The organism is Pseudoalteromonas sp. SCSIO 43095 (assembly GCF_023650455.1).
Lineage (GTDB): Bacteria > Pseudomonadota > Gammaproteobacteria > Enterobacterales > Alteromonadaceae > Pseudoalteromonas > Pseudoalteromonas tetraodonis.
This window is the reverse complement of sequence record NZ_CP087995.1, coordinates 2,479,873-2,595,215: the sequence shown is the minus strand read 5'-3', so window position 1 is coordinate 2,595,215 and position 115,343 is coordinate 2,479,873. Positions and strand designations below refer to the sequence as shown.

General features: G+C 40.9%; 109 protein-coding genes, 2 tRNA genes and 4 pseudogenes (2 of these 115 only partly in view). 64 read left to right on the top strand and 51 right to left on the bottom strand.

The window, feature by feature from the left end:
• The 8 genes from mutL to LOC50_RS12180 all read left to right on the top strand — a co-directional run.
• Positions 1–1,425, top strand: the 3' portion of a protein-coding gene (mutL, locus tag LOC50_RS12215; RefSeq protein WP_250653292.1) for a DNA mismatch repair endonuclease MutL. 402 nt of this gene lie to the left of the window's left edge; the window shows 1,425 of its 1,827 coding nt (coding positions 403–1,827); the start codon falls outside the window, past its left edge; its stop codon occupies positions 1,423–1,425.
• Between the two features lie 10 nt (positions 1,426–1,435).
• Positions 1,436–2,353 (top strand): tRNA (adenosine(37)-N6)-dimethylallyltransferase MiaA, encoded by a 918-nt coding sequence (gene miaA, locus LOC50_RS12210; RefSeq protein ID WP_028835550.1) that lies wholly within the window; start codon positions 1,436–1,438, stop codon positions 2,351–2,353.
• An 81-nt stretch (positions 2,354–2,434) separates the two neighbouring features.
• Positions 2,435–2,698, top strand: coding sequence for an RNA chaperone Hfq (gene hfq, locus LOC50_RS12205; protein WP_008113494.1), 264 nt, complete (start codon positions 2,435–2,437; stop codon positions 2,696–2,698).
• Between the two features lie 16 nt (positions 2,699–2,714).
• Positions 2,715–4,004 (top strand): ribosome rescue GTPase HflX, encoded by a 1,290-nt coding sequence (hflX, locus tag LOC50_RS12200; RefSeq protein ID WP_036980358.1) that lies wholly within the window; start codon positions 2,715–2,717, stop codon positions 4,002–4,004.
• A 100-nt stretch (positions 4,005–4,104) separates the two neighbouring features.
• Positions 4,105–5,274 carry an FtsH protease activity modulator HflK gene (gene hflK / locus LOC50_RS12195; protein ID WP_010391686.1) on the top strand — a complete coding sequence of 390 codons (1,170 nt, stop codon included), beginning with the start codon at positions 4,105–4,107 and terminating at the stop codon, positions 5,272–5,274.
• A gap of 5 nt (positions 5,275–5,279) precedes the next feature.
• Positions 5,280–6,158, top strand: a complete 879-nt coding sequence (gene hflC / locus LOC50_RS12190; RefSeq protein WP_008113491.1) for a protease modulator HflC — start codon at positions 5,280–5,282, stop codon at positions 6,156–6,158.
• Positions 6,159–6,367: 209 nt separating this feature from the next.
• Positions 6,368–7,681, top strand: a complete 1,314-nt coding sequence (locus LOC50_RS12185) for an adenylosuccinate synthase (protein WP_024601937.1) — start codon at positions 6,368–6,370, stop codon at positions 7,679–7,681.
• A gap of 124 nt (positions 7,682–7,805) precedes the next feature.
• Entirely contained in the window at positions 7,806–8,444 is a 639-nt protein-coding gene (locus tag LOC50_RS12180) for a tetratricopeptide repeat protein (protein ID WP_013466021.1), read from the top strand.
• A gap of 132 nt (positions 8,445–8,576) precedes the next feature.
• Here the strand turns inward: LOC50_RS12180 and LOC50_RS12175 are convergent, their stop codons facing one another.
• Positions 8,577–10,436 (bottom strand): cation:proton antiporter, encoded by a 1,860-nt coding sequence (locus LOC50_RS12175; protein WP_036980353.1) that lies wholly within the window; start codon positions 10,434–10,436, stop codon positions 8,577–8,579.
• A gap of 861 nt (positions 10,437–11,297) precedes the next feature.
• On the opposite strand from LOC50_RS12175, the gene proB reads away from it, so the two are divergent.
• Positions 11,298–12,404 (top strand): glutamate 5-kinase, encoded by a 1,107-nt coding sequence (gene proB, locus LOC50_RS12170; protein WP_036980350.1) that lies wholly within the window; start codon positions 11,298–11,300, stop codon positions 12,402–12,404.
• Complete coding sequence (locus tag LOC50_RS12165) at positions 12,401–13,648, top strand: glutamate-5-semialdehyde dehydrogenase (RefSeq protein ID WP_036980348.1); 1,248 nt, start codon at positions 12,401–12,403, stop codon at positions 13,646–13,648. The genes proB and LOC50_RS12165 overlap by 4 nt, the downstream gene beginning before the upstream one ends.
• A gap of 178 nt (positions 13,649–13,826) precedes the next feature.
• Here LOC50_RS12165 and LOC50_RS12160 read toward each other — a convergent pair.
• Positions 13,827–13,902 (bottom strand) — tRNA-Ala (locus LOC50_RS12160).
• 165 nt (positions 13,903–14,067) lie between these two features.
• Between LOC50_RS12160 and LOC50_RS12155 the strand changes: the two genes are divergently transcribed.
• Both LOC50_RS12155 and LOC50_RS12150 read left to right on the top strand, forming a co-directional pair.
• A complete protein-coding gene (locus LOC50_RS12155) occupies positions 14,068–14,454 on the top strand; it encodes a hypothetical protein (RefSeq protein WP_036980346.1) in 387 nt (128 codons plus the stop codon).
• 1 nt (position 14,455) lies between these two features.
• The gene (locus LOC50_RS12150; RefSeq protein WP_036980343.1) at positions 14,456–14,956 is read left to right on the top strand and encodes a prolyl-tRNA synthetase associated domain-containing protein; all 501 of its coding nucleotides are present in this window, start codon (positions 14,456–14,458) and stop codon (positions 14,954–14,956) included.
• Here the strand turns inward: LOC50_RS12150 and LOC50_RS12145 are convergent.
• Positions 14,923–16,071, bottom strand: coding sequence for an MFS transporter (locus tag LOC50_RS12145; protein ID WP_069439781.1), 1,149 nt, complete (start codon positions 16,069–16,071; stop codon positions 14,923–14,925). The two genes, LOC50_RS12150 and LOC50_RS12145, sit on opposite strands and share 34 nt — an antisense overlap.
• A 194-nt stretch (positions 16,072–16,265) precedes the next feature.
• Between LOC50_RS12145 and LOC50_RS12140 the strand changes: the two genes are divergently transcribed.
• From LOC50_RS12140 to LOC50_RS12125, 4 genes are all read left to right on the top strand, one after another.
• Positions 16,266–16,805, top strand: coding sequence for a DUF2058 domain-containing protein (locus tag LOC50_RS12140; RefSeq protein ID WP_010391699.1), 540 nt, complete (start codon positions 16,266–16,268; stop codon positions 16,803–16,805).
• A 171-nt stretch (positions 16,806–16,976) separates the two neighbouring features.
• Complete coding sequence (locus LOC50_RS12135; RefSeq protein WP_010391700.1) at positions 16,977–17,300, top strand: c-type cytochrome; 324 nt, start codon at positions 16,977–16,979, stop codon at positions 17,298–17,300.
• 134 nt (positions 17,301–17,434) lie between these two features.
• Positions 17,435–18,202 (top strand): class II aldolase/adducin family protein, encoded by a 768-nt coding sequence (locus LOC50_RS12130; protein WP_033103740.1) that lies wholly within the window; start codon positions 17,435–17,437, stop codon positions 18,200–18,202.
• A gap of 27 nt (positions 18,203–18,229) precedes the next feature.
• Positions 18,230–19,405: a mandelate racemase/muconate lactonizing enzyme family protein gene (locus tag LOC50_RS12125; protein ID WP_010391702.1), complete on the top strand. Its 1,176-nt coding sequence runs from the start codon at positions 18,230–18,232 to the stop codon at positions 19,403–19,405.
• 51 nt (positions 19,406–19,456) lie between these two features.
• On the opposite strand, the gene LOC50_RS12120 is transcribed toward LOC50_RS12125, so the two are convergent.
• The 9 genes from LOC50_RS12120 to LOC50_RS12080 form a co-directional block, all read right to left on the bottom strand.
• Positions 19,457–19,837, bottom strand: coding sequence for a hypothetical protein (locus tag LOC50_RS12120; RefSeq protein ID WP_250653291.1), 381 nt, complete (start codon positions 19,835–19,837; stop codon positions 19,457–19,459).
• Between the two features lie 3 nt (positions 19,838–19,840).
• Positions 19,841–21,403 carry a S41 family peptidase gene (locus tag LOC50_RS12115; RefSeq protein ID WP_250653290.1) on the bottom strand — a complete coding sequence of 521 codons (1,563 nt, stop codon included), beginning with the start codon at positions 21,401–21,403 and terminating at the stop codon, positions 19,841–19,843.
• A 48-nt stretch (positions 21,404–21,451) separates the two neighbouring features.
• The gene (locus tag LOC50_RS12110) at positions 21,452–22,291 is read right to left on the bottom strand and encodes an amidohydrolase family protein (protein WP_250653289.1); all 840 of its coding nucleotides are present in this window, start codon (positions 22,289–22,291) and stop codon (positions 21,452–21,454) included.
• Positions 22,288–23,016 carry an SDR family NAD(P)-dependent oxidoreductase gene (locus tag LOC50_RS12105; protein ID WP_250653288.1) on the bottom strand — a complete coding sequence of 243 codons (729 nt, stop codon included), beginning with the start codon at positions 23,014–23,016 and terminating at the stop codon, positions 22,288–22,290. Before LOC50_RS12105 ends, LOC50_RS12110 begins: the two co-directional genes overlap by 4 nt.
• A gap of 21 nt (positions 23,017–23,037) precedes the next feature.
• On the bottom strand, positions 23,038–23,526 hold the full coding sequence (locus tag LOC50_RS12100) for an FKBP-type peptidyl-prolyl cis-trans isomerase (RefSeq protein ID WP_008466307.1): 489 nt from the start codon (positions 23,524–23,526) through the stop codon (positions 23,038–23,040).
• Positions 23,527–23,591: 65 nt separating this feature from the next.
• Positions 23,592–25,040, bottom strand: coding sequence for a transglycosylase SLT domain-containing protein (locus tag LOC50_RS12095; RefSeq protein ID WP_250653287.1), 1,449 nt, complete (start codon positions 25,038–25,040; stop codon positions 23,592–23,594).
• 56 nt (positions 25,041–25,096) lie between these two features.
• A complete protein-coding gene (locus LOC50_RS12090; protein WP_250653286.1) occupies positions 25,097–26,116 on the bottom strand; it encodes an MBL fold metallo-hydrolase in 1,020 nt (339 codons plus the stop codon).
• A 56-nt stretch (positions 26,117–26,172) separates the two neighbouring features.
• Positions 26,173–26,478, bottom strand: a complete 306-nt coding sequence (locus LOC50_RS12085) for a cell division protein ZapA (RefSeq protein ID WP_013466007.1) — start codon at positions 26,476–26,478, stop codon at positions 26,173–26,175.
• Positions 26,478–26,708, bottom strand: coding sequence for a hypothetical protein (locus LOC50_RS12080; RefSeq protein ID WP_008113449.1), 231 nt, complete (start codon positions 26,706–26,708; stop codon positions 26,478–26,480). Before LOC50_RS12080 ends, LOC50_RS12085 begins: the two co-directional genes overlap by 1 nt.
• A 238-nt stretch (positions 26,709–26,946) precedes the next feature.
• On the opposite strand from LOC50_RS12080, the gene LOC50_RS12075 reads away from it, so the two are divergent.
• Positions 26,947–27,786, top strand: a complete 840-nt coding sequence (locus LOC50_RS12075; RefSeq protein WP_250653285.1) for a 23S rRNA (adenine(2030)-N(6))-methyltransferase RlmJ — start codon at positions 26,947–26,949, stop codon at positions 27,784–27,786.
• Positions 27,787–27,855: 69 nt separating this feature from the next.
• On the opposite strand, the gene LOC50_RS12070 is transcribed toward LOC50_RS12075, so the two are convergent.
• Positions 27,856–28,662 carry an META domain-containing protein gene (locus LOC50_RS12070; RefSeq protein WP_250653284.1) on the bottom strand — a complete coding sequence of 269 codons (807 nt, stop codon included), beginning with the start codon at positions 28,660–28,662 and terminating at the stop codon, positions 27,856–27,858.
• A 135-nt stretch (positions 28,663–28,797) separates the two neighbouring features.
• Positions 28,798–29,364 (bottom strand): PhnA domain-containing protein, encoded by a 567-nt coding sequence (locus LOC50_RS12065; RefSeq protein ID WP_036980309.1) that lies wholly within the window; start codon positions 29,362–29,364, stop codon positions 28,798–28,800.
• A 397-nt stretch (positions 29,365–29,761) separates the two neighbouring features.
• Between LOC50_RS12065 and tnpC the strand changes: the two are divergent.
• The 8 genes and pseudogenes from tnpC to LOC50_RS12025 form a co-directional block, all read left to right on the top strand.
• A pseudogene (tnpC, locus tag LOC50_RS12060) lies at positions 29,762–30,478 on the top strand (IS66 family transposase); the annotation flags it as partial.
• Positions 30,479–30,652: 174 nt separating this feature from the next.
• A complete protein-coding gene (locus tag LOC50_RS12055) occupies positions 30,653–31,927 on the top strand; it encodes an EAL and HDOD domain-containing protein (protein ID WP_250653283.1) in 1,275 nt (424 codons plus the stop codon).
• A 53-nt stretch (positions 31,928–31,980) separates the two neighbouring features.
• Positions 31,981–32,589: a paraquat-inducible protein A gene (locus LOC50_RS12050; protein ID WP_250653282.1), complete on the top strand. Its 609-nt coding sequence runs from the start codon at positions 31,981–31,983 to the stop codon at positions 32,587–32,589.
• Between the two features lie 63 nt (positions 32,590–32,652).
• Positions 32,653–33,027 carry a hypothetical protein gene (locus tag LOC50_RS12045; protein ID WP_036980302.1) on the top strand — a complete coding sequence of 125 codons (375 nt, stop codon included), beginning with the start codon at positions 32,653–32,655 and terminating at the stop codon, positions 33,025–33,027.
• 103 nt (positions 33,028–33,130) lie between these two features.
• Positions 33,131–34,456: a TolC family protein gene (locus LOC50_RS12040; RefSeq protein ID WP_250653281.1), complete on the top strand. Its 1,326-nt coding sequence runs from the start codon at positions 33,131–33,133 to the stop codon at positions 34,454–34,456.
• Positions 34,446–35,945, top strand: coding sequence for an efflux RND transporter periplasmic adaptor subunit (locus LOC50_RS12035; protein WP_069439790.1), 1,500 nt, complete (start codon positions 34,446–34,448; stop codon positions 35,943–35,945). Before LOC50_RS12040 ends, LOC50_RS12035 begins: the two co-directional genes overlap by 11 nt.
• Positions 35,946–35,953: 8 nt before the next feature.
• Positions 35,954–39,070 carry an efflux RND transporter permease subunit gene (locus tag LOC50_RS12030; RefSeq protein ID WP_250653280.1) on the top strand — a complete coding sequence of 1,039 codons (3,117 nt, stop codon included), beginning with the start codon at positions 35,954–35,956 and terminating at the stop codon, positions 39,068–39,070.
• Between the two features lie 143 nt (positions 39,071–39,213).
• Entirely contained in the window at positions 39,214–39,669 is a 456-nt protein-coding gene (locus tag LOC50_RS12025; RefSeq protein WP_036980291.1) for a hypothetical protein, read from the top strand.
• A gap of 117 nt (positions 39,670–39,786) precedes the next feature.
• Here LOC50_RS12025 and LOC50_RS12020 read toward each other — a convergent pair whose 3' ends face one another.
• Positions 39,787–40,293 carry a glycine cleavage system transcriptional repressor gene (locus tag LOC50_RS12020; RefSeq protein WP_069439792.1) on the bottom strand — a complete coding sequence of 169 codons (507 nt, stop codon included), beginning with the start codon at positions 40,291–40,293 and terminating at the stop codon, positions 39,787–39,789.
• A 327-nt stretch (positions 40,294–40,620) separates the two neighbouring features.
• Between LOC50_RS12020 and LOC50_RS12015 the strand changes: the two genes are divergently transcribed.
• From LOC50_RS12015 to LOC50_RS11985, 7 genes are all read left to right on the top strand, one after another.
• Positions 40,621–42,855: an ABC transporter permease subunit gene (locus tag LOC50_RS12015; RefSeq protein WP_036980289.1), complete on the top strand. Its 2,235-nt coding sequence runs from the start codon at positions 40,621–40,623 to the stop codon at positions 42,853–42,855.
• 15 nt (positions 42,856–42,870) lie between these two features.
• On the top strand, positions 42,871–44,520 hold the full coding sequence (gene pstA / locus LOC50_RS12010) for a phosphate ABC transporter permease PstA (protein WP_248474220.1): 1,650 nt from the start codon (positions 42,871–42,873) through the stop codon (positions 44,518–44,520).
• Between the two features lie 19 nt (positions 44,521–44,539).
• Complete coding sequence (gene pstB, locus LOC50_RS12005; protein ID WP_008114812.1) at positions 44,540–45,367, top strand: phosphate ABC transporter ATP-binding protein PstB; 828 nt, start codon at positions 44,540–44,542, stop codon at positions 45,365–45,367.
• 44 nt (positions 45,368–45,411) lie between these two features.
• The gene (gene phoU, locus LOC50_RS12000) at positions 45,412–46,113 is read left to right on the top strand and encodes a phosphate signaling complex protein PhoU (RefSeq protein ID WP_036980285.1); all 702 of its coding nucleotides are present in this window, start codon (positions 45,412–45,414) and stop codon (positions 46,111–46,113) included.
• Between the two features lie 108 nt (positions 46,114–46,221).
• Positions 46,222–46,896 (top strand): TIGR00153 family protein, encoded by a 675-nt coding sequence (locus LOC50_RS11995; RefSeq protein WP_036980283.1) that lies wholly within the window; start codon positions 46,222–46,224, stop codon positions 46,894–46,896.
• A gap of 39 nt (positions 46,897–46,935) precedes the next feature.
• A complete protein-coding gene (locus tag LOC50_RS11990; protein ID WP_036980279.1) occupies positions 46,936–48,204 on the top strand; it encodes an inorganic phosphate transporter in 1,269 nt (422 codons plus the stop codon).
• 82 nt (positions 48,205–48,286) lie between these two features.
• A complete protein-coding gene (locus LOC50_RS11985; RefSeq protein ID WP_036980277.1) occupies positions 48,287–49,204 on the top strand; it encodes a hydrogen peroxide-inducible genes activator in 918 nt (305 codons plus the stop codon).
• A gap of 45 nt (positions 49,205–49,249) precedes the next feature.
• Here LOC50_RS11985 and LOC50_RS11980 read toward each other — a convergent pair whose 3' ends face one another.
• Complete coding sequence (locus LOC50_RS11980; RefSeq protein WP_036980276.1) at positions 49,250–49,447, bottom strand: hypothetical protein; 198 nt, start codon at positions 49,445–49,447, stop codon at positions 49,250–49,252.
• Positions 49,448–49,634: 187 nt separating this feature from the next.
• Positions 49,635–52,166 (bottom strand): two-component system response regulator, encoded by a 2,532-nt coding sequence (locus LOC50_RS11975; RefSeq protein WP_250653279.1) that lies wholly within the window; start codon positions 52,164–52,166, stop codon positions 49,635–49,637.
• Between the two features lie 716 nt (positions 52,167–52,882).
• Here LOC50_RS11975 and queA point away from each other — a divergent pair.
• The 7 genes and pseudogenes from queA to LOC50_RS11940 form a co-directional block, all read left to right on the top strand.
• Positions 52,883–53,914 carry a tRNA preQ1(34) S-adenosylmethionine ribosyltransferase-isomerase QueA gene (queA, locus tag LOC50_RS11970; RefSeq protein WP_250653278.1) on the top strand — a complete coding sequence of 344 codons (1,032 nt, stop codon included), beginning with the start codon at positions 52,883–52,885 and terminating at the stop codon, positions 53,912–53,914.
• Positions 53,915–54,053: 139 nt separating this feature from the next.
• A complete protein-coding gene (gene tgt / locus LOC50_RS11965; RefSeq protein ID WP_036980274.1) occupies positions 54,054–55,181 on the top strand; it encodes a tRNA guanosine(34) transglycosylase Tgt in 1,128 nt (375 codons plus the stop codon).
• A 26-nt stretch (positions 55,182–55,207) separates the two neighbouring features.
• Positions 55,208–55,543, top strand: a complete 336-nt coding sequence (gene yajC / locus LOC50_RS11960; RefSeq protein WP_010391747.1) for a preprotein translocase subunit YajC — start codon at positions 55,208–55,210, stop codon at positions 55,541–55,543.
• A 19-nt stretch (positions 55,544–55,562) separates the two neighbouring features.
• Positions 55,563–57,422, top strand: coding sequence for a protein translocase subunit SecD (secD, locus tag LOC50_RS11955; protein ID WP_250653277.1), 1,860 nt, complete (start codon positions 55,563–55,565; stop codon positions 57,420–57,422).
• 9 nt (positions 57,423–57,431) lie between these two features.
• The gene (gene secF / locus LOC50_RS11950) at positions 57,432–58,379 is read left to right on the top strand and encodes a protein translocase subunit SecF (RefSeq protein ID WP_013465987.1); all 948 of its coding nucleotides are present in this window, start codon (positions 57,432–57,434) and stop codon (positions 58,377–58,379) included.
• A 135-nt stretch (positions 58,380–58,514) separates the two neighbouring features.
• Positions 58,515–58,766 carry a transposase domain-containing protein gene (locus LOC50_RS11945; protein WP_250653276.1) on the top strand — a complete coding sequence of 84 codons (252 nt, stop codon included), beginning with the start codon at positions 58,515–58,517 and terminating at the stop codon, positions 58,764–58,766.
• Positions 58,762–59,349: pseudogene (locus LOC50_RS11940) on the top strand (GGDEF domain-containing protein); the annotation flags it as partial. The gene LOC50_RS11945 and the pseudogene LOC50_RS11940, both read left to right, overlap by 5 nt.
• Before the next feature lie 58 nt (positions 59,350–59,407).
• Here the strand turns inward: LOC50_RS11940 and suhB are convergent.
• A complete protein-coding gene (gene suhB, locus LOC50_RS11935; protein WP_036983329.1) occupies positions 59,408–60,211 on the bottom strand; it encodes an inositol-1-monophosphatase in 804 nt (267 codons plus the stop codon).
• Positions 60,212–60,447: 236 nt separating this feature from the next.
• Between suhB and LOC50_RS11930 the strand changes: the two are divergent.
• Positions 60,448–60,782: pseudogene (locus LOC50_RS11930) on the top strand (VOC family protein).
• Between the two features lie 46 nt (positions 60,783–60,828).
• Here LOC50_RS11930 and LOC50_RS11925 read toward each other — a convergent pair.
• Positions 60,829–61,494 (bottom strand): LiaF domain-containing protein, encoded by a 666-nt coding sequence (locus LOC50_RS11925; protein WP_250653275.1) that lies wholly within the window; start codon positions 61,492–61,494, stop codon positions 60,829–60,831.
• A gap of 313 nt (positions 61,495–61,807) precedes the next feature.
• Between LOC50_RS11925 and LOC50_RS11920 the strand changes: the two genes are divergently transcribed.
• The 4 genes from LOC50_RS11920 to LOC50_RS11905 all read left to right on the top strand — a co-directional run bounded on the left by LOC50_RS11920 (position 61,808) and on the right by LOC50_RS11905 (position 65,093).
• A complete protein-coding gene (locus LOC50_RS11920) occupies positions 61,808–62,377 on the top strand; it encodes a BON domain-containing protein (RefSeq protein ID WP_036980268.1) in 570 nt (189 codons plus the stop codon).
• A gap of 64 nt (positions 62,378–62,441) precedes the next feature.
• The gene (locus tag LOC50_RS11915) at positions 62,442–62,600 is read left to right on the top strand and encodes a YqaE/Pmp3 family membrane protein (RefSeq protein ID WP_008466367.1); all 159 of its coding nucleotides are present in this window, start codon (positions 62,442–62,444) and stop codon (positions 62,598–62,600) included.
• Positions 62,601–62,878: 278 nt separating this feature from the next.
• Positions 62,879–62,955, top strand: a tRNA-Ile gene (locus LOC50_RS11910).
• A 260-nt stretch (positions 62,956–63,215) separates the two neighbouring features.
• Entirely contained in the window at positions 63,216–65,093 is a 1,878-nt protein-coding gene (locus LOC50_RS11905) for a methyl-accepting chemotaxis protein (RefSeq protein WP_250653274.1), read from the top strand.
• Between the two features lie 85 nt (positions 65,094–65,178).
• Here the strand turns inward: LOC50_RS11905 and LOC50_RS11900 are convergent, their stop codons facing one another.
• The gene (locus LOC50_RS11900) at positions 65,179–65,508 is read right to left on the bottom strand and encodes a 5-carboxymethyl-2-hydroxymuconate Delta-isomerase (RefSeq protein WP_013465979.1); all 330 of its coding nucleotides are present in this window, start codon (positions 65,506–65,508) and stop codon (positions 65,179–65,181) included.
• A 192-nt stretch (positions 65,509–65,700) separates the two neighbouring features.
• On the opposite strand from LOC50_RS11900, the gene LOC50_RS11895 reads away from it, so the two are divergent.
• The 8 genes from LOC50_RS11895 to LOC50_RS11860 all read left to right on the top strand — a co-directional run bounded on the left by LOC50_RS11895 (position 65,701) and on the right by LOC50_RS11860 (position 71,654).
• On the top strand, positions 65,701–66,294 hold the full coding sequence (locus LOC50_RS11895; protein WP_250653273.1) for a hypothetical protein: 594 nt from the start codon (positions 65,701–65,703) through the stop codon (positions 66,292–66,294).
• 12 nt (positions 66,295–66,306) lie between these two features.
• Positions 66,307–66,480, top strand: a complete 174-nt coding sequence (locus LOC50_RS11890) for a TonB-dependent receptor (RefSeq protein ID WP_250653272.1) — start codon at positions 66,307–66,309, stop codon at positions 66,478–66,480.
• 185 nt (positions 66,481–66,665) lie between these two features.
• Positions 66,666–67,136 (top strand): CreA family protein, encoded by a 471-nt coding sequence (locus tag LOC50_RS11885; RefSeq protein ID WP_013465976.1) that lies wholly within the window; start codon positions 66,666–66,668, stop codon positions 67,134–67,136.
• A gap of 3 nt (positions 67,137–67,139) precedes the next feature.
• Positions 67,140–67,922: a hypothetical protein gene (locus LOC50_RS11880; protein ID WP_069439802.1), complete on the top strand. Its 783-nt coding sequence runs from the start codon at positions 67,140–67,142 to the stop codon at positions 67,920–67,922.
• A gap of 2 nt (positions 67,923–67,924) precedes the next feature.
• Positions 67,925–68,551: a LysE family translocator gene (locus tag LOC50_RS11875; RefSeq protein WP_138626241.1), complete on the top strand. Its 627-nt coding sequence runs from the start codon at positions 67,925–67,927 to the stop codon at positions 68,549–68,551.
• 12 nt (positions 68,552–68,563) lie between these two features.
• Complete coding sequence (locus LOC50_RS11870) at positions 68,564–69,058, top strand: gamma-glutamylcyclotransferase family protein (RefSeq protein ID WP_036980263.1); 495 nt, start codon at positions 68,564–68,566, stop codon at positions 69,056–69,058.
• A 27-nt stretch (positions 69,059–69,085) separates the two neighbouring features.
• A complete protein-coding gene (locus LOC50_RS11865; RefSeq protein WP_036980262.1) occupies positions 69,086–70,627 on the top strand; it encodes a serine hydrolase in 1,542 nt (513 codons plus the stop codon).
• Positions 70,628–70,730: 103 nt separating this feature from the next.
• Entirely contained in the window at positions 70,731–71,654 is a 924-nt protein-coding gene (locus LOC50_RS11860) for a histone deacetylase family protein (protein WP_028835586.1), read from the top strand.
• Here LOC50_RS11860 and LOC50_RS11855 read toward each other — a convergent pair.
• The gene (locus LOC50_RS11855; RefSeq protein WP_069439807.1) at positions 71,634–71,933 is read right to left on the bottom strand and encodes a DUF4144 family protein; all 300 of its coding nucleotides are present in this window, start codon (positions 71,931–71,933) and stop codon (positions 71,634–71,636) included. The two genes, LOC50_RS11860 and LOC50_RS11855, sit on opposite strands and share 21 nt — an antisense overlap.
• A gap of 76 nt (positions 71,934–72,009) precedes the next feature.
• Between LOC50_RS11855 and LOC50_RS11850 the strand changes: the two genes are divergently transcribed.
• Positions 72,010–74,538, top strand: coding sequence for an EAL domain-containing protein (locus LOC50_RS11850; protein WP_250653271.1), 2,529 nt, complete (start codon positions 72,010–72,012; stop codon positions 74,536–74,538).
• On the opposite strand, the gene LOC50_RS11845 is transcribed toward LOC50_RS11850, so the two are convergent.
• The 14 genes and pseudogenes from LOC50_RS11845 to rsmD form a co-directional block, all read right to left on the bottom strand.
• Positions 74,511–75,326 (bottom strand): DUF2797 domain-containing protein, encoded by an 816-nt coding sequence (locus LOC50_RS11845; protein ID WP_250653270.1) that lies wholly within the window; start codon positions 75,324–75,326, stop codon positions 74,511–74,513. The two genes, LOC50_RS11850 and LOC50_RS11845, sit on opposite strands and share 28 nt — an antisense overlap.
• Positions 75,327–75,347: 21 nt before the next feature.
• A pseudogene (locus tag LOC50_RS11840) lies at positions 75,348–75,798 on the bottom strand (EAL domain-containing protein); the annotation flags it as partial.
• Positions 75,771–75,974 carry a 7TM-DISM domain-containing protein gene (locus tag LOC50_RS17500; protein WP_350309921.1) on the bottom strand — a complete coding sequence of 68 codons (204 nt, stop codon included), beginning with the start codon at positions 75,972–75,974 and terminating at the stop codon, positions 75,771–75,773. The gene LOC50_RS17500 and the pseudogene LOC50_RS11840, both read right to left, overlap by 28 nt.
• 216 nt (positions 75,975–76,190) lie before the next feature.
• Positions 76,191–77,477: a phosphoribosylamine--glycine ligase gene (gene purD / locus LOC50_RS11835; RefSeq protein WP_036980257.1), complete on the bottom strand. Its 1,287-nt coding sequence runs from the start codon at positions 77,475–77,477 to the stop codon at positions 76,191–76,193.
• A gap of 14 nt (positions 77,478–77,491) precedes the next feature.
• Positions 77,492–78,310 (bottom strand): class I SAM-dependent methyltransferase, encoded by an 819-nt coding sequence (locus LOC50_RS11830; RefSeq protein WP_250653269.1) that lies wholly within the window; start codon positions 78,308–78,310, stop codon positions 77,492–77,494.
• A gap of 109 nt (positions 78,311–78,419) precedes the next feature.
• Positions 78,420–80,006, bottom strand: a complete 1,587-nt coding sequence (gene purH / locus LOC50_RS11825) for a bifunctional phosphoribosylaminoimidazolecarboxamide formyltransferase/IMP cyclohydrolase (RefSeq protein WP_036980255.1) — start codon at positions 80,004–80,006, stop codon at positions 78,420–78,422.
• Positions 80,007–80,338: 332 nt separating this feature from the next.
• Complete coding sequence (fis, locus tag LOC50_RS11820; RefSeq protein WP_002957804.1) at positions 80,339–80,629, bottom strand: DNA-binding transcriptional regulator Fis; 291 nt, start codon at positions 80,627–80,629, stop codon at positions 80,339–80,341.
• Positions 80,630–80,648: 19 nt separating this feature from the next.
• The gene (gene dusB / locus LOC50_RS11815; RefSeq protein ID WP_171034673.1) at positions 80,649–81,620 is read right to left on the bottom strand and encodes a tRNA dihydrouridine synthase DusB; all 972 of its coding nucleotides are present in this window, start codon (positions 81,618–81,620) and stop codon (positions 80,649–80,651) included.
• Between the two features lie 282 nt (positions 81,621–81,902).
• A complete protein-coding gene (prmA, locus tag LOC50_RS11810) occupies positions 81,903–82,784 on the bottom strand; it encodes a 50S ribosomal protein L11 methyltransferase (protein WP_250653268.1) in 882 nt (293 codons plus the stop codon).
• A 71-nt stretch (positions 82,785–82,855) separates the two neighbouring features.
• Positions 82,856–84,700, bottom strand: a complete 1,845-nt coding sequence (gene rpoD / locus LOC50_RS11805; RefSeq protein WP_028835594.1) for an RNA polymerase sigma factor RpoD — start codon at positions 84,698–84,700, stop codon at positions 82,856–82,858.
• Between the two features lie 390 nt (positions 84,701–85,090).
• Positions 85,091–86,842, bottom strand: a complete 1,752-nt coding sequence (dnaG, locus tag LOC50_RS11800; RefSeq protein ID WP_250653267.1) for a DNA primase — start codon at positions 86,840–86,842, stop codon at positions 85,091–85,093.
• 166 nt (positions 86,843–87,008) lie between these two features.
• Positions 87,009–87,455: a GatB/YqeY domain-containing protein gene (locus LOC50_RS11795; RefSeq protein WP_016899740.1), complete on the bottom strand. Its 447-nt coding sequence runs from the start codon at positions 87,453–87,455 to the stop codon at positions 87,009–87,011.
• A 19-nt stretch (positions 87,456–87,474) separates the two neighbouring features.
• A complete protein-coding gene (gene rpsU / locus LOC50_RS11790; RefSeq protein ID WP_002957797.1) occupies positions 87,475–87,690 on the bottom strand; it encodes a 30S ribosomal protein S21 in 216 nt (71 codons plus the stop codon).
• 145 nt (positions 87,691–87,835) lie between these two features.
• Positions 87,836–88,441, bottom strand: coding sequence for a 16S rRNA (guanine(966)-N(2))-methyltransferase RsmD (gene rsmD, locus LOC50_RS11785; RefSeq protein ID WP_013465959.1), 606 nt, complete (start codon positions 88,439–88,441; stop codon positions 87,836–87,838).
• A 204-nt stretch (positions 88,442–88,645) separates the two neighbouring features.
• Here rsmD and ftsY point away from each other — a divergent pair, with 204 nt between their 5' ends.
• From ftsY to LOC50_RS11760, 5 genes are all read left to right on the top strand, one after another.
• Entirely contained in the window at positions 88,646–90,295 is a 1,650-nt protein-coding gene (gene ftsY, locus LOC50_RS11780) for a signal recognition particle-docking protein FtsY (RefSeq protein ID WP_250653266.1), read from the top strand.
• 85 nt (positions 90,296–90,380) lie between these two features.
• A complete protein-coding gene (ftsE, locus tag LOC50_RS11775; RefSeq protein ID WP_013465956.1) occupies positions 90,381–91,058 on the top strand; it encodes a cell division ATP-binding protein FtsE in 678 nt (225 codons plus the stop codon).
• Complete coding sequence (gene ftsX, locus LOC50_RS11770) at positions 91,055–92,041, top strand: permease-like cell division protein FtsX (RefSeq protein WP_036980252.1); 987 nt, start codon at positions 91,055–91,057, stop codon at positions 92,039–92,041. Before ftsE ends, ftsX begins: the two co-directional genes overlap by 4 nt.
• Positions 92,042–92,548: 507 nt before the next feature.
• Positions 92,549–93,412 carry an RNA polymerase sigma factor RpoH gene (gene rpoH, locus LOC50_RS11765; protein ID WP_016899742.1) on the top strand — a complete coding sequence of 288 codons (864 nt, stop codon included), beginning with the start codon at positions 92,549–92,551 and terminating at the stop codon, positions 93,410–93,412.
• A gap of 327 nt (positions 93,413–93,739) precedes the next feature.
• Positions 93,740–95,611 carry a methyl-accepting chemotaxis protein gene (locus LOC50_RS11760; protein WP_036983324.1) on the top strand — a complete coding sequence of 624 codons (1,872 nt, stop codon included), beginning with the start codon at positions 93,740–93,742 and terminating at the stop codon, positions 95,609–95,611.
• 58 nt (positions 95,612–95,669) lie between these two features.
• Here the strand turns inward: LOC50_RS11760 and LOC50_RS11755 are convergent, their stop codons facing one another.
• The 5 genes from LOC50_RS11755 to LOC50_RS17385 all read right to left on the bottom strand — a co-directional run bounded on the left by LOC50_RS11755 (position 95,670) and on the right by LOC50_RS17385 (position 100,830).
• Positions 95,670–96,422, bottom strand: a complete 753-nt coding sequence (locus LOC50_RS11755) for a divergent polysaccharide deacetylase family protein (RefSeq protein WP_036979186.1) — start codon at positions 96,420–96,422, stop codon at positions 95,670–95,672.
• 57 nt (positions 96,423–96,479) lie between these two features.
• Complete coding sequence (locus LOC50_RS11750) at positions 96,480–97,745, bottom strand: S41 family peptidase (RefSeq protein ID WP_036980251.1); 1,266 nt, start codon at positions 97,743–97,745, stop codon at positions 96,480–96,482.
• A gap of 33 nt (positions 97,746–97,778) precedes the next feature.
• Positions 97,779–98,918: a murein hydrolase activator EnvC family protein gene (locus LOC50_RS11745; protein ID WP_024601721.1), complete on the bottom strand. Its 1,140-nt coding sequence runs from the start codon at positions 98,916–98,918 to the stop codon at positions 97,779–97,781.
• A 3-nt stretch (positions 98,919–98,921) separates the two neighbouring features.
• Positions 98,922–100,466 (bottom strand): 2,3-bisphosphoglycerate-independent phosphoglycerate mutase, encoded by a 1,545-nt coding sequence (gpmM, locus tag LOC50_RS11740; protein WP_036980250.1) that lies wholly within the window; start codon positions 100,464–100,466, stop codon positions 98,922–98,924.
• Positions 100,467–100,701: 235 nt separating this feature from the next.
• Positions 100,702–100,830, bottom strand: a complete 129-nt coding sequence (locus LOC50_RS17385) for a hypothetical protein (RefSeq protein WP_275450850.1) — start codon at positions 100,828–100,830, stop codon at positions 100,702–100,704.
• Positions 100,831–101,221: 391 nt separating this feature from the next.
• Between LOC50_RS17385 and LOC50_RS11735 the strand changes: the two genes are divergently transcribed.
• The 4 genes from LOC50_RS11735 to gpsA are packed head-to-tail and all read left to right on the top strand — an operon-like array spanning position 101,222 to position 103,481.
• Positions 101,222–101,653, top strand: a complete 432-nt coding sequence (locus tag LOC50_RS11735; protein WP_013465947.1) for a rhodanese-like domain-containing protein — start codon at positions 101,222–101,224, stop codon at positions 101,651–101,653.
• Between the two features lie 32 nt (positions 101,654–101,685).
• A complete protein-coding gene (gene grxC, locus LOC50_RS11730) occupies positions 101,686–101,943 on the top strand; it encodes a glutaredoxin 3 (RefSeq protein WP_016899746.1) in 258 nt (85 codons plus the stop codon).
• A 38-nt stretch (positions 101,944–101,981) separates the two neighbouring features.
• Positions 101,982–102,470, top strand: a complete 489-nt coding sequence (secB, locus tag LOC50_RS11725; RefSeq protein ID WP_013465945.1) for a protein-export chaperone SecB — start codon at positions 101,982–101,984, stop codon at positions 102,468–102,470.
• 3 nt (positions 102,471–102,473) lie between these two features.
• The gene (gene gpsA / locus LOC50_RS11720; RefSeq protein WP_036980249.1) at positions 102,474–103,481 is read left to right on the top strand and encodes an NAD(P)H-dependent glycerol-3-phosphate dehydrogenase; all 1,008 of its coding nucleotides are present in this window, start codon (positions 102,474–102,476) and stop codon (positions 103,479–103,481) included.
• A gap of 66 nt (positions 103,482–103,547) precedes the next feature.
• Here the strand turns inward: gpsA and trmL are convergent, their stop codons facing one another.
• Complete coding sequence (trmL, locus tag LOC50_RS11715; protein ID WP_013465943.1) at positions 103,548–104,012, bottom strand: tRNA (uridine(34)/cytosine(34)/5-carboxymethylaminomethyluridine(34)-2'-O)-methyltransferase TrmL; 465 nt, start codon at positions 104,010–104,012, stop codon at positions 103,548–103,550.
• A 106-nt stretch (positions 104,013–104,118) separates the two neighbouring features.
• On the opposite strand from trmL, the gene LOC50_RS11710 reads away from it, so the two are divergent.
• Positions 104,119–105,000, top strand: coding sequence for a cation diffusion facilitator family transporter (locus LOC50_RS11710; protein ID WP_462687478.1), 882 nt, complete (start codon positions 104,119–104,121; stop codon positions 104,998–105,000).
• Here the strand turns inward: LOC50_RS11710 and LOC50_RS11705 are convergent.
• The 3 genes from LOC50_RS11705 to LOC50_RS11695 are packed head-to-tail and all read right to left on the bottom strand — an operon-like array spanning position 104,997 to position 108,025.
• Positions 104,997–105,941: an alpha/beta fold hydrolase gene (locus LOC50_RS11705; protein ID WP_250653265.1), complete on the bottom strand. Its 945-nt coding sequence runs from the start codon at positions 105,939–105,941 to the stop codon at positions 104,997–104,999. The two genes, LOC50_RS11710 and LOC50_RS11705, sit on opposite strands and share 4 nt — an antisense overlap.
• Complete coding sequence (locus tag LOC50_RS11700; RefSeq protein ID WP_250653264.1) at positions 105,931–107,358, bottom strand: ATP-binding protein; 1,428 nt, start codon at positions 107,356–107,358, stop codon at positions 105,931–105,933. Before LOC50_RS11700 ends, LOC50_RS11705 begins: the two co-directional genes overlap by 11 nt.
• Positions 107,336–108,025: a response regulator gene (locus LOC50_RS11695; protein WP_036980247.1), complete on the bottom strand. Its 690-nt coding sequence runs from the start codon at positions 108,023–108,025 to the stop codon at positions 107,336–107,338. Before LOC50_RS11695 ends, LOC50_RS11700 begins: the two co-directional genes overlap by 23 nt.
• 175 nt (positions 108,026–108,200) lie before the next feature.
• On the opposite strand from LOC50_RS11695, the gene LOC50_RS11690 reads away from it, so the two are divergent.
• On the top strand, positions 108,201–108,668 hold the full coding sequence (locus LOC50_RS11690) for a Spy/CpxP family protein refolding chaperone (protein WP_036980246.1): 468 nt from the start codon (positions 108,201–108,203) through the stop codon (positions 108,666–108,668).
• A gap of 269 nt (positions 108,669–108,937) precedes the next feature.
• On the opposite strand, the gene yacG is transcribed toward LOC50_RS11690, so the two are convergent.
• The 7 genes from yacG to nadC all read right to left on the bottom strand — a co-directional run.
• On the bottom strand, positions 108,938–109,168 hold the full coding sequence (gene yacG / locus LOC50_RS11685; RefSeq protein ID WP_250653263.1) for a DNA gyrase inhibitor YacG: 231 nt from the start codon (positions 109,166–109,168) through the stop codon (positions 108,938–108,940).
• A gap of 64 nt (positions 109,169–109,232) precedes the next feature.
• Complete coding sequence (gene pilB, locus LOC50_RS11680; protein WP_036980245.1) at positions 109,233–110,909, bottom strand: type IV-A pilus assembly ATPase PilB; 1,677 nt, start codon at positions 110,907–110,909, stop codon at positions 109,233–109,235.
• Between the two features lie 134 nt (positions 110,910–111,043).
• Positions 111,044–111,673, bottom strand: coding sequence for a dephospho-CoA kinase (coaE, locus tag LOC50_RS11675; protein ID WP_250653262.1), 630 nt, complete (start codon positions 111,671–111,673; stop codon positions 111,044–111,046).
• A 2-nt stretch (positions 111,674–111,675) separates the two neighbouring features.
• Positions 111,676–112,587 (bottom strand): prepilin peptidase, encoded by a 912-nt coding sequence (locus LOC50_RS11670; RefSeq protein ID WP_250653261.1) that lies wholly within the window; start codon positions 112,585–112,587, stop codon positions 111,676–111,678.
• A 237-nt stretch (positions 112,588–112,824) separates the two neighbouring features.
• Positions 112,825–114,045, bottom strand: coding sequence for a type II secretion system F family protein (locus LOC50_RS11665; protein ID WP_250653260.1), 1,221 nt, complete (start codon positions 114,043–114,045; stop codon positions 112,825–112,827).
• Between the two features lie 77 nt (positions 114,046–114,122).
• Positions 114,123–114,545: a pilin gene (locus tag LOC50_RS17380; RefSeq protein ID WP_502934585.1), complete on the bottom strand. Its 423-nt coding sequence runs from the start codon at positions 114,543–114,545 to the stop codon at positions 114,123–114,125.
• Positions 114,546–115,065: 520 nt separating this feature from the next.
• A protein-coding gene (gene nadC / locus LOC50_RS11655; protein ID WP_250653259.1) for a carboxylating nicotinate-nucleotide diphosphorylase crosses the window boundary here: on the bottom strand, positions 115,066–115,343 show its 3' portion. It continues 568 nt past the right edge of the window; 278 of the gene's 846 nt are visible here — the last part of the coding sequence; its start codon lies beyond the right edge, outside the window; its stop codon occupies positions 115,066–115,068.

The following is a 115,343-nucleotide window of genomic DNA, read 5'->3' as shown; positions in this document are numbered from 1 at the left end:
AAGCCGGTTGCTCACCCTAGCGGTACCACAATTGAAGTTAAAGATTTATTTTTTAACACCCCAGCAAGACGTAAGTTTTTACGCACTGAAAAAACCGAATTTAGTCATATTGATGAGCTTATTAAGCGTATTGCGCTGAGCCGTTTTGATGTATCAATTACATTAACCCATAATGAAAAAGTGGTGCGCCAGTATCGCGCTAAAACTGATCCCGCTCAAGCGATTACGCGAGTCGCACAAGTGGCGGGTAAAGCGTTTGCTGAGCAAGGATTGCATATTCAATCGGGTGAGGCTGGGTTGCAACTACACGGTTGGGTATTGCCAGTTGGATCGGCTAATACTACTCAGTATACCTATGTAAATAATCGTATGATGCGCGACAAACTTATTCTGCATGCTATTCGCCAAGCATTTGAAGAGGTCAGTGGCGAGCAAGAACTTCCCGGATTTGTGATTTACATTGATATAGACCCACGCCAAGTGGATGTTAATGTGCACCCGGCAAAGCATGAGGTGCGCTTTCATCAAGGGCGCTTAGTACACGACTTTATTTTGCAAGCGATAAAACAAGTTGTTGTGCCCCTGCAAGCTGAGTTTGTTAATTCGCCAGCCGCTCACGCTCATCATTCACCAGTTACATCGTTTAACCAAGAACACACTTCCAGTAGTGAACTTTTTGATTATCCTAAGTCGTCATTACAACCAAGTCATCCCCCATCTACAAGTAGTGCCTCTTATGGTGGCAGTCGTCAAGGTGGGGGTAGACAGGTGCGTACTGAAAGCCAAAATTACCATGATGTGAATGCGTTTTATCAGGGCGTGAATGAGCAACAAGCGCAGCACTTTGATACTGCGGCAGCATTTGTACAATCTAATGAGACGCAAGTATCAGATACAGCACTGCGCACTGTCGATATAATAAGCATTGAAAAGGGCGTTTGCGTGTTCAATAATGAAAATCAACTTTATTGTTCACACTTTAAATACGCATTAGCGGATGATTGGCTTGCACAAATTAAAGAGCAAGGCAGCCTTGAGGGCAAAGCATTGTTATTACCCGTACGGGTCAATGTGTCAAAACAAGATACCGAACTGCTGGCTACGCAACAATCATGGTTTACTTTGCTTGGCTTTGAACTTTTAATTGAAAAACAATTTGTTATGGTTAAGAGGTTGCCTGTTTGCTTGTACTTACTTGACGTGAGTGCCGCAGTTGATGCCTTACTTGATGGGTGTAAAGCTCAGTTAGAAAGTATTGAACAGTGGCTAGCGTGGCAGGTAAATGTAATACCTACACGCTTCTATGCCAGTAAAGCCTTTGCAGTACAGCAAACTCGCTTACAAAATAATGCGCAAACAATTGAACGTTTACGTGAAAAAGCAGTTAAAATAGATCTAAAGTCTTATCTAGCGCAATTTAATTAGGGTATTCGTGTTGAGTAATTTACCGGTCATATTTTTAATGGGCCCCACCGCTGCTGGTAAAACAGCATTGGCAATTTCACTGTGTGAGTATTTAAATACTGAAATTATCAGCGTTGATTCGGCACTGGTTTATAAAGGTATGGATATTGGTACCGCTAAACCGGATGCCGACGAACTAGCACGTGCACCCCATCACTTAATTGATTTACTCGACCCAAGCGAAACCTATTCAGTAGCTGATTTTAGACGCGATGCGATAGAAAAAATTGATAAATTTCATCAACAAGGTAAAGTGCCTGTACTGGTTGGAGGTACAATGATGTACTTTAAAGCCCTTATTGATGGGTTGTCGCCATTACCTGAGGCCGATGCAAACGTTAGAGCCGAATTAGAAACACAAGCTAAAGAGCATGGCTGGCCTTATTTATACAAAGAGTTGGTTAAAGTTGATCCGCAAGCCGCACAAAAGATGAGTGAAAATGATTCGCAGCGAATTAATCGTGCTTTGGAAGTTTACCGTATAACAGGTAAAACGATGACTGAATTGCAAAAGCAAAAGCAGCCAGCATTACCCTATACTTTTCATCAATTTGCAATTGCACCCGATGATCGCAGTGAATTACATCATCGAATTGAAGAAAGGTTTAAAATAATGATTGAACAGGGGTTTGAAAAAGAAGTTTCGACCCTATATCTACGTGAGGATTTACATCCCAATATGCCTTCTATTCGTTGTGTAGGTTATAGACAGATGTGGGATTACCTTGCGGGTGAAATTGATCATGATGAAATGATTTTTCGCGGCATTGCAGCCACACGCCAATTGGCTAAACGTCAATTAACGTGGTTAAGAAGCTGGCCTGATGTTACATGGTTAACAACCGGTGATGAAGAAAACTTGCATCGTGTAGTAAGTTCGCTAAGCTAGTAGTAGCTGGACAAAATTTAGCTTTGTTAAATCAGTTCAGCCACTTAATTATAATAACACCTAGAACGAAGGAATAATAACATGGCAAAAGGCCAATCGTTACAAGACCCATTTTTAAATGCATTACGCCGCGAGCGCATTCCAGTATCAATCTTTTTGGTAAATGGCATAAAATTACAAGGTAAAATTCAGTCATTTGACCAATTTGTAATTTTACTGGAAAACACTGTTAATCAAATGGTGTATAAACATGCAATTTCAACAGTTGTACCTGCACGCGCAGTCAACTTTCAAGGTGTACAGGGAAATGAAGACACCGAAGAAACTGAACCAGGAAACTTTTAAATTAGGAGCGTAATGCTTGTTTGACCGCTATGAATCTGGCGAACAGGCAATTTTAGTCCATATCGACCTACCTAAAGATGGGGATCGCGAAGATCTTCATGAATTAGAAATGTTGGTATCTTCTGCTGGTGTTAGTAGTTTGGCGGTTGTGCAAGGCAGCCGTCAAGCACCACATCCCAAACTATTTGTCGGTACCGGCAAAGCGGAAGAAATAGCTGAAATTGTCAAAATCCACAATGCCGATGTTGTCATTTTTAACCATCAGTTGAGCCCGTCTCAAGAACGAAATTTAGAGCGTGTTTGTCAATGTCGGGTACTTGATAGAACCACACTTATCCTTGATATTTTTGCTCAGCGCGCACGTACTCACGAAGGTAAACTTCAAGTTGAGTTAGCGCAGCTTCGTCATATGTCGACTCGTTTAATCCGAGGTTGGACCCACCTTGAACGCCAAAAAGGCGGTATTGGTTTACGTGGTCCTGGTGAAACGCAGTTAGAAACCGATCGACGTTTATTACGTGCGCGTATTAAAAATATACGCGCCCGTTTGGCTAAAGTTGGCGTACAACGTGAGCAAGGTAGACGAGCACGTACTCGTAATGAGATCCCAACGGTTTCTTTAGTGGGTTATACTAATGCGGGTAAATCAACCTTATTTAACCGTATTACAAATTCTGATGTGTATGCTGCTGATCAGTTGTTTGCAACACTAGACCCAACTTTACGCAAGTTAGATATTGGCGATGTTGGTTCGGTTATTTTAGCGGATACTGTAGGGTTTATTCGCCACTTACCGCATGACTTAGTGGCTGCATTTAAAGCAACGCTGACAGAAACGCGAGAGGCTGATTTACAATTACACGTGATTGATGTAGCCGACCCTCGTCGAAAAGAAAATATTGAACAAGTACAAGAAGTACTCAAAGAAATTGAAGCTGATGATGTACCGCAATTACTTGTATACAACAAAATTGATGCGCTGGATGATGTAACCCCGCGTATTGATCGCGATGACGAAGGCCAACCTATAAGGGTATGGTTATCAGCAAAAACAGGTGAAGGTTGCGAGCTGCTAAGTGAGGCTATTAGTGACCTACTAGCTAAAAAGATGTTGAGTGAAACTTTACTACTGGCTCCTCAGTATGGACGTTTAAGAGCATCTTTATTTAACTTAAGTGCAGTACATAACGAACGTTTTGATGAGCAAGGTAATTGGTTGCTAGATGTGCGATTACCTATGATTGAGTGGAATCGTTTGATTAAAGATTTTGGCCCAGAGATTGAAAGTTTTATTAGCTGCGACTAAAAACTGAAAGATTAATGTCGGTTTTAGTATAAGAAATGCATAAGATTTGTTAGATTTAACACAATTTCCGAATTTATTTAGATAACAATGGAGTATAGCTATGGCCTGGAATGAACCGGGTAATAATGGCAATGACAAAGATCCGTGGAATAACAAAGGCGGACGTGATCAAGGCCCACCTGATTTAGACGAGGTGTTCCGTAAATTCAGTAACAAGTTTAACGGCTTATTTGGCGGTAAAAAATCCGGCAATGGTAGCGGCGGTGGACTTGGCGGAGCCGGTATTTCATTTGTACTTATTATCGCTGCCATTGTGTGGGCGTTAAGTGGTATTTATACGGTGAAAGAAGCTGAACGCGGTGTCGTTCTTCAATTTGGTAAGTTTGACCGAATTGCAGATCCAGGCTTGCGTTGGAAAATGACCTTTGTTGAGACGGTTATTCCAGTCGATATCGAAGCTGTTCGTTCGTTATCAGCATCAGGCTTTATGCTAACTGAAGATGAAAACGTAGTAAGCGTTGAGTTTGAAGTACAGTATCGAGTAATCGACCCATACTTGTACAAGTTTAGTGTCACTAACGCTGACAGTAGTCTTGAAGAAGCATTAGATAGTGCGCTGCGTTATGTTGTTGGCCATTCAAAAATGGACCAAGTACTGACTAACGGCCGTGAAGTTGTGCGTCAAAATACCTGGGATGAGCTAAATCAAATCATCGAACCTTATAACTTAGGTTTAATCGTAACTGACGTTAACTTCAAGGATTCACGTCCGCCAATGGAAGTTAAAGATGCGTTTGATGATGCAATTGCAGCCCAAGAGGATGAACAACGCTTTATTCGTGAAGCCGAAGCGTATGCCCGTGAAATTGAACCGCGTGCACGTGGTCAAGTAACGCGTATGACGCAAGAGGCTGAAGGTTACCAAGAGCGTATTACTTTAGAAGCGCAAGGTGAAGTGGCTCGTTTTGAGAAATTACTTCCGGAATACCAAGCAGCTAAAGAAGTAACACGTGAGCGTTTATACATAGACACGATGCAAGAAGTGCTAGGTAATAGCTCTAAAGTGTTGGTTGATGTTAAAGGCGGCAACAACATGATGTACTTACCACTTGATAAAATCATGGAAAAACAGGGTTCATCAACACGTATTGCTTTACCTAGCTCAAGCGATATTAACGATTTACGTAACAAGGTAAATACGTCACGCAACAGCACTGTTAATAGTGGTAACGATCGCTTTAACAATGATCGCTTTAACGACGGGAGATAAGAGCAATGAAAAACTTTAGTTTAGTAATCCTATTAGCCGCCATTGTGATGTCTTTCTCGTCAGTATTTGTGGTTTCTGAAGGCCAAAAGGCGATTGTACTTTTATTTAGTAAAGTACAAAAAGACAGCGATGATCAAGCGGTAGTTTATGGTCCAGGTCTACATTTAAAAGTGCCATTTTTTAGCCAAGTGCGCCGCATTGATGCGCGTATTCAAACGCTAGATGGCACACCGGATCGCTTTGTAACTAGCGAGAAAAAAGACTTAATTGTTGATTCGTTTGTAAAATGGCGTGTTAACGACTTTAGCTCTTTTTACCTGCGTGCACGTGGTGATAAGCAATACGCTGAAACACTGCTTAAGCAAAAAGTAAATAATGGCCTACGTACTAACTTTGGTACGCGTACTATTCGTGAAATTGTATCGGGTGAACGCAGCGAGCTGATGGAAGAAGCGTTAGTACAAGCCTCTGAAAGTGCTAGTGAGCTGGGTATTGAAGTACTTGATGTACGTGTTAAGCAAATTAACTTACCTCAAGAGGTGAGTAGTTCTATTTACCAACGTATGCGTGCTGAGCGTACTGCCGTTGCTAAAGAGCACCGTTCTGAAGGTCAGGAAAAAGCAGAGACGATTCGTGCAGGTGTTGACCGCCGAGTAACAGTAATGCTTGCCGATGCAGAACGTAATGCGCGTTCTGTTCGTGGTCAAGGCGATGCTGATGCTGCTGCGATTTACGCTAGTGCTTATAATAAAGACCCTGAGTTCTTTAGCTTTGTCCGCTCTTTAGAAGCTTACAAGCAAACTTTCAAAGGAAAGCAAGACGTGATGGTGTTATCACCGGATAGCGACTTCTTCCAATACATGAAAGGCGCGAAAGCTCAGTAATCATAGCTTTAGTTAAATTTAAAAAGCCCTGCAATTGCAGGGCTTTTTGTTATCTGAATTTTAATTTTATAAATTACTGTTATTTATGTGATTATTAGCTAAACACTGATGTTTACTAAGGGCTCGAGGAAAAAATAAGCTAAACGGGGTGAACTTTGCTTTAGTTTTCTGGTAAAATCTCGTCCTAATTTTCTCTAAGTGAATTTGCAATGGGTAAAAACGTTGTTGTACTAGGCACCCAATGGGGTGACGAAGGTAAGGGTAAGGTAGTTGACCTCCTTACAGATAAAGCATCTTTAGTAGTTCGTTATCAAGGTGGTCATAACGCTGGCCATACCTTAGTGATCGACGGTGAAAAGACAGTTCTACACCTTATTCCATCGGGTGTATTACGTGACAATGTTAAATGTGTGATTGGTAATGGTGTTGTTTTATCACCAGAAGCGCTAATGAAAGAAATTGGCATGCTTGAAGAGCGTGGCGTACCAGTACGCGAACGTCTTTTAATCAGTGAAGCATGTCCGCTAATATTGCCTTTCCATGTTGCATTAGATGTAGCTCGCGAAACAGCGCGTGGCGATAAACCAATCGGTACAACGGGTCGTGGTATCGGTCCGGCGTATGAAGATAAAGTAGCACGTCGTGGTTTACGTGTTGGCGATTTATTCAATCCTGAATTATTTGCTACTAAGTTAAAAGAAGTATTGGAATACCACAACTTCACATTAGTGAACTACTACAAAGTAGATGCAGTAGATTTTCAAAAAACGTTTGATGACGCAATGGCTGTTGCTGACATCTTAAAAGCAATGGTAGTTGATGTAACTGAGCTTTTAGATCAAACGCGTAAAGCCGGTGACAACATCTTATTTGAAGGTGCACAAGGTACATTACTTGATATCGATCACGGTACTTATCCTTATGTTACATCTTCAAACACGACTGCTGGTGGCGTTGCTACAGGTGCGGGTTTTGGCCCATTACACCTTGATTATGTACTAGGTATCATTAAAGCGTACACAACACGTGTAGGTTCAGGTCCTTTTCCTACTGAGCTTTACGATGGCCTTGAAAAACAAGACCCAGTAGGTAAGCATTTAGGTGACAAAGGTCATGAGTTTGGTGCTACTACTGGTCGTTTACGTCGTACTGGCTGGTTAGATGCAGTGGCTATGCGCCGTGCAGTTCAAATTAACAGCATTTCAGGATTTTGTTTAACTAAACTTGACGTTTTAGACGGTTTAGAAACACTTAAAATCTGTACTGGTTATAAGCTTGAAGATGGTACTGTGACTAACGTTACGCCATTAGCGGCTGAAGGTTACGATAAAGTAACACCAGTATACGAAGAAATGCCTGGTTGGTCTGAAAATACCGTGGGTGTAACATCGCTTGAAGGTTTACCTAAAGCAGCAATTGATTACATTAAACGTATTGAAGAAATCACTGGCGTCCCTGTTGATATTATCTCTACAGGTCCAGATCGTGTTGAAACCATGATACTTCGTAGCCCATTTGCATAATTGGGTTTATGTTGAAAAGAAGCTGCCATGTGCAGCTTTTTTTATGCCTATAAAAAAGCACACCTATTAATAGTGGAACGATCTTTGTATATTATTTAGTAAGTTTATTTTTAAAGTGGTTAATATGCGTTTATCTTCTCGTTGCTCAGTGTGGTCATTATCACTACTTACACTTTCTTTATTTAATATAAGCAATAGCTTAGCTGAAGAAAGCCCTGCAGCTGTGCCGCTGTATACTGAATCTGAGTTAATAGCTTTAATTAATGAGAACACTCATCTAGCCCGCGTGAAGGCAGATAATTGCCAGTTAGTGCAAGATATAGAAGCGCGAGCCAATAAAATGGCATTGCCGTCGTATCAATTTTTATACGGTGATATGCTCGCCTACAAGGTGTGTGTTGAGCGTGATGTAGCTTTAGGTGTGTATTACATGAAAAAAGCGGCTGAGCAGGGCTTAGCGGCAGCATTAGAGCAGTTAGGTCGCTATTACGATGTTGGGCAGTTAGTCCAAAAAGACAAAGCCATGGCAATAACCTACCTCCGTGAGGCCTCCGCGCAAGGTAACTTAAAAGCGCAATTACGATTAGTGGGCTTGTTTAATCAAGGCTATGGAAGTCCAAGAGACTTTGAAGATGCTTATCGTTGGCTGTTTAACACCACGGTAGCCGACAAAGCGACACATAAAAAAATAGAGCGAGCATTAACTAAACTTGCTGAAAAAATGCCAGCTAGTGTCGTTACTCGCGCGCGCTTACCTATGTAACCTAAACTCTGGCTAGAGAAAATAAACCTAATTATGGCTATGATTTAATATGTTAGTAAATCTCTTAATCAGAGTTTAGGTTTGTAAATAAAAAAGCGAGAGTGCTTTTTTAGCACTCTCGCTTTTTAGTTATTACTCGTCTTTTTTATTGTCTTTGGCTTTGTTATTGGCCGGATCTTTTAATAGCGATATTTTAGGCGGTTGCAATGCAACAACTCGTTCACCCTCTTGTGGTGGCTTTTCCATATCACTGGTAAAAGGCCTCATTTTCACTGGTGCGTCTTCATCACTGTCTTTATCCCCTTTGAGAATAAACAGTGGGATCGCTTCAGGATTCATTTCTAAATACTGCTGCCAGCTAAACTCTCCAGATATACGTGTTGCACTCACTTTACCGCCTTTGGCAATAACACTGCTTAAGCGTGCATATGCGCCGTTCTCACCAAACAGAATTTGTCGTGATAAAAACGTCGCACTGTCTTTATTTGCTTTGGCGTGCGAAGAAGAGGAACGTAGTGAAAATACATTTTTTTCATTTAATAAATGAGAGAAGTACTGCACCCCTAATGCGTTATGGTGGCGATTAGGTGAAAGCGCTAAAACACTGCGAATCGTGGTTAAAGGTAAATAACGTTCAGCATGCTCCGATTGCGGGTTACCGTAATAACAAGGCAGGCCATCCATACGCGCCATTCTACAGTTCTCCCAAGCAGGATCTGATAGATGAACAGGAATATTTTGCTCTTTTAAGCCACGTGCAATTGCACGCGATACATGGTTTGCACCTATGATTAAAATAGTATTAGGGGATGGTTGACGCACTCCAAGTAGTTTCGCAACAGGGATAGCCGTTAAGCTCTGCAGTACCACAGTAACAATAATAACAGTAAATATGAGTGGCACCATTTTTTCGGCATCGGCCACTCCCGCTTCCATCATACTCAGCGCAAATACTGAACCAACGGCTGCTGCAACAATACCGCGAGGTGCAATCCAAGCAAGTACTAGGCGTGATTTCATCGGTAAGTCTGTACCAAAGGTTGAAATAGCAATACACAATGGGCGCGCAATAAATAGCACAATAGCTAAAAATATAAATACGTCGCTGTCGAGCATCATTAAATCAGAGAGTTGTAGTCTTGCAGCCAGTAAAATAAATAAAGTTGAGATTAAAATCATCGACAAATCTTCTTTAAACTCGAGTACCGAATCTATTTCCAAGTCATCTTGATTAGCTAACCAAATGCCAAACACTGTCACAGCCAGTAAGCCTGACTCATGGCTTATGTGGTTTGAAATAGAAAAGCTAATTAACACTAACGCTAAAATACCAAACTTATGTAGCTCAAATGGCAGCCATTCTCGGCGCATTAGTTGTGTCGTGATCCAACCCGAAACCACACCAATGCTTAAACCAACGCCAACGGTTTTAACCAGTGCAACGATAGTGTGGCTAAGTACTTCACCCTGACCAACCAGCATTACGGCTTCAAACACTAGTACTGCAAATAAAGCGCCAATGGGGTCTATTACTATGCCTTCCCAGCGTAAAATACGATCGATATCCTGGGTAGGTCGCATCGAGTTAAGTAATGGAGCAATAACGGTTGGCCCCGTAACAACAAGCACTGCGCCAAGTACTGCAGCAACGCGCCAATTTAACTCGAGTAACCAATAAGCGCTAAAACTAATAACAATACAAGTTGTAAGCATACCAATAGAGCAGAGGTTTCTGACGACTTTACTGATCCCTTTAAGTTCTCGAAAATGTAAGGTTAAGGACCCTTCAAATAAAATCACAGCGACACTCAAAGAGACCACAGGAAAAAGTAAATCACCTAATAATGCATCAGGGTCTAATACGCCACTAAATGGCCCTAATAAAAGCCCTGTAAGCAATAAAAACAGAATAGCGGGTACTCTAAACGCCCAAGCGACCCATTGGGCTAACACTGAACACAGTGCAATACCGGCTATATAAATTGCTGACATAGAGTAAAAATTCCTTAATTTTAATAATGTTTAAAAGTATAACGGTTACCAACCAGTAATACAGTGTGTATACACGTGTAAATTAAATTTAGCTAATAAATAATGTTTATTCATTTAGTGTTAACGTCTTTTTTGAGAGTGTTATCAAAGTTATAGTCTCTATAATTACTATTTATAGTAGTCTAACTTTATGATATCTATTGAAAAATGTGCATGCCTTGTCTGTTGTGACCTATTTAGCTTTAATTTTAGCCTTGATCTAAGCGGCTATTTTAACGTATTATACTTCGTGTTCGAATAATTAGTTATCTAATAAAGTTTGTTATTTAAGTAAGTAAACGTATTAGATATAAACATCTTAACTCTCTTAGTGATTGTTTCAGCGATGTTTTATAATTTTCGAACATAAAATATCATTTACCGAACTCTTTGGTATAGTTTTGCTCAAGGTGTTTATTTGCTTAACGCATATAAATTAAAGTTTGAGTTGAACTATTACCTTTCAATATTTAACCCCCATCGTGGCGGTTAAATCTCGGTCCTTAAGTCATCACCCTATCTGTTGGTGTACCAGACTTAAGAGGCTCTATGTATGTTGTTAATAAAAAAGCCGCACACAGCTTTTTACAGCGATACATAAACAACACTTTATATTTTTTTAGTTAGTACAATCCAATTTTATTGGGTTAATACTATTTATTTTTTGCATCTCAATTTAAAACAATGGTTTTAGAGACGGTGTACGCGTGTGTAAAAAAGTGTGGGCAATGATAAACAAATTCGACGTTATGTTTTAAACATAGCGACCTGGTTTCATTCATCAGTGTGATGAATACAAATAAAATGGAAAGTTGAGCATTTATGCAAAAGTTAAATTGGCGACGTATCGTACTTAAAGTGGGCAGTGCCTTAATTGCACCCGATCAAGATGGCTGTCGTTCACGCTACTTGTTAACCATCGCACAGTTTATCGTTCACTGTCGCGCACGTGGTATAGAGGTTATTTTAGTGTCATCAGGCTCTGTAGCGGCAGGCTCGCATTTATTTCCATCAGAGAAGCCGCGCTCAGTTGTTATGAAAAAAGCCATGGCAGCAGCAGGGCAAACAGAAATGATGGCCATGTGGGATCGCTTCTTTGATTTTCCTTCGGCGCAGCTACTATTAACTCATGGTGACCTACGTGACCGTGAGCGCTATCAAAGTATTCGTGAAACTGTATTTACCTTGTTAGAACACGGCGTGCTACCTATCATTAATGAAAATGATGCGGTGACAACAGATGATTTAAAAGTGGGTGATAACGATAACTTATCAGCGATGGTGGCAGCAGCCGCTGATGCCGACGCATTAATGATTTTTTCAGATGTAGATGGGCTGTATGACAAAAACCCAAATCTGCATGACGATGCCGTATTATTGCCTGAAATAAAATCAATTGATGATTCTATTTATGCTATGGCAGGATGTGCTACCAGTGCAGTAGGCACCGGTGGTATGAAAACCAAGATTGAAGCGGCAGAAAAAGCCACATCACATGGTATTGCAACGTATATTATTAATGGCTTTAAAGAAGAAACCTTTACTCGTTTATTAGCGGGCGAAAATCCAGGTAGTGTGTTCTTGCCTTATGAAAAACCAATGCAAGACTCTATTCACTGGATGACACATACCGCAAATGAACAAGGTGAAGTGGTTGTCGATGGGTCATTTGATGATTCGCTAGAAGGCGAAGACGGCTGTTTACGAGGCGATGAGATCAAGGAAGTACATGGCGAGTTTGCTGTGGGCGATACTATCTTAGTTCGCAGTGAAGATGGTACGCGTTTAGCTAAAGCCACAGCAAATTACAGTAGCTGCTTGTTAAACTTTATTGCAGACAACGAGCAGAGTGAATTCAGCGAAAAAATGCAGGATTCAATTGGACCAATTATTTCAGAAAAAGATATCGCATTATTGGAGAATTCATGAGTTTAATTACGGATATATCACGCCAAGCAGCAAAAGCTGCACATACACTTGCTTTACTCGATACCGAGACTAAAAACAACGTGTTAACCGATATGGCAGCGGCATTAAGAGATCAAAAAGAATTTATAATCAAAGAAAACGAAAGTGACCTAAGCGCTGCGCGTGACAATAATTTAGCAGCGTCAATGATAGACCGTTTAACATTGAATGATGAGCGCATTGAAGCGATGGCTGAAGGTATCGAAGTGATTGTTTCACTTGATGATCCGGTTGGCCAGTTACGTGATATCACTGAACGTCCAAATGGCATTAAAATCCGAAAAATGCGTGTACCACTGGGCGTGGTATGCATGATTTACGAAGCACGACCTAATGTAACGGCTGATGCTGGCGCATTGTGCTTTAAGTCGGGTAATGGTGTTATTTTGCGCGGTGGTAAAGAAGCGCTTAAAAGCTCACAAGCCATTGCTAGTGTAATGCACAGCGTGCTTACTAAACATGGTTTGCCAACGGCGCTAGTTTCAGTTATTCCAGATCCTGACCGTGCTTTACTAATGGAATTAATGCAGCAACGCGACAGTATTGATTTAATTATTCCACGTGGCGGTGAAGGGCTTATTAACTATGTAACAGAAAACAGTACAATTCCTGTTATTCAGCACTTTAAAGGCGTGTGTCATTTATACGTAGATAAAGATGCAGACTTAGAAGTGGCACTTAATCTACTACTTAACGGTAAAACTCAACGTACTGGCGTATGTAATGCCTTAGAAGGGTTAATAGTACACCAAGATGTTGCTGATGAGTTTTTAAACCTGTGCGCGGTAGTGCTTCGCCAAGAAGGCGTAAAAATAAATGCTGATGCCAAAGCGGCTGAGTATTTTGATAATGCCACTGTGCTTGCAGATAACGAATTTGGTGAAGAATATTTAGATTTAGAAATTGCTATTCGTATAGTGCCAAGCTTTGATGCAGCCGTTGAGCACATTGCTCAATTTGGCTCAAATCATACCGAAGTTATCTGTACTAAAAACGATGCTGCGGCAGAGTTATTCCAACGTAGTGTGGATGCATCGGTTGTTATGGTTAATGCGTCATCACGTTTCTCTGATGGCTCACAACTAGGTTTAGGCGCCGAGATTGGTATTGCAACGACTAAGCTGCATGCTTATGGTCCAATGGGGCTTGAGTCACTAACGACTGAGAAATATTTAGTTAATGGTGTTGGTCAAGTTCGCGAATAACTTACCCAACCTTATAAACGATATAAATGCCGAGCTTTTGCTCGGCATTTTTGATCTCGATTTAGCAAAATCAAACAACTAAGCAAACATAAAGATTAAAACAGGACAAAAAATGATTAACAGAGAATTTATTTAGAATATAAAAAAAGGAAATTACTTAAAGGAGAGAGTAGGAAAGTGGTGGAGCTAAGCAGGATCGAACTGCTGACCTCCTGCGTGCAAGGCAGGCGCTCTCCCAGCTGAGCTATAGCCCCACATTCCTAATTTACATATAATGTAAATGCTTAAGTGCTGAGTCTCAAGCGGGGTGAACTTTAAATATTTTTACGATTTTGGTCAAGTATTTTTTCACAAATTTTTCCGTTTTAACTAATTTTTGTTAAACTCGAGCTCAATATTTACTAAAACGACAATACATAATGAAAAAATACGCGTTAGTTTTCATGATTTTCCTTTTTGGTTGTGCCAGTTCAGTAGATGAACCGCCCTACGAAATTAATAATAAACAATTTTATGACACCCTTGATGGGCAAGGTAACAAGCTTTTTGCTTATGTGGTTTCTGTAAAGGCTAAAAGTCGTGGGCAAATTAATATCAATAAAAAACTAACCCGCAGTGATGTTCAGCGTTTTGCTGAGCAAGAGCATTTTGAAGAGTCGAGTGTTTTAAAATTACAATTAGAAGATCAAGCGGTAGAGTTTCTTAATAAAGAACTAGCACAGCGTAACTATTGTGCAGGTAAGCATGAAATAAACGAAGTACTATGGCGTGATTTAAGTGTGCAATTAAGAGGGCGTTGTTTGTAGTATGTTAGCGGATAAACAAAAATTAGCGGCGGTGTTAGCCCAACTAAATATAGAATATGACGTAATAGAACATCCAGCGCTATATGGCAGCTTAGATGCCGACGAGCTGATGGTGAATCGCCCTGGAACACGCTTAAAAAATCTATTTTTGCGAGATAACGAAGGTAAGCGCCATTTTTTAGTGATCACCGCGCATGATAAACAACTCGATTTAAAATCGTTGTCTAAACAGCAAGGCCTATCGCGCTTAGGGTTTGCCTCTAATGAGCGCTTGGCTAAGTACTTAAAGGTTGCACCTGGTTGTGTGTCAATGCTCAGCTTAATTAACGATAAGCAACGAGATGTAACGCTTTGGCTTGACCAAGATATTTGGTTTGGCGATTTATTTCATTGCCACCCGTTTGAAAATACCCAAACATGGTTATTAACTAAGCCTGATTTACTGCGTTTTTTTGACTTTACTGAGCATCAGCCGCGGGTGATGTTTTTGCCATCGCGCTGAGCCCACAAAATAAGCCCCAGTCCACACAAACACACAGCGAGTAATGTTGTCATAAACGCCGTTTGTCCATGAGCTTGATAAACCACCCCAGGTAATAACGAGCCCAGTGCGCCGCCGCTGTAATAAAATGATACATAGCATCCGTTGGTAACGCTTGGCGGTGCGTGACTGATTTTATTAACCAGTGGTGCCGCTGTGGAATGAATTACAAACATAGCGCCACAAAAGAGTGTGAATGCAATTAAAAACAACAACAGTGAATGACTCATTAATAATACAATACTGAGGTTATAAAACACGAATACCGCGGCCAACAATCGCCAGGCTGAAGTCATTTTTTTTAATAGCCAAGGAGTGAAAATAGAAGCCAAAGCACCCACCAAATAACCACTATAAACAAAGCCAATGTCGCGCGTGTTATTAATTAAAAAGGTATTTTTTAAAATAAAAGGCAAGTAGTTTAATAATGCTGCAAAGCAAAAAAACATACAAAAAATGGCACCATAGAGCTTAAGTGCAGAGCCCTCTTTAAGTTGTTTTATATAATCTAATGGCGATAAAACCTCGGTTGATTTAACGAGATTAAAACGTTTATGGGGAATACTTAACGCTAGAATAATCAGCATGGCTGCTATTAGGTAATAAAAACTCTGCCATGACCACAAGTCGCTAAAGAGCGCAGCCAATACTCGGCCAAAATAACCACCGACAATCGTACTACCAATATATAGCGTCATATTTTTTTGTAATGTATCGGCTTGATAACTCATACCAATATAACTGGTCATAGCGGTTAAAGCGGCAGGTAAAATTAGCCCTTGTAAAAACCGAACAAGTAACAGTAGCTCAAAACTAGGGGCATAAATAAATAATAAGCAGCCGACACCGAGGAATAACATTGCAGTGCGTAAAATTAATAATGGGTTTCGCTTGGCTAAAAACAACCCATACACCAAAGGGGCTATGGCTAAAGGCAGCATAGTTGCCGTCATTAAGCTGCCCGCAACAGCAGGAGCAACATTAAATTCAGTAGCAAATAAACTTAATAATGGCTGTGGTGCGTATAAAACAAAAAAAATGAAAACAGAACAAAAGAGTAAGTGAGGTAAGCGCATCGACTGCCGTTAACATTGCTTATTAGTTGAGCTGCATTATATACAAAACTGCTAGGGTTTTCATAAATTAACCTTTATTGCGCTAAATCATGCTTTGTTTTCAGTAGTTTGTTAGATTAATACCAATAGCGCTGTTATTTACGCTCGTTGGTGATTAAAATAGCATTAATATTCGTTTTTAGTGGGAACACGCCATGGGGTCACTACAAGAGCAATTGCTCCAAGCTGGTTTAACAACATCACATAAAGCTAAAGTTGCTAAATCAGAAAAGCGCAAGCAACAGAAAAAGCAAAAGAAGGGAGCGACGAGCAACCCGAACGATTTACAAAAGCATATTCAGCAAACTAAGTTGGAGCAGCAGCAAAAAGCTGAAGAGCTCAATAAAGCGCGCCAAGAAGAATTAAAGCAGCGCGAGCAAGTCGCCCGTGTTAAGCAAATTTTAGAGCATCATAATCAAGAGTCAATTCGCGGTGAGCGTACCTTTAACTTCACTTATGAAAATAAAGTGAAAGGGCTTGATGTGAATGAGCAAACGCAAAAGGCGCTCTCGGGCGGGCGTTTAGCTATTTGTGTGTTAGAAGGTCAGTTTTACGTATTAGAAGATGAGCCTGCGCGTAAAGTGGCTGAGGTGGATGAAAAGTATATTGTGTTTCATGTTGAGCCTGAAAATAAAGCCAAAGATGAAGACGATCCGTATGCTGATTTTGAAGTGCCAGACGATCTTATTTGGTAAGCCTATTAAGTATCTGCTCAGTTAAAGCAAGCTAGTATATGTTTTATGAGAGATACACGTATTTGTTCTGATTGATCGTCAAACCTTTCCAAGGACGTATGCTTTTTAAAGATTTATTGACTACAATAATCACAACCGTTTTTTTTAACCGTAAAAAGAAGAGTAAATACAATGAGCAAGATAAAAACACTTTTGTTAGGCGCGGGTATTGGTTTAGCCGCAAGTTTTTCATTTTCAGCAGCCGCTGCAGATGGCGCTGCACTTTACACAGCTAAAAATTGTCAAACATGTCATGGTGCAGAAGGTAAAGCACCTATTATGGCGATGTACCCTAAACTAAATGGTCAAAACAAAGAATATTTAGTAGCGCAAATGAAAGACATCAAGTCAGGCGCTCGTAACAACGGTATGTCTATGGCGATGAAAGCGATGGTTGCGACTGTGACTGATGAAGAATTTGAAGCGATTGCCGATTACCTATCAAAAGTACAATAATCGTTAACGCTAATTAAAAAGAGCCACACCTATGTGTGGCTTTTTTATTTGGTGATTGCCATCATGTCAATACTCATTTAGACTTCTAAACATCTACAACCACTAGCGCTATGCTGTGTTTTAAAAGGCTTGTTATGTTTGATTTACCCCAGCTCAATTTAAAAAATAAAGTATCAGAACAAGAGTGGCAACTACGTGTTGATTTAGCCGCATGTTATCGATTAGTTGACCATTTTCGTTGGGGGGATTTAATTTATACGCACCTTTCTGCTCGCCTACCGGGCACTGATCATTATTTAGTGAATGCCTTTGGCTTAACGTTTGATGAGATCACTGCATCTAACTTAGTCAAAGTAGATTTAAATGGCCGCATTATTGACGATACACCCTTTAATATTAATCCTGCAGGGTTCACTATTCACAGTGCCATTCACGAAGTACGTGAGGATGCACATTGCGTTATACACCTGCACACCAAAGAAACCATTGCGGTTGCAACACAAAAAGAAGGGCTGTTACCGCTAAGTCAGTATTCGATGTTTTCATTGCCGTCTCTGTCTTACCATGGCTATGAAGGTTTAGCGGTGAATGACGATGAGCGTAAACGCCTGCAAACAGATTTAGGCACCACCAATCATATGCTATTGGTCAACCACGGCGGTTTAACAGTAGGACCAACGGTAGGCGATGCGTTTATGCGCTTTTATGACCTTCAGCGTGCCTGTGAAATACAGTTAGCCATTCAATCAAGTGCGCAAGAAGCGACTGCTGTGCCTCAAGCTATTATTGATAACATTTATAACCAAGCGAACGTCGTTCACAGTGGCAGTACAGGGGGCCAGCTAGCATGGCCTGCCATGTTACGAAAAGCGTATCGTCTTGATCCTAGTTTTGCAAAATAACCCACTGAAGGTTAATAAGGAATTTTTATGAAAGTAAATCGCGTTGAAGTCTTTGATATTCATTGCCCTGATCGGCCTGCATGGACGCCGGTATTTGTTCGAATTCATACCGATGAAGGTATTAGCGGTGTGGGTGAAGCAGGTCTTGCGTACGATTTAGGTCACAGTGCCGCTGCTGCGATGATCAAAGAAATGGCCGATGCCTTTTTAATTGGCCATGACCCGTTTCAAACTGAAAAACTATGGTCGCGCATGTTACGTGAAAGTTTTTGGGGTTTAGGTGGTGGGCCGGTGGTTTACGCAGCAATGAGTGCGATTGATACGGCGCTTTGGGATATAAAAGGTAAAGCATTGGGTTTACCTGTTTATCAGTTGCTTGGCGGTAAAGTTAACGACAAGTTGCGTACTTATGCATCACAGCTGCAGTTTGACTGGGACAGTGAATTTAAAGCGCTGGTACAGCCACAAGAATATGCAGAAGCGGCACTAAAAGCGGTGGCGGAAGGTTACGATGCGGTAAAGGTCGATCCAATTCAATACGATAAAGACGGCAACACCTATTACGACCGCACAAATATTATTTCTCGTCCAGAAATGAAACTATACCGCGCTCGTATGCAGGCTATTCGTGAAGCCGTGGGTGACGAAGTAGATATTATTTTTGAATGTCATAGCTTACCAGGGGCGACATCGGCAATTCAAATTGGTGAAATTGCAGAAGAATTTGACTGTATGTATTTTGAAGAGCCGGTGAATTACCTAAACCATTCATTACATGCAAAAGTGGCTGATAAAGTAGCTGTGCCTATTGCAGGCGGCGAGCGCTTGTATAACCGCTGGGGTGTACGTCCTTATTTAGAAGATCAAAGTATTGATGTACTACAGCCAGATATCGGCTTATGTGGTGGCTTTACTGAAACTAAAAAAGTATGTGATTACGCTGATATTTTTGATGTGCGTATTCAGGCACACGTATGTGGTGGGCCGGTTGCAACGGCGGCATCATTGCACTTAGAAACAGCGATCCCTAACTTTTTAATTCACGAGCATCATACTTACGCAATTAAAAAGTGGAATAGAGAGCTATGCTTACAAGATCCACAACCTAAAAATGGCTTTTTTGAAGTATCTGAAGAACCAGGTCTTGGGATTGAGCTTAACGATGAAATTGTAATGCGCTCACAACGTGTAGAAATAAAATAGTTTACTCTGTGGAGGAATCGCCGGTAAGTGAGTTGTCACTTACCGGCTTTTTTATCGCTGTGGGTTTATTTTACAAAGTACTTGTTTTAGTTCAATGGTTGCTTTGCTATCAAGGTGGCGAACAAAACAGCGCTCTCCCTTAGTCACGAGCTCAAATTGATCTGGCATATTAAGTTGCTTGCCCACAATAGGGTTGCCCTGAGGATCTTTATGATTAAGTTGCTCAAGGGTAACTGTACTTGAGGTGACAAAAACATCGTCTGCTAATTGAACCTGCGAGCTATGCAGCAGCTGCGCAATTGCGTCGGCTACTTTAGCGCTATTAGGCTCAATTAGTAACGCATGTTGCAATTTAGGTGTGGGCTCTGAGCTTTGTGCTAAGCACCCACTTAAAAATAGCGAAATTGCAGTTATTGCTAATAAAATCTTCATTGCTTATCTCATGTTATCGCTAAGAATAATATTCTGTTTTAGTACAGTCTGAATTCGCGCGTCTTTTACTTCAGGCATATCGGTGGCGATAGTGGGCGCAAAACCGAGAACACTATTTATTGAGCTTGGGGCTGGGCAACTGCCGGTTGCTCTATAACTAAGTGCGGTATTAAGTAAGCCTTCACTTGCATCACCTAAGCGTTTGCTAAAGTCATCGGCAACAGCACAGCCTGCAATAAGTACGGGCTGGCGCGCATTATCAATGGTATTTTGCGGTGCAAAGCCATCTGAATATTCACCAAAACCTTTATTATTTTCGCCAGTAAATTGAATGGTAAAATAAGTAGTGTCGCAGTTATCGGTTGGGTAAAAGCCATACGGTTTACCACAGGTGCCAGCCCCTATCTGAATGATTTCAACATCGGCTCCGCGCAGCCCGTTAATTATAGCCTCACTGGCTGAGCAGGTGCTGCTGGTGGTGAGTACAAATACCCGATCTAAATTTAACGTTGGTAATGGGGTGCCTGCAGCTATTGCAGGGTTATTTTCAAACCCGACAAAACGATTTGTAAAGGGCATGGGGGTCAGTGTTTGCCCTGTGATAGGGTTGGTATTGGGATATTTATCGTTAAAAATAGTGCGTTCAAATATTTTGCCTTGGGTATTGCTACCTGCCACCATGTAGCCTACTTGGCTGGCCATTTGTAACAAACCACCGCCGTTATAGCGCACATCAATGACTAAATCTTTAATGCTGCTGGCAGCGAGTTGGTTAAAGGCGTTGTAAAGCTGCGTTTCGGCTATCGCGTTGTGGCTATTAAATTGAAAGTAACCCACATCGCCGTTTGCTAAATCAGTACGTACGTTCATTACTGGTTGCGACTCGATATTTTGAGATGTGAGCGTAACAATGCGATTTTCATTAGTGCTGATATCCCTAAATACAAATTCGGTAACTTTACCTGTTTGTTCTGGGAATAAACCTTCGTTAATAATAGCTACCTCGCTTGATGAGGTCGTGTTAATAAAATCAACACCATCAACTTCTAAAAGCTCAAAGCCCCTAATAATATTTTGATTACTAGCAGGGGTATTTGGCTCGGTATAGCTAACAATTGCTTGGCGCGGCGCACTACCAGCGATTATTTTTATATTAAAGCCATAACCAAAGCTTAGGCCTGATTGATTTTGTCTTTGCCACTCATCGGTTGGCAAACTAAAGTGAAAGTTATCTTTTTTCGCACCCGACTCAGTCAGTTGCTCCGTTTTTAAAGTATTAAAGTAATCAATGACGCCTGACGTTAATGCCGGATTAGTATCAATAATTTCGTCGTACCATAAGTAGGTTTCGTTACTCCAAGAGCGTAGCCAGTTTTTTTCATTAATTGCTTGGCATTGACCTTTAAATTGCCCTGAGCTAGCAAAAACACCAGAAGTCCAGCCACCGTTATTAGTTGTTGGGTTGGTCGCATTGTCGCTGCCCCCACCGCCACAACCTGTTAATAAAGCGGCTAGCGATAAAGAGAGTAATGTGTATTTAAAAGAAGATGAGTTAAGAATGGCCATACGCATGCTCGTTTTTTAAACTGTTGAGCTAAATATAGCGGTTTTTATTTAGAGTTGATAGAGGCGCGCAGCATTTTTGTAACTCAAATGTTGCCATGTAAGATCATCGCTACATAGGCTTCGATAATGTTGCCATAACTCATTGTAGTTAATGTTAATTTGGCACACGGGGAAGTTGCTGGCAAACATCACTCTTTGCATACCAAAATGCTTTAAAATATGTGTAAAACATTGGGTTTGCTGCTCGCTATTAAGCATGAGTAATTCAAAGCCTGAAAACTTCATCGCAACATTAGGCTGTTGTGCGAGTAATTCAATGGCGCGTTGCCAGTTAGCAAGGTTGTGTGCAAGCCCTGCGTGATTAATGATGATTTGTAAGTCACTAACTTGGTTGGCATAAGAAATAAGTTGCTCGGTGATGTTGAGGTTTTCTATTTCAAATTGCGCTTCAAAATGCAGTTTTAAGTGGCTCAAGTGGCGCAGGTTATCGAGACAATGAGGGCTCAATAAGCGCGTGGCATCATGACCTTCAGTGATATCTCTAATGCCGACAAGGGATGAATGTTTTAGATATTTAAGTGCTAGTTTAAATGCGTTATTTGGCTGGTTAATTGTTGCAAAGCTAATCGCTTTGTAAGGTAGCCTTTTTATATGCTTTGCTAACCAGTTTAATTCATTAATAGGTTGCTCATTATCAAAGCCAGCTTCTATATGCACTAAACCAACGAGTTCAAAGTCCGTACTTTTGATTAGTTCAGCAACGCTAATCGGTTGTTTTATTTTATCTAAGTTAGGCCAAGCGGGTGGGTTAGCACCTTGCAGCCAGGTGTATTGACCCTCCAGCAAATTAAAAAAATGCACATGCGGGTCAATAATTTTAGTACTCATTGCGCTGTGTAACCGCCATCAATGCGTTGCAAACTGCCGGTAATAAAGCTGGCTTCTGGACTTACTAAAAAGTTTACCAGTGCTGCAACTTCATCGGCTTGGCCTAAACGATTAAGTGGTTGTAAAGCAGCTTCTTCGGCAACAATATCTGCCTTATTTGCGCCACTTTTTTTGCAGTATGCATCAATCGCATTATGAAATAACGGTGTTTCTATGGTGCCAGGACACACTGCATTAGTGCGAATATTAAAGCTTGCGAAATCTAAGGCGGTGGTTTTAGCCATCGAAGCCAATGCATGTTTAGTCAGGTTATAAGCAAATGAGTTTTGTTTGCCAATAATGGCCTGATCTGAGGCAATTAACACAATAGCGCCATCTTGCTGTGCTTTCATGGCTGGTAATACGCTTTGTATAGCCGCGTACGCACCTTTAACATTCAGTGCCATTAACGCATCGAATGTCGCTTCATCGGTTTGCTCAATTGTGGCACTTAGGTGCTTGCCAGCATTTGAAACAAGTACATCAATGCGTTGTGTTTTTTCAATAATAGCCTGTATACACTGGCGTACGGCGGTTACATTACTAACATCACATTGATGAAAAACACCACTCTCACTGGGTTCAATATCTAGGTTATGAACCTGATAGCCGCTCGTTAATAATCGCTGAACCACAGCAAAGCCAATGCCTTTAGAGCCACCGGTTACTATTGCAACTTTTGACATACTTGTTCCTTTAATTAGCAATTAATGTGCGTGGCCGCAACCACCTTCAGCATGAACATGGCCGTGAGAAATCTCTTCGTTTGTTGCTTCTCGAACTGAGACAACCTCAACATCAAAAGTCAGCGTTTTACCAGCAAATGGGTGGTTTAAATCACAATCAGCATTAAAGCGGCCTACTTTTACAATGGTTACTTGGTGGCGACCTTGGTTTGATTGCACCATAGCAGTCATGCCTGGTTTCCATACCTTTACATCACCTTGAAGGTGCTTAAGCGGAATGCGCTGAATTAAGTCATCAACACGCTCACCGTATGATTCACTTGGAGATAACGTAACGCTAAATTTATCACCAGCGGCTTTACCTTCAAGTGCGGTTTCTAAACCTGGAAGCATGCCTTCGCTGCCGTGAATATAACTTAATGGCGCGTCGTTTAGGCTGCTTTCGATTTGTTCACCCGCTTCGCTTAGGGTGTAATGAAATTCAACGGCCGAATTTTTACTGATTTGCATGCTTGTCTCTTTGAGTTTTAAATTAATTAAAGGCAATTTTACGCGAAATACTGCGCTTTAGAAACTTAACGTGGATGATTTAATGTATTTTGTAAGTCGAGTAACAGGTCTTTTTTCGCCGGTGTAGTTTTAGGTGTCGCGGCTTGAGGTATAAATAAAACCAACTGAGTCCCAGGTTTTAATACGCTTGAGGCAGATAATTTATTCCAACGCGCTAAATCGCTATGAGCAACGCCGTATAACTGACTTATATTCCAAAGGTTATCACCGGGTTTTACGTGGTAATCTACCTCGATGGTTGGAATGATTTGCTCTTTTTGTTCTAGATAAGGGCTTATTTTATAGTTAATAGTGAGCGACTCAGGCAAAGTTTGCGGCTCCCCTAAAATAAGCTTTTCGCCAACGCCAATAAAGTTATTTTGCTTATTATTGAGCTGTTTTAATACTTCTAAAGGCAAGCCAAAATGCCTAGCAATACCGTACAGCGTGTCATTTTTCTTAACGATGTATTCGCCTGCAAAATTGGCTTTAAAAAAGCGGTTTTTTAATAAAGCTTGTTGCTCTATAGGTAATAACAGAGTGTGCGGTCCATGGGGAGAGCTTTGATTTTTTAAATAACCCCGATTAAGGGCATGCAGTTGTTTGGCGCCCATGCCAGAGAGCTTGGCCATAACTGAAAAATCAAACTGTTTTGCCACATTTAGTGAGGTAGTCAGTGCTTTATAAGGAAGCTTTGGCCGTTTAAAATTTGCCTTAGGGTGTTTCACTAAATAGCTCAGTGCTAGTAGTTTTGGTACATAGTCTGCGGTTTCTTTTGGCAGTGTTAGTGCCCAAAAGTCAGTTGATTTACCTCGTTTTTGATTGCGTTTTATAGCGCGCTTAACTCGGCCTTCACCGGTATTATAGGCCGCAAGTGCATGTAGCCAATTACCATCAAAACGTTTATGTAAATAGCTTAAATAATCAAGTGCCGCATCGGTTGAGGCTAATACATCCTGGCGTCCGTCATACCATTGATCTGATTTAACCCCAAAATGATGCGCGGTTGCTGCAACGAGTTGCCACACTCCCACAGCGTGCTCGCTTGAGCGTGCGGTAGGTCTAAAGCCACTTTCTACAAACGGTAATAAGGCGAGCTCCATCGGCAAGCGCTTTTGATCAACTTTTTTTACAATATGGTATAAAAAAGGCGCTGCACGTCGAGACACTATTTTTAAATAATTAGGCTGTTTTAAATACCAGTTAATGCGTTTTTTTAACGCCTGATTTTGCTCAACCGGTAAATGTAAGTTATCAGCAATACGTGCCCATAACTCTGTGGGTTGAGCTATTTCAGGGGCTTTGGCTGTGGCTTTTTTATTAATGACTTTGTGAGTGTTTTTAGAGGTCGGCGTATTTGATAATGCCGGTTTTGACTCTACAGGTGTGGGAACTGCAGGCGCAATGATCTCTGGCTGAGTGGTTTTACAGCTGCATAGCAATACAATGGCAAAGCATAAGATCAAGTGACGCATTTTGTTCCTTTTTAAAAAATATATTTCCATATTTTAACACAATCCATTGTGTTCAGTTATTGACTGTTTTTAGCGCGAAGTAATCCCGATTGCAAAAATAAGTGACTTGATTTTATATCAAGTGGTTCTTGTTGATAAGGTTTTAGTGCCTCGCTAGGGAAGTTTTTTTGTAATTGCTCAATACTGGTTTCAGGGTTGTTTTTAACATGCTCCGTAATCGCTTCTAAAAACGTGAGTGACTGTTTTAGTTTAACTTTATCGACTAAATCGCCATGTCCAGGAATAAAAAGTGACAGCGTATTATTATTTATATATTTTTTTAATAAGCGTTGCCATTGCTTAAGCTCGCCATGCCCAGGGTAAGGTAACCAATCGATGATATCACCACCAATTAAGGTTTTACCTTTGTCGGCAAGTAGTGTTAGATCGCCATTGGTATGTGCCTGATGCGGGTTTATAGTGAGTGTATAGCCACCTAAATCTAACGTTTTAGATTCACTAATACTCATTTTTGGTGGTGTTAATTGATAGTCTTGCCAGCGAAATAAGCGCTTTTTAGCGCGGGTAAGCTTTTCTCGCCATTGAACTTGCTCAGCATCGGGTAAGGTGGCTAATCGTTGATAGCTCAGCTCAATGCTTTTCTCGAATCCCTCTAGCTTGTCTATTAAGGCTTGCTGGTAAAGCGAAAAGTCGTTAGCGACTTGTTGATGAGTAATAAGTTTTACGTCTGGGAAGTAATGCTGCATAACCGCCATCCCCAGTAAGTGATCGTCATGAAAGTGGGTTGCAACTAAATAACACAAAGGCGTCTTTAGGCGTTGTTTTAGCTCGGTTACCAGTTGTTCTACCACCGCAAAGTTACCACTGGCATCAACGAGTAATGCACATTCACTGCCTTCAATTAATACTTGGTTAGAATCGTAAAAACGAAGTCTTTCAGGTTGCTTAAGAAATTGAATATTAGCTGACAACGGTTGCCACTCAATTGCTGCCTCGCTTTTTGTTTGCATAAGCAAGCAAATTAAAGGCAGTAAGCACTTACCTATTTTTTGAGTTTTACTTAAAAATGGTTGCATCTTTATTTCTAGCTGTATTTTTGACGGTAAAAACAATAAAAGCGCAAGATGCGCTTTTATTTAGTGTGCTCAGAATTCGAGCTTAAGTATTGACTCAATTTATCAATCAGTTGATCTTGATATTCAAGCTCAACTGATTTTTGAGTTTTCGCTTCAAGCAATTCGTGGCTTAAATTTAAGGCAGCCATAAGTAATGCTTTTTGATCGTTTCTGACTGTTGAACGTTGTTTCATTTGTTCAACTAAATCATTCAGATTTTTGGCGGCCGCTTTTAGTGCCTCTTCTTGCCCCGCAGGACAAGCAAATTGCTGCTCTTTACCAAGCAATTCAACAGTGACTCGCTGGTTTTGCAGCTCAGACATTAGCTTGCCTGTTGCGCGCTTTGTAATTTATCTAACAATGATGACAAGGTGGTACTTGCATCTTTTTGTTTTTCTTCATTTTCAAGGGCTTCTAACTGCAATAACTCATTTTCATCAAGTAGCTTGCTGTTTTGCTCTTTAAGCTCTGTAATATCAGTTTGTAACTGATTATTACGGGTAATTAGTTGGTCGATCAGTTGTTCGAGTTGTTGAAGAGTGTTGTTGTTCATAAATGCGCTCATATAACTGTAATTAATGTCATGCAAATGTAAAGCAAAGTGTGTTTATTTGCCAGCATTTACGCTGGTTTTAGGTGATTTTTATTCTATGTTAAGGGATAATTCACGCTATTGGCTTTTTCATTCAGAAGCGGTTCACGTAAACCCCCGCTTTTGCTGGTATCGACTGTCAAAGTAGTGTGCTTATGGTTCACTGATTTTATTAAATAGCGTATGGTGAAAATAAATAATGCTTAGTTACAGACACTCCTTTCATGCGGGTAACCCTGCTGATGTACTTAAACATTTAGTGTTAGCGCAAGTACTGGGTTATCAAACAATTAAAGATAAGCCGCTTGACTATATTGATACGCATTCGGGGGCTGGTTTTTTTGAGCTTGCTGCACCTGACGCGCAAAAAACCCAAGAGTACCAAGATGGCATTGAAAAACTGTGGCAACATACTAGCCAACACAGTGCCTTAAATGACTACATTGAGCTAATAAAATCATTTAATGAGAGCGCATCGCTGGCGTTTTACCCAGGCTCACCAAAAATAGCCGAGCACTTTTTACGCCGTCAAGATAAGGGCTGGTTTTTTGAGCTGCATCCGCGAGATTTAGTCTTACTTAAAGAAAACATGCAAGGTAAGCGCTCTATTCGTGTACGCGGCGAAAATGGATTTGCAGGCTTAATTGGTTTGTTACCGCCAGCTTCGCGCAGAGCCTGTGTGTTAATAGACCCACCTTATGAAATAAAAGACGATTACAATACGGTAGTACAAACCATTGTTAAAGCGCATCAACGCTTTGCAACAGGGACTTACATGATCTGGTATCCGGTTGTGGACAGAGAACGTATTGATAATATGGAGCAGGGTTTAATTGACGCGGGAATTAGAAATATTCAATTATTTGAATTAGGTACCGAAGCCGATACAGAAGTACATGGTATGACTGCCTCTGGAATGATAGTGATAAATCCACCCTGGAAATTAAAACAAGCAATGGATGACGTGCTACCTGAACTAGTAAGCTTGTTGAGTAAGCCAAGTGGCTTTTATCGCAGTGAGCAGTTAGTTGCCGAATAAAAATAAATAAGCCCAGTTTAACTGGGCTTTATACTGTTCTGCTTAGATGCGGAGTATTGTTACGCTTAATTAAAAGTAAACAGCGTTAAAGGTAGCAAGTTGCTTGCCTGCCTCATTTTGTAATACTAATTTTTCACCGTTAATTTGCCATTGTGTTGCTGCTTGCAGCACACCCGCCATGGCACTTTCTTGTTCCATATTTTCATGACACATTTTTTGCGTGGTAGCTAACTGCGTAAAAGTAACCGTTTGCTTCGATACTTCATAACCGCCATTAAAGTTATTGCACCCTAAAAAACCGTGCACAGTGTTGTCACTATTAAATTGAATAAATGGCTCTTTAGTATTCACTTCAACGGGATTGCCGTCGATTGAAACGGCTTTGAAGTAGGTATTTACTAAGTCAACGTCTGGCTTTGACGCTACTTTTGAAACAATAATTTCTAAAGGCTCTGCTGAGGCCGTATTAGCAAAAGGCGAGTTACTTGTTGTGCTAGTGTATAGTAAGTTTCCTTGATTATTAATGGTTGCGCGCACGCTGTAGCGATGGGCTGGATCAATTTTTTCAAGGTTGTATTCAAGCTCTACTTTATACGGAGGTGCGCCTACTAAATCAATTACCTGCTCAGAAATAACGGTTGCTGCTACATCCATTTTTGACACATCAACCAAGGTAACGGTTAGCTGTGAATTAGGCGCTAATAGGCTGCGATCTAGGTAGCTAACTTGTACTGGTAGAAAGGCTGTTGTTTGTTTCACAGCGCTATTTTGCTGTGTGGTGTCATCGTTACATGCGCTAAGCATAAGAGTGCCACTTGCTAAAAAACATAGGCCTGCAACCGACTTTAAGATTGAGTTTGGCTTTGGTGAGAACATAACAGTTCCTAGATATAATTACGGATATAAACAATAGCATACGGCTAAGTTACTTAATCATCGCTTAACTTGTAAATACAGCCAATACAGAAAGCTGAGATATAAAAAAAGACGCTAGGCGCCTTGATTCGTTACTTATTTTTTAACGTATTTAGTTAAAATTACAATACGTTGTCCATCAACACGCCCTTCAATATGTTCTGGGTTGCTGGTTAAGCCAATATTGCGCACAGCAGTACCGCGCTTTGCCGTTAAGCTGCTACCTTTCACATCTAAGTCTTTTATTAAGGTGACGGTATCGCCAGCTTGTAGCACTACGCCATTACTATCAATGTGTTTAATATCATCATCTTCAGCAAGCGCTTGCTGAGCCCATGTTAATGTGTCTTCTTCAAGGTAAATCATATCAAGTGCGTCTTGTGCCCAGCCATTATCGGCTGCTAGTCGTATCAGCATGCGATAAGCAACAACTTGTACCGCCGGTGTTTGGCTCCACATGCTGTCATTTAAACAATGCCAATGAGTAGGAGTTAAATCGCGGGTGCCCTCAATTTGATCTTTACATGTTTGACAGGTGTAAATGCATTTATCTGAATGAGCTTCGGTAACTGGAGGTACTTCGTATACAGTTAAGTTATCTGTTGCTGCGCAGAGTTCACATTGGTTGTTGCTACGCTCTATTAAGGCTTGTTCAATGCTCATATTAGGGGCTCTTGAGAGTTTATAAAAAATTTATAAACACATTATACCTTATAACCATAACCTTTGGGTATGCTCAGAGCGGCTGATAGCAGCAAAACCTTATAAAAAATAAGGTTAATAAAGGTTTTTATTTTATGAATATAAATTGTAACTCTTCACCAAGACAAACTATTTTCTAAGGATCTTTTTTAGCTATTGGCTGATCCTGCCAGTATGCCAAGCTAGAGCGATTACCCTATTTCTCTAGCTTTAATGAATTTAAACAGCATAAATATCACTGAAATAGTTGAGCAAACTAAAATTCAGTTACAAGAAAATAAAACACTCAGCGGCACTGGTAAAGTCATCGGGCGCAGAAGGTATCATCAAACCGGCATTACAAAACCCGCATCAAACTTTGCATGTTGATGAGACTGGCATTAATATTGGCGGTAAACGGTGATGGCTTCATGGTGCATCAACGGCTTGGTGGACTTATTTTTATCCTCATGAAAAAAGAGGAAAAATAGCGATGGATGAGGGCGGTATTTTACCGCACTTTACCGGTGTGCTATGCCATGACCATTGGAAGCCATATTATCAATATACCCAATGCCAACATGCATTATGTAATGCTCACCACATCCGAGAATTAGAAAGGGCTTGGGAGCAAGACGGCATGCAATGGGCGAAGGATATGCAAACCTTACTTAAAGAAATAAATAAAGCTCAAATAGATAATCCCGACCTAGATAAAGGGGCTAAACAGAAATATCGTGATCAATATCAAAAAATATTGCTTCAAGGTGACGTTAAATGTCCACCACCAGATAAAAGTAGTCGAGTGAAAGGTCAGCGAGGCCGATTAAAGCGAACCAAACCCCGAGTATTATTGGAACGACTAAGAGATTATCAAGATGATGTTTTACGTTTCATGATGAGCACTGGCGTGCCATTTACCAACAACCAAGGCGAGAATGATATTAGGATGACCAAGGTCCATCAAAAAATACCGGGGTGTTTTAGAAGTAGACAAGGAGCTGAAATGTTCTGCTTGCTGAGAAGCTATTTATCGACTTGCAAAAAACAATATGTATCTGCAAGCCTAGCCCTTGAGTTATTATTCAAAAATTAGCTGCCTGATATATTCATTTCAGATGAGGCTGAATAGTTACAAAAGCTTTTTATTTTAGGCTTAGTTGCTTGTTTTATATTCGAATTAAAATTGCAGCAAGTCTTTAAAGTTTCACTATACTGGTTAGGTATAACAATAAAATAACGCTTACATCACTGCAAAACAGGAAGGGTAATGCCAAATAATCCAGACGTAAAAAATTCATCTATTTTGGTCACTCAATATATTGCTAGGCAACCCATTTTTCATGCTGATAGAAGCATTTTTGCCTTTGAGTTACTTTATCGCGATTCAGTTAATAATGCTTTTCCTGCGGGAACAACCGACGGGCAGGCCACTGGGCGACTTTTTTTTAATGCGTTAATGCTGGTTGGGGTGGAAAAGCTGGCGCTTAATCAGACCGTGTTTATAAACCTATCTAGCGAAGGGCTTTTAGAGGATTTACCTACATTATTGCAGCCTGAAAATACTGTAATTGAAATTGTTGAGCGTACTGAAAATATCGAGCTTGTTACTCAACGAGTAACTGAGCTAAAAAAAGCAGGGTATGTATTTGCGTTAGATGATTATGACGCGCATAAAAAATGGCAACCTTTGCTCAATTTGGTTGATTATATAAAGCTTGAAGTAGAAGAGCCTATAATAAAAACCACCATGCTACTTAAAAAGCTCAAACGCAATCACCCTGAGGTTAAAATAGTGGTAGAGCGAATTGAAACCTATGACGAATTTAGGCAGCTTAAAGAGGCTGGATGCGATTACTTTCAAGGATTCTTTTTTGCACAGCCAGAAATGCTCAGTTACGGTAATGTTGAGCCGTTAAAAATGGCGGTTTTTGATTTATTGCGCTGCACATCTCGTCCTGACTTGGATTTTAATGAAATTAATCAACGTATTTCTAAAGATGTGGGTTTAACCGCACGTGTTCTCAAACTAGTTAATGCTCGCTCTGCTAATAAAAATTTAGTGATTACGTCAATTCCACAAGCGGTTGTGTATTTAGGGGAAGATTCTATTAGAAAGTTTGTACGAGTACTGGTGCTGAGCGAACTTGGCTCAGACAAGCCTAGTGAACTTACTCGTTTAGGCTTATGTCGAGCGCAGTTTATGCAAATAATTTTAGAGCCTGGCGGAAAAGTCATTGCAGAACAAGGTTATTTAGTCGGCTTAATGTCGGTGCTTGATGCTATTTTAGATATGGAACTGGAAGCTATTGCCAAAGAGTTTAGTTTAGGGGCTGAATTATCTGGTGCACTTTTAAGTTTTGAAGGCATGATGGGTAATTCATTGCATTTAGTCAAAGCGGTAGAAGAAGATAACTGGCTAATGGCTAAAAAGTTGTTAGAAACTATTCGCCCAGCCTCGAATATTGAGACCGTATTTAGCGCCATGTTGGATGCACGCCAGTATGCGGATGAGTTATTAGCCACCATTATTGAACAAGACTAACGCAAAGCGTTTGGGTATGATTGGCACATATTGATTTTACTTAGTACAACAGCATGCGTTTATTTTTACCTATCACGACTATTTTAATAGCCTTAGCTTTATTAATCCCCGGGGTGACTCAGCCAGTGCTGAGTATGGAAGGCAAAATTGATAAATCTAAACTTGCTCAAGCCGGTATTGAAATGCTGGCAGATGAAGGAAATCAAAACACCCGCAATATGCTAATGATGATCTCGAGTATGCTGGGATTAGACAAACTTGAAGGCGAGATCAGCGCTTATCAAAAAACGCGCAGTATTTGGAGCACCGTTAACGAACTGGCCGATAACAAAAACTACTTAGTGGCGATATTAGTGGCGTTTTTTTCAATAGTGATTCCAACAATTAAGCTGCTGCTTCAATTGTTTTATTGTGCACTGAAGGAGACTTCATTTAAGTACAAGCTTGGTAAAGTGATAATTGGCTTAAGTAAATGGAGTATGGTGGATGTGTTTGTTATTGCATTAATCGTGGCTTACATGGCTGGTAATGCAAACGCGAACTCAGAAGACTTACTAAATGTGCATGCTGAGTTTGGTACTGGTTTTTGGTATTTTACCGGCTATTGCCTGTTCGCTATTGCGGCTAGTAGCTTGATAAAGCCAGTGGTAAAAACCAGTTAATTATTGAGTTTTAAACGCAGTTACCATAAACTTTAAATGTCTATTTATTATTAGGTTAATTCATTGCAACGTATTTACTGTATTTTACTCACGCTAACTTTGCTACTCACTTTTGTGGGTCAAGCCGTTGCGTCTGTATCTATGGTATGTGATGTGCCGCATATGAACATGGCAACCCATGCATCGATGCAGCATAGTGAAATGGCGATGAGTGACGACACTGATACAACAACCATGTCTATGGATTGCTGTAGTGAGCAAAGCACGTTAACCCAAGATTGCAGTTGCCCGATGAGTGCTTGTAATTCGCATTCGGCCTTGCATGTAAACTCGCTATTTATAGCTTCCAAATTACCCCCTGAAAAAGTGCACCTTGCTGTCATGCAGCGCAAACCTAATTTTGCACGATCTCTTTATCGTCCTCCTATGCCTGCATAACCGCAGGATAGGTGTATTTAAAATCTAGTCATTTAGCTTTTTGTCATCTATCTGCTTAAAAAATTAATCGTTTTTTATTTTTGAATTTTAAGTGGAGCAAGTGATGAATCACTTCGCAGTATTAAAAGCTGTTTTTGTGAGCAGCTTATTGAGCATTAGTCTCTCTGTACACAGTGCTGAGCTGAGTTTAAATGAGGCAATTAACTATGCCTTAAACCATGAGCCTTGGCTTAAAGCCAGCAAACAAAAACAAACATCAATTGAAGCAAAAAGTATTGCCGCAGGTACCTTACCTGATCCGGTACTCACGCTAGGGTTAATGAACTTACCCACTAATGGTTTTGCTTTTGATCAAGAGAATATGGCCCAATTTAAAGTAGGAATTAGCCAATCGTTAAGCCGAGGCGATAGTTTGGCATTGCAGCAAAAAGCACTGTCTCAGTCGGCTGCGGCAGAGCCTTGGATTCGTAAAGATAGGCTCGCGCAGGTAAAAACCACAGTGACCGAGTCATGGCTCAATGCGTTCAGAGCGCAGCGAACTATTGCACTTATTGAGCAGGACAAAGCCTTGTTTACTCAGCTAATCGATATTACCGAATCAAGTTATGTAAGCTCGGTGGGTAAAACACGCCAACAAGATATTATTCGTGCGCAATTAGAGCTAACCCGCCTTGAAGATAAACTAATGCAACTTGATCAACAGCTTCAAGGTGCTAAAAAGCGGTTAACACAATGGTTGCCCATCGACATGCTAAGCCAGCCTGTTGGTGAGGACTTTTCACAGGTTTCAGCGTTAAAAAACTACACGGAGTTAGAGTTTCAGCAATTAATGGCATTGCTATTAAAGCACCCCGCTATTATGGCGATTGATAATGCAATAGAGGCAAAGCAAACTCAAATCAGTGTGGCCGAGCAAGGCTATAAACCGCAAATTGGTGTGAATATGGGATATGGTTATCGTGATGATATGCCAATGGGGGGCTCGCGAGCAGACCTTTTCTCTGTGGGAGTGAGTATCGATTTACCGCTATTTACCGACAATCGCCAAGATCAACTCGTTAATGCCGCGATTGCTGATAGCGAAGAGGCAAAAACTCAAAAATTAATTGCCCTTAAAAAGCTACAAGGAATGTATTTTAAGGAAGTCAGCCAACTAACACGATTAAGTCAGCGAGCAGCGCTCTATAAAACTAAATTATTGCCGCAAATGGCCGAGCAATCCCAAGCGACCCTTAATGCTTTTACCCGCGATGATGGTAATTTTTCGGATGTGATGCAAGCGCGGATCAGCGAATTAAATGCCAAAATAGACGCACTTAATATTCACGTTGATCAAAAAATTATTATTGCACGGTTAAATTATTACGCCAGTGCTGATGACGCCAGCTTAAAGAACTTAACACAGCAGGAGCTAACCTATGAATACTAATTTAAAATTGTCATTGGTGGCTATATGCAGTGCAGCGCTGACGGCCGGGGTGTTATTGAGCTTGCCAGCTGAGCACACTATGCCAAGCGATAACAAAACCAGTAGTAAAAAAGAGCCGCTTTATTGGGTGGCACCAATGGACAGTAATTATCGTCGTGATGAACCGGGTTTATCACCTATGGGTATGGATTTAGTGCCTGTTTATGAAGAGTCAGACAGTGGTGAAAATGAAGGCCCCGGCAGTGTTAAAATTTCACCTACCGTGATTAATAACTTAGGTGTACGCACGGCACCGGTGGAGTTTGCAGTGCTGGAAAATGAAGTCAACACGGTAGGCTATGTACAATATAACCAAGATCAGCTCATTCATATTCACCCGCGGGTAGAGGGCTGGGTAGAGACATTGTATGTGAAGGCCGCGGGCGATCAGGTTAAACAAGATGAGCCACTTTATACCTTGTATTCACCGCAATTAGTCAACGCCCAAGAAGAGTTTGTTTTAGCGTTAAAGCGCAATAATCCGGTGTTAATTCGTGCGGCTAAAGCACGTTTAAAATCGCTTAATGTGTCTGAGGGTTTTATTTCACGCTTACAAAAAAGTCAGCAAGTGCTACAAAATATTACTTTTTATTCTCGCCAAGGTGGCGTTGTTGATGAGCTTAATATTCGTGAAGGGTTTTACGTTAAACCAGATACATCAATGATGAGTATTGCTCAGCTTGATGAAGTGTGGGTTGAGGCTGAGGTATTTGAACGCCAAGCTGAGCTGATCCGTGTTGGCTTACCGGTAACCATGACACTCGATTATTTAAGTGGTCAACGTTGGCAAGGGCAAGTTGATTATATTTACCCTACTTTAGATGCTAAAAATCGTACTTTACGAGTGCGTTTGCGCTTTAATAACCAAGGTCATCAGTTAAAACCAAATATGTTTGCGCAAGTGAGTATTCATAGCCAAAAAGCTGAAAAGCAGTTAATTGTGCCTAAAGAGGCGGTTATTCGCACTGGTAGCCAAAACCGCATTGTAATTGCGCTTGGTGAGGGGCGTTTTAAATCGGTTGAAGTAACCTTAGGGCGAAGCGATGCGACTCATACTGAGATTTTATCGGGTGTTATGGCAGAAGATGAAGTGGTTACTTCTGCGCAGTTTTTAATTGATTCAGAGTCGAGTAAAAGCTCTGACTTTAAGCGTATGCAAGCACCTTCGCACAGCACAATGACAATGAGTGATAGTGCCCCAAGTATGGCTACTGTGAATGGAGTGATTAATAGCATAGACCCTAGCACGCGAGTTATGAATATTAGTCGTGAGGCGATTGAAAAGTGGGGGCGCGGACCTGCAACTATGGACTTTGTGTTAGCAAAAAATGTAACCATTGAGGCGTTTAAGCTAAATGATGAAGTTACATTTACCTTTAGTATTGAGCAAGGTGAGTTTGTGATCCATACAATGACTTCTGTGCATGCTATGCACAGTCAGCACGAGTAGGAGTGGTTATGATTACAGCAATTATTCGCTGGTCTGTTGTAAATCGTTTTTTTGTACTGTTACTGACCGCTATATTGATTGGTGGCGGCTTGTATGCTGTAAAAAACACCCCAGTAGATGCCTTACCCGATTTATCTGATGTACAGGTTATTGTTAAAACATCTTACCCTGGGCAAGCGCCGCAAGTAGTGCAAGATCAGGTTACATTTCCTATAACCACGGCGATGTTATCGGTACCAGGGGCGCAAACAGTACGCGGTTTTTCGTTTTTTGGTGACTCCTATGTGTACGTTATTTTTGACGAAGACACCGATTTATACTGGGCACGAAGTCGTGTTCAAGAATATTTAAGTCAAGTATCTGCGCGTTTACCTAATACGGCAATTGCAGAGCTAGGCCCCGATGCCACAGGAGTTGGTTGGGTGTATTTATATGCACTCACTGATACCACAGGTAAGCACGATATTAGTCAGCTACGCAGTTTACAAGATTGGTTTTTAAAGTTTGAACTGCAAACTGTGCCCGGTGTATCCGAAGTAGCATCGGTAGGTGGCATGGTGAAACAATACCAAGTTAACGTACAGCCCGATAAGTTACGTGCCTATGGTATTCCGCTAAGCCTTATTCAAACTGCCATTAAGCAAGGCAACCAAGAAATGGGGGCATCAGTTGTTGAAATGGCAGAGGCCGAATACATGGTTACCAGCACTGGCTATGTAAAAAGTGTGGCTGATTTAGAAGCTATTCCTTTAGGTATAAACGCTAACGGTACTGCACTACAGTTACGTGATGTTGCTAATGTGCGTTTAGGTCCTCAAATGCGCCGTGGTGTTGCCGAGCTTAACGGCGAAGGCGAGGTGGCTGGTGGCGTAGTAGTGATGCGCTTTGGTGAAAACGCGCAAAAAACCATAGAGCTCGTCAAAGCTAAATTGGAGTCACTTAAAAAAGGCCTGCCTGAGGGGGTTGAAATTGTACCTGTGTACGATCGCTCTCATTTAATAAAAGACGCTGTTGATAACCTTACCTCTAAACTGATGGAAGAGCTGATTGTAGTGGCATTAGTGTGCGTGGTGTTTTTATTCCATGTACGCTCATCGTTGGTGGCTATTATTACCTTGCCTTTAGGCATACTCACCGCCTTTATTATCATGTATTGGCAAGGGATTAATGCCAATATCATGTCATTAGGCGGGATTGCTATAGCGATAGGTGCCATGACAGATGGTGCGATTGTGATGATTGAAAACATGCACAAACACATGGAGAAAAAGCCGCTAACAAATAAAAACCGCTGGCAAGTGGTGATTGATTCTGCCAGTGAAGTAGGGCCTGCATTATTTTTTAGCTTATTAATCATTACAGTTAGCTTTATGCCGGTGTTTATTTTAGAAGCTCAAGAAGGGCGAATGTTTGCGCCATTAGCGTACACAAAAACCTATGCAATGGCGGCTTCTGCCGGCTTAGCAATTACCTTAGTACCCGTACTGATGGGGTACTTTATTCGCGGTAAGGTGATATCTGAAAATAAAAATCCGGTAAACCGTTTACTGGTAAATAGTTATAAGCCACTGTTAAATATGGTGTTAAAGTTCCCAAAAAGCACCTTGTTGGTGGCACTGATTATTACTTTAGTGGGCCTTTATCCGGTAAATAAAATAGGCAGTGAGTTTATTCCACCTCTTGATGAGGGGGGTTTAATGTATATGCCAACCACTTACCCTGGGATTTCTATTGGTAAAGCGCGCGAGCTATTACAGCAATCCGATAAGCTGATTGCCACTGTGCCCGAGGTAAAAACCGTATTTGGTAAAATTGGACGAGCGGAAACGGCAACCGATCCGGCACCACTGACCATGATTGAAACCTTTATACAGTTTAAGCCTAAAGATCAATGGCGCGAGGGCATGACCACCGAAAAGCTCAAACAAGAGCTGGATGCTTTAGTAAAGTTCCCAGGACTCACAAACGCTTGGGTAATGCCTATTAAAACGCGAATAGATATGCTGGCTACAGGGATTAAAACCCCAGTGGGTATAAAAGTCGCAGGGCCTAATTTGAATGAAATTCAAAAAATAGGTCAACAAATAGAGGCACTGCTTAAAGACTTTCCCGGTACGGCGTCGGTTTACTCAGAGCGAGTAGCGGGTGGGCGTTATATTAAGGTCGATATTAACCGCGAAAAAGCAGCGCGTTATAGTTTAAATATTGCAGATGTGCAGCAAGTGGTCGCAACCGCCATTGGGGGAATGAACGTGACTGAAACGGTTGAGGGTCAAGAGCGATACCCAGTTAATATTCGGTATCCGCAAGCGTATCGTGATTCGCCAGAGGAGTTAATGCTACTGCCTATTGTAACCCCTGCTGGGCAACGTATTGCACTTGCCGACGTGGCTGATGTATACATTAGCGATGGCCCTCCTGGCATAAAAAGTGAAAATGCCCGTTTAAATGGCTGGAGCTTTATTGATATTAAAGATACTGACATTGGCAGCTATGTAGAAAGTGCTCAGCAGTTACTAAACGAGCAGCTAATTTTACCCGCAGGGTATTCTATAACTTGGGCAGGGCAATACGAATATATGGAGCGCGCTAAGGCGAAACTGAGTTATGTGTTGCCGTTAACATTAGCCATTATTGTGGTACTGCTTTACCTGAATTTTAGAAGCTTCACTGAAGTATTTATTATTATGGCGACATTACCCCTGGCGATGATAGGCGGTATCTGGCTCATGTATTTAGAAGGCTTTAACTTCTCTGTTGCTGTGGGGGTCGGCTTTATTGCCCTTGCTGGGGTGGCCGTAGAAATAGGCGTTATTATGTTGGTGTATTTAAACCAAGCGTATAAAGCGCAGGTAGAGGCCGCCTCTCAATTAGGAAAAAGCATGAGTATTGAGCAGCTTAAGCATGCCATATTAGAAGGCGCCGGTTTGCGCGTTCGCCCTGTAATGATGACGGTAGCAACCATAGTGATTGGTCTGTTACCGGTGTTATATGGCACAGGCACGGGCAGTGAAGTAATGAGTCGAATAGCCGCCCCCATGGTTGGCGGTATGTTTAGCGCCATTGTTTTAACATTGCTGGTGTTACCCGCGGTGTATTTATTATGGCGAAAGCGAAATCTATAATTTTTACACTGGTTGTGTAACTTGTACTGAAAAAATCAGTGCAAGTTACCCAAACTTAGTCTAGCCACTGATTTTATTATATTTTTTATTGGCATGATTCACGCATCTATTTAATCATTAGGGTTAAATAGTAAGGAACGCACATGCAAGTTAAAACAATCCAAGAAGTGTTCGATTGGACCGTCCAGTTTCACACACAAATGGCCGCTAATTTTTTTAGTGTAAGGGATTTACTCGGGGAACATAACAAACAGCTAATTGATTATTGTGTAGAGTATGAAAAAAAGCTCGCTGAGGATTTAATTGGCTTTAAAGCCATCACGCAAATAAACACTTTAGATACGTATTGTTATGAATATTTTTCAGGGCACTCAGAAATCATTAACTTTACTGATTTAGATCGCAGTAACCAGTTAGATGAGCAAGTAATTCAAGAATATTTATCAAAGCAGCATCAAAAAGTATTGAACGCATATAGTTATTTGGCTGATAAAGCACAATCACCTGAGGCTCAAGAAAAACTAAGTGAGCTGTTGCAACTTGAAGAGCAAGGATTAAAGCAAATGATACAAAGTATTAACCGCCACGCCGACATGTAGCACTATGTGTTATTTGTCGCTGATTAATACCGCGATTGTATAATTGATATAAAAAGCAAATATAAAAAAAGGCGGCTGTAATTAGCGCCTTTTTGTATTGAAAATAATAGAGCACATTTAACTTTGTTCAACATCAACCATTAAGTCACTCGTAATTGACTCAAGAGCGTTAATTACTTCGTCTTTGTTAAGCCCATTAGGTAGGCTAACGGTGGCAACGGCACTAAAAATTGGCACCCCCCAGTTTGGCGCACTTTGCTGCCTTGAGTTTAAGTTCGTAATATTAGCGCCTTTATGACGAATAACATTTGCCAACTCTTGGACAATACCGGGACGATCGTTCCCGGTGATCACAAAATTAAGCTGCTCGAGTTCAACAGGCTCAATTTCGGTGTTGCCTTTTTCAATACGGACATCTAATTTAGGAAGTCCATTAAGCGCATCTTGAAATGCCTGTAAATGCTCTTCAGCCACCTCAACTTGTATAATGCCAGCAAAGTGGCCAAGCAAATGACTTAAATTACTGCTTAACCAATTACCGTGGTTTTCCAATATAACCGATGAAATACTTTCTACTAAACCGGGGCGATCTTCCCCTATAATGCTTATTACCAACTGCTTCATAATAGTTCTCTTTTTAAGCCCAAATGAAAAAATAAATGCATAGGCATTAAGTGATGCGATCTAATGTATGTGATTCTTAATGTATGTAAAAGCTAACCACAAAAGGATTGTTATATTAGATGCCCATTGAGTATTGTCTTGGATAAATAGTTTGTCCAATTAATAATTGATTTAGTTTATTAATAACACATAAATAAATACAATTATTTAATAAAACAATACGTTAATATTATTTCGTGGTTCCAGTAAAGAATTATTACGACTGTAACATTACTGTCACTTTGATGAAATATAATGCGCCCAACGTTAAGATATAAGGGTGTTTTGATGACTTCAAATCCGAATAAACCGACTTTTAATACGGATCGAAGCCGTCTATTTAAAGACCGGTTTGCTAAGTTTGGCATAACCGCAGGCGGTATAATGGTATTGATAGCACTGCTATTGATCTTTTTTTACCTTCTTTATGTAGTGCAGCCTATTTTTGAGTCAGCTAAAGTTGAAAAGCGCGCTAGCTTTAATGTTGCTAATGCTGAGCAAATAGTTGGGCTTGGTGTTGAAGAACAAACTGAGGTTGCTTACTTACTTGATAATCAAGGTCAAGTTAACTTCTATAGTGTTGATAAAGCAAACTTTGGTAAAAAACTAAAAACACTTAATGCCACTTTACCTGCGAAGGTAACCAGCTTTGCAAATAGTGCCCCTTTTCAAGGTCATTATGCGTATGGCTTAGAAAATGGCACAGTGATAATTGTAGCGCCTAAGTTTTTAGTCACCTTTCCTAATAATGAACGTAAGCTAACTCCGCGTTTAGGTTATCCACCGGGTGAGATGGCACTCGAAGTTGATGAGCAAGGTGCTGCTATTAAGCGTTTTGCCTTTAGTCATTATGAGGACAAAACAGCCGTTGTGGCACTTACCGCCGATAAACGTGTGGTATTTAGCAGCTTTGTAGCCGAAGAAAATATGTTTACCGGTGAAGTCGAATGGCAAGTTGAACGTACCGAATTGAACATTGATGGTCGCGTAGATGAGTTATTAATGTCGCCGGATACCACCCGCACATTTGTTCGCTCTGCTAATCAAATTTACGTATTCGATACTCGCTACCCAAGTGAAGTAGAGCAAATCCAATTATTATCTGCTAACGAAGAAAACGCTAATATCGTGTCATCACAATTATTAGCTGGCGCAAACTCACTCATGCTGGCCAATGATAATGGTGAAATATCGCAATGGTTTGAAGTAAACACTGACTCAGGTCGCGAGTTTCAAAAAATTCGTTCGTTTGAAACCACCAAGCAAAGTAAGTTAAATATTTTTACTGAGTTTTACCGTCGCACCTTTTTCACAACCGGTCAAAATGGTGAGCTAGGTGTTTATTACACAACCAGTGAAGCAAAGTTGTGGCAAGGTAAAGTCAGTGAAGGTGCAATTGAACAGTTTGCTATTGCTCCGCGTTCAAATGTCGCGCTGATTTTGGCTGATAACAAGCTAACGGTATTAGAAATTCATAACGAACACCCAGAAGTAACGTGGTCAGCGCTTTGGCAAGAAGTATGGTACGAGGGTTACCCTGAGCCGGGTTATATTTGGCAATCAACGTCTGCAAGTGATGATTTTGAATCTAAGTTCTCACTGGTACCAATTTCATTTGGTACTTTAAAGGCTGCTATGTATGCAATGTTATTTGCTGTGCCTATTGCTATTTCAGCCGCTATTTACACCGCTTATTTTATGTCGAGCGAATTACGTCGCGTAGTTAAGCCGACCGTTGAAATAATGGAAGCTCTGCCAACGGTAATACTCGGCTTTTTAGCTGGCTTGTGGTTAGCGCCTTTAATTGAAGAGCACCTGCCGGCTATTGTTGGCTTACTCGTATTACTACCATTAGGTATTTTAGCAACCGCTTTAGGTTGGACTAAATTACCTGCAGCTATTCGCCATAAAATTCCTGAAGGCTCACATTCAATTTTATTAATTCCTGTGGTGTTATTTATTGGTTGGTTGTCATTTGCGATGAGCGAAAGTATTGAACTGTGGATGTTTGATGGCAATGTGCGTCAATACCTAACAAATGAATTAGGCATGACCTTCGATCAGCGTAATTCATTAGTAGTGGGTATTGCGATGGGCTTTGCGGTTATTCCTACTATCTTCTCAATTGCGGAAGATGCGGTATTCAGCGTTCCTAAGCATTTATCGAATGGCTCGTTAGCATTAGGTGCAACGCAGTGGCAAACGCTAATTCGCGTGGTGTTACTAACGGCTAGCCCAGGTATTTTCTCTGCGGTCATGATGGGGTTAGGTCGCGCCGTAGGCGAAACCATGATTGTACTGATGGCAACCGGTAATACGCCGATTATGGATTGGAGTATTTTCCAAGGTATGCGTACCTTAGCCGCTAATATTGCCGTCGAAATGCCGGAGTCGGAAGTGGGGAGCTCGCATTATCGAATTCTATTCTTAGCCGCCTTTGTATTATTCATATTTACCTTTATTTTCAACACCGTTGCTGAATTTGTTCGTCAGCAGCTGCGTGAAAAATATAGCTCAATGTAAGTGGAGAAACACGACATGGTAAAGCAGTGGTTTAGGTCTGGTTCTCCTTGGATTTGGATGACCGGTGGTGCCGTCAGCATCAGTTTAATTTCAGTAATTGGTTTACTCGCCATGATTGCATGGAAGGGATTAAGCTTTTTTTGGCCATCTCAAGTTATGCAATATGAGCTTGAAGGCTCGATTACTAAACAAACCGTTATTGGTGAAATTTACGACCGTGAATTAGTACCTAAGTCGCGTTTAGCGGCAACCGGTATTGATGTTTCTAAATTTGAAAAAGACGAGGTTGAGCGTTTACTAATTAAAACCGGTAACCGTGAGTATGTAGATTTAGACTTTCGCTGGATACTTGAAACTGATATTACACAAAGCTCAGCACCAAAAGCACTCGCGGTATTTGAGCGTAGCAAAAACGGTAACTTTTACGGTTATGTAGAATCAGTAATTAAAGACGGTGAAACAATAACTACAGATAAAGTTGAAACATTACATGATCTTGTAGAGCGTGCGGTTGACTTGAATGACGAAGCACTGAATTTACAAAATGGTGATATTGGTCATATAAACTACGAGTTAGAGCGTTTACGTTTACAGGAAAAAGCCTATTTGCTTGATAACGAGCTAACTGATGAGCGCGTAGCTGAACTTGCTCAAGCCCGTGCTGATTTACGTGCGCAATATGGTGAGCTTGAAAAAGAGTTATTTGCACTGCGTAACCAAGCTAAGCGTGACCAAGTAACTGTGAAAGATATGCGTGGTGAGATTGTTACTATCCCGCTTTATCAAGTGTTGGATGTATGGTTTCCAAACGACATGGGCTTTTTTGCTAAACTAGGCCATTACTTTGTGCAGTTAGGCAAGTTTGTTTCAGATGACCCACGAGAAGCGAATACCGAAGGCGGTGTATTTCCTGCTATCTTTGGTACGGTATTCATGGTGATGTTAATGGCTGTGATTGTGACGCCATTTGGTGTGGTTGCCGCCATTTATTTGCATGAATATGCAGCTAAAAACGCAATTACTAAAATGATCCGTATTGCGGTTATTAACCTAGCGGGTGTTCCGTCAATTGTATATGGTGTATTCGGTCTAGGTTTCTTTGTGTATATGGTAGGTGGCAGTGTTGACCAACTATTTTACCCAGAGTCATCGCCTACGCCTGTATTTGGTACACCCGGTGTGATGTGGTCGGCACTCACCTTGGCTATATTAACTCTGCCTGTGGTAATTGTGTCAACCGAGGAAGGTTTATCTCGTATTCCAAGCACAGTACGTGATGGTTCATTAGCACTGGGCGCGACTAAGGTAGAAACGTTATGGCGAATCATTATTCCTATGGCCAGTCCTGCTATTATGACGGGGTTAATTTTAGCGGTTGCTCGTGCTGCGGGTGAAGTTGCACCGCTTATGCTGGTGGGTGTAGTAAAAATGGCACCAACGTTGCCGCTTGATGGTAACTTCCCTTACATACACTTAGATAGAAAGTTCATGCACTTAGGTTTTCATATTTACGATGTTGGCTTTCAAAGCCCTAACGTTGAAGCGGCGCGTCCGCTGGTATATGCAACGGCCTTTTTGTTAGTGTCGGTTATTATTACCCTTAACATCACCGCCATTGGTATACGCAACCATTTACGTGAAAAATTCAGATCGCTTGAGCATTAATTTAGTATAGGTAACAAACATGATTACAGTCGCTCCAAAAGTAAACCAAGCAAAGCCAAGCTTGAAGTTAGATTTAAATAATTTAACAGACGAACAAAAAGCGCTAGAAATTAAAGATCTCGACCTTTACTACGGTGATAAACAAGCACTGAGTAAAGTAAATATGAACATTCCGAAAGGCCAAGTAACGGCATTTATCGGTCCGTCGGGTTGTGGTAAGTCAACTTTGCTGCGTTGTATTAACCGTATGAATGACTTGGTTGATATTTGTCGCATAGAAGGCGAAATAATGCTGCACGGGCAAAATATTTACGACAAAAGCGTAGATGTTGCTGCGCTTCGTCGTAATGTTGGCATGGTGTTTCAGCGCCCAAACCCGTTTCCTAAATCAATCTACGAGAATGTGGTTTACGGTCTTCGCCTGCAAGGGATCAAAGAAAAGCGTAAGCTTGATGAAGTGGTCGAACAATCATTGCGTGGTGCGGCATTATGGGATGAAGTAAAAGACAGACTTCACGATAGTGCATTTGGTTTATCGGGCGGTCAGCAGCAGCGTTTAGTTATTGCTCGCTCAATTGCGATAGAGCCAGAAGTATTATTGCTTGATGAACCAACATCAGCACTCGACCCAATTTCAACTTTAGTGATTGAAGAACTAATTAATGATTTAAAGAATAAATTTACTGTGGTTATTGTTACTCATAACATGCAACAAGCAGCGCGGGTATCTGATCAAACCGCGTTTATGTATATGGGTGAGCTCATTGAGTATTCAGATACCAATACCTTATTTACCACACCAACGAAGAAAAAAACTGAAGATTATATTACCGGACGCTACGGCTAGTCGGGTTAAAACGCTAAAACAATGAATTATTAAAGAAGGTCATTATGGAACACAACATTAATAAACATATTTCTGGTCGTTTTAACCAAGAGTTAGAAGATGTGCGAAACCATGTACTAAGTATGGGTGGGTTGGTTGAGCAACAACTTAATAGCGCACTTGATGCAGTTAGCAAAAACGATGCGGTATTGGCACAAAAAGTACGTGAAAACGACTACAAAGTTAATGCAATGGAAGTCAGTATTGATGAAGATTGCACACGTATTATTGCTAAGCGCCAACCGGCAGCCAGTGATTTACGTTTAGTAATTGCAATAGCAAAAACCATTGCTGATTTAGAAAGAATTGGTGATGAAGCTAAGCGAATTGCTAAAGTTGCACTAGACTCATTTACTAAGGATCAACAAGATTTATTAGTAAATATTGAAAATATGGGTCGCCAAGTATCTAAAATGCTGCATGACGTTTTAGATGCATTTGCACGTATGGATGTGCAACGTGCGTTTGAAGTGCATAAAGAGGATGCTAAAGTAGATAGAGAGTATGAAGCTATCACCCGTCAAATAATGACGTACATGATGGAAGATCCGCGCTCAATTCCAAAAATTATGGATTTAGTATGGTCTGTTCGCTCATTAGAGCGTATTGGTGATCGTTGTCAAAACATCGCTGAATACGTCATTTATTTTGTAAACGGTAAAGATATTCGTCATACATCTCAAGACGATATTGAAAAATCACTGTAGTGATACGAATAACTAGAAAATAATTGAATGAGAAAAAGCGTTCACAATCTAGCTTAATGCTGTAAAATTCACGCTGAACAGCATATTGAATTGATTAAAGGGTCAGTTATGCCAACAAATTTTTTAGGTGTTTTTGCAAAATCACCTATAAAACCAATAGAAGAACACATCAGAAAAGCGCATCAAGCAAGCGAAAGTTTGGTACCTTTTTTTAATCATGTTTTTAAAGAAGAATGGCAACAAGCTGAAGAGCTACGTTTAACTATTCGTAATTTAGAGCGTGAAGCCGATGAAATGAAAAGAACTATACGCTTACAACTACCTGGCGGATTATTCATGCCGGTAGAGCGTACAGACCTTCTCGAATTAGTAACCCAACAAGACAAAATTGCTAATAAGGCAAAAGACATTGCTGGGCGTGTAATTGGTCGTGAGATGATCATACCACAAGAGATTCAAGAAGACTTTTTGGCGTATGTAACTCGTTGTGTTGATGCAACAAAACAAGCATCTAAAGCGATTAATGAATTAGAAGAATTGTTAGAAACGGGCTTTAAAGGCAGAGAAGTTACTCTGGTTGAAAAAATGCTCGTAGAATTGGATGCCATAGAACAAGACACGGATGAAATGCAAATTAGAATACGCCGCCAACTACGTAAAGTAGAAAGTGAGCTAAATCCAGTAGATGTAATGTTTTTATACAAAATCATTGAATGGGTTGGCGAGCTTGCAGATATTGCAGAGCGCGTAGGGTCACGTCTTGAGCTGATGTTAGCTCGTTAATTTAAAATCAGTTCAAACACGAAAGATTAAGGTTACACAATGGATATCATTGCATCTTACGGCACGGTATTAATTCTAATTGCCGCAGCAGTCGGCTTTTTTATGGCTTATGGTATTGGCGCAAATGACGTTGCCAACGCGATGGGTACATCAGTAGGTTCAAAAGCACTTACCATTAAACAAGCGATTTTTATCGCGATGATTTTTGAGTTTGCAGGTGCTTATTTAGCCGGTGGTGAAGTAACATCAACAATTCGTAAAGGGATTATTGATGCGGCCCCATTTGCCGACATTCCTGAATTGATGATTTTAGGTATGATCGCCTCATTATTTGCCGCGGGCAGTTGGTTATTAATTGCCTCGTTTTTAGGCTGGCCGGTATCGACCACTCATTCAATCATTGGCGCTATTATTGGCTTTGCTCTGGTTGCAGTAGGCACAGAGGCTATTCAATGGGGTAAGGTTGCCGGTATCGTAGGTAGCTGGATTGTAACGCCGGCGATATCAGGTTTTATAGCGTACTTAATATTTATGAGTGCGCAAAAGCTGATATTTGATACAGACGCTCCACTTAAAAATGCAAAGCGTTTTGTACCAATATACATGGGTTTAGCTGGCTTTATTATGGCACTTGTGACCATTAAAAAAGGCTTAAAGCACATAGGTATTAATTTAGGTACCTTTGAAGGTTTTGCTATTTCTATAGGTATAGCGGTACTAGTTGCTGTTATTGGTAAAATTGCGATTTCTCGTTTAAATATCGATCCTAAAGCGGATAGAGAAATGCAGTTTAACAATGTAGAAAAAGTGTTTGCAGTACTTATGGTGCTAACAGCCTGTTGTATGGCATTTGCTCATGGTTCTAATGATGTTGCTAACGCAATTGGACCACTAGCTGCTGTTGTAAACATTGTTGAAAATAATGGTGAAATCGCGAAGAAAGCGGCTATTGCTTGGTGGATATTACCACTGGGTGGTTTAGGTATTGTTGCCGGTCTTGCTATTTTAGGCAAAAAAGTAATTAAAACCATTGGTGAAGGAATTACACATTTAACACCAAGCCGTGGTTTTGCTGCTGAATTAGCCGCTGCATCTACCGTTGTTATTGCATCGGGCACAGGCTTACCTATCTCAACCACACAAACCCTAGTGGGTGCCGTGTTGGGTGTAGGTATGGCACGTGGTATTGCCGCACTTAATATGGGTGTAATAAGAAATATTGTAGTTTCTTGGGTAATTACATTGCCAGTTGGTGCTGCCCTTGCTATTGTTATTTTCTATGTACTAAGAACCGCTTTTGGGGTTTAATAAAAAGTACTTAAAAGACTTTTAGCTTGAAAAGATCTCAACGCCCCTTGGTGTTGGGGTCTTTTTATTTGTGGAAAGAAAAATGACCAATCTCCCTAGTATAAAGCAGCTACAGTATTTATTAGCTGTGCATCAGCATCAACATTTTGGCCGCGCAGCAAGTGCCTGCTTTATTGGCCAGTCAACGCTGAGCACCGCAATTCAAAATTTAGAAGAGACCTTAGGGTGTCAGCTTATAGAACGAGAAAATCGCAGCCTTATGTTTACCACCATTGGTGAAGAGGTTGTTGAGCGTTCAAGAAAAATCATTAACGACACTATTAGTTTAAAAGAGCTTACCAAAAGCTTTTTAACGCCGCTTAGCGGCACATTAACGGTAGGTGTTATTCCCACGATTGCGAGCTTTATTGCAGCGCCTCTTTATCACTTTTGTCAGCAAACGTTTGCTGACTTAGAGTTAGTTTTAGTGGAGGATACCAGCGACAAGCTACTTGATAAGTTAGAGCATGGGCAAATTGACTTGGCACTATTAGCGCTGCCCTACGAAACCGATAAATTTCATACTCAAGTACTTGCACAAGATCATTTTAGCTTAGTGCACCATAAAGACTACACACCAGCTAAAGGCATTGAAGACTTTAATTTACTACCAGAAGCGAGTGTATTTTTACTTGAGCGAGAGCACTGTATGACTGGGCATGCGCTCAGTGCGTGCCATTTAAACCGCTCTAGCTGTATAAATCCCTTTGAGGCAGCTAGCTTACATACTTTATTGAGTATGGTTGAGTACAAACTTGGCGTGACTTTTTTACCGCAAATGGCGATTAACGCGGGTATTTTAGAAAACAAAAACATGCTTGCTACGCCATCACAAGGTAATGCCTATCGTGATATTGGTGTACTGTGGCGCAAAACAACGGGGCGGATTCGTGACTTTAAATTGTTTAGCCAACAGTTAGAGGTCTTTTTGAAAAAGCAGTGCAGTGTTGATTTTAAGTAACGTAAAAAAGCGTATTAGAGATAATACGCTCAATAACACAGGGAATTAAAGTGGCTGCTTGTGCTGGTAGCTCTCTAGCGGCGGTAAAAACAATAAGTAAACCCACACAACAACATTGAAGTAAGGCACCAGTCCAAGCACTGTAAAGGTTTTTACAGGGTAGCCTTTAATCTGGGCATACTTGTAACATTGAAGCGCAATAGCAAAGTGTATAAACAATAATAACGTGATTAGTTGCATCATAAACATCCTCCTTATGACCAAATGTCCATCTTTAAGAGTATAGACATCTAGATAATAAGAAATAAAGATGTCATGTAAAATCAAGGTGATCACTTAATTTTCATGACATTTTGCTGCCGATAAGCAAAGTATAGGTTAGATGGGCAATTTGGGTAGTAATAAATTGCTTAAATTTGTTTATTAATGTTTATAGTGATGTGAAGGTATCTTGATAAAAAATAGGGTTGTTCTTTATTTTTTCTAATTCAATCAGTACCTTGTCGATAGGGACAGGGCGAGCAATAAAATAGCCTTGCCCGTAGTCTACGCCTATTTCTTTGAGTGCAAAAAATACTTCAGCGGTTTCCACATATTCAGCCACAGAGCGCTTATCTAGTGACCTACTGATGTCGTTTATAGCTTTTACTAGCGCTAAATCAATGGAGTCGTTAAGCATATCGCGGACAAATGAGCCGTCAATTTTCACATGTTGGGCTGGTAATTGTTTAAGATAATTAAAGGTACTAAATCCGGTACCAAAGTCATCAATCGAAAAGTGGCAGCCTAAATTATTTAACCGTTCAATCATTTTACGAGTGGCAGCCAAATTATTAATGCTAGCCGATTCGGTTATTTCAAAAATAATTTTTGATGGAGACACTTGGTATTTTTCGAGGCTCGACTCTATTAACGGCAGTAAACGCTCATCTAAAAATGACTGTGCCGATAAATTTATTGCAACCTGAAGAAGCTCTGGGTGCGCAGCAACACTTGCAATACTGTTACGAATAACACATTGATCCATTAAAAAGGTGTCGTTAAGCATTTCCAATGAGGGAATAAATTGATTTGGGTAAATAAGTTCGTCGTCGAGCTTTAATCTCAGTAGTACTTCAAAGTAAGCAACCTGATTAGTTTTAAAATCCCAAATGGGTTGATAATGAAGTTCTATACTGTCTTGTTGTAGAGCTTGGCGTACGCCATGGCCCCATTCTAAGCCCGTTTGCAGCGCATTGTTTTCACCATCTTGTTTTGAATAACAATGTACTAAGTTACGGCCTAAATTTTTAGCAATATATAACGCAATATCTGATTGCTTTAAACATTCATTTGGGTCGCAGTTATCAGCAGTAATTTGTGTTAAGCCAATAGAGCAGCTAATTGAATACACTTGATCTTCTGACTTAAATTGGTTGCCCTCAATGGCACTACAAATCCTCTGTGCAATTAAATGTGCGTCTAATAAATTGGTGTTTTTAAGGATCACCGCAAACTCATCGCCACCCACACGGCAGATCAGGTGCTCATTACTAATATTGGCAATAAACAGTTGTGCCACTTCTTTTAAAACAATATCGCCTTGTTGATGGCCTTTACTGTCGTTGATTATTTTAAAGTGATCAAGATCGATATAAATCAGCGCATGCTCAATATTTGCATAGGTATTTTCGTTTTGACAAATATAGTTAAGTTGTTGGTCAAAATAATAACGATTGTGTAGCCCTGTTAAGGTGTCATGCAGGGCTAAATGGCGTAATTGCAACTCTGCTTGTTTGCGCTCATGAATGTTATCGAGTGTGGCAGTGATAGTGGCGTTGTTGCTGCTATTTTTTATTAACTGAAGCCGACATTCGACCCATACTGAGTTACCGTTTTTTTGGCTCAGTTTAACTTCTATTTTTTGTTTATTCGCGCCACCTTGTAAAATATCATCAATGGTTGATTGTAATGACTGTTTATATTCTGTGGTGCAAAACGCAGTGAGTGGTTGTTGTAAGGTCGACTTAACTCCAAAACCACTTAGAGATTCCCACGCCGGGTTTATAAAGCGAATATTTCCTTGCTGATCTAGTTCAAGTACAACCGTGTTTAAGTGCAATAAAATACGCTGATGCGCTGAAAATAGGTCACGATATTTTACTTCACTAACACTTAACTGCTGCACTTTGTTAGCAAACTCAGCATAGCTCACCATGAAGTCTTCACGACGCGCTGCATGATCACAGACTTTATTCAAAAATGAAGGATCGTAAGGGGCGCGAATAAAGTCGGTAACACCAGAAAGTAATAACTGCTCAGCGTAATCAGCATCGTCTTTATCAATAATAGTAACAATGGCTTGCTGAGGGTTATGCTGCAAAATCTTTTCTACTAATTGATTTGAGCTCTCAGCTTGTGCTGCAGTGGCATCAAGTAGCACAATAGCAAACGACTGCTGATTATAGGCACTGAGCGCGGCTTTTTCGTTAGTAACATGAGTAATTGCAAAGTTAAGCTTTAATTGTTCACTCATCTCGTTTGCCCTGCTGCTAAAGGGTTCTAATAACAACAGGTTTAAGCGACTGCTTTTTTCTAAATGACTCGACAACACATTTGCGAGTATTTGCGGCAATATATCTTGGCGTTCAAAAGGCAGTACTGCATCTATGCCATAGCTACGTGCGGTAGTTTCGGCGATACGCTCACAATAAATGGGCGGAATAAGTAAAATAGGCGTATTTTTCGGCGTGTTAAGTAAACCAGAGCGGATCATACGTGAAAACCGCCAGCCATCAATTTTACCTACATCTAAGCCGGTTATGATTATATTTACGCTTTGGTTCTTTAAGATTTTTAACGCATCTTGGCTGTCTGAGGCTTCAATAAACTCAAACACACCAAGCCTCTCCAGCGTGGCACGTATAGTCTGGCGCTCATCATTACTTGTATTTAATATTAGCAATTTAAGCTGTTTTGCCACTTAGGTACCACTCCGAGAAATGCAGATTATAAAACAGTAAGAGTAATGATATTTAGCGATAAGAACAAGCGTATTTAACCGCTATTTTAAATGTAGTTCATTGATAGCTAATTAGGGAGAATATAAGGGTTATCTTGAGCTTTATTACTAATAGTTAAATACAAAAACCACCTCAAAATGCAGAATTCAGCGCTTTACAGGGGCTTAATATCAAGGCGATACTTTGCAGTCATGGTAGTCCCTTTCAAGACGTAGCAACGATGAGAGTATGCCCCTGTGAAACGCCCACGGGTTGGCTTAAAAGCGATTTATACTGCGTTATTGATATTAATAATAGAACCACTATTTTTTGCAATCAATGCCTTGCCTAAATCGCTTTTAATTCCGACGACACTCGCATTTTGAGGTGGTTTAAATATACCCAAACCACCTCAAAATGCAGAATTCAGCGCTTCACAGGGGCTTAATATCAAGGCGATACTTTGCAGTCATGGTAGTCCCTTTCAAGAAGTAGCAACGATGAGAGTATGCCCCTGTGAAACGCCCACAGGTTGGCTTAAAAGCGATTTATACTGCGTTATTGATATTAATAATAGAACCACTATTATTTGCAATCAATGCCTTGCCTAAATCGCTTTTAATTCCGACGACACTCGCATTTTGAGGTGGTTTGGGTATACACTTGGCGCGATTTTAAATGATGTGGAATTCTAACAATGCGCGTAGCTGATTTTAGCTTTGACTTACCTGATGAATTAATTGCTCGTTTTCCTAAAGCAGACAGAACCAGTAGCCGTTTATTGAGCTTAGATGGGCCGAGCGGTGCTGTTGAGCATAAAATATTTAGTGACATTCTTGAACTGGTTAACGAAAACGATTTACTGGTTTTTAACAACACCAAAGTAATACCTGCGCGTATGTTTGGTCAAAAAGAATCAGGCGGTAAAGTTGAGGTGCTGGTAGAGCGTGTATTAGATGAACACCGCGTTCTTGCGCATATTCGTGCGAGTAAATCCCCAAAGCCAGGTAATGTCCTCATTTTAGAGGGCAAAGCAAAAGCTATTATGGTGGCACGCCATGATACCTTATTTGAGCTTGAGTTTAGCCGCAGTGAAAATGTGCTCGGTATTTTAAATGATGTGGGCCACATGCCGCTTCCTCCTTATATTGACCGCCCAGATAACGAAGCCGACCGTGAGCGTTACCAAACGGTATATGGCGAAAAGCCAGGCGCTGTTGCTGCACCTACGGCAGGTCTTCATTTTGACGATAAACTTATGACTGCGCTTAAAGACAAAGGCGTACAAATGGCGTTTGTTACCTTGCATGTTGGCGCAGGTACATTCCAGCCAGTTAGGGTAGAAAGTGTTGATGAGCACATCATGCACTCAGAATATATTGAAGTGCCACAAGATGTGGTTGATGCGGTTGCCAGTACTAAAGCCAAAGGCGGGCGTGTGATTGCAGTAGGTACAACTTCAGTACGATCACTAGAGTCAGCCGCAAAAATACATGGCGGCAAGCTAGATACTTACTTTGGCGATACCGATATCTTTATTTTTCCGGGTTATCAATTTAACGTTGTTGATGCCATGGTAACTAACTTCCATTTACCCGAATCAACTCTGATCATGTTAGTTAGTGCCTTTGCAGGGCAAGACAACATTATGGGCGCTTACAATACGGCGATTGAACAACAGTATCGCTTTTTTAGCTATGGCGATGCGATGTTTTTGACCCGTAAATAATTCTCAGCGTTATCGGTTTTTATTTTACTCCTAAGCATAGTGAATTTCTCACTGCTAATAGTAATAGGGTGGTAAAAAGGGTAGAATCGAGCGGTTAAATTATAGCTTGTTGGACTGTTTTTCCGACACAGAGGATATTATGAAATTTGAATTAGACTGCACTGATGGCAAAGCGCGCCGCGGCCGCTTGATTTTTGATCGAGGTGTAATAGAAACACCAGCGTTTATGCCTGTAGGTACTTACGGCACGGTTAAGGGTATGACACCTGATGAAGTAAAAGCAACCGGTGCACAAATTTGTTTGGGCAATACATTTCACTTAATGTTGCGCCCTGGTACTGAAATCATTAAACAGCATGGTGATTTACACGACTTTATGAATTGGGACTTCCCAATTTTAACTGATTCAGGCGGTTTCCAAGTATTTAGCCTTGGTGCAATGCGTAAAATCACTGAAGAAGGCGTGATGTTCCAATCGCCTGTAAATGGTGACCAAATTATGATGTCGCCAGAAAAGTCAATGGAAGTGCAGCGTGATCTTGGCTCAGATATCGTGATGATATTTGACGAATGTACGCCATATCCTGCCACCGAAAAAGAAGCCAAAGACTCTATGGAGCTTTCTCTTCGTTGGGCTAAGCGTTCAAAAGAAGGGCATGGCGACAACCCATCAGCATTGTTTGGTATTATTCAAGGCGGTATGTATCCTGAGCTTCGTGCACAGTCACAAGCGGGCCTTGAAGAAATTGGTTTTGATGGTTATGCACTCGGTGGTTTATCGGTGGGTGAGCCTAAACATGAAATGATTAATATTCTTGATCATTGTGCTTATAAAATGCCAGAAAACAAACCGCGTTACCTAATGGGTGTTGGCAAGCCAGAAGACCTAGTTGAATCGGTTCGCCGTGGTATAGATATGTTTGACTGTGTAATGCCAACGCGCAATGCACGTAACGGTCACTTATTTATTACTACTGGCATCATAAAAATCCGTAACGCAGTGCATAAAACAGATACTGGCCCACTTGATCCAGAGTGTGATTGCCATACCTGTAAGAATTATTCGCGTGCTTATTTGCATCATTTAGACAAATGTAACGAAATTCTTGGCGCACGACTAAACACTATCCATAACTTACGATACTATCAACGTGTTATGGAAGGTTTGCGTAATGCTATCAGTGAAGGTCAACTAGAGGCATTTGTGCACGATTTTTACGCTCGCCGAGGCCAAGAAGTGCCAGAGCTAGCTGATACAACAAATTAAAATTTAAAAATTAAAGAGGAAGTATTATGAGTTTATTTATTTCAAACGCACATGCCAGCGCTGGCGCACCTGCAGCAGGCGGCGGTATGGAAATGCTAATTATGTTAGCGATTTTTGGTTTGGTTTTTTACTTTTTAATTTACCGCCCGCAAGCAAAGCGCGTAAAAGAGCATAAAAGCTTAATGAGCGCGATGGCAAAAGGCGATGAAGTGCTAACCCAAGGTGGTTTAGTAGGTAAAATCGTAAAAATTGCTGAAGATAAAGACTTCATCGTGATCTCATTAAACGAGCAAGCAGAAGTAACAGTACAAAAATCAGCAGTATCTGCTGTATTGCCTAAAGGCACAATGAAGTCGCTATAAAAATAATAAGGACGACCCCGTGTTAAACAAGTTTCCAATTTGGAAGTATTTACTTGTTTTAGCTGTGTTAGCCATTGGCCTTTTATATGCTTCACCAAACCTGTATGGCCGCGATCCGGCCATACAGGTTTCTGGCGCTAAAGGCACCGATGTTGACCTCAGTGTTGTAGACAAAGTAAACGCAATCCTCAAAAAAGATAACGTAAGCGTTAAATCGACAAAGCTTGAAGATGGACAAATTCTTGTTCGTTTTAAAAATGTTGAAGATCAACTAAAAGCGCAAGACTTATTGCGTAACTCGCTTAGTAGTGATTATATCTCAGCGATTAATATGGCTCCTGCACAACCGGCTTGGTTAAAGTCGCTTGGCGGTAACCCTATGAAGTTGGGCCTAGATTTAAGTGGTGGTGTGCATTTCACCATGGAAATCGACATGGTCACTGCGGTTGATAATCAGCTTGAGCAAATGGAGCAAGATTTTCGTAGCGACCTGCGCGAAGAAAAGCTACGTTATCGTAGTGTGCGCCGTGTAGCTGGCTCTGAGCGTATGCGTGTAGAAATGCGTAACGAAGAAGATAAAGACGCTGCAGAGCGCTTTTTAGAAAGCCGTTACCCATTAAACGTCTACATTGATGATAGTAGTAACGATAACGCATTCTTTGTCACTATGAGTGAGCTAAAGCTAAAAGAAATTCGTGACTATGCTATCAAGCAAAACGAAACGATTATTCGTAACCGAATCAACCAAATTGGGGTTGCAGAGCCAAACGTACAGCGCCAAGGTGCTGAACGCATTATTGTGCAATTACCAGGGATTCAAGATACCGCTCGCGCTAAAGAAATTTTAGGTGCAACGGCCACACTTGAGTTTCGTGAAGTTGACGAAAATGCTGATATAAGCGCCGCTGCTCAAGGTCGTATCCCTCCGGGCACTGAAATGATCATGAGCCGTGATGGTTATCCTGTGGTACTAAAAAAACGCATTATTCTTGAAGGCAGCCATATTACTGGCGCGCAATCGGGTGCAGATGAGTATCAGCGTCCACAAGTAAGCATTAAACTCGATAGTAAAGGTGGGGCAAAAATGAATGCCTTCACCAAACGCGCTATTGGTAAACGTATGGCTACCGTGTTTATTGAGTACAAGCCATCGGGTAAAAAAGATAGCGAAGGTAAAGCACTTCCACCAATTAAAGTGGAAGAAGTGATTAACGTAGCAACCATTCAAGCGCGTCTTGACCGTTCATTCCGTATTACCGGTATTGATAACCCCGCTGAAGCACATAACTTAAGTTTACTACTTCGCGCGGGTGCACTGGTTGCGCCTATTCAAATAGTAGAAGAACGAACGGTTGGACCAAGCCTAGGTCAAGAAAACATTGAAGCGGGTATGACCGCTGTAGCCTTAGGTTTTGCATTTGTACTGGCCTTTATGCTTATTTACTACAAAGGTTTTGGTCTTGTTGCGAATATCGCACTGGCTGCCAACTTAGTACTTATTATTGGTGTAATGTCGTTAATTCCAGGTGCAACGCTTACCCTGCCTGGTATCGCAGGTATTGTACTAACCGTTGGTATGGCTGTTGATGCGAATGTACTTATATTTGAGCGTATTCGTGAAGAGCTCGCTGATGGCCGCAGCCCTCAACAAGCGGTTCATTTTGGTTATGATAGCGCCTTTAGTACTATTTTTGATGCCAATATCACCACATTAATTGCGGCGATTATCTTGTTTGCTGTTGGTACCGGTCCTGTTGCAGGCTTTGCGGTAACCCTAGCAATTGGTATTTTAACCTCTATGTTTACAGCAATTGTAGGTACCCGTGCGGTGATCAACCTATTTATTGGTGGTAAACGTGTTGATAAACTTTCAATTTAAGGAGCAGACATGCAAATTTTAAGATTGGGCGGAAAAACCCTTCGTTTCATGTCTCTTCGAAAAGTGGCAATGGGCTTTTCTACGTTATTAATCATAGCGTCGCTGGCGTCACTTTTTGTTAAAGGCTTAAATTTCGGTTTAGATTTTACCGGCGGTACAGCAGTTGAGGTAGGTTTTTCACAACCTGCCGATCTGAAAAAAGTACGTAATGTACTGGCCGAAAACGACTTTGCTGATGCATCGGTACAGCTTTTTGGTTCAAGCCAAGAAATACTGGTCCGTTTAGCCCCTCGCGGTGATGATGTAAAAGCAGAAGTGATTGGTAACCAAGTAATTGCTGCCCTTAAACAAGCTGATGATAGCGTAGTAATGCGCCGTATTGAGTTTGTAGGCCCAAGTGTAGGTGAAGACTTAAAAGAGCAGGGTGGCCTTGCCATGTTAACTGCGCTTATATGTATCTTAATTTACGTGGCATTTCGCTTTGAATGGCGCTTTGCTGTGGGTGCAGTGGGGGCACTATTACACGATGTAATCATTACGATTGGTTTGTTCTCGGTGCTTGGTTTAGAGTTTGACCTAACTATTTTGGCTGCAATACTCGCCGTGATAGGTTACTCACTAAACGATACCATTGTTGTATCAGACCGTATCCGTGAAAACTTCCGTAAAGTACGTATTGACGACACCATTGAAATTATTGACCTGTCACTTACGCAAACACTTAATCGTACTTTAGTTACATCAATTACCACTATTTTAGTATTGATTGCACTCTTTGTATGGGGCGGCCAAACTATTCATGGCTTTGCTACCGCACTATTATTTGGTGTATTTATTGGTACATATTCTTCAGTTTACGTTGCCAGCTCGGTGGCTATTGCCATGGGCGTAAGTAAAGAAGATTTAATACCAGAGGTGATTGAAAAAGAAGGTGCCGATTTAGACTCAATGCCTTAATTGAGATTAAATTATCCTTTTTAAAAAGCCGCTCCTTGTGAGTAATGCAGATCAGTTAAGAATATTTTTATGATCACTTGACTGATCTTTCCATGGCTTCAAAATCCGATATTAGAAATAATATCGGATTTTTTTATGTCTCTCATTCAGCACTTCGATAACATGTCTTCATTTTTAAATGATGTACATACACTAGATAAACTTAAACAGGTTCTTGACCCTGATATTCTTGAACAAGCATTTAAACATGCAGGTGTTGCTACTGTGCGTAAAAGGCGATTACCGCTAGAAGCTATTATGTGGTCTGTAATTGGAATGAGTTTATTCCGAAACGAAACCGTTTGGGATATCACTAATAGACTCGACATCTCTTTAATAGCCTATTAGCCACGCCCAACATGCTAACCCTCTAACCATGTTACCGGGTAATGTGGCAATTAGTGAAATAATAGAGCAGCGTCTGCAACATAAACAGCCATTTTCACTAGCCTATATCGATTTAAATCATTTTAAACAATTTAACGATTTGTATGGTTACGCCAGTGGGGACAGCGTGATAAAACTTCTGGCCGATGTGACTGTAAAAGCGTGTGCGCACAGCGCTAACTTTGTCGGGCATATTGGTGGCGATGACTTTATGTTGGTGTTTGAAAAAAAAGATGCGGTGGAGGTTTGTAATACCATTATCACGCAATTTAAACTGCAGTCACGCGTATTTTTTACGCCAGAGCATATTGCTGAAAAAGGGTATTGGACAACTAATCGAGAGGGCGAAAAGCAGTTTGTACCTTTACTTACACTATCGATAGGTTTAGTTGAGCCGGATCTGCAGCAGTGTAAAAATAGCCATCAAGTAGCGGCATTAGCCACAGATGCTAAAAAAGCAAAACGTTATCGTCACAGCTACTTATTTATTTGTAATCGAAAAAGGCCAGCACCCGCTGTTGTGCGTTTATCCAATAGTAAAAAAGTGGCTAACAAAAAGCAAAAAAGGAGCCTAGGCTCCTTTTTTAAGTGCGGTATTACGATTAACGTAATAACGACTCAGATAATACTGGGCGCATTTCACGAACAATCGCTTGTGTTAGCTTAGGTGCACCACAAATAACGTTACCGCTCACGTTGTAGTTATTACCGCCAGCAAAATCAACAACCATGCCGCCAGCTTCTTTAACTAATAGCTCGCCTGCTGCTGTATCCCACGGTTTTAAACCAATTTCAAAGAAACCATCAACACGACCCGCTGCAACATACGCCATATCTAGCGAAGCAGAGCCTGCTCGACGAATATCAGCGGTATGTACGAATAATGCTTTAAACGCTTCAGAATAGGCATCTAAGTGGTGTTTTTGTTTGAAAGGGAAACCTGTTGCAAGAATAGAACCTGCAAGTTCAACCGTTTTAGATACACGTAAACGTTTGCTATTTAACTGTGCGCCTTGACCACGAGAAGCGGTGAAAAGTTCGCCTCGAATTGGATCGTAAATTACGGCTTGGTCTAAACGACCTTTAACTTTAAGTGCAATAGATACTGCGAAATGAGGGATACCCTTGATGAAGTTAGTTGTGCCATCAAGTGGGTCAACAATCCATTGGTAATCAGCATCCTTACCTTTGTGTTCGCCTAACTCTTCACCAACGATGCAGTGATCAGGGTAAGAACGTAAAATAGTGTCACGAATTACGGCTTCGGCTTCTTTATCAATGTTCGTAACTAAATCATTAGTGCCTTTTTGTTGCACTTCAACTTTTGATAAGTCTTCACTTGCACGAAGAATAAGCTTGCCTGCGTTACGCGCAGCGCGAACCGCAATGTTTAACATTGGATGCATGGTATTACCTTTGGGTTGTAAAAGAACGTTTATATATTTAAGCCGGCGTATTTTAGCGGTTTTTGCCATAAAGTAAACCATAAAGCCTAAATACTTGTGAGTGTTTTTTGTACAGGCATGATCTTTCAATATATTTATTGGAACGAAAACAGGCAATAAATTTGTAAATTAGCGCTTTACCTAAAGTTAACTTGAGGTTTTATGATGTTCTATATTCAATTAATAGGAAGAAAGTTATGAAATTAGAACACGTAAATTTAGTTGTTAGTGACATAAACGCCATGCTTAAGTTTTACCAAGCAGCGTTTCCCTATTGGTCAATTAGAAGTGTGGGGGAAGGGGAAACTGCGACCTATCAGGACATCAAGTTGGTTTGGCACACTTTGCCTATGTAACCAATAACTTAAATGCAGTAATAGCGCGCCTAAAACATGCGGGCTTTGCAATAAGTAAAGAAGGTGCTGTAAATCCATTTAGAAAAAAATTTTATTATATTGACCCTGCAGGGTTTGAGGTTGAGTTTGTAGAGTACATGAGTGATGTACCTAGTGAACGAAATAACGACTTATAATATGAATGAAGCCAACTATTATGGCTTCATTCAATGTTTAGCATATTTAATAATGTTTACCATTCATGCCAAGTTGAGTTTTTAGATCATTTGCAAAGTTAATAAATTTTTCTTTAATAGTGCGTTTAACTTTAACTTCCACAGAGCCTAAAACAGTTTTTCCTTCAATGTGAATCGTTGGCCCTTGGCGCTTATTTAGTGACACTGTTTTATTTTCAAAACTGCCTAAAATACAAAACATTTTAGAAACTACATTAACGTGCTCTGGTACATATATTTCTTCGCTGCCAAAATAACAATTAACGTGAATAGTGACATGTTGGTGGGTAAAAATAGCATCCGTAAAATCAAGATTGACTGACCCCATGTAGTTTTCTATGTGAATGTTTTGAGGAACTACCCATTGGCCGCTTCGTTCACTCGAACCAAGAATGCTTCTTAATGTAAGTGGCTCTTCATCAGTCTCATGCTGCGCGCTATAATTAGGTGCAAATTGAGAGTGCTTTTGCGCCTTATATTGCTGGTCAGTATTTAAGGTTAAATCTTCAACGAGATCCATAAGTGCTTTATTGTCACTCGCTGCCATGGCGTCGTCTAAGCGCCTTTCAAATGCTTCTACAGAAATAACACCATGGCTGTAGTTATAAATGAGCTGATCAATCACTTGCTCACGAACTTGCTCAATAGGGCGGTCTTCAATTTTAACAGACATTTAAATTATCCTTTTATGGTTGCTGGTTATTTCAAAGCAAGCCTTATACCAAATATTAAATTGTTTAAATTCAGTGGTTTATGATTTTTGGTTTTTGATTCTTTATTATATTAACGACAGATTAACCAAATATACAATTATTTAGTAAGTTTCGCTATTCGAGAAACTTTTACGCAATAGTCTGTAAATGTTTACTTAGTAGGTTTAAGCCAATATCTACTATTTTAAAATAACCTATTGAAATTAAAGGTTAAAAAATGTTGGCCCGATGCTCGCATTAGCTTAAGTGTCTTTAATCAAAAGGAGAACGATTATGAAAACATTTAATAAGTCTATGATTGCAGCCCTAGTATTAGGAACAACCGCAATGGGCGCTCAGGCAAGCAGTTGGGAAAATGAAAGCAAAGATGCTTGGATTGATGGGAAAGCAGAAACAGTATTGCTTATGAACACCAATCTAAATAACTTTGATATCAACACGGACGTAAAAAACGGCAAGGTAATGCTAACAGGTAAAGTAAACAGCGAATTAGATAAAGAGCTTGCTGAAGAACTCGTGCTAAGCCTAGATGGTGTAACTGACGTTGAAAACAGTCTAACTGTGGTAAAAAACACCGACATGAAGAAGCATGATTCTAAAATGATGGGTAACGACACTGAAAGTGATTTAACAGATGCTAAAATCACTACAGTGATTACAACACGTTACTTATTTGATTCTGAAGTAGGTGGTACAGACATTGATGTTGATACCGATAATGGTGTGGTAACTCTAAAAGGTACAGTTGAGTCTGATGCTGAAAAGCAATTAGCGATGGAAATTGCTAAAAACGCTGAAGATGTTCGCAAGGTAGTGGATGAATTAACTGTTATTGCAGAATAATACACTATACTAAAGCCCAGCCCTGCTGGGCTTTTTGTTTTGCTAACATTATAAGGATTAAATTATGGATATCATTAGAATTATTTTTTCTATTTTATTACCACCACTGGGTGTGTTTTTACAGGTAGGACTAGGGATGCATTTTTGGTTAAATATTTTGCTAACCTTACTCGGCTATTTCCCTGGATTAATTCATGCGATTTATATTATCGCCAAAAAATAACACCCTATCGCAGTAATACATTTAATACTGAGTTGCTAATTGCCATCGTAAGGTATGTGTATTAGTTACTCAGAATACTATTATTTAATGAGTTCGTTTCCTCAACGTCACCATCAATAAACCTAAAAGCTTACTATTTGAGCAGTTAGCCCTTTGATTGTTAAAATAAAGCTTTTTGCTAGTGACAAGCCCCTAAAAACTTTTTATACTGCAACCCGCTTTAGTCGCTCTGTGGCTAAACGCTTCAAAAAATTAACTGCTTACAGTTATACAAAAATGGCCCCTTAGCTCAGTTGGTTAGAGCACACGACTCATAATCGTTAGGTCCCCAGTTCGAGTCTGGGAGGGGCCACCACTTTTACACGCTTTCCAAGTACATAAAAACTCATTTTCTTAGTTTATAAAATTCGCTTTTGTTATTTCTATCGTATTTTTCACCAGTGCACTGATTTCTGTATTAATTCTATTGAATACATTGCAATAAACACAGTTGAATCTACTATTAAAGTGTTATGGGGTTTTATTATAAAAATCTTTACTTTATGCTCTTTAATGTCGCTACTGTTAATTGTGTGCAGTATATAAAATACTGCTTAGTTATTCCTTAGGTGTTCTATGTTATTAAAACGAAAAGTATACCTCAGCCTTATTCTGGCTGTTGCTGCTCCTTTAGCAATATCTACTCTCATCTTTTCCAATAGTATTCGCTCAAATACAGAAGAAAAACTAGCAAAAGTAGATTTACCGACTGCGCTTAGTGAAGTTAAAAGCCAAATAGAGCTGGAACTTTCTACACCTATTGTTGTAGGCAAAGAAATAGCGCAAAACTTATTTGTGCAGCAATGGATGAATAATAATGAAGATGCGCAAAGCCGAGGTAAATTTATTGATTACCTCAAACATATAAAAGATAAAAACCAAGCCAGTAACGCATATATTATTTCTAAAAACTCCCGTAACTATTACACCGATGAAGGTATTTCTAGGCAAATAGACAGTAGTGATACTTGGTTTGATGCTTTTTTAGCATCGGATAGATCATTTGAAGTAGCGCTCGACATAGATAAAGGCAGCTCTGAGGTGATGGTATTTATTAATTATGCCATTGAGCTTGATGGGCAACGACAAGGAATTGCTGGGATTGGGCGTTCGCTCGATTCTATGGTGGATCTCATAAGTGAATATAGGATAGGTGAGGGCGGCATTGTTTATTTGGTCTCTGGTAGTGGCGAGATTATGCTGCATGGTAATAAAACTAAAATAGGGCAATCTGTTGACTTGGCGCCGATTAAAAATGGGGCAATTCAAAGTAAAGTAATTGATGGTGATGACTATGCTGTATCAAGTACGCCTGTAAACTCATTGGGTTGGCATCTAGTTGCTGAAATTCCCCAAGAGCAATTATATGGCGCAATTAATAGTGCTATTAATACTAATATCATTTTTGGTGTAATTATTGCGCTTGTAGGTTTAGCGTCAGCACGCGTGTTGGTAGGGCAAATATTTAGGCCAATCGAAAACATTACTGCAGCAGTGAATGCGTTAACAGAAAAAGATGGCGATTTAACAGCGCGACTCCCTACTGATGATAATAATGAAATTTCAGACTTAGCGGTTAAGTTTAATCTGTTTTTAGAGCAGTTACATTATATGTTCAAACAGGTTTCTGAGTCGGCAATTCATGTTAAAGGTATTTCCCAAGATGTGCTTGAGCAAGTGCAAGGTGCGGCAAATTTAGCTGAAGTGCAATCATCGAGTACGCAAGCGGTGGCGGCAGCCGTTAATGAGATGGAGGTTACGGTTCAGGATATTTCTGGTAGTGCCAGTAATGCAGCAGATATTGCTACTAAAACCGAAGAAACGACGCACAAAGGGGTTGAGTTTGTGCAAAGCACGATTAAACAAATGGAACAACTGGAAGCGTCAATGGCCAACTCTGTGGCCTCGGTGTTAGAACTCTCGACAGAGATTAAATCAATCTCTCATGTATTGGATGTAATTAAAGGGATTTCCGAGCAAACTAATTTATTGGCGTTAAATGCGGCTATTGAGGCTGCTAGAGCGGGTGAGCAGGGCCGTGGCTTTGCGGTAGTTGCTGACGAAGTAAGAACGCTTGCGCAACGTACCGCGGAGTCTACAGAGCAAATTAATGAGATGATTGATTCGTTAAATGCTAAAGCTTCAAGCACGGTAACAGCGATTGAATTGGGCAGCAAAAACACCCTAGAAAATGCCGAGCGCTTAAAAGAAACCGGCCATACATTAAATGGTATTTCACAGGAAATTGTAATACTAAGCGAGTTAAACAACTCAGTGGCTACTGCAACGCGAGAGCAAACACTAGCGACCTCAGAAATTAGCCAAAATATTGTGATGATTTCCGATTCGGCAGAGCAAACCAAAGAAAATATGAAAAAGTCAGAGCAGCTTTGTAATGGTTTAAATAAAGAATGGAATATTTTAAGGGATTTACTGGGTAAGTTTACGCTTTAAACACGATTTAATTAAAAATCGGTTGAGCGAGGAAATCATCATAGTTATAGTGCTCTCGCCTATAACTATGATGTTGTAATGGCGGTTAGTTTTTACGGTAAATCTCGTGATCCATTTCGTAAATATTTACGCTTAAACTGTCAGAGGCTCTGCAATACGTTTGCAAGCAGGCTAGTAATTGCTCACTTAGTAGTTGCTTTTGCTCAATGGAACGCCCAGCCATAATATGCACCGCAATATGAATAAACCCTTCTTTACCCACACCTAACTGATAATGCTGATAAGCAATAGCGCGAGTCTTTATTGTTTCTAAATCAAATAAGCCACTTTCAAACGTTGTTGTATGGATTTTTTCCACAAGAACTTGAGGTAGTAAAGGCAGATCTTCTGAGTGTTCAATAATAATGTGTGGCATTTAACGTATCCTCTTTAGATTGGTTTATTTAATTATACCAAACGGGTTTGTACACGCTAACCCCATAACGCTTAATTTTTAAAATGAGACTAGAACATATTTTTAGCAATAAACTCATTTAAGCAATTACAAGACCTGTAGCGTGTTTAATTTTAGATTTATTATGGCAAAAATTTTTGGTTGATACGTTTTATGTCAATTTGTGGTGACTTATACGAAGTGCACACAAGCCAGTTGGTATTTGTAATTGCAATTTATGAAATAAGTAACGAAAACATCATGCGCGAATGTTATGACTCAGAGGCTGCGTGGGGCAGTGATAACGAATACTGTAGCGATATTACCCGTAACGACGAAGGTAACATTGTAAAAACTCTACAGCGTGAACATAACTTGGATGAGTTAACTGCGCGCGGTTACGATGTCGTTGCAACTTACAAATATGACATCGGCAGCTATGGCAACTTGTTATTTAAGCTTTATTACAATCACATTATTGAAAACTCGCAAACCTATAAAGGGTTAGATGGTAACAGTGTTACTTCACAGTATGCAGGTTATGGGCGCTCAAAAGATAAAGCCGCTATGTCGATTGTATGGAAAATGGATGATTTACTTATCCGCTGGCGTACAAATTACGTAGGCGCGTTTAAAGCAAGCCAAGAAGATGAGAAAGACTACCTTGAGTATGTTGCTGCAAACGATGAGCGCTGTGCTGCGGGCGATGCCGGTTGTATTGCAAACCCAGAGCCACTTGCGTATCAAGATTATGGCTCATTTTTATAGCATAGTTTATCAGTGTCTTACACTCTGGCACTGACTGATAAAAGTGACTTACGTGTATTTGGCGGTATTAACAATGTATTTGACGACAAAGGGGCATTTTACCCAAGTGGTCGTGGTAACTTTTATAGTGGCTACGGCGGCGGTGCCGGTCGTTATGTTTATCTAGGTGCACAATATAGCTTTTAATAACCTTTAGCTGTATTTGTTTGCAAAGGCACTCCCTCGGGCGCGCCTTTTTTATTGTGTATCTTGCTGCGAGATACCCTTTAAACCATTACAGTATTGAGTTGGTGGATAAAATTTGTTTTATCGCGGTGAAAGCGTTTAGTATAAGGCGTAACTTAATTTTTAATATGAACGAAGGACTTGCTATGAAGTATCTCAAAATGGGTGGTTTAATTGTATGCTTAGCAGGGCTTGCAGGGTGCTCTGATGATGTTGCTTCAGTAAGTCTTGGGCTATTTACCACTAAAGATGTGGTGGTTAATTCACAGCAAGACCCGCTAGTGACCGGTGTAACCTGTCATATTAGCCATATTGAGGCGAATTTAGATTTTTCAGACCCCTCAGATATGTCGATTGCCTGTCGTCAAACGGGGCCAATAACGCCAGACCAATTACAGTCTATCGACCGCAGTAAATCCGGTGAAGTCGTGTTTAAATCATCTAAGAGTATTTTGTTTAAGTCATTAAAAGTGCGCCGTATTTATGATGCTAAAACACATACATTATTATATTTATCATACTCAACGAAAGAGTCTACGGGCAGTCATCATCATGCGCTCTCTACGGTGCCTTTATACAATACACAAGCATGGCAATGGGCGAAGGGGCAAGAGTAGTTTATGTTAGCTCTATTTAAATCAAAGCCCTTATTGGCAGAACAAGAACAACAATGGCTGATTGATACCTTTATTTGGGCAGCAGAAAACTTTGATTTGGATTTTTTTACCAAACACAGCCAAGTTATTTTACCAACGGTTGAGTTTTTTCCTGACTCGGTTTCAAGTATTGAGGAAATGGCCAGCAAAGTGTTTGCGCGTGTTAAGCAATACGCTGGTATGAATGAATGGCCAGTAACCTTGGTTGCACCGCAACAATTACAACCACAGGTGTTTCCACACTTTGAATTTAGTCAGCATTTACGTGGCGAAGAGTGTCATTTAATAGTACCAGCCAGTCATACTATTAATGTGTCGTTTAACCCTAATCAAATTAATCAACCGCAAGATTTAGTGGCGAGTTTTGCCGGTACGCTTGCCACCATATTAATTCATCACGTAGGGGTATTACCCCCAGGTGGTAAAGAGTATTTACCGCAAGCCACTGATGCTTTAGCGTGTTTTTTAGGCTTTGGGGTAATGATGAGCAATACCGTGTACCAGTTTAAAGGTGGCTGTGGCTCATGTTATAACCCGTATGCAAATCGCGAAGCGACGCTCAGTGAAACGCATACCGTATTTATGCATGCGTTAGTGAGCTACTTTAAGCAAGATAAACACTCCAAAAAACATTTAAAACCGCATTTACGAGGCCAATTTAAAAAAGCGCAAAAAGAAATAAAAGCCTTGATTAATCAATCGGCTAACCCATTATTACAGGCTATTTCGCCAGAGCAAGCCAGTTAAGCATGAACTATATCGATGAATTTTTATTAATTGCAGTGGCTCATTTTTTTGCGGTGGCAAGCCCTGGGCCCGACTTTGCGGTAGTCCTTAAACAAAGTGTACAACACGGCAGGCGCAATGCGTTATGGACAAGTGCCGGTGTTGGTGTGGCTATTTTATTACACATAGCCTATTGTGTATTGGGAGTTGCGCTGGTGTTAACTCAATCACCTGCTTTGTTTATGGCGCTTAAATATATAGCGGGCGCGTATTTAGCGTATTTAGGCGTGCAGGCATTGCGCGCCGCTAAACCTACAAATACCTCATCAGAACCGGCTGCAAAACCCAGCCTTGCAGCTGAGTCACCATGGCGCGCGTTTCGACGTGGCTTTTTTACCAATGCACTTAACCCTAAGGCTACGTTATTTTTTATGTCGTTGTTTACCTTAGTGATTAACCCAACTACGCCGGTAATAATACAAATGGGATACGGCGTTTATATGGCGCTTGCTACCTGGGCTTGGTTTTCTATTTTGTCGCTATTGTTATCAAAAGCGCGTGTACGTGATTTTTTTCAGCAAAGTGGTTATTGGTTCGACCGCGGCATTGGCATTATTTTAATCGCACTGGCTGTGCGAGTTGTTATTTAAAGAAGGAATAGTATGGCGTTATATAATTTTTCGTTTGGCTCTAATATGTCATCTAATCGTTTATTGGCACGTTTACCTAATGCAAAACGTGTGGGTACGGCACTTTTAAAGGGCTATAAGTTAACCTTTAATATGGCCTTTTCAGATGGTTCAGGTAAATGCACTATTGTGCCCACCAATGAACCCGATGCTGTGGTATATGGGGTGGTGTATCAGCTTAATGAAGCCGAAAAAGAGATCTTAGATAAAATTGAAGGCCCTAATTACGACTGTGTTGATTTAACCGTGAGCCTTCTAGATGACGGTGACATTAATGTACACTGCTACATAGCAAACACACATGACGACACACTGCTACCTTATGATTGGTACGTGCAGCATGTATACCGCGGCGCACTTGAGGCGGGCGTACCCGAACACTACAGTCAACGGATTTTAGCTTACCCAAGTAAGCAAGATACTAATAAAGCGCGCGCCGAAATAGAATTTGCGGTTCATCAAGACTAAACAAAAATAATAACCTAAGGTAACACTATGAAACTAAAAAAATTAGCCACAGCCGCATTATTGGCTGGCTGGGCATTTACGAGCTCTGCAGCGGTTGATACCGATAAAATTTCAGAGGTGATCAACGCCTCAATGACACGTTTTGATGTACCCGGAATGGCCGTTGCCATTGTTGAAAATGACAAAGTCGTATTCGCTAAAGGCTTTGGTGTTGCCAACCTCAATACTAATAGCAAGGTGAATAAAGACACTTTATTTGGCATTGCTTCAAATACCAAGGCATTTACCAGTGCAGCATTGGCTAAGCTGGTGGATGAAGGTAAGTTAAGCTGGGATGACCGCGTAATTGACCATATTCCTGAGTTTAGATTGTACGACTCTTACGTTACTCGTGAAATGCGCATACGCGATCTACTTAGTCATCGTAGCGGTTTAGGGCTTGGTCAAGGCGATTTAATGATTTGGCCAAGTACAGATAAATCGGTAGCCGATATTTTATCTGGGCTGAAATATTTAAAACCCGCGAGCAGTTTTCGTAGCCAATATGCTTACAACAACCTAATGTTTGTTACCGCTGGTGAAGTTGTTGCGCGTATATCGGGGATGAGCTGGAACGACTACATTGAAAAAAATATTCTACAGCCACTTAACATGACTAACTCGCGCGCTGGCTTTTCGCGTATCGCAAAAAATAACAAAAACTGGGCGATTGGACACATCCCAATGGATGGCAAATTGCATCCTTTTTTTGTTAATTACCTTGAAGACTTTCGAGGGGCAGGCGCCATTGCATCAAGCGTAAACGATATGAGCCAATGGCTACGTACTCAACTTGCTGGTGGCAAAATGCCTAATGGCGAGCAGTTATTTAGTGAAAAGCAGCAAGCACAAATGTGGCATCCACATATTACGTCAATGGCATCTAAAAGTGCCTATAAAGCGTATCATCAACAATTTAGAGGTTACGGATTAGGTTGGAGTATAGAAGATTACCACGGCGTTAAAAAGCTGGCACATGGTGGCGGCATTTTAGGTATGGTATCGCAGGTGACTTTACTACCAGAAAAAAACGTAGGGATTGTGATATTAAGCAACCAACAAGCATTTTCTGCATTATCGGCAGTGACTCATGAAGTACTTGAAGATGTACTCGAGCTTGAAGATAAAGATTGGGTTGAAGAGTTAGCTAAAAAGCATTTTGCAGGTAAAGAAAAAGCCTATGCTAACGCCGCACCAAAAGCGCCAACAGATATTCAACCGCAATTGCCTAATATAAACTACACCGGTACATTACATGATGATTGGTATGGCGATGTAATTGTTGAAGAACTAGATGGTAAATTACGCATTGATTTTACCCATACAAAACGCCTTAAAGGTGAGCTGAAGCATTACACAGGTAATACTTTTATTGTGAAGTGGGATGAAAAGTTATTAGAGGCAGATGCCTTTATTCGCTTTTCTATGAGCGCCGATAACCGCGTAGAATCAGCGAAAATGAATGCAGTTTCAACGCAGGTAACCGATTTTAGCTTTGATTTTAGAAATCTCGATTTAAAAGCTAAATAACCATAACTTTGGTTAAATAGTCGTTTAGTATCAACCAAAGTCGCAAAGCCACCACAAGGTGGCTTTGTTATACTCGTTAAGCAACTTATATTTGGAGTTAGCTATGCGCACTGCGATTATTTCTCATCCTCACTGTCGTAAACATAAAATGATTGAAGATCATCCAGAATGCCCAGAGCGTTTAGATGCGATTAATGACCGTTTACTTGCTAGTGGACTGGATGTGGCTATAGAGCAAAAACAAGCCCCTAAAGCACTGCGCGAACATTATTTATTGGCGCACAGTGAGCAGCATATTAAGCATGTAGAAGACATGATCCCAAACGAAGGGCTCAGCGATCTTGATGGAGATACGTGGTTATGCCCCGACTCTTTAAAGGCCATTGAGCGTGCAGTCGGAGCAGGGTTACTCGCTGTTGATGAGATTTTAGAGGGTAAGTTAGACGCTGCGTTTTGTTCAGTACGCCCGCCAGGACATCACGCTAACCGAGATAGCTCTTCTGGTTTTTGTGTGTTTAATAACCTTGCGATTGCAGTTAAATATGCACAAAGCAAAGGGGTAAAACGCATTGCCATTGTTGATTTTGACGTACACCATGGTAATGGGACTCAAGATATTTTTATGGATGATGAAAATGTGTTGCTGTGCTCGTTATTTCAATATCCATTTTACCCTAATACCGCCATTAAAAATAATGCCACACTGGTAAATTCACCTTTACCGATAGCTAGTGATGGTGCTGATTTAAAAGCACTTTATGAGCAACAATGGCTACCAAAATTGACAGAGTTTAAGCCTGAGCTACTTTTTATAAGCGCGGGATTTGACGCACATTTAGAAGATGACATGGCCAGTCTTAAGTTTGTTGAAAGTGATTATATATGGCTTACTGAGCAGTTAGCGCAATTTAGCCAACAGCATCATTGTTTAGGTATTATTTCTTATTTAGAGGGAGGATACTCACTGTCGGCACTCGGGCGCAGCGCGATTGCACACGTTAAAGCGCTAGTTGATTTCGGCGAGTAACCTGAATGCCTGATCTGGAGTTAGCTGCTCTATTTTACTTAAGCAGCATTGCCCTTCTTTTGCTAAATATTCTTTTACTAGCTCTGCTAATTGGCTTGCACTGAGCGCCGTGAGCGAATGGCCGCTCAAGCTTTGATAGCCACTAACCTTATCTAAAATAATAACTTTTTGCTGCTCACTTGCTTCCATAGTGTAAATAAAGTCGTGTAAATCATTGGCGTGCTCCATTAGCTCAATTTCATCATTATAAATAATAATTTGTGGGTAACTGATGCTCATCTATTGTCCTAAATCAAATTGTTTTTTACTGAATAATTTATAGTCATTAATTGGTTTAATTTTGGAAGTAGAAGCAATGCCTCACACTAGCCGCTATCAAAAAGTATGCGATGTTTTTACCAATAAGGTGATCGCCTGCGCTAAGGATACCCCTTTAATTGAGGCGGTGAAACTAATGCGAGCGCATAATGTTAGCGCTATTTTTGTAAAACAACAGCAACAAATAATAGGCGTATGGACTGAAACCGATTGTTTAACACTTAACTTTTCTAATCACTCACTTAGGCAGTTAGCGATTGAAAGCGTTATGTCGAGCCCTGTATTAAGTGTGCCCAGTCAACAATTATTAACCGAGACGGCCATGGTGTTTAATAAGCAGGGTGTAAGGCATTTGTTAGTAACCGATACAAATGACATTCCCAGCGGCGTGATCAGCATTACAGATATTGTAAACAATCAAGGGCTAGAGCATTACTTACAATTTAGACCTATTAATGATCAATATAATAAAAACATACGGATAGTACCGAGTTCATTGGCAATCAATGACGCGGTGGGCATGATGCGTGAATACGCAGAGAAAGTGATTTTGGTGTTTAATGAGGATGAAAATGTTCATGGCATTATTACTCAGCGCGACTTACTAAAGCTCATCACCGAGCAGCATAATCATCTTGTTTGTTGGGATTTAGCCAGTCGCCCCCTTTATCAGATAAGCCCCCAAGACAGCCTTTTTGATGCTTACAGGTTGATGTCGGAAAGTAATATTCGGCATTTAGTGGTTAGCGAAAACGATCAAATTAATGGCGTGTTGTCGCTTGAAAACTTAATTAATGAAATTGAAACGGCTTATTGTTGTGAGCTTGAAAAAGTACTTCAGCAGCGTGATATTGCACTGCAGCACTCACAGCGTAATTTATTTTTAGCCAATAAAATTATCGACTCCTCTCTAGATGGCATCATGATCACCGACTCGAATGGAGTGATTATGCAAGTAAACCCTGCATTTACCCATTTAACCGGTTACAAAGAATATGAGGTGATTGGTAAGCGACCCAATATGTTGAGTTCAGGGCGTCATGATAAAAACTTTTATATAAAAATGTGGGATTCGCTTGCCAAAACAGGGGTATGGCAGGGGGAAATTCATAATTGTAAAAAATCTGGCGATATTTATATTGAGTGGCTCAGTATTATAGAAATAAAAGAGCCAAGTCATAGTGAGGTGATTTACGCCGCTATTTTTAGTGACATAACTGAGCGAAAAAGCGCAGAAGAAAAAGTGGTGCAGTTAGCGTATTTTGATGAGCTAACTGGCTTACCTAACCGGCGTTTATTTAACGATAGACTTTCTATGGCACTGGCCTCAGCGCACAGAGATAAACAGATGCTAGCGGTAATGTTTATTGACCTTGACCGTTTTAAAGAGGTGAATGACAGCTTAGGTCACAATGCCGGTGACATGCTATTAAAATTAGTATCAGAGCGCATCATCAATAGCTTAAATGAGGGTGATACGCTGGCGCGATTAGGGGGAGATGAGTTTGTTGTATTATGCGAAATAAATAATGTAGAAGGTGCTATCACCCTTGCTGAGAGTATTTTAAATCACTTAAATACACCGTTTAAGCTTGAAGGCTTTGAGGTTGGTGTTACTGCGTCCATAGGGGCGGCTGTTTACCCTGATGATGGCTTAGACAGTGAAACATTATTAAAGCATGCTGATATTGCCATGTATCGCTCAAAAGATGTCGGTCGCAATTCGTTTCAGTTGTTTCAACCGTCAATGAATGCCCGATCTTTAGAGCGTTTAGCGATGATGAGCCGGTTTCAGCATGCACTCGAAAATGATGAGTTTGAGCTTTATTTTCAGCCTAAAAAATGTTTAAAAACAGGGTTGATTATGGGAGCTGAAGCACTGCTGCGTTGGCATGACCCTGATTTAGGCACTATTTCACCGGCGCAGTTTATTCCGCTTGCTGAAGAGCTAGGTTTAGTGGTGCGTTTAGATTTATGGGTTATAAACCAAGCAGGTAAAGAGTTAACCCTTTGGCAAGCGCAGGGGATTGATGCCGGACGTTTAGCGATTAATGTATCTGCGTGTCATTTAAGCCAAGGTAAGTTGGCTGATAATATTAAAGCGATGCTTACTCGTTACCAATTACCTGGCAGCTTACTTGAAATTGAGCTGACCGAAAGCAGCTTTATTAGCTCGTTTTCACAGGCAAAAGAGCAACTACAACAGCTCAAAGCGCTGGGCGTGCATATTGCGCTGGATGATTTTGGTACGGGGTATTCTGCACTCAGTTATTTAACCAAATTACCGTTTAACACATTAAAAATTGATGCGAGCTTTATTGCTAAGATTCCTGATGAGTATGGCAATAGCCAAATTGTGGCGGCCATTATAGCCATGGCGACAAGTTTAGGATTGGATGTGGTTGCTGAGGGCGTTGAGCATGCCTCGCAAGAGGCACACTTAGTCGAAATAGGCTGCAATGTTATTCAGGGCTATTATTATTGCCATCCATTAACGCAGCAGCAGTGGATAGCATTTTATAACCAAGCAGCAAAAGATTATTCTGAGTCTACACTCACTTCATAAGAGGTGAACTTACGAATATTAATAACGCCGTTATCAAAAATTAAATATTGGCCTTTAATGCCTTGTAAAATACCGCTAACAACGGGGTTTTTATCAAAGTTAAATGAGCTAATTTTACTTGGGTATTCGCTTACAGGAAAATCAAGATGCACAACGTCTTGGTCAAGCTGTTCAATAGCGGTTGCGCCAAATAATTCACTCAGCTCGGTTAGTTTTTCGCTAATTTGTGGAATAAGCTCAGCAGCCGCTGCTTTTAAATCAAGAACGTCGTTTTGTCCTTTGAGCATATTGCGCCAATTGGTTTTATCAGCAATAAACTGCGCGAGCGCCACTTCCACTAAGCCCGACTGTAAACGAGTTTGTACTTTAAAAATAGGTAATGCTTGGGTTGCCCCTTGGTCAATCCAACGGGTAGGTATTTGTGTGTAGCGAGTAATGCCTACTTTTAACCCTGATGTATTAGCTAGATACACATAATGCGGGATCATGCAGTTTTCTTCACCCCACTGTGGCTCGCGACAGGTGCCTTGATCGTAATGGCAGGTTTCAGGTTTCATGATACACATGTCGCAACTTGCAAGCTTGCGCATACATACAAAGCAATGCCCTTGAGAATAGCTTTTTTTAGTTTTTTTACCACAGTTAGAACACAAAATTGTGCCACTAAAAGTGAGAGTCAATTGTTTACCTATTAAAGCATTTAAATCAACCAGTTCATCACCTACAGGTAAATGATATTGAACGGGTTCTGTTAAGCTCGACTTTAATTTGCGCAGTGTACCTTGCATCTTTACTTGGCCCCAAAGATGTTAAAAAGGGGAGTTTAACATTTTTAGGCGGTATTGGCTGTTCAAGAAGTCTAAATAATTATCATAAGAGAGTGCTTTTGCGTACAAATAGCCTTGGGTACGGGTCAGCTTTCATAGTGTTGATCAGCTGGTGAACTTCTTGAGTTTCTACTCCCTCAATCGTGATAGTAAGGCCCAAGTTATGCGCTATATCTATGGCTATTTGCACAATGACCTGATGAGCCCGGTTATCGGTTAAATCAAACACAAACGACTTATCTACTTTAAGTTCACTAAAGTGATAGTTAACTAAGTAGCTAAATGATGAATAATCAGTACCAAAGTCGTCTAACATCACCTTAACGCCCAGTGTGGCAAGTTCACCAACTAAGGTGACTAACGCATCTTGATTTTCGACAAACGCCGATTCAGTCAGCTCAAACTTCAATAAATGAGGGGCAACCTGATACTTTTATTGAGCCGATATATGGTGAGATGATCTACCATCGGGTTATCAAAGTGGGCAACCACATCTTCTTGTTGGCTGCTTTTATTTTCTAAATCGAGGCGTAACCAATAATTTTGCTGTTCAAAGCTCCAAGGTATATCGTTAAATTCTTGCTGTGTAAATAGCGCCTGCTTGGTCATTACTTCTGCAAAACTTTGTGTTTTGCTTTTGTCTATGTAATACGCATAATCGAGGTAAACAGAGGTTATTTTATCTATGGTATAGCGTGATGGCATGATAGCGTAAAATTTTAAATTCCAATATTAATCTATGTCCAGATTACTTTTTTATAGTGTAGCAGTAAAAAGCGCAGATAATCTGCGCTTTTATAAAATTTACTCGTTAGTTATCAATCGTTATGATTGTTCACGAGCAATTGCGCGATAAGCAATGTCAGTACGGTACTCCATGCCATCCCAGTTGATTTCATCAACCAGTTTATAGGCACGCTGCTGCGCTTGTGTAACTGTATTACCCAGTGCAGTAGCACACAGTACACGACCACCGGCAGTCACTACGTTATCGCCGTCTTGCTTAGTCCCTGCATGGAAGACTTTTTCGCCTTCAGGGTAAGTTACTTTCAAGCCACTAATAGCATCGCCTTTCGGGTAGTTATCAGGGTAGCCTTTAGCGGCTAAAACAACACCTACTGCAGCGCGTGAATCAAACTCAATGGTGGTTTTATCAAGCTCTACACGGTTAGCAGCTTCAATTAATTCAACTAAGTCTGATTGTAAGCGTAGCATCATAGGTTGTGTTTCAGGATCGCCAAAACGACAGTTATATTCAATAACCTTTGGTGTACCTGTCTCATCTATCATCAAGCCTGCATACAAAAAGCCAGTGTACGGATGGCCTTCGCTAGCCATACCTTCTACCGTTGGGTAGATCACTTCGTTCATAATGCGCTGATGAATTTCATCGGTTACTACAGGCGCTGGTGAGTATGCACCCATACCACCGGTGTTAGGACCTTGATCGCCATTGTAAGCGCGTTTATGGTCTTGGCTGGTTGCAAACGGCAGTACGTTTTTACCATCAACCATGACAATAAACGACGCTTCTTCACCTTCTAAAAACTCTTCAATGACTACACGACTACCGGCGTCACCAAAGGCATTACCCGCAAGCATATCGCGAATAGCCTCTTCAGCATCGCGTTCGGTCATGGCAACAATAACGCCTTTACCAGCCGCTAAACCATCGGCTTTAATAACAATCGGTGCGCCTTTCTCTTTTAAGTAGGCAAGCGCAGGGTCGATTTGTTCAAACGTTTGGTAATCAGCGGTTGGGATAGCATGACGTGCTAAAAAGTCTTTAGTGAACGATTTAGACCCTTCAAGCTGGGCTGCACCGGCGGTTGGGCCAAAAATAGCTAAGCCGTGTTCACGGAACTTATCAACAACACCTAATACTAGTGGCACTTCAGGGCCAACAATGGTTAGCTCAACATTATTTTGTTGGGCAAAGCTAAGTAGCCCATCAAGGTCTTCAACGTTAATTGCTACGTTCTCAAGTTTTGGCTCAAGAGCTGTGCCCGCATTACCTGGAGCAACATAAACAGTGTTTACTTTTGTATTTTGAGCGGCTTTGAACGCAAGTGCGTGTTCGCGGCCGCCGCTGCCAATGACTAATACATTCATGGCGAATATCCTATTTAAAGCGGTTTTTTAAATTTCAGCGTCATACGGTCGCTTTCACCTATGGCTTTATATTTAGCGGCATCTTGCTCGCCAAGTCTAAGGCTCGGTGGAAGGGTCCATACCCCTTTAGGGTGATCGGCTGTATCAAGAGGGTTTGCATTAATATCGCTTTTTGCTTCAAGTTCAAAACCTGCTTGTTCAGCAAGTGCAATAACTACACTTTGCTTCATATAACCTGATGATTTTTGCATCTCATCATCTTGCTCTTCTGGTAGGCGGTGTTCAACCACACCTAAAGTGCCGCCAGGTTTAAGTGCTTTGTAAAAAGACTTAAACGCATTGCTTGCAGCTTCTTTATCTTTGCTCATGTACCAGTTATGAACATTACGAAAAGTCAGTACCATATCGGCGCTAGCCGCAGGAGCAATATCTAAATGTGTAGAAGGGGCAAACTCAGTGAGTTTAACGTGACTAAAGCGGGTATCTTCAGCGATTTTAGCCTTAAAGCCAGCAAGAGAACGTTGGTAATAACCAACCGATGAATCAGCAGGGAAGTGCGCAGCATAATAGGTGCCTTGCTCTTTCAGCGCTGGCGCTAAAATTTCACTGTACCAACCACCACCTGGGGCAATTTCTACCACGGTCATAGATGGTTTAAAGCCAAAAAATTCGAGTGTTTCTACAGGATTGCGGTATTGATCGCGCTCACTGCTACGCTCGCTTGCTTTAACTGCATTTGTTAATGCTGAGTCGTGGCCATGGTTGTGTGCCAATACCATTGTTGAGCTTAATGACAGTGTGGCAACCAGTAGAGATTTTAGTGCAAATTTCATCGTCTAATCCTTCACATTATAATTGTTAGTCATGGTTATAGAATAAGCAGAATACGTGAATTTGGTGCAAACAAAAAGAGCTAACTGAACCCGTTAGCTCTTTATGCGATTAATGACGGAAGTGGCGCATACCGGTAAACACCATTGCCATACCAGCTTCGTCAGCGGCAGCAATTACTTCTTCATCGCGCATTGAACCACCCGGTTGAATAACCGCGGTAATACCTGCTGCGGCTGCAGCATCAATGCCATCACGGAATGGGAAAAATGCATCTGATGCCATTACCGAGCCTTTTACTTCAAGGTTTTCATCAGCGGCTTTAATACCGGCAATTTTAGCTGAGTAAACGCGGCTCATTTGGCCTGCGCCAACACCAATAGTCATACCGTCGCGGGCATAAACAATGGCGTTTGATTTAACAAATTTAGCCACTTTCCAACAGAACAGTAAGTCTTTAAGTTCTTGCTCAGAAGGCTGGCGCTTAGAGACAACCGTTAAGTCGCCTTGCGTTACCATACCTAAATCACGGTCTTGAATAAGTACACCGCCATTAACACGTTTAATGTCATGGCCTGTGCCTTTAGCAGAGAACTCACCACACTCTAATAAACGTACGTTTTGTTTAGCTGATACTATTTGAGCGGCTTCTGCACTCACGCTTGGCGCAATAATAACTTCAACAAATTGACGTTCAACAATCGCTTGTGCAGTCTTAGCATCAAGTTCTTGGTTAAAAGCAATAATGCCGCCAAACGCTGACGTTGGATCAGTTTTGAAGGCGCGATCGTATGCTTCTAAGATATTTTCGCCAATTGAAACACCACATGGATTAGCATGTTTTACAATAACACACGCCGGTACATCAAATTCTTTAACACACTCAAGTGCGGCATCGGTGTCGGCAATATTGTTAAACGATAATGCTTTACCTTGCAGTTGAGTGGCTGTCGCCACTGACGCTTCAGAGATGTCGTTTTCAACATAAAACGCGGCATCTTGATGCGAATTTTCACCGTAACGCATATCTTGTTTTTTAGTGAATTGCATATTGATAGTACGCGGGAACTTAGTATCGATAGCAGCTTCCTCTGTGTAATCAGGAACCATTTTACCGAAGTAGTTAGCAATCATGCCATCGTACTGCGCTGTATGCTCATACGCTGCAATAGCTAAGTCAAAGCGAGTTTTGTAGGTTGTTGAGCCATTGTTATTTTGCATTTCGCTAATAACACGGTCGTAGTCGTTTGCGTTAACAACAATCGTCACATCTTTGTGATTTTTAGCTGCCGCACGTACCATCGTTGGGCCGCCAATATCGATGTTTTCTATAGCATCTTCAAGGCTGCAGTTTTCTTGAGCGACAGTATTCGCAAAGGGGTATAAGTTAACTACAACGATGTCGATAGCAGAAATATTGTTATCTGCCATTACGCCTTCATCTTGGCCACGACGAGCAAGAATACCGCCATGAATTTTTGGGTGTAGGGTTTTTACGCGACCATCCATGATCTCAGGGTGTCCGGTGTGATCTGATACTTCGGTAACTTTAATCGCATTATCAGCAAGTAGTTTACACGTGCCGCCAGTTGAGAGTATTTCAACACCTTGTGCTTCTAGTGCACGGGCAAATTCAACAATGCCGGTTTTGTCTGACACACTCAAAAGTGCGCGACGTATAGGACGATGTGTATCCATTGTAGTTTGATTTCCTCAGTTAATGAGCTAGCTTAGAAGCGCGTATTTTAACTGATTACGACTTAAAAAACGACTTATAACGACCCATAAAGCGTGAGCATTTTGCAATTTCGTTAATAAATTTTACAAATAAAAAAAGCACCCTAAGGTGCTTTTTACTCAAAATACTTTATACCAGCTGTATTGGATTAGTAAGCAATTATAACGACAGAGAAATAAGTCAATAACAAGGCAAAAATTTTGCTGTGTAGTTATTCTACATAAAAAATTTTTAACGCAATTAGGGGCTTATTTAGCTCGTTAGAATGATTACGGTTTCAATATAGCTGGTATCAGTTCATACCGTATTTTTTAAGCTTTTTACGTAAAGTACCACGGTTGATACCTAGTAAAATTGCCGCACGAGTTTGATTGCCACGTGTGTAAGTCATTACTTCTTCAAGCAATGGCGCTTCTAGCTCAGAAAGAACAAGGTCGTAAACGTCTTGCACATCTTGACCGTTAAGCTGCTTTAAGTAGTGGTGAACAGCTTTTTTCACTGCATCACGCAATGGCTGCGGTTTCTCGTGTGACTGAACATGAGGGTTAGTGATAAATGGAGAAGTCACGTTTTGTTCGAACATTATAAAGTCTCTTTCTTTCTTAGTTAGCTGCTAGTGTTTTAAAGTATTGCTCTAATGCGACGACCTGTGCCTCTGAATTGTCGAGCGCATTAAATACTCGCCTAAACTGACCGTCACTGTCATGGGTTTGCAAATACCAAGATACATGTTTGCGAGCGATTCGTGCTCCCATTGGCTCACCGTAAAACATATGGAGGTTGGTTAAATGCTCCATTAAAATACTGCGCACCTCTGCAATAGCAGGTGGCTGCATATGTTCACCAGTTCGCAAATAGTGGTCTATCTCCCTAAATATCCAAGGGCGACCTTGGGCGGCTCGACCAATCATAATGGCATCTGCACCCGTATAGTCCAAAACCTGCTTTGCTTTTTCAGGTGATGTAATATCACCATTAGCAACGACAGGTATCGACACTGAACGTTTTATATCCCTAATTGTGGCGTACTCAGCATCACCTTTATACATACATGCGCGCGTGCGACCATGCACAGCCAGTGATGCAATGCCATAACGTTCAGCTATTCTTGCAATCTCTACACCATTACGGTTGTCCTGATCCCATCCGGTACGGATTTTAAGTGTCACAGGTATATCAACCGCATTTACTACGGCATCAATAATCTCTTCCACGAGTTCTGGAAACTGTAATAAGGCTGAGCCTGCAAGTTTCTTGTTCACTTTTTTTGCTGGGCACCCCATATTGATATCTATGATCTGTGCACCGTTTGCAACATTGAATTGTGCGGCCTGTGCCATAAGCTCAGGGTCTGCTCCTGCAATTTGCACCGCACGTATACCCGACTCACCAGAATGATCCATTCGGTTCATCGACTTTTCGGTTTTCCAAACCTTCGGATTAGACGACAGCATTTCAGACACAGCAAGGCCAGCGCCTAAACGACGACATAGCTGTCTAAATGGTCTGTCCGTTATGCCCGCCATAGGCGCGACAATGACATTATTCTCAAGTTGGTATGAACCGATACGCACGATATTCAATAGGCCTCTTTTCAAGGGGCGCTAAGTTTACGGCTTTTTGCGCAAAAATCAAAGGCTATAAATTGAACAAAAGTGACTTTTTTTTGCTCTTTTCGTATTGACATTTGATAACCGTATGACGAAGCGGTTTATTTGTGTGAATTTTGAACGGTCGTTGTTTTTATAATAAAAAATCTTTATTTTTTATTATGTAAAAAAATAGTAAAGCCTGTTAAATACAGGCTTTAGATACGATTTTTGAGTTAATACTCTAAATTTTTTAATAACGCACTATTATGCTTTTTTAATGCCACTTACTCGGGTCCAATCGCCTTCAATGGCAATTTCATCGAGCTCAATAAAGGGCGCATATATATCAGCAACCGATTGTGCTTGTTCTTCTAAAATGCCCGACATGGCAATTTTACCGCCTGGCTTTAATAACCCTAAAATAACACTATGAAGCTCACGAAGTGGTTGCGCTAAAATATTTGCCACTACAATATCAGCAGTAAACTCAGGTTGAGTTTCTGGAAGGTACACTTCAAGCTTGTCAGCAACACCATTGCGATTAGCGTTATCTAGGCTTGCTTCCAGCGCTTGTGGGTCAATGTCTATCCCAATCATGCGCTCAGCACCTAATTTTATTGCTGCAATACCCAATATGCCTGAGCCACAGCCAAAATCGACCACGGTTTTACCAGTTAAGTCTTGGCTTTCTAACCATTTTAAACACAGTGCTGTAGTGGCGTGTGTACCAGTACCAAAAGCAAGACCAGGATCAAGTAGTACATTGACTGCGTCTGGGTCTGGAATGTCGCGCCAGCTTGGACAAATCCAGAGTTTTTCGCCAAATTGAATAGGGTGAAAGTTATCCATCCACTCACGTTCCCAGTCTTTATCTTCGAGTTGCTCAATTTTGTAAACTAAATTGTCTTTTAGCTCATCATGGCGTTTTAATAACGCAACCACTGCGTTCATATCGTGATTAGCTTCGAACAAGCCAATTACTGTGGTGTCAGCCCAAAATACAACAGTGCCAATTTTAGGCTCATAGATAGGCGTGTCTTTAGCATCAATAAAAGTAACAGAAGCACTGCCTGCTTCCATTAATAGGTCACTGACTGCATCAGCAGTTGCAGCATTGGCATTGATACGGATTTGGATCCAAGCCATGTTTATTTCCTTGAAATAGAAAAAAGGCCGCTACAGCGGCCTTTTAAGTTAACTCATAATGTAACGCTAGATTATTTAGCGTCTAAAAAGCTTTTCAGTAAATCAGAGCGAGAAGGGTGACGTAATTTACGCAGTGCCTTCGCCTCAATTTGACGAATACGTTCACGTGTTACGTCAAACTGTTTACCTACTTCTTCTAACGTGTGGTCGGTATTCATATCAATACCAAAACGCATACGTAGTACTTTCGCTTCACGGGCTGTTAAGCCAGCGAGCACGTCGTTAGTTGCGCCACGAAGAGACTCCATTGTTGCCGAATCGATTGGCGAATCAATAGTCGTATCTTCGATAAAGTCACCTAAGTGCGAATCTTCATCATCACCAATTGGTGTTTCCATTGAAATTGGCTCTTTTGCAATCTTAAGTACCTTACGGATTTTATCCTCAGGCATCATCATGCGTTCAGCTAATTCTTCTGGATTTGGCTCACGACCCATTTCTTGTAACATTTGACGTGAAATACGATTCAATTTATTGATCGTTTCAATCATATGTACTGGAATACGGATTGTTCTTGCTTGGTCAGCAATAGAGCGCGTAATTGCTTGACGGATCCACCACGTAGCATAAGTTGAAAACTTATAACCACGACGGTATTCAAACTTATCAACCGCTTTCATCAAACCAATGTTACCTTCTTGGATTAAATCTAAGAACTGTAAACCACGGTTGGTGTATTTTTTAGCGATTGAAATTACAAGACGTAAGTTTGCTTCTACCATCTCTTTTTTAGCACGGCGCGCTTTCGCTTCACCAATACTCATGCGACGGTTTATATCTTTAATACGTTCAATGCTTAAGCCTGTGCTTTCTTCCATTGAAGTAAGTTTGCTAATACAGCGAAGTATTTCAGGCTTCACTTCTTCAAGTTTAGCTGAATGCTTTTCGTTTGCTGCAATTTCAATATCAAGCCATGCTGTGTCAGTTTCGTTGTTTGCAAAATGCTTAACAAAGGTTTTCTTTGGCAGCTTTGAAACTTGAACTGCATGCTTCATGATAAGACGTTCTTGAACGCGAACTCTGTCCATCATTTCACGCATGTTATTAACCATGCGATCAAACTGTTTAGGCACGAGTTTAAAGGTTCTGAACAGCTCACCGATTTCTAAAATAGCGGCTTGAGACTCTGGATGAGAGCGACCTTTCTTATCGAATGTTTCACGTGCTTTGGTGTATAAATCACGTAAATTTTCGAAATGGATGCGCGCTTCTTCAGGATCTGGACCTGTATCTACTTCTTCTTCGTCTTCATCATCGCTGTCATCGTCATCATCATCGCTGTCATCAAGCTGTTTTTCACTTAATTCAGAACCAATGTTGGTGGCAGCAATAGGTGGTGCTTCTTCTGCATCAGGATCGAAAAAGCCAGAGATAATATCGCTAAGGCGCATCTCTTCTGCTTCAAACTTATCCCACTGTTCAAGTAGGTAAGTGATCGCTTCTGGGTATTCAGCAACCGAAATTTGAACTTGGTTAATGCCTTCTTCAATGCGCTTAGCGATAACAATTTCGCCTTCACGGGTAAGAAGTTCAACAGTACCCATTTCACGCATATACATGCGAACAGGGTCAGTTGTACGGCCAATTTCTTTTTCTACAGTAGCAAGGGCTGCAGCGGCAGCTTCCGCTGCGTCTTCGTCTGTCGTGGTTTCTTGCATCATTAATTCATCGGCATCAGGCGCGTTTTCGCTAACCTTGATACCCATGTCATTAATCATGCTAATGATATCTTCTACTTGATCTGAGTCGATAATATCTTGTGGAAGGTGATCATTAACTTCTGCAAAAGTTAAGTAACCTTGCTCTTTACCTTTTTGAATCAGAAGTTTTAATTGTGACTGAGGAGTTGGATCCATAGAGATTGTTTCTTCCACTCTGATAAGTTGATACAACAGGCGTCATCATGGAGTTTGCTCAAAGGCTAACCAGAATAATGTGACGCAGTGAATAGCACAGTATAACAGCCTAAATCAAATCTGACTAGGGTCTGTTGGTCTTTCAGGATTAAAGTTTGTTCAATCCAAGGGTGGTTTAATCGCGGCGCGAGGTTTGTAACCTAGTGGGCTAAGTAAAAACCGAACAACAAAGAGTAAACCTCCCTTGGGTCGAACCCAAAGGGCAGCGCGTGTTTGGCATTTATGCTGCGTTATCGCCTATTTATGTGAAATAACCACACTACATAGGCTCTGCCTTGTCTAAATACCAAACACACTGCTGTAAACTTAACCTCGAAAGATAAACAGACCCTAACTATTAGTCGTTTTTAACGCTGTCATTAGTAAATGACATTCTAGTCGTTCGTCGCTATTTAGGCCCTGTGTCTTGTCTTTTATTAATAGGGTCTCTAGTCGATGATTTAAACACTGATCTTCAATAAATTTGAAAGTATTTTGAAAAACAGTCTCTAAACGCTCTTCATTTATTTGATGTTGCCATGTCGCTAACTTAGTTAAAGGCTCGTAGTCATCGGTGCCCCGAAATGATTCAAGAATTTGTGCGGTGGTAATGCCATCTTTTTGTAATGCTTGATGTTGTAGTCGCAATAATAAGCCAATACCCGCAATATTCATTTGAGCTAAATCGGGTAAATAGGGCACACTTTTAGCTAAGTTAGGGTGCTGAATTAAAATCCCTATTGCTTGGCGCATGGGTGTAATTTTAAATTTTCGTTCAATTGCTTGCTGCTGTTTTGGCGTTTTTAAGTGATTATTAAGTTGCTCACGAGTGCGACCAATTAATCTGCCAAGTTGCTCTAGGATATTTTCTTGGTAAAACTCACTTGGGATCTTTTCAATCAGGGGCAGTGCCGCACTGAGTAACTTAGCCTTACCGGAATCTAGTGTTAAATCAATCTCTTTACTTAGTTTATTAAACAGCACTTTAGTGAAGTCATCTGCGTTTTCAAGGCGTTGCTCAAAAGCTGCTTTACCTTCTTGTTGTACGAGTGAATCAGGGTCTTCACCATCGGGTAAAAATACAAAATGCAGTGCTTTGCCATCGTTTAAGTAAGGCAACGCATTTTCGAGTGCGCGCCACGCAGCATCTTTACCTGCACGGTCACCATCGTAGCAACAAATAACTTTATCTGTGGTTCTAAATAAAGTGTGCATGTGCTCGCTGGTTGTCGCTGTACCAAGGGCTGCTACGGCATATTCAATACCTTGTTCTGCCAGCGCTACTACATCCATATAACCTTCTACAATCAGTACATGGTCAAGCTTCTTGTGTGCTTGTTTAGCTTCATAAAGGCCATAAAGTTCAAAGCCCTTATGAAATATGCGTGTCTCTGGAGAGTTTAAATATTTAGGCCCTTGATCGGCTTTCATTACTCGCCCACCAAAAGCAATAACGCGGCCGCGTTTATCACGAATTGGAAACATTAAGCGATCACGGAAAAAGTCGAACTGTTTGCCTGGGGTTTTCTCAGATGCGAGTTTAAGCTCAACTAATTGTTCTTTTTGTTCTTGGTTTCGCCCAAGTTGTTGGCAGAGCCCTTCCCATTCGCTGGGCGCATAACCTATCATAAACTTTTTAACGGTTGCACCACTTAAACCGCGACCTTTAACGTAATCGATTACCGCTTCAGAGTTATTGTGATGTTTTAACTGATGTTGATAAAAGCGTGCTGCATGCAGCATTAGATCATAGTCTGAACGTTTTTGTGCCGCTGTGCGCTCTGGTCCATTACTGCTCCCTTGTTCGCGAGGAACATCAAGGTTAAGTAAACTGGCTAGTTCTTCAATTGCATCAACAAACTCGAGTTTGTCATACTCCATAACAAACGAAATAGCGTTGCCGTTAGCGCCACAGCCAAAGCAATGATAAAACTGTTTATCTTGCGATACGGTAAATGAAGGCGACTTCTCATTATGAAAAGGACAGCAAGCTTGATAGTCTTTGCCCGCTTTTTTCAACCCTACCTTTGAGTCAATCAGGTCGACAATATCGGTTCGTGCCAATAAATCATCGATAAAGTTGCGTGGGATCTTTCCAGCCATTGTTTAAAGTACAGCCCTAAGATAAATAGAAAAGTGATGAAAACGAATTATAATACGCAAAGATTTGAACACAAATGCATAATTTTTTGAAGTACAAAATATCTAAACGAAGAAACCGAGCTCAAGGCTCGGTTTACTTCAATCATACTAAATGTATGTGGGGGTATTAGGCAGTTAATCGTTGCTTAATTAAACCTGAGATTTTGCCCATATCGGCACGACCTTCGGCTTTGCTTTTGATTATACCCATTACTTTACCCATGTCTTGCATACCTGCTGCGTTAGTATCAGCAATAGCCGCGTCAATGAGAGCAATAATTTCTTCTTCACTCAATTGTTGAGGTAAAAAAGCTTCAAGTGCTGTAATTTCATTGGCTTCAATATCAGCTAAATCATCACGCCCAGCATCTTTGTACTGAGTGTAAGAGTCGCGACGTTGTTTAACAAGCTTCACTATAACGGAGGTAATACCTGCGTCGTCTAGTGTTATTTGCTCGTCAATTTCACGTTGCTTGATTGCAGCAAGTACCATACGAATAGGGTTAAGACGTTGTTTGTCTTTGGCTCTCATCGCATCTTTTTGCGCATCTTTTAGCGTTATTAAAAGGCTCATTTATACAAGACCTAATATATTAGTATAATTTAACGCGACGAGCGTTATCACGAGAAAGTTTTTTCATGTGACGTTTAACAGCAGCTGCTTTTTTACGCTTACGCTCAGCTGTTGGTTTTTCATAGTGCTCGCGACGACGAACTTCTGAAAGGATACCTGCTTTTTCACATGAACGCTTGAAGCGACGAAGTGCTACGTCAAACGGTTCGTTCTCTCTTACTTTAATTACTGGCATTAAAAATTCACCTACCTAAATTATGAGCGTTGCTCAAGTTGATCAAACATTGATCAAGTGGTTCAAAAATGGTGCGGTATTGTAATCCGAAGCAACACCACATGTAAAGGATAATATTAACAGAAACACAGCAGCTAAAACAGTGTTAATTTATATGGCGTTGGTACAGCCTACAAAAAACTTGCCCTGCCTTTTTTTCTTTAATTAACAACCAGTTATTTGGTGCTTTGAACGAGGTTAGCTCGGTTTCTACTTCAACATATATCAATGCTTCTGGGTCGAGCCATTGATTATTTTCCAATAAATCACAGCATGATTGAGCTAAATTTTTGCGAAATGGCGGGTCAATAAAAACCAAATTAAATGTGTCACTGGTGTTTTTTCTCTCTAAAAACGTCAGTGTATTAGTATTAACGACTTGCGCGTTTTGTGCATCAAGCGTCGCAATGTTTTGCTCTAATTGTTTTGCTGCTTGTGAATCAAGCTCTATAAATGTGGTGTGTTTTGCAAAACGCGACAATGCTTCAAATCCCAATCCACCGGAACCGGCAAAGCAATCGAGAGTGTGCGCATCGCGGGTATCGTGCATCAACCAATTAAACACCGTTTCTTTAATTCGGTCGGTTGTAGGACGCAGACCTTGAACATCTTTTACTGGCAGTTTTCGACCGCGAAATTGGCCGCTAATGATTCTAATAACCCCATCAGCTGATTTATGAGTGGTGTTATTTTGTGTGGTTTTTTTTCTCATTTAACTCACTAAAAATTGGTATCTATGATCTAGCTCAGATAATATTGCAATCATATCACGGCGTGTCATTTTTCAACTGCACTAAAAGTGTTACTATTATGCACCCTCGAGGATAACGTGTTGCTAAAAGCAATTATTTAGGCTTAAAAGCACGCTATCATTATCGTTAGTTTATCAGATTTTTATAAGTGGTTATTAGCAAGTATGGCAAAAAAAAGTAAATTCATGTCGTGGCTCGGTTTTGGCAAGTCAGATAAAAAACAAGCAGAAGCTGATAAACAACAAGCATTAGCAAAAGAGCAGGCAGAAAAAGCCGAACAAGAGCGTTTAGCTGCAGAGCAAGCTGAGGCAGAGCGCTTACAAGCTGAAGCAGAAGCCGAGCGTATAGAACAAGCTCGAATTGCAGCTGAACAAGATCGTTTAGCACAAGCGCAGGCAGAAAAAGCCGAGCAAGACCGTCTAGTCGCAGAGCAAGCTGAGGCAGAGCGTTTACAAGCTGCAGCAGAGGCCGATCGTTTAGAACAAGAGAAACAGGCGCAAGCACAGCGTGCAGCGGCAGAAGAAAAACAAGCGATTGAACACGCTAACGCAGAGCTATTAGCTAAACAGCAGGCAGATGCAGAGCAACAAAGACAAGAGCAAGCCAAACGTTTAGCAGAACAAGAAGCGCAAATGCAGTTAGAGCAAGAGCGCATTGCAGCAGAAAAAGCTGAGAACGAGCGTTTAGAACAACAGCGTATTGCAGCAGAGCAAGCTGAGAACGAGCGTTTAGAACAACAGCGTATTGCAGCAGAGCAAGCTGAGAACGAGCGTTTAGAACAAGAGCGTCTGGCTGTTGAAGAGGAGTCTGAACGCCTAGAGCAAGAGCGACTGACCGCAGAGCTTGCAAAGGAAGAAGCTATAAAAGCGGAAAAACCTAAAAAAGAAGGTTTTTTCTCTCGCCTCAAAAAAGGCTTACTGAAAACACGCGTTAATATTGGTTCTGGCTTTGCCTCAATCTTCAGCGGTAAAAAAATTGACGATGAGTTATTTGAAGAATTAGAGACTCAGTTACTCACAGCCGATCTTGGTGTTGATACCACCATGAAGCTAATCGATAGCCTGACCGACGCCGCTGATCGCAAGCAGCTTAAAGATGGTGATGCGCTTTATGAATTAATGAAGCAAGAAATGGCAACTATGCTGAAAACAGCAGAGCAGCCTTTAGAAATACCAGCAGACAAAAAGCCTTTCGTTATCCTTATGGTAGGTGTAAACGGCGTAGGTAAAACCACCACCATTGGTAAAATGGCGAAACAATTTCAAAACCAAGGTAAATCGGTAATGCTTGCTGCCGGTGATACATTTAGAGCCGCAGCAGTAGAGCAGCTTCAAGTCTGGGGTGAGCGAAATAGTATTCCTGTTATAGCTCAGCACACTGGTGCTGATAGCGCCTCAGTGGTATTTGATGCCTTTCAAGCCGCTAAAGCGCGTAATGTTGATGTGTTAATTGCTGATACAGCAGGGCGCTTGCAAAATAAAGATAACTTAATGCAAGAGCTTGAAAAAATAGCCCGTGTGATGAAAAAAGTAGACCCAGATGCACCGCATGAAGTGATGCTTACAATTGATGCTGGCACAGGCCAAAATGCGATTAGCCAAGTAAACTTATTTAATCAATGTGTAGGTCTAACGGGTATCACACTATCAAAGCTTGATGGCACCGCTAAAGGCGGGGTTATTTTTGCCGTTGCTGATAAGTTTAATATTCCTATTCGTTACATTGGTGTAGGTGAAAGTATTGATGATTTACGCACCTTCAAGAGCGATGACTTTATTGACGCGCTATTTAGCCAAGATGAGGACGACGTTTAATTTACCAAAAGGGAGGCTGCTCCCTTTTTAATTGCAAGGAATACCAATTGCGTTAGGACGTTTAATGAGGTTGGCATAATAAAAAATGATAAATTTTCAGCAAGTAAGTAAAACCTATGCCGGTGGGCATCGCGCGCTTGAAAAAGTGAGTTTTCATATAAAACCAGGCGAACTGGCTTTTTTAACGGGCCACAGTGGTGCCGGTAAAAGTACACTTTTAAAGCTTATTAGCTTGATGGAACGTCCTTCTGCGGGCAATGTGTTTATCAATGGCGTGGATTTAAATAAGTTAAATTCACGACAAATTCCGTATGCACGCCGCGACATTGGTATTATTTTTCAAAATCATCGTCTATTAGAACGATACACGGTATTCGATAACGTTGCTTTGCCCTTAATTATTGAAGGGACTCACCACAAGCAAATTGCCAAGCGTGTGCATGGCGCGCTCGATAAAGTGGGCTTGTTAGATAAAGTACGCTGTCATCCCTCCACACTCTCTGGCGGTGAGCAGCAACGTGTAGGGATTGCACGAGCCATTGTTAATTCTCCTCCTATACTATTAGCTGATGAACCTACCGGTAACCTTGATCCTGAGTTATCAATGGAAATATTACGCCTGTTCGAAGACTTTAATAAGCATGGCACCACGGTTTTAATTGCCACCCATGACTTGGGGTTAGTATCACGAATGAAGTATCGTAGCTTAACGCTTCATGATGGGCGGATGAGCCAAGATCCACTGGCTGAGGGTGTATTATGAGTTTACTATTCAAAAGCCGTCAAAATAGTAATGATAAACAAAAAAAATCCGTATTCTCTGGCGGTTACTTTTTCATTATTAATATTTTTCGCCAAGGTGTGTACAGTCTTGGGGAAATGTGGCGCACGCCATTAGCCTCTATGATGACCATTGCTGTTCTGGGTTTGAGTTTAACGTTGCCCGCAACGTTATATTTAGTGGTTAAAAATGTGCAGCAAGTGAGTAGTGGTTTTGAGCAAGCCAGCGAAATATCCTTGTTTGTAAAAGAGGATATGAGCGAGCAAGAAACGCAAACTCTAGTTAAACGCTTAGCGCTATATCCTGAAATACAACGTGTGACTTTTATTTCTCGCACTGAGGCTTTGGATGAATTTAAAGAAATGTCTGGGTTTGGTCAAGCTTTAGAATACCTAGATAGTAACCCATTACCGAATGTGGTTCTAGTTACACCAACCCAGCGACATAGCCAACCTAATGCGGCTAAGCTATTGCTTAAAAAACTTGAAGGTGAACGCGAAGTTGATTTTGGTAAGCTTGATATTGCTTGGCTTGAACGTTTAAATGCATTACTCAGTTTACTAAAAGAAAGTGTAATTACGATTGCGCTATTATTACTTACCTCAGTGACGCTTATTATAGGCAACACAATTCGTTTATCTATTATGGATAAAAAAGAAGAAATACAGGTAATGAAGCTCGTAGGGGCAACTAATACCTTTATTCATGCCCCCTTTTTATGGACTGGCATTTGGTATGGCGTGATTGGCGGATTGTTTGCTTTTATTTGCGTAGCATTAATGATGTGGTGGCTATCTGCTGCGGTAAGCAGTGTTGCAGGGGTATATCAAACCAGCTTTACGCTAATAGGGCTTAGCCTTAATGAATTTGGCGCGTTGGTATTGTTGGCCACTAGCTTAGGCTTTATTGGTTCTTACTTATCGGTTAACCGTTACATCTCAGAAATAGAACCCGATAAGGTTTAGGGCCCTAATATAATTCTTAAAACTGTCATGTTTTAAGTTTAAAATTATAAAAAGCCAAAGCAAAAAGATTAATCTTTGCTTTGGCTAGGGTCTGTTGACCTTTGCGGATTAAAATTTGTTCAAACTAGGGGCGGTTTAATCGCGGCGCGAGGTTTGTAACCTAGTGGGCTAAGTAAAAACCGAGCAACAAAGAGTAAATCGCCCCTAGGCAGAACCCTTTGGGCAGCGCCTGTTTGGCATTGATGCTGCGTTATCACCTATTTATGGGGAATAACCACACCACATAGGCTCTGCCTTGCCTAAATACCAAACAGACTGCTGTAAATTTAACCTTGAAAGGTCAACAGACCCTAAACTAATTCATAGGTTATTCAGTCGCCTAGTGTAGACTGACTTAACACTAAAAAAACCACTTGATTTATGATTCAAAAAAGTTTTAAATTCAAGTTAGCACTCTTACTAAAAGAGTGCTAAGATGGTTTCAAATGTTTATCACCGAGGTGAAAAATGAGTAAAGATTTATACGCAATGGCACTTACAGTTGGGCAACAAAGCGCAAGTATGGATGGCTATCTTCAAGCTGTTAGTACTATTCCTATGCTTAAAGTTGAGCAAGAGCAGGAACTTGCAAAAAAACTTCAGGAAGAAGGCGATCTTAGTGCTGCAAAGCAACTCATTATGTCGCATTTGCGCTTTGTAGCGCACATAGCTAAAAGCTACTCGGGTTACGGGTTACCACAAGCTGATTTAATTCAAGAGGGTAACATTGGACTGATGAAGGCAGTAAAACGTTTTGACCCATCAGTGGGTGTACGTTTGGTTTCATTTGCGGTTCATTGGATCAAAGCCGAAATTCATGAGTTTGTGCTTAAAAACTGGCGTATCGTAAAAGTTGCGACAACCAAAGCGCAACGTAAACTGTTTTTTAATCTTCGTAAAAACAAAAAACGTTTAGGCTGGTTTAATCAAGCTGAAGTTAGCACAGTAGCGAGCGAGCTAGGTGTGAGTGAAAAAGAAGTGCGTGAAATGGAGTCGCGTATGAGCGGCCAAGACATGGGCTTTGACTTAACAGGCGACGATAACGACGATGCGCCAACCAGTACTTACTCACCAGTGCAATACTTAACGGATGGTACTGCTGACTTAGCCGATGATATTGAGCAGCAACAATGGCAAGAGCAGTCGCATACGCGATTATTTAGCGCTTTGAAAACCCTCGATGAGCGTTCTCAAGATATCGTTAGCGCACGCTGGTTGTCAGATGATAAAGCAACACTGCAAGAGTTGGCTGAAAAATACAGCGTATCAGCAGAGCGTGTTCGCCAGCTGGAAAAAACAGCAATGAAAAAATTACAAAGCGCGATGAGTTAATCGCACTTATAAAGTTATAAAGCCCTGCATGAAAATGCGGGGCTTTTTTTTAGTTAAAAAAAGAGGTTAACAAAAAGTATCGTCTTTCTTATTTTGCTTACCTCTAGTCACATCTGTATATCTTTTAATTAAATATACCCTAGTTAAAGTTAATGAATAAGTTTGGTTTTAATTTAAATACATGATTTTAGTTTGTTTTTAATTTGGGTATATGAAAATATTCGCGCACCTGAGCGACTTGTCGTTCAAACCGTAGCCTAAATTAAACTGTTAATTACTGTGCTTATTGCCTTTCAATTTCATTTAACGCGAGTATTTACACTCAATATGAACTCATATTCACTAAAGAAAAAGATCTTGCTATCGGTGGTTCTTGCCCTAGCCGTTATTATTGTATTGCTATCGTGGAATAGCTACACCTCTCAAAAAGCGTTACTGTTAAAAAGCAGTATTGATAATGTAAGTCAGTCTGGTAAGCAGCAAGCTGCGAGTATTGAAGATTGGCTAGCTAGTCGTCAGCAGATCATAGAGTCAGTTGCGAGTATGGTTGAGGGCAATACGCTCAGCGCATTACAGCAAGCCCAAGTGTCGGGTGGTTTTCAATTAACTTACTTTGGAGATAGTATCGGGAAAATGACTGACTCTGATCTAAGTATTGATCGAACCGGCTACGACCCGCGCACTCGTCCATGGTATAAACAAGCACAGCTGAAAAATGGCACCGTAATTACCAAACCTTATTTAGATACTGCGTTTAATCAGTTGGTTGTTTCTATTGCTAAAACCACACAAAGTGGCGTGGTAGCGGGTGATTTATCGATTGAGTCTTTAGTTAATGATGTTAATACTATGTCTTTACCGGCAAATGGGTATGGCATCATGATGCATCAAGATGGCACTGTGATTGCCTATAAAGACACTAAAAAAGTAATGGCAGATATTACGCATATTGACTCGAAAATAAATCACCAATTCATTTTATCTAATAGTCAAAACGGTGAATTTACTCCCCTTTATTTTAAAGATGAAGGCCGAGAGAAGCTTGTTTGGGGTGAAAATATAAATAATACCGATTGGCAGTTGCTATTTGTACTGGATAAAGAAACCTTAGAGGCACCATTAATTAGTTTATTAGTAACTCAACTCGTATTAGTCAGTGTGGTACTTTTATTGAGCGTGTTGGCTATTTCATGGTTATTAAGTGTGTTGCTTGCGCCGTTAAGCCGAGTATCTCAAGCGTTATCAACAATTGCTGATGGTAACGGTGATTTGACCCAGCGTATTAGTGTTGATACACAAGATGAGGTTGGGGTACTGGCTGATAGTTTTAATCGCTTTGTAAGCAGCCAGCATGAGCTTATAAGCCATATTCGCCAGTTAGCTACTGATTTAGATTTTGATGCAGAGAAAAGCTTAATCACCAATCAAAACAGTGTCAGTGAGTTGCAGCGTCAGCAACAAGAAGTAGCGATGGTTGCCACTGCGGTCACAGAGATGGCAAGTGCAACCCATGAGATTGCTGCTAATGCCGAAAATACCGCGACGGCATCACAGCAGTCAGCGCAAAGTAGTTGTGAAGGTAAACTGTTAGTTGATAAAACCAGAAACACGATTAACTCACTTGCTGGTGAAATAGACCAAACAACCACCGTCATTGGCGAACTAAGCTTACATGCTCAGGCTATATCGAGTATTTTGACCACAATTCAAGAAATTGCTGAGCAAACAAATCTCTTAGCACTCAATGCCGCAATAGAGGCTGCCCGTGCTGGTGAACAAGGGCGTGGCTTTGCAGTGGTTGCCGATGAGGTGCGTGTTCTATCAAGAAGAACGCAAAACTCCACAGCAGAAATTTACACCACCATAGAAACCTTACAAAATACGACTAAAAAAGCAGTGAGCTTGATGGACAGCAGTAAGGGGTATGCTAACAATAGTGTGGATGATGTTAATGCAGCAGCTCACGCACTAGAGGAAATCACCTTAGCAGTGAATGAAATTTCTGATATGGCGGGTCAAATAGCGGTTGCAGCAGAAGAGCAAACGCAAGTGACCAATGAAATTACTCGAAATACGGTCGCCATTAAAGATGTAACCGATGAAATTACTATCTCAGCCACTGCGCATTTAAGCCAAGCTGAAGTATTAAAAGACAGAGCTACAGATTTAAATGCCAAAGTAGCGACGTTTATTTTATAAATATAATGCGCTTAAGTGAGTTAAATTAACTGACGGGGTAGGATGTTTACTTACCCCATCAGTTTAATGAAATAGCTTGTTGCTGAGCTATTTGTACATATTTACGTTCGACCAGTTGCGATACTGGCACCAGTTCAAATCCTTGCTCACTTAATTGCGGCAAAGCGTGGCGTAAAAAATCGATGGTTTCGGGGTAGGGATGCGCTATTGCAATGGCAAACTGATACTTAGTTGCTTTTGATTTTAGCTCTTCTAATCTTAATTGTAGTTGCTCTGTAGTCGTTATATTGTCTAAAAATACATGTCGGCTAATGTTTTCCACTCCCAAAAAGTTGGCTGCATTCTGAGCTTGGCTTAATTCAGTTGTACGGCTATCAAGAAAATATAGCTGGCGTTTTTTGAGTACTTCCATGGTCCATTTCATTGCTTGGCTTTGTTGAGTCAGCGCAGAGCCCATATGGTTATTAACTCCTTTAACTTGCGGTAAACTCGCCAGCGCATTCCCGAGCGTTTGTTGAAGTTTTGCTTTATCCATATTTAAAGTGAGCGCACCTGGCCCGAGTTTTTTACCATTTAAAGCCTGCATAGGAACATGCAACAGGAGCTCTTTATTTGACTGACTAGCAAGGGTTGCAAATATTTGAGAATAGGGGGTGTGGGGCAATATTGAATAGGACAACTGCCCAGGTAAACTCAGGAATTCTAAATCACGTTGATGATATCCAATATCATCGATCACTATGGCTATTTGCTTGGCTTTAACAGCACTCGTTGTTGCAAATAAGGCTAAAAAAAGCCCAGCTAACACCATTAAATTTATAATTTTCACGTTTTATAATTTTTATTATCTTTAAATAGTTTACCGTTTTTATTGCATGCTAAGTAGCTGTTTTGCTTTTACTAACTGGATATCGGCTAATTCTTCAGCGTTAAAAACGGAGTTTTGTTCTGATTGTTCATTTTTTATTATAACGGCTTTATTTGTTTGTGGAAGTGTTGTTTGATTAATCGCCACATTTGGAGTTACGCCAATACCTTCAATCGATTCACCTGATGGCGTAAAGTAGCGTGCGGTGGTTAGTTTTAAGGCGGTATCACCATCGCCTAATGGAATGAGTGATTGTACCGATCCTTTGCCAAACGACTGACTCCCCACTATTTTTGCACGCATATTTTCTTTTAGTGCTGCAGCCAGTATTTCTGCTGCTGAGGCTGAGTTTTCATTAATCAGGACAACAATAGGTGCGCCTTTTAAAATATCGCCGCGCTTAGCGTAAAACGACTGATTAGAATCATAAAAACGTCCTTTGGTTGTTACTATTAGACCATCTTGTAAAAAGAGATCTGCCACAGCAACCGCGCTTTTTAAAGTCCCGCCAGGGTTGTCTCGTAAATCAATAATCAGGCCTTTTAATGCGTGGCCGTAATGGTTTTGCATAGCGGCTATTTGTAAGGCAACTTCATGCAAGGTGTGGTTTGAAAAGGTATTTATAGCAATATAACCGCCACCAGCATCAAGTAGTTGCTTAGTTACACTGGCCAGTTTTATTTGTTTTCTGCTGAGGTTAAATATGAGCGGTGTTAGATTGTTATTTCGGATAATACTTAGTTGTACTTTATTGTTGGGGCTGTCTTTAATTTGCTGCGCGACTATATCAATAGGACTATTTTTAATCTGCTGATTATTAACTGCTGTAATAATATCGCCAGCTCGCAGGCCGACTTGTTTAGCAGGCGAATTATTAATTACTTTAACAATCGTGGTGCGCTGCTCAATATTTTTGACCTCAATGCCTAAGCCAGTATAGCGACCATTGGTATTATCAAATAACGCATTTAGCTCATTTTTATCTAAATATTTAGAGTAGGGATCGAGTTTAGAGTATAAACGTTCAAATTGAGAGGTGTTGTATTCAATGTATTCACTGTTATGCAGTGCCAAATCATCAACGTAGTAGGTATGAATATTAAACAGTATTTCATTTATTTTTTGGCTTTCTAAATCTTTGACCGAACTGGCATGAGCATTATTTATAAAGCCAAAAAGTGCCAATAAAAAAAATAACTGCAAACAAAACCAAAACATTGGTTTTGTTTGCGATACTTTTTTTTGGCAAATGTGTGTGTTTATCATAACTGCCTCTACTAGGATGCAGTTATTTTGATACTAAATACGCCTGCACCATTTTATGGGATTAACAGCACGCCCTTTATGACGTATTTCAAAGTATAGACCAGAATCAGCTTGTCCACCGCTTTGCCCAACTAATGCAACGCTTTCACCTTCTCTGACCATATCGCCCACGTCTTTTAGCAAAGTTTGTGCATGCCCGTATAAGCTCATAAAGCCTTCTCCGTGGTCCACAACAATCACCCAGCCGTAACCTTTTAACCAATCTGCAAATACCACCTGACCGTTATGAATGCTATTTACTGAAGTGCCCTCTGCAGCAGAAATTAATACGCCTTTCCAGTTAATTCCGCCGTGCTTACGTTGGCCAAACTTGTGCGTTAGTTTGCCTTTACTCGGCCAGCTTAATCTTCCTTTATTTTTATTTAGGCCCAATAGCTCAATTTTTGTGGTTTTTTCTTCTTCAAGTTCTTTAATAGTTGCTATCAGCGTTTGTTCGTTCTCTTCTAAGTAACTAATTGAATTTTTTGTTTTATTTAACTGCTTTTTTAGATTTTTTAGGCTGGCTTGGCGCTCATTTTTAGCGTCAAGAAGCGCTGCTTGTCGCCTTTTTTGTTCATCAAATAAAGCAACTAGCTTTTCTTTTGTTTTTTCAAGCTCAGCTTGGTTTTTCGCAATTTCTATTTGCAGCGCTTTAAGTTCATCAAGCTGCTTTATGCGGGCTTTATTTAAGTAGTTGTAATAGCTAAGCGTACGTTCAAATTTAGCGGTATTTTCTTGGTTAAGCAGCATTTTTGAATAGTCATCACTACCTGCCATATAAGCACTTTTTAACTGTGCTGCTAACACACGCTGAAATTGGGCTTGTTGTTTTTCAAGCTTTATCGCGCGTTGTTGTTGCTCTGCTTGCTGTTGTTGTGTTTTTTTAACTGATTGCTCAGCCATATTGAGTGCTTTAGCGTTTTTCGCTATAGCGAGTTCATGTGCTTTTAGCTTTTGCTGCTGTTTAGCTATTTCTTTTTGCTGTTGTTGATATTCAGCTTGGCTTTGCTCTAAAGCCACTTGAACTTGGGATAGGTCTTTTTTAGTGCGATCTTCATTAGCCACGGCAACGCCAGTGACTAATGAATGCAGTACACAGATACACGCAATGACGCGGTATGCGCTTTTTTTCATAGGTTATTTCAACACCATAATTGGCGACCCTGTCATTTCTGCAGGTTGCTCTAACCCCATTAAATGCAGCATGGTTGGGGCAACATCGCTCAAGGCTTTGCCTGAATAAGCTTGTGCATCGCGACCTACATAAATAAACGGCACGGGCTCACTGGTATGTGCTGTGTGCGCTTGGCCTGTTTTAAGGTTTGCCATTTGCTCTGCATTGCCATGATCGGCGGTAATAAGTGCTTCGCCGCCATATTCTTTCAATGCATCCACTACACGGCCAATACAGTTATCTACTGCCTCACAGGCTTTAACTGCAGCCTCAAATACACCTGAATGACCGACCATGTCGCCATTAGGGTAGTTACAAATAATGGCATCGTATTTTCCACTTTTTATTGCTTCTACTAGCTTATCGGTAAGCATTTTTGAGTTCATTTCTGGCTGCAAATCATAAGTTGCAACCTGAGGTGATGGGATAAGTTCACGGGTTTCGCCGTCAAACTCATCTTCTCGTCCACCACTGAAGAAAAAGGTAACATGAGCATATTTTTCAGTTTCAGAAATACGCAGTTGAGTTTTACCTTGTTTTTCAAACCATTCGCCAAGTACGTTATTAAGCGGCGAGGGGCCAAAAGCAACAGGCGCATCTATATCGGCTGCGTATTCAGTCATCATCACAAAGCCGCTAAGCTCAGGCGATTTTTTCTTATTAAAGCCGTCAAAGCCTGGTTCTACAAAGGCGCGGGTTATTTCGCGTGCGCGGTCTGCTCTAAAGTTTGCAAATATAATGGTGTCGCCATCATTTACTTTTACAGGTTCGCTGCCTTTAGGAGTGATCGTGCTGGCTGCTACAAATTCGTCATTTTCATCGCGCTCATAAGCGGCATTTAGTGCACTTACGCCTTCTTCATAATCAAAATCACCTTCACCTAAGGTGATTAAATTATAGGCTTTTTCAACACGGTTCCAGCGGTTGTCTCTGTCCATGGCATAGTAACGGCCAATTAGTGAGGCTAAACGGCCACATTTAAGTTCGCTAAATAAGGCTTCAATACGCTCAATAGACGCTTTAGCACTACGCGGTGGTGTATCGCGTCCATCTAAAAAGGCATGAAAGTACACCTCTTTAGCGCCGCGTTTTGCAGCCAGTTGTATACTGGCAACAATATGATCTTCGTGGCTATGCACGCCACCTGGACTTAACAGTCCCATAATGTGTACAGCTTTGCTGGCATGAACAGCTTTATCAATGTTTTCAACAAGTGCAGGGGTCGTATCAAATTCGCCATCATCAATGGCTTTGGTGATACGGGTAAAATCTTGATACACAATACGGCCTGCGCCTAAATTAACATGACCCACCTCAGAATTACCCATTTGGCCATCAGGAAGACCGACATCTAAACCCGATGCTGAAATTAATGTATGAGGACGTGTGGCCCAAAGCTCATCTAATACAGGGGTGTTAGCAGCTAAAATAGCATTGCTTTGCTCATCTTCTCTGTATCCCCAGCCATCTAAAATCATTAATACCAGTGGTTTTTTATGCTCTGTCATAGTCACTCCTATTAGGGTCTGTTGACCTTTGCGGATTAAAATTTGTTCAAACTAGGGGCGGTTTAATCGCGGCGCGAGGTTTGTAACCTAGTGGGCTAAGTAAAAACCGAGCAAAGCTTCCGCGTCCTGCTCACGCCCCTTACCTACATCCATGTAGGCAACAAAGAGTAAATCGCCCCTAGGCAGAACCCTTCGGGCAGCACCTGTTTGTCATTGATGCTGCGTTATCGCCTATTTATGGGGAATAACCACACCACATAGGCTCTGCCTTACCTAAATACCAAACAGACTGCTGCAAATTTAACCTTGAAAGATCAACAGACCCTAGCGTTGCTAAAATACACGCTAACATTAATGCCAACATGCCAAGTCTTAGCATACCGCGTTTTATAGCTAGGATCAGCAATGAAAAGAAGATATTAAAAATTTTTAATTAGGATTGGCTAAATTAAAAACTTTAAAGGGCTAGGTTATTTTTCAGTTAAAAAGAGCAGGGCATTGTGGCTTTCAAGCGTGCTTAAACTCGCATTTTTAGCTGATTTGGGTATACTTGCGCGGCTAATCTCTATTTTATTCAAGTATTGAATAGGGTTGTGGGGTAAGTTAAGCCTATATTGTAGGTTAAAATTCAGAGTAGCCTAACAGCGCTCTATTGATTTGCTGATGAGTGACTGCTCATTGTGCAAGTGCAATTGGTAAGAATTTAAAATATCTAAAACATCCGTTTTAGTATGTAACTTTATAGTGGAAGTCGAATGGATCAATATATTGAATTTGTCTCAAACCATCCAATTTTAAGCCTAGCTTGGGTTGCGATTGCGTTTCTTATTATTAGTGGCGCAATAAAAAGTAAATTTTCAGCAATTCGTCAAATCAATCCTCAGCAGTTAACGTTACTAATTAACCGCGAAGACGGCCAGGTTGTTGATATGCGTGGGCAAAAAGAGTTTAAAACCGGCCATATTGCCGGTGCTGTGCACTTAAACCCAGAAAAAGCTAAAGAATCTGATTTCTCAACCCTTGAAAAGTATAAGAGCAAACCCATTATAGTGGTATGTGCTGCAGGCATGACTGCTTCAGGTGTTGCAACCGCAATGCATAAAGCAGGCTATGAACAGGTTTATGTTTTATCTGGCGGTATGGGTGCGTGGCAATCAGCAAGTCTGCCAACAACAAGCGGTCGCTAATATCTCTTAGCTAAACCGATTAAGGATTAATTATGAGTAACGTTGTTTTATACACCAAAGGATATTGTCCTTTTTGCCATCGCGCATTAGCGCTGTTAGACAGCAAAGGTGTAAAATACACAAATATTGATATTGGCGTTCAGCCAGAGCTTCGCGATGAAATGATCGCCAAAGCCGGTGGCGCAAGCACGGTTCCACAAATTTTTATCAACGATGAACACATCGGTGGCTGTGACGACATGATGGCACTAGAAGCGCAAGGTCACCTTGATGCTAAGCTCAGTGCTTAATTTAATTAATTATAATAAATAACAGGTTAGGAATAACAATGAACGAACAAAATCAAAACGCAGCAGCAGAAGCTGATGCAGGTGCACAGTTTACTATTCAACGTATTTACACTAAAGATGTGTCGTTTGAAACGCCAAATTCGCCAGCTATTTTTCAAAAAGAGTGGGCTCCAGAAGTAAAATTAGATTTAGATACGCGCTCTAACAAGCTTGATGAAGGTGTTTACGAAGTAGTGCTTGCGCTAACTGTAACGGCATCTATCGGTGAAGAAACTGCGTTTTTATGTGAAATTCAACAAGCAGGTATCTTTACGATTGCTGACGTTGAGGAAATGCAATTAGCGCACATGCTAGGTGCATTTTGCCCTAACGTGTTATTCCCATATGCACGTGAAGCGGTATCTAACTTAGTAAATCGTGGTACGTTCCCACAACTTAATCTTGCGCCAGTTAACTTTGACGCATTATTTGCACAGTACATGCAGCAACGCACAGCGCAAGCTGAGCAGGCTACAGCAGACGCTTAATTTATGAATACAGCCACATCAGCTGTTAGTGTTTTAGGGGCGGGGTCGTATGGCACCGCCCTTGCTATTTGTTTAGCCCGAAATGGCCACAAAGTGACTTTATGGGGACGCAATAGCCAAGACGTTGCGACGCTTGCAGCTGAGCGAAAAAATCAACGTTACTTACCTGATATTCCTTTTCCTGACACCTTAATCCTTGAAGCAGATTTACAGCGTGCAACGCAAAGTAGCGATATTGTTTTGGTTGTTGTGCCAAGCCACGCATTTGCTGACACATTAAAGCAAATCAAACCTGCTTTGCGCCCAAATGCAAAAATAGCTTGGGCCACCAAAGGGCTAGAGCCAAATACTGGGCGTTTGTTACAAGAAGTGGCAGTGCAAGAGCTAGGTGAAGAGGTGCCATTAGCGGTACTTTCAGGGCCAACCTTTGCCAAAGAAATGGCGATGGGATCACCAACTGCAATTTCGGTGTCATCAACATCATCGGCATTTGCTAAACAAATAGCCGATTTATTGCATTGCGGGCGCTCGTTTAGGGTGTATAACAATGATGATTTTATTGGTATACAGCTCGGTGGTGCGGTTAAAAACGTGATTGCCATTGGTGCGGGAATTTCTGATGGAGTGGGGTTTGGTGCAAATGCTCGTACCGCGCTTATCACTCGTGGTTTAGCAGAGTTGTCGCGTTTAGGGTGTGCACTGGGTGCAAAACCTGAAACCTTCATGGGCATGGCTGGGTTAGGTGATTTAATTCTGACCTGTACCGATAACCAATCGCGCAATCGCCGTTTTGGTTTAGCCTTAGGCAAAGGTGAGAGTGTTGATGATGCCATTGCATCAATCGGCCAAGTGGTTGAAGGCTTTAGAAATACCAAAGAAGTGTACTTACTAGCTCAACGCGCTGGTGTGGAAATGCCAATTACCGAGCAAATATATAAAGTACTCTATGAAAATAAAGACATGAAAGCGGCTGCTATGGCCTTATTAGGTCGTGAACAAAAGTCAGAATAAATGCTTCACTATTCTTTAAAAATTAAAAAACCGACATAATGTCGGTTTTTTATTATTGGTAAATAATTACTGCGCGTTTACAAAGCCAAGCTGGCGCCAAGATTCATACACAAACACAGCTACTGCATTAGACAGATTCATACTGCGACTATCGGCTTGCATAGGTATACGCACGCGTTGCTCGTTTGGCAGTGCTTGAATCATGTCATCAGGTAAGCCTCGGGTTTCTGGGCCGAATACTAAGCAATCACCCGCTTCATACTGTGCTTGGTGATGAAATTGGCTACCTTTAGTAGTGCAAGCATACACCTTTTTAGGTTGGCACTTTTCTAAATAAGCATCAAATGAGGCATGGCGTTGTACATGGCTAAATTCGTGATAGTCAAGTCCAGCGCGTTTTACACGTTTGTCATCCCACTCAAACCCTAACGGTTCAATTAAATGCAATGAATAGCCAGTATTGGCACATAAACGAATGATATTCCCGGTGTTAGGCGGAATTTCAGGTTGGTATAAAACAATATCCAGCACAATAAGCCCTATAAAATCTTTAATTTGACTGGCTCAGTATACACGAACAATGAATAAAAAATGATATACTACAAACATTAAATACAACTTACACTTGGACAGATACGTGCATAATCGCAGTTATGAATTTTGGGTCAAAGCTTCAAGCATAGTGACCATGGTCATGGTGAGCCTAATGATTGCGACCAAAGCATGGGCTTGGCTGGCGTCGGGTTCGGCGTCAATGCTTGGCTCATTAACCGACTCATTAATGGATATTACCGCGACGCTAATGAGCTTTTTAGTTTTATCGTATGCACTGCGTCCTGCGGATGATGACCACCGGTTTGGTCACGGTAAAGCGGAGGCGCTTGCAGGGTTAGGCCAAGCTGCATTTATTGCGGGCTCGGGCTGTTTATTAATGTTTCACGGTATCGAGCGATTAATAAACCCAGTTGAGCTTTCGCACTCATTATTAGGTGTATGGGTGAGTATTTTTGCCATTGCTTGTACCTTGGTAATTGTATTTGTGCAAAATAAAGTCGTGAAGCACACAGAATCAATCGCTATAAAAGCCGACTCCGTTCACTACAAGGGCGATTTAATTTTAAATGCGGCGGTATTGCTTGCTATTTTACTCGCCTACTATGGCGTACTGTATGCCGACCCATTGTTTGCTATCGGTGTGGCAGGTTATTTATTGTATAACAGTTGGGATATAGCAACCGAAAGTGCCTCGCATTTAATGGACAAAGAGCTACCCGATGAAGAAAAGCAAAGTATTTTTGAAATAGCGCGTAACCATAATGATGTTTATGGCGTTCACGGTATTCGCACTCGACAGGGCGGTAAAGTTAAGTTTATTCAACTGCATTTAGAGCTTGATGACAATTTACCACTTATTCGTGCCCACAAAGTGGCAGATGAAGTGGAGCTGATGATCACTCAGCAATTTGAATCTGAAGTTGATATTTTGATTCACCTAGATCCGCTGTCGCTTAGTAGTTAACCTATTGAATCACAAAATTTATAAAGGCTTGTTAGCAATGGTTGGCGAATTTCGTCCCGCTCAAAAAACAGCTCGTGCTTAGCCCCTTTAAACTGCTTTATTAGGGTGTTTTTATGTCGGCTTGCAAGCTTATGCTGGGCTTGGTTATCAACCACTTCGTCATTTTCTGCGCTGGCTATAAATAACGGGGTTGTTATGGATAGTTTATCGAGCGCTTTAATAAATGAAAAAACAGTATGCAGCCAGCCATAGGTAACACCGCCTAATTGTAATAGTGGCGTTTGCTGATAAGTTGCCCTAAATTGATCATAGCGTATTTGGCTACTGGTTAAAGTGTTAAGCGCAAACTCTTCAGGTGTATAATCGCTTTGTCCTAACGCATAACACCCTGAGAACCCTAATAATGACGCACTGGCGGCGATAAACTGTGCTACGGGTTTTGGTATTCCTTTAGTATGAATATCAAACATGGGCGCAGATAAAAACGCCCCACTAAAGTCATGTGAGTAACGTGCTAAGTAATCAAACGCAATAGCGCCGCCCATTGAATGGCTAAGCAGTAGTTTTTTACCTTGCCAGTGCTGCTTTACCACCTCAAGATTGAATTGATTGAGATCGTGACTGTAATCTTCAAATTGTTTGACATGGCCTTTATGGGGGTTTTTTAATAACCGATAAGAGCGCCCTTGGCCTTGGTGATCAACAATAAAAACAGCAAAATTATTACAATAAAGCTCCCAAAGCAGCTCTTTGTATTTATCGAGCCCTTCAATGCGCCCAGAACTAATAACAATGGCAGTGTGAGCCTGTTTAGGCTTAGCGTAAGCATAAAATAATTTACCGGCAGCCGTGCTTAAATAGGCTTTTTTGAGTGTATTAGTATAAAACTCATTAATGGCAGGCAGGTTATTTTCAAACTCGCTTTCATTGCTATAAAACATGGTTTCTCTTTTGTATTGGTAAGCTTATCTCAACGCATAACCCGCCAGCGTCCTTATTTGATAAAGCTAAATTTCCGCCGTGGGCAATCACCGCATTTTTTGCAATGGCTAAACCCAGCCCAGTGCCGCCGCTGACTCGGTCGCGGGCGTCTGATTGCCTAAAAAATGGCTCACATAGTTTATCAAGTTGCGCTGCGGGAACGCCAGGGCCGTCATCACATATTTGTATAGTGATGATATCACTGTGTTTTAAGGTGATGCTAATAGTATGTTGTGCGTATTTAATTGCATTACGTAAAATATTTTCTAGAGCACTGGCAATCAGCATTTCGTCGCACTCTATATTTACCTCAGCATCACCTTGAATATGCAGCGTTTTATTGTGCTGTTTTGCTTCAAACTGAGCATCGTTAATCACATGGTCAACAATAACTTGTAACGACTGCGCTTGCAGTGATAAAGGTTGGCTATTGGCTTCTAAGCGCGATACCTGCAATACATCGGCTATCATTTTATCAAGTTGATTTGCTTCTTTTTCAATACGCAATAAATACGATTGGCTGGCCTCACTCGCTTGCATTTGCGCCAGCCCTGTGGCCATTTTTAAGCGTGTTAGTGGGGAGCGCAATTCATGGGATATATCGGCAAGTAAACGCTTTTGAGCGCTAAGTAGTTGCTCTAATTGATCAGCCATACGGTTAAAATCGCGTCCTAAAACTCCAAGCTCATCTTTTCGTTGACTATTTATTGACGCGCGCGCACTTAAATCGCCATTTGAGAGCCTAATTGCAGCTTGTTTTAAACTATTTATAGGGGCAATTAAGTTACGACTAAATAAAAAGCTTAATGTAAGTGAGGCGATAATGGCGATAGAAATTTTTAACCAAACCGGCAACAATCTTAAGCGAATAAAGAGCGGTCGCTGTTGATTTATATCGATTTCATATAACGCAAATTCGCCTTCAGGTACTCGAATGCGCACAGGGCCAAAAGCTTGGTAATATTCAGTAAAAATAATTTGAGGTGGCATGCCTTCACTAAAGTTCAGTAAGCTAAAATCAATATTATTCTCAACTTTTTTACTGATCAAAAACTCATCGCTACTTAGTGAATTTAAATAAAGTAACTTGCGTTTACTCAAACGCGGGTGAGTAATAATGTCATGAATAGAGCGCTTGTGTTTATGTGCACTACGTTCGATACCTCGCGCCAAGTGTTCTAGATTTTTTTGCATGGGCCCTTTTAGGGGGTCATGGCTAATAGCATTGATCAGCGAAATATTACTTAAGAAAAATAGCGCAGTAAAAGTGCCAATGATCGTTAGCCAAAACCAAGCAAAGACTTTAAAAAACAAATAATGTCGAGGGTGTCTTAACCAGCTAAAACGCGTTACTTTACTCTCCTTGGATAAAGACATAACCCGTCCCTCGAATAGTTTTAATTTTTTCACCCGCGATATGCTCGGCTATTTTTTTTCGAATATTACTCACATGCATATCAATTGAGCGGTCAAACGAAGCTAAGCGCCTCCCGAGCACTTCTTCACTTATTTGCTCTTTGCTGACAACTTCGCCGGCATTTTTAATCAATAACACCAGTACTTCGTACTCTGTGCCAGTCAGTGTGAGGGTGTGCTCGTTAATAGCGGCCTCTCGGGCTGCCAAATTAACTGTAATGCCATTTACATTCATTTTGCTAGGCGTTGCAACGTTTAGGCTATTAATATGCTCTATGCGGCGGGTAATGGCTTTTACACGGGCAAGCAACTCGCGGTGATTAAAGGGTTTAGCTATGTAATCGTCTGCGCCAAGCTCTAGGCCAAAAATGCGGTCAAAGTCTTCGCCTTTTGCAGTGAGCATAATGACCGGAGTTAGCTTGGTTTGCCTAAGCTGTTTAAGTACTTCAAAGCCATCAAGGGTGGGGAGCATTACATCAAGCAATATCAGCGCGTAGTCATTTGACAAAGCAAGCTTTAAGCCTTGCTCGCCATCGTGAACGCTTTGTACGTCAAAGCCTTGCGCGGCTAAATATTCAGTGAGTAGTTCGCACAAACCTGTGTCGTCATCAATCATTAATAGCTTCATTTCAAACCCTTAGGCAATTTCTATATGGATATTTTACTTCTTAAATTGTGTAAAAGTGAATCTTTACACAACCTTTACACTGCTTTGCGTTACTTTGCGTTGCAAGCGGTATAGTTAACTCACTGGCTAAGCAGCCACAATCAAATTCAATCCATCCAATATTAAGGTGATGATTATGACTAAAGTAAATACACTTTCAAAATTAGTACTTATTTGTGGTCTAGCAACGGCTACACTTGGTGCCAGTAGCGTATTAGCAAAAGGCGGCATGCACGATAAGCAAGGGCATTCTCAAGCGCGTTTTTTACTCTCTGAGCGCGGCGCCGACAAACTTAGTCTAACCGACGAGCAGCAAACTAAGCTTGAAGCTATTTTTGAAGCGCAAAAAACGCAAATGAAAGCGCTACGTGGCGGCGATAAAGAAGCACGTAAAGCTCAGCGCGAAGCGCATAAAGCAAAAATGGATGCACTACTTAGCGCTCCAACGTTTGACGAAAACGCGGCGAAAGAGCTATTAACCGCACGCCAAGATAAGAAACAGCAATTGGGGTTAATTAAATTAAAAACCCAGCATCAAGTAATGCAATTGCTTAACGCTGAGCAAAAAGAAAAGTTAGCTAAAATACAGCAGCGCCGCAGGTAATAGGTGCGAGGTTTTAACCCCATGGCCAGTAACTCGTTGTCTGAAATATAAAATGCGCGGCATAAAGCCCCGCGTATTTACAGAATATTTTGAACCACAGAGGGGTAGAGGCGCTTTGCGCTCCACAGAGTTGCCTGTTGCTAAAACCTAAAACCTAACACTGACGCGGGTTAAACCCGCTGCTACAGGTATAAAAAAACCTTGCTATGTTAACAGCAAGGTTTTTAAATTTCTCGAACCTCGAACCTCGAACCTCGAACCTTTAAAAATCACTTAAAAAAGTCATCTTCGTTTTTTGCCATCATTGCTTCAATATCTTCAATCATGTCTTGGCTGAACTCATCTGCAGATGTAATCGGCGCTGAAATTTTATTATTTTCAAACGACCATTCACCTAAATCAATAAGTTGGCAACGTTTTGAACAAAAAGGGCGATTCGGACTTTGTGCTGACCATGCTACTTTTGCTTTACAGGTTGGGCAGTTAACCACTGTTGGCATAATTTACTCTCACATTAATATAGGCTTTGCGACTCAATTTATAATAAACAGCTAAGCTTTCTATTTAAAAACTAGTGACACGGTTAATCTCAGCAAGTGAGGTCACACCCTCTGCAGCTTTACGAATACCCGATAAACGCAAATTGTTATATCCTGCTTTAAGTGATACCTCAGCAATTTCTAATGAGTTACCGCCGCGCATTATAATTTGCGCTATTTCAGGCGTAATTTTCATTACTTCGTAAATACCAACACGGCCTTTGTAGCCATCGGTACAGTTTTCACAGCCTTTAGGTGCGTATAAAACCATGTCTTGAATTTGTTGTTCACTAAAGCCTTGGCGTATAAGCTCTTCGCGAGGTAATTGCTCTGGTGTTTTACATTTAGAGCATAATCTTCGGGCTAAACGCTGAGCTATAATTAAACTAATAGAACTGGCCACATTATACGCGGGTACACCCATATTTAACAAACGAGTAATTGTTTCTGGCGCTGAATTGGTATGCAGTGTTGAGAGCACCAAGTGACCGGTTTGCGCCGCTTTAATTGATATTTCTGCAGTTTCTAAATCACGTATTTCACCCACCATCACCACATCGGGATCTTGACGTAAAAACGCCCGCAGTGCATTAGCAAAGGTCATATCGGCTTTAGTATTTATTTGTACTTGGTTAACCCCTTCGAGGTTAATTTCTACCGGATCTTCAGCGGTACTAATATTCCGCTCCGGCTGATTGAGTATATTTAAGCCCGTATAAAGTGATACCGTTTTACCAGAGCCTGTCGGCCCGGTAACCAAAATCATGCCTTGCGGTTGCTCAAGTGCATCGAGGTATAGTTTTTTCTGCTCGGGTTCATAGCCTAATACATCAATACCTAGCATGGCACTTGATGAATCAAGAATACGCATTACAATTTTTTCGCCCCACAAAGTGGGCATGGTACTAACACGAAAATCAATACTTTTACGCTCAGTGATTTTAAGCTTAATACGGCCATCTTGTGGTTTACGCTTTTCTGCAATATCCAGTCGCGACATTACTTTTATTCGCGCCGATAGCTTACTGGCCAATGTTTTTGGCGGGCTGGCAACTTCGTGCAAAATACCATCTATGCGAAAGCGAATACGATATTTGTGTTCATAAGGTTCAAAGTGTAAATCTGAGGCGCCTTTTTTTATTGCATCCATTAAAATTTTATTAATGTAGACAATTATCGGGGCGTCGTCTTTGTCATCGTCTTTAGGGGTGTGTTCTTTGTGCTGCTCAGAATCGAGTTCAGCAAACTCTTTAAATTCATCTTCACTTAAATTTAAACTGCCAGTGGCATCGAGTAATTGCTCAATTTTGTTATCGAGCTGGACGTAGTCAACCACAACCACTTCGCACGATAAACCCGTGCTAAATTCAAAGTTTTCAAAAGCGCCGTAATCGGTAGGATCTGAGGCGGCAATATACACTTTTCTGCCTTTTTGTACCAAAGGCAAAATGTGGTGTTTGCGGATCAGCTTTTCTTTAACTAGCTCGGCAGGAATTTGTGCAACATTAAAATCTTTTAAATCAAAAAAAGGCACTCTAAATAAATCAATGCATTGCTGCGCTAAATCTTTACTGTCTATTTTTCCACATTTAGAGATAAGCTCTGCGGTTGAGGCAAAGTCTTGCTGCCTGGCTTTTATGGTATCGGTATCAACCCGGCCGAGGGTAATAAATTTTCTTAATAACGGTGAGTTAATATTCATTGCGCACCTGATTTAATCCTTCATTTGTCAGCAATTTATCAGAAAAAAGAAAGGAATACATTAATCGTACCAATGCAGCAGATAATTTACTGATAAAAATATCAGTTTATTGCGCTGTGATTGGGTTAGTCACTCTATATTGTAGACTTTGCTTGCTGTAAATAATAATTATGTAGCTTAAGTAAGTCTTGTTTTACATCGCTTAGGTCGCGGTTATTATTTAAAATATCATCCGCTTTTTGTTGTTTTTGCTCACGAGACATTTGTGCGTCAATAATTTGTTTTGCTTGTTCAGTGCTTATATTGTCGCGCTGTGTAGTACGTGCAATTTGCACCTCTTTGGGAACATCTATTAGCAAAGTACGATGACAGTAGCCATCAAGCCCATTTTCAAATAATAGTGGGGCAACTAACACCACGTAGTCGCTTTGCGCGTTTTTTAAGTCAGTGAGTAGTTTAGTGCGTATTAAAGGGTGCAGCAGGGCATTGAGCCACGCTTTTTGCTCAGCGTTACTAAAAATACGCGCTCTTAGCTCGCCACGATTTAAAGCGCCATATTCATCGAGTATATCATTGCCAAAATGCGCAATAATCGCTTTTAAGCCATCAGTGCCGGGTTCAACCACTTGGCGAGCCACTATATCTGCATCCACAATAGTAATACCTAGTGCTGCCAACATATCGCTAACTGCAGTTTTACCGCAGCCAATCCCGCCGGTTAGCCCTAGCACCCAGTTATTTTTATGATGTTGTGTATTGCTCATAGTTAGTAGCCAATAAAATTAAAATAGCTGTTTTGCAGTTGTGTGCCCCATAGCATAGTGATCCAACCGGCTATTGCTAAGTAAGGGCCAAAAGGAATAGGCGTTGCTTTGTCTTTACCTTGAATGCTCAGCAGGGCAATGCCAATTACAGCGCCAACCACACTTGAGAGCAAAATAATGGCTAATAGCGACTGCCAGCCAAGTAGAGCACCAAACACCGCAAGTAATTTAAAGTCGCCATAGCCCATGCCTTCTTTGCCGGTTAATAGCTTAAATAGCCAAAACACACTCCACAGGCTTAAATAGCCGCAGGCGGCCCCGATTATCGCATCACTCGGGCTTATTGTTACGCCCATTACAGCGGCTATAAGCGCAAGCCATACTAGCGGTAAAGTAAGCTGATCGGGCAGTAACATGTGATCAATATCAATTAAAGTCAGTGCTACCAATGCCCAAGTAATGGCAACATATAATAAAGCCTGCTCTGTTGCGCCAAAGGTGTAGGCAACCACTAAACTTAAAATAGCGGTAATGGCCTCAACGAGAGGGTAACGCACTGATATTGGGTTGTTACAGGTCGCGCATTGTCCTTTTAAAATTAACCAACTAATAATGGGAATATTTTGCCATGGCTTAATGGCTGCTTTGCACTTTGGGCAACATGAATTGGGTTTAACTAAGTTAAACGTGTCAGTAGTGTGTTCAGTGGTCTGTTCAGCCTTTGGGCTGGTTAGTTCATCGGCTAATAATAAGCGGCATTCAGTTTGCCATTCTTTTTGCATCATTACTGGCAAGCGATAAATCACCACATTTAAAAAGCTACCAATACATAAACTTACTAGGCCAATCGTGGTTAAGTAAAACCATAAATGGCTTTGCATTGCGGTGATGATATCAATAAAAAAAGTATGCATTTATCTTACCTAAAACTAAATTCTGCGTTGATAATACAGTGGTTTTATATAAGTGCAAAGTTAGGATTAGGTTAAAGGTTAAAGGTTAAAGGTTAAAGGTTAAAGGTTAAAGGTTCGGGCTACGAGTTGCGGGTAACCACCGCGTTTTAATTGTTCTGTAGGCGGGGCTTTATGCCGCGCACTTTAGTTGCGGGCAACGGGCTTCGGGTAACGGGCCTAGAAACTCGAAGCTCGAAGCTAAATAACTGAACCTAGTTGGAATATAGGTAAGTACATGGCCACAATTAAGCCGCCAACTAATACACCAAGCACTGCCATTATTAACGGCTCAAGTAAGCTAGATAGGCCATCTACCGCGTCATCTACTTCTTGCTCGTAGATAGTGGCCACTTTTGCCAGCATGCCATCAAGCGAACCTGACTCTTCACCTATGGCGACCATTTGTACCACCATATCGGGGAATATTTTAGAGTTGCGCATCGCCCAGTTCATTTGGTTGCCTGAGCTTACCTCGGCTTTTATTTCTAAAATAGCATAACGGTAAACTGCGTTACCTGAGGCACCAGCTGCAGAATCCAAAGCATCCACCAATGGAACACCCGCAGCAAACGTGGTCGATAGGGTACGGGCATAGCGGGCAACAGCCGCTTTATTTAAAATCATACCGACAACCGGAAGCTTAAGTATGGCGCGGTCGGTAGCATCACGCAGTTTTAAACTTCTTAAATGGGCTTCTTTAAATAGATAACCAAACGCCACAACGCCAATGAGGGCTATCCACCAGTTGGCTTGCATAAATTCAGAAATAGCGATTACAAATAAGGTAAAAGCAGGTAGCTCAGCGCCAAAGCCATTAAAAATCTCCTGAAATTGCGGCACTACAAAAATAAGTAAGATAGAGGTTACAATCAGCGCCACCACCAATACTGCTATAGGGTAAAACATCGCTTTTTTAATTTTTGATTTAAGCGCTTCTGACTTTTCTTTATAAAGGGCAACGCGGTCAAATATTTTATCCAATGCGCCCGATTGCTCACCCGAGGCCACTAAGTCACAATATAAATCGTCAAAATAACGGGGGTGCTTTCTGAGTGCCAATGATAAGGGCTGGCCAGCTCTTACTTCATCGCCAATAGAGCCCATTAGTTTGCCAACACTTTTATTGTTGGAGCCAGAGCCTATCATTTCAATTGATTGAATTAGCGGCACACCGGCCATCAGCATAGTGGCTATCTGCCTTGTCACTAAAGCAATATCTTTTGGGGTGATTTTTTGTACGCTTTTTATACCAAACAGTGGCTTAGCTTTTCGCTTTACTTTTGAAGGGGTAATGCCCTGTTTGCGTAACTGTGCCTTAACTAAAGCTATGCTTGAGCCAGATAATTCACCTTCAAGCTTTTTACCTCTTGCACTCACTCCAACCCAGGTAAAGGTATCAATATTATCTTTTTTTGACATTATTTGATTTACATATTTGAGTTGTAAAAATATGTAAGGGATGTGGAAACAGCCCTTACATTATTTAAAAAATAAAATTAACAGTCTATCCAACCTTCAGTACAAGCGTTAGTACCCGATTTAGTTGCGACCGCCCACGTAATATTTGTGTTGTTTAATGTAGGAGTTAAAGTAATTGTATCATTTGTTCCATCGCCATCAATATCTCCTAGATTTAGAGATATAACACCATCAACAACGGCTGTAACTGCGCTCGCTGTTTCAATGGCTGGAACACCATTTTGGCCAGCATCACAAGGTGTTAAAATTCCACCTTCAGTTTGCGCGCAAATAGCAATTGCTGTTTTATATGAATTGGCTTCTGAAGCTTCACCTTGTGCTGTTGCCGAGCGGGTATATTGTTGATACTGCGGGAGTGCTACTGCAGCAAGAATACCGATGATTGCTACTACAATCATTAATTCAATTAGGGTGAAACCCTTTTGGTTTTGTTGTGTCATTGTTTGCATGTTTCCTCTCCTAAAGGATAATGTTGTGGTAAGCCAAACGGGTATAAGTTTTTAAACTGTAACTTATGTGTTTACTTAACCTGTTACTACAAAAATAAAATCATTTTGCCAAATTTAGTGCTGTGTTTAAGCGGTAAAATATTGGCCGTTAAAACACACACTGCATGGCGGTTATTCGTTAATTTGTCCCTTACTTGAGCATAAACCTAATTATTAAAAGTTAGTTATAACCCGCGTAAGTTACAAGCTAATTATAAAAATAAACCCTGTCGCTTATTTTTACTCTGTCCCTATAAATGCTTCTCCATTCTTTTTAACTAATTAAGTATTTAAAACTAGTCAATATGAATGAGTTTAACACTGTTTATTGCGCTTTTGTATGTAAAAACTTTATAAAAAACGCATTAATTTAATAACTTGTTACAAATAATCCTTTTGAATTATTTAATGCCCTTTTTTAAAACCTGTCAATCAATTAGCGCAAATAAAGAGTAAATATTTTTTGCATTATTTACTCAAATCGCATCGATAAATCGATTGATTGTAAATTTTTTGTAAGCGCACCGCTTGAAATAAAGTCGACCCCAGCTTGCGAGTAGGCTTTGAGTGTTTGTAAGGTCATATTGCCCGACACTTCAAGTTTTGCGCGCTTATTTGTAATGCTAACTGCTTGGCGTATTTGCTCGGGGCTAAAATTATCTAACATAATAATGTCGGCGCCTGCGTTAATGGCTTGCTCTAGCTCATCAAACGATTCAACTTCAACCTCTATAGGTTTATCGGCATGAT

Coding starts and splice junctions, on each gene's coding strand:
- hfq (WP_008113494.1), top strand. CDS start 2,435: ATGGCAAAAGGCCAATCGTTACAAGACCCATTTTTAAATGCATTACGC.
- hflK (WP_010391686.1), top strand. CDS start 4,105: ATGGCCTGGAATGAACCGGGTAATAATGGCAATGACAAAGATCCGTGG.
- hflC (WP_008113491.1), top strand. CDS start 5,280: ATGAAAAACTTTAGTTTAGTAATCCTATTAGCCGCCATTGTGATGTCT.
- LOC50_RS12185 (WP_024601937.1), top strand. CDS start 6,368: ATGGGTAAAAACGTTGTTGTACTAGGCACCCAATGGGGTGACGAAGGT.
- LOC50_RS12180 (WP_013466021.1), top strand. CDS start 7,806: ATGCGTTTATCTTCTCGTTGCTCAGTGTGGTCATTATCACTACTTACA.
- LOC50_RS12175 (WP_036980353.1), bottom strand. CDS start 10,436: ATGTCAGCAATTTATATAGCCGGTATTGCACTGTGTTCAGTGTTAGCC.
- proB (WP_036980350.1), top strand. CDS start 11,298: ATGCAAAAGTTAAATTGGCGACGTATCGTACTTAAAGTGGGCAGTGCC.
- LOC50_RS12165 (WP_036980348.1), top strand. CDS start 12,401: ATGAGTTTAATTACGGATATATCACGCCAAGCAGCAAAAGCTGCACAT.
- LOC50_RS12155 (WP_036980346.1), top strand. CDS start 14,068: ATGAAAAAATACGCGTTAGTTTTCATGATTTTCCTTTTTGGTTGTGCC.
- LOC50_RS12150 (WP_036980343.1), top strand. CDS start 14,456: ATGTTAGCGGATAAACAAAAATTAGCGGCGGTGTTAGCCCAACTAAAT.
- LOC50_RS12145 (WP_069439781.1), bottom strand. CDS start 16,071: ATGCGCTTACCTCACTTACTCTTTTGTTCTGTTTTCATTTTTTTTGTT.
- LOC50_RS12140 (WP_010391699.1), top strand. CDS start 16,266: ATGGGGTCACTACAAGAGCAATTGCTCCAAGCTGGTTTAACAACATCA.
- LOC50_RS12135 (WP_010391700.1), top strand. CDS start 16,977: ATGAGCAAGATAAAAACACTTTTGTTAGGCGCGGGTATTGGTTTAGCC.
- LOC50_RS12130 (WP_033103740.1), top strand. CDS start 17,435: ATGTTTGATTTACCCCAGCTCAATTTAAAAAATAAAGTATCAGAACAA.
- LOC50_RS12125 (WP_010391702.1), top strand. CDS start 18,230: ATGAAAGTAAATCGCGTTGAAGTCTTTGATATTCATTGCCCTGATCGG.
- LOC50_RS12120 (WP_250653291.1), bottom strand. CDS start 19,837: ATGAAGATTTTATTAGCAATAACTGCAATTTCGCTATTTTTAAGTGGG.
- LOC50_RS12115 (WP_250653290.1), bottom strand. CDS start 21,403: ATGGCCATTCTTAACTCATCTTCTTTTAAATACACATTACTCTCTTTA.
- LOC50_RS12110 (WP_250653289.1), bottom strand. CDS start 22,291: ATGAGTACTAAAATTATTGACCCGCATGTGCATTTTTTTAATTTGCTG.
- LOC50_RS12105 (WP_250653288.1), bottom strand. CDS start 23,016: ATGTCAAAAGTTGCAATAGTAACCGGTGGCTCTAAAGGCATTGGCTTT.
- LOC50_RS12100 (WP_008466307.1), bottom strand. CDS start 23,526: ATGCAAATCAGTAAAAATTCGGCCGTTGAATTTCATTACACCCTAAGC.
- LOC50_RS12095 (WP_250653287.1), bottom strand. CDS start 25,040: ATGCGTCACTTGATCTTATGCTTTGCCATTGTATTGCTATGCAGCTGT.
- LOC50_RS12090 (WP_250653286.1), bottom strand. CDS start 26,116: ATGCAACCATTTTTAAGTAAAACTCAAAAAATAGGTAAGTGCTTACTG.
- LOC50_RS12085 (WP_013466007.1), bottom strand. CDS start 26,478: ATGTCTGAGCTGCAAAACCAGCGAGTCACTGTTGAATTGCTTGGTAAA.
- LOC50_RS12080 (WP_008113449.1), bottom strand. CDS start 26,708: ATGAACAACAACACTCTTCAACAACTCGAACAACTGATCGACCAACTA.
- LOC50_RS12075 (WP_250653285.1), top strand. CDS start 26,947: ATGCTTAGTTACAGACACTCCTTTCATGCGGGTAACCCTGCTGATGTA.
- LOC50_RS12070 (WP_250653284.1), bottom strand. CDS start 28,662: ATGTTCTCACCAAAGCCAAACTCAATCTTAAAGTCGGTTGCAGGCCTA.
- LOC50_RS12065 (WP_036980309.1), bottom strand. CDS start 29,364: ATGAGCATTGAACAAGCCTTAATAGAGCGTAGCAACAACCAATGTGAA.
- LOC50_RS12055 (WP_250653283.1), top strand. CDS start 30,653: ATGCCAAATAATCCAGACGTAAAAAATTCATCTATTTTGGTCACTCAA.
- LOC50_RS12050 (WP_250653282.1), top strand. CDS start 31,981: ATGCGTTTATTTTTACCTATCACGACTATTTTAATAGCCTTAGCTTTA.
- LOC50_RS12040 (WP_250653281.1), top strand. CDS start 33,131: ATGAATCACTTCGCAGTATTAAAAGCTGTTTTTGTGAGCAGCTTATTG.
- LOC50_RS12035 (WP_069439790.1), top strand. CDS start 34,446: ATGAATACTAATTTAAAATTGTCATTGGTGGCTATATGCAGTGCAGCG.
- LOC50_RS12030 (WP_250653280.1), top strand. CDS start 35,954: ATGATTACAGCAATTATTCGCTGGTCTGTTGTAAATCGTTTTTTTGTA.
- LOC50_RS12025 (WP_036980291.1), top strand. CDS start 39,214: ATGCAAGTTAAAACAATCCAAGAAGTGTTCGATTGGACCGTCCAGTTT.
- LOC50_RS12020 (WP_069439792.1), bottom strand. CDS start 40,293: ATGAAGCAGTTGGTAATAAGCATTATAGGGGAAGATCGCCCCGGTTTA.
- LOC50_RS12015 (WP_036980289.1), top strand. CDS start 40,621: ATGACTTCAAATCCGAATAAACCGACTTTTAATACGGATCGAAGCCGT.
- pstA (WP_248474220.1), top strand. CDS start 42,871: ATGGTAAAGCAGTGGTTTAGGTCTGGTTCTCCTTGGATTTGGATGACC.
- pstB (WP_008114812.1), top strand. CDS start 44,540: ATGATTACAGTCGCTCCAAAAGTAAACCAAGCAAAGCCAAGCTTGAAG.
- phoU (WP_036980285.1), top strand. CDS start 45,412: ATGGAACACAACATTAATAAACATATTTCTGGTCGTTTTAACCAAGAG.
- LOC50_RS11995 (WP_036980283.1), top strand. CDS start 46,222: ATGCCAACAAATTTTTTAGGTGTTTTTGCAAAATCACCTATAAAACCA.
- LOC50_RS11990 (WP_036980279.1), top strand. CDS start 46,936: ATGGATATCATTGCATCTTACGGCACGGTATTAATTCTAATTGCCGCA.
- LOC50_RS11985 (WP_036980277.1), top strand. CDS start 48,287: ATGACCAATCTCCCTAGTATAAAGCAGCTACAGTATTTATTAGCTGTG.
- LOC50_RS11980 (WP_036980276.1), bottom strand. CDS start 49,447: ATGATGCAACTAATCACGTTATTATTGTTTATACACTTTGCTATTGCG.
- queA (WP_250653278.1), top strand. CDS start 52,883: ATGCGCGTAGCTGATTTTAGCTTTGACTTACCTGATGAATTAATTGCT.
- tgt (WP_036980274.1), top strand. CDS start 54,054: ATGAAATTTGAATTAGACTGCACTGATGGCAAAGCGCGCCGCGGCCGC.
- yajC (WP_010391747.1), top strand. CDS start 55,208: ATGAGTTTATTTATTTCAAACGCACATGCCAGCGCTGGCGCACCTGCA.
- secF (WP_013465987.1), top strand. CDS start 57,432: ATGCAAATTTTAAGATTGGGCGGAAAAACCCTTCGTTTCATGTCTCTT.
- LOC50_RS11945 (WP_250653276.1), top strand. CDS start 58,515: ATGTCTCTCATTCAGCACTTCGATAACATGTCTTCATTTTTAAATGAT.
- suhB (WP_036983329.1), bottom strand. CDS start 60,211: ATGCATCCAATGTTAAACATTGCGGTTCGCGCTGCGCGTAACGCAGGC.
- LOC50_RS11925 (WP_250653275.1), bottom strand. CDS start 61,494: ATGTCTGTTAAAATTGAAGACCGCCCTATTGAGCAAGTTCGTGAGCAA.
- LOC50_RS11920 (WP_036980268.1), top strand. CDS start 61,808: ATGAAAACATTTAATAAGTCTATGATTGCAGCCCTAGTATTAGGAACA.
- LOC50_RS11915 (WP_008466367.1), top strand. CDS start 62,442: ATGGATATCATTAGAATTATTTTTTCTATTTTATTACCACCACTGGGT.
- LOC50_RS11905 (WP_250653274.1), top strand. CDS start 63,216: ATGTTATTAAAACGAAAAGTATACCTCAGCCTTATTCTGGCTGTTGCT.
- LOC50_RS11900 (WP_013465979.1), bottom strand. CDS start 65,508: ATGCCACACATTATTATTGAACACTCAGAAGATCTGCCTTTACTACCT.
- LOC50_RS11895 (WP_250653273.1), top strand. CDS start 65,701: ATGTCAATTTGTGGTGACTTATACGAAGTGCACACAAGCCAGTTGGTA.
- LOC50_RS11885 (WP_013465976.1), top strand. CDS start 66,666: ATGAAGTATCTCAAAATGGGTGGTTTAATTGTATGCTTAGCAGGGCTT.
- LOC50_RS11880 (WP_069439802.1), top strand. CDS start 67,140: ATGTTAGCTCTATTTAAATCAAAGCCCTTATTGGCAGAACAAGAACAA.
- LOC50_RS11875 (WP_138626241.1), top strand. CDS start 67,925: ATGAACTATATCGATGAATTTTTATTAATTGCAGTGGCTCATTTTTTT.
- LOC50_RS11870 (WP_036980263.1), top strand. CDS start 68,564: ATGGCGTTATATAATTTTTCGTTTGGCTCTAATATGTCATCTAATCGT.
- LOC50_RS11865 (WP_036980262.1), top strand. CDS start 69,086: ATGAAACTAAAAAAATTAGCCACAGCCGCATTATTGGCTGGCTGGGCA.
- LOC50_RS11860 (WP_028835586.1), top strand. CDS start 70,731: ATGCGCACTGCGATTATTTCTCATCCTCACTGTCGTAAACATAAAATG.
- LOC50_RS11855 (WP_069439807.1), bottom strand. CDS start 71,933: ATGAGCATCAGTTACCCACAAATTATTATTTATAATGATGAAATTGAG.
- LOC50_RS11850 (WP_250653271.1), top strand. CDS start 72,010: ATGCCTCACACTAGCCGCTATCAAAAAGTATGCGATGTTTTTACCAAT.
- LOC50_RS11845 (WP_250653270.1), bottom strand. CDS start 75,326: ATGCAAGGTACACTGCGCAAATTAAAGTCGAGCTTAACAGAACCCGTT.
- LOC50_RS17500 (WP_350309921.1), bottom strand. CDS start 75,974: ATGACCAAGCAGGCGCTATTTACACAGCAAGAATTTAACGATATACCT.
- purD (WP_036980257.1), bottom strand. CDS start 77,477: ATGAATGTATTAGTCATTGGCAGCGGCGGCCGCGAACACGCACTTGCG.
- LOC50_RS11830 (WP_250653269.1), bottom strand. CDS start 78,310: ATGAAATTTGCACTAAAATCTCTACTGGTTGCCACACTGTCATTAAGC.
- purH (WP_036980255.1), bottom strand. CDS start 80,006: ATGGATACACATCGTCCTATACGTCGCGCACTTTTGAGTGTGTCAGAC.
- fis (WP_002957804.1), bottom strand. CDS start 80,629: ATGTTCGAACAAAACGTGACTTCTCCATTTATCACTAACCCTCATGTT.
- prmA (WP_250653268.1), bottom strand. CDS start 82,784: ATGGCTTGGATCCAAATCCGTATCAATGCCAATGCTGCAACTGCTGAT.
- rpoD (WP_028835594.1), bottom strand. CDS start 84,700: ATGGATCCAACTCCTCAGTCACAATTAAAACTTCTGATTCAAAAAGGT.
- dnaG (WP_250653267.1), bottom strand. CDS start 86,842: ATGGCTGGAAAGATCCCACGCAACTTTATCGATGATTTATTGGCACGA.
- LOC50_RS11795 (WP_016899740.1), bottom strand. CDS start 87,455: ATGAGCCTTTTAATAACGCTAAAAGATGCGCAAAAAGATGCGATGAGA.
- rpsU (WP_002957797.1), bottom strand. CDS start 87,690: ATGCCAGTAATTAAAGTAAGAGAGAACGAACCGTTTGACGTAGCACTT.
- rsmD (WP_013465959.1), bottom strand. CDS start 88,441: ATGAGAAAAAAAACCACACAAAATAACACCACTCATAAATCAGCTGAT.
- ftsY (WP_250653266.1), top strand. CDS start 88,646: ATGGCAAAAAAAAGTAAATTCATGTCGTGGCTCGGTTTTGGCAAGTCA.
- ftsE (WP_013465956.1), top strand. CDS start 90,381: ATGATAAATTTTCAGCAAGTAAGTAAAACCTATGCCGGTGGGCATCGC.
- ftsX (WP_036980252.1), top strand. CDS start 91,055: ATGAGTTTACTATTCAAAAGCCGTCAAAATAGTAATGATAAACAAAAA.
- rpoH (WP_016899742.1), top strand. CDS start 92,549: ATGAGTAAAGATTTATACGCAATGGCACTTACAGTTGGGCAACAAAGC.
- LOC50_RS11760 (WP_036983324.1), top strand. CDS start 93,740: ATGAACTCATATTCACTAAAGAAAAAGATCTTGCTATCGGTGGTTCTT.
- LOC50_RS11755 (WP_036979186.1), bottom strand. CDS start 96,422: ATGGTGTTAGCTGGGCTTTTTTTAGCCTTATTTGCAACAACGAGTGCT.
- LOC50_RS11750 (WP_036980251.1), bottom strand. CDS start 97,745: ATGATAAACACACACATTTGCCAAAAAAAAGTATCGCAAACAAAACCA.
- LOC50_RS11745 (WP_024601721.1), bottom strand. CDS start 98,918: ATGAAAAAAAGCGCATACCGCGTCATTGCGTGTATCTGTGTACTGCAT.
- gpmM (WP_036980250.1), bottom strand. CDS start 100,466: ATGACAGAGCATAAAAAACCACTGGTATTAATGATTTTAGATGGCTGG.
- LOC50_RS17385 (WP_275450850.1), bottom strand. CDS start 100,830: ATGTTGGCATTAATGTTAGCGTGTATTTTAGCAACGCTAGGGTCTGTT.
- LOC50_RS11735 (WP_013465947.1), top strand. CDS start 101,222: ATGGATCAATATATTGAATTTGTCTCAAACCATCCAATTTTAAGCCTA.
- grxC (WP_016899746.1), top strand. CDS start 101,686: ATGAGTAACGTTGTTTTATACACCAAAGGATATTGTCCTTTTTGCCAT.
- secB (WP_013465945.1), top strand. CDS start 101,982: ATGAACGAACAAAATCAAAACGCAGCAGCAGAAGCTGATGCAGGTGCA.
- gpsA (WP_036980249.1), top strand. CDS start 102,474: ATGAATACAGCCACATCAGCTGTTAGTGTTTTAGGGGCGGGGTCGTAT.
- LOC50_RS11705 (WP_250653265.1), bottom strand. CDS start 105,941: ATGTTTTATAGCAATGAAAGCGAGTTTGAAAATAACCTGCCTGCCATT.
- LOC50_RS11700 (WP_250653264.1), bottom strand. CDS start 107,358: ATGTCTTTATCCAAGGAGAGTAAAGTAACGCGTTTTAGCTGGTTAAGA.
- LOC50_RS11695 (WP_036980247.1), bottom strand. CDS start 108,025: ATGAAGCTATTAATGATTGATGACGACACAGGTTTGTGCGAACTACTC.
- LOC50_RS11690 (WP_036980246.1), top strand. CDS start 108,201: ATGACTAAAGTAAATACACTTTCAAAATTAGTACTTATTTGTGGTCTA.
- yacG (WP_250653263.1), bottom strand. CDS start 109,168: ATGCCAACAGTGGTTAACTGCCCAACCTGTAAAGCAAAAGTAGCATGG.
- pilB (WP_036980245.1), bottom strand. CDS start 110,909: ATGAATATTAACTCACCGTTATTAAGAAAATTTATTACCCTCGGCCGG.
- coaE (WP_250653262.1), bottom strand. CDS start 111,673: ATGAGCAATACACAACATCATAAAAATAACTGGGTGCTAGGGCTAACC.
- LOC50_RS11670 (WP_250653261.1), bottom strand. CDS start 112,587: ATGCATACTTTTTTTATTGATATCATCACCGCAATGCAAAGCCATTTA.
- LOC50_RS11665 (WP_250653260.1), bottom strand. CDS start 114,045: ATGTCAAAAAAAGATAATATTGATACCTTTACCTGGGTTGGAGTGAGT.
- LOC50_RS17380 (WP_502934585.1), bottom strand. CDS start 114,545: ATGACACAACAAAACCAAAAGGGTTTCACCCTAATTGAATTAATGATT.